Here is a 115343-nt window from a genome sequence, read left to right on the forward strand (position 1 = left end):
TCTTTCAGGTTGTCAATGCGAAAATCAAGGACATTTTTTCGGTAACCCAGTTTGGGATTGTAAAAGTCGATGAGGATGGGAAGACGCATAGCGCTTTTATGATGGATCTTGGGTTGTCGAAGAGCTATCAGGCTGAATATGAGCGTATCGCTGCATTGAAATACAGCATTCATGACTCGGTTTTTCAAAAAATCATCGATGCCCAGGAGACGGTTGTGATCAATGTGGAGGAGGTTTCGGCAGAACCGAATTGCTCTGAATATGTGGGTTTTTGGAAACGGGCCGGCTTTGTAAGTCTGGTTTGTTTTCCATTGCGCATGGGCGACGAAACGATCGGCGCAATATTGATGAACCGTGGCAAAAAGCCGTTCAAAAGCTCGGAGACGCACTTGCTGAAAGGCATTTGCGCCCAGCTTTCCGTCGCCGTTTCCAATATTCTGGCCAATGAAAAGGTCATGCGGCAGTTGGCGGAAATCAATCAATACAAACAGCAGCTGGAAGATGAAAAGGTGTATTTGCAGGAGGAGATTAAAACGGCCAGCAATACCACCGACTTTATTGGGGCAAGCCCGGAAGTGAAGAAGGTAATGCGGTTGGTGGGCACCGTCGGCCCCACTGATAGTACTGTGCTGCTGTTGGGAGAAACCGGAACCGGCAAGGAGCTGGTGGCTCGGGCCATTCACAACAATTCTTCGCGCAAAAACAAGCTGATGGTGAAGATCAACTGCGCCGCCTTGCCGCCTACCATGATCGAAAGCGAGCTGTTCGGGCATGAAAGGGGCAGCTTTACGGGTGCTCACGAACGCCGCATCGGGAAATTCGAGCTAGCACATGGGGGAACGCTTTTTCTGGACGAAGTGGGCGAGATGCCGTTAGATATGCAGGCCAAGCTGTTGCGGGTGTTGCAGGAAAAGGAAATCGAAAGGCTGGGCGGAAAAACGACCATCAAAGTAGACGTACGCATTATCGCTGCCACCAACCGTGACTTGGAAAAGGAAATGGCGGAGGGACGTTTCAGGAGCGACTTGTTTTACCGGTTGAACATTTTCCCGATCCACCTGCCGCCCTTGCGAACCAGACAGGAGGATATTCCAATGCTGGTAAACTATTTCATTGGAAAATTTGCCAAGAAAACAGGAATGAAAGTGGAAGGAGCGACTAATAATGTGATGCTGGAAATGAAGCGCTACAGCTGGCCGGGTAATGTGCGGGAGCTGGAACATCTGATCGAGCGAAGCGTACTGTTGGAAAGCGGGCCGATCATCAAACAAATCCATTTGCCTACGCCCAAAACAGCGATTAACGGAGACGGAGAACCTATTTTTCGCCTGGTCACCATCGAAGAGAATGAACGGCAACACATTTTCGATACGCTCAACTATTGCAGCGGCAGGATCACCGGCGTGGGAGGCGCCGCTGAAATCCTTGGCTTGCCGGCTTCCACATTGCATTCGAAAATGAAGAAACTGGGCATCCGGCGCACGCATGTGAAATGATGGTGGTGTTGATATTTCGATAGTATGTGTCAAATGACGAAATACCGATGGCAGTTTGTGTTTTATTTATTGGTTAATTGATTGAATGAAAGTGGATTGAGATTTGGCATCGAAATTGAATGCTGTAAAGCGGTAAAGGTCCATTCAAACACATACCGCTTTATGCAAAACACGAAAAAGCACATTGAAGAAATCCATGAAGTATTCCTGCCTATTAAAAACCTCGAACTGCGAAAACTGGGCGGTATTTTAGTGTGGATGCTGCTCAAAGTGGACGAAGGTTTAAGTGAGAGCAGCAGCCCCCGGACGGAGACAGACCGGCAGTCGCAGATCGTAAATACATTTTACGGAAACCTTGAAAAACACATTCGTGACCTTGCCGAAGGGCAAACTGAAATGCAGTTGCGGGTGTCGGACTTCGCAGCAATGCAAAACCTGCATGAAAATTATCTGAATGCCGTGGTTAAATCGAAAACGGGTAAGACCGCCAAGGCCTGCATTGCCGAAAAGATGATCGCCGCAGCACAAAACCTGCTTTTAAACACCCAACTTTCCAACAAAGAAATCAGTTACCGCCTGGGATTTGTAGAATGCTCCCATTTTAGCGCCTATTTTAAGAAGTATACCGGGCTGACACCGCAGGGTTACCGGCAGCTACCCTGACCATCTTTGAAATTCATAAGACAAGCTGTGGATTTCGTACTCTTCGGGCATTGGTGTGTGTGCAACTTTGTATCATCTTACAAACACAAATATTATGGAGACAACCCTGGACCAGGCTTTTCAGGCACAGCAGCGGGCGGCCGAAAAAGCGAAAGAAATCGGCGTGAATGCCAACATTACCATCCTCGATACCGCGGGATATTTGAAAAGTTTCATCCGCATGGATGAGGCCTTCCTCGGCTCGATCGACATCGCCATCGGCAAAGCGCGGACCGCCATGCTATTCCGCATGAACTCCGAGGCCGTGGGAGAATTCCTTCGCCCGGAAGCCCACGCCTACGGGATGGTGAACACCAGCGGCGGGCTGGTAGGGTTCAAAGGCGGAATGCCGGTCAAATCGGGGGGACAAATCATTGCCTACATCGGTGTCTCCGGAGGCAGCCCCGACCAGGATTTCCAAATCGCCCAAGCCGGAAGCACTCTGTAAAGTATTTACTCATTCTACGGCGGTTCAATCAATCATCGCTCCGGCGACCCGGTCAATCATTCAAAACTCAAAAACAACATGTCAACTACAAAAACAATCCTGATCACCGGAGCGGGCTCCGGGTTCGGGGAAGGAACAGCTTTTGGCCTTGCAAAATTGGGCCACCACATCATTGCCGGGGTTCAGATTTCGCCGCAGGTTACTGCTATGCGCAAGAAAGTTAAAGAACTGGGCTTGCAGGACCACGTTGAAGTGATAAAGCTGGACATTCTCGACAAATACGATGTCGCAAACGCGCTGAAATATGACATCGATGTGCTGTTCAGCAATGCAGGCATCGGCGAGAGCGGGCCTGTTTTTGAGATACCGCTTGATCTGGTCCGCGGGAATTACGAAACGAACGTTTTCGCGCCGCTGTCACTGGCACAGCAGTTTTCGGCCAAATGGATCAACGCGGGTAAACCGGGCAAAATCGTGTTCACGTCGTCGATGGGCGGGCTTTTCACACCTTCTGGCTATGGAATTTATGTTTCTACCAAGCACGCCCTCGAAGCCGTAGCGGAGGCGCTGTCCGACGAGCTGAAACCGTATAATATCAAAGTACAAACCATCAACCCCGGCGCCTATCTCACCGGCTACAACGAAACCATGGCCGAGAATGCATTCCGCTGGCTCGACGATGAGAAGAATTTCACGAAACGTGCCGATATGAAAGCCAATTTCGACTCGTTGCTCGGCACGCCGCAAGGCCGTCTGGATCCAACCGAAATGATCGACGCGATGATACGTATAGTACCGTCCGACACCGGCAAATTCCGCAATGTGGTTCCGCAGTTCGTGGAAGACATGCTGAAAGAACATCAGTTGAAAGCATGGGATATTACCATTTGAGACAATGAAAAAGGTATGGTTGATTACCGGTTGCTCTACCGGATTTGGTAGGGCAATCGCCCATGCGACACTCGAAGCGGGCTATCTGGTGGCCGTGGCATCGCGGAAAACGGAGGATGTCCGCGACCTGGTCGACGCGCACCCGCATACAGCGTTCCCCGTGCAGCTGGACGTGACGGACTACGACCAGGTACGCTCCGCCGTGACAATCGTCCTGGAAAAGTTCGGGCGGATCGATGTGCTGGTCAATAATGCGGGCATCGGCTATTTTGCTGCCGTGGAAGAAAGTGAAGAGGCCGACATCCGCCGGATGTTCGAGGTGAACTTCTGGGGCCTGAGTGAAATGACCCGGCAGGTATTACCTGTCATGCGGGCCCAGCGCAGTGGGCACATCATCAATATTTCGTCCATCGGCGGGCTGAAATCCTTCCCGTCGCTGGGCTACTATCATGCCACCAAATATGCGGTCGATGGCCTTTCGGAGGCACTTTTCAAAGAGGTGAACCCATTGGGTATTAAGGTGACAATCGTCGCGCCGGGCAACTTCCGCACCGACTGGGCCGGGCGCTCGGCCAAGGATAGCCCTTTGGTGATCGCGGATTACGCCGCTACCTCCGAGGTCACCAAACAATGGGTGCGCGGGATCAGCGGCAAGCAGGAAGGGGATCCCGCATTGGCCGCGCTGGCGATCATCGAGGTGGTGGAAGCCGCCAGGCCTCCGCTGCGCCTCTTGCTCGGGCGTGATGCATTGGATGGAGCCCGCGGGAAACTCGCCGAACTCGCCGCCGATTATTCGGCCTGGGAGGACACTACACTAAGTTGTGATTTTAAGGCTTAAGCAAAAGCACCTGGCAACCGTCAGGTGCTTTTGCGCGTATTTTGAATAAATTTGTATAAACCTCTTACGACCGGCTATGATCAAGACAACCCTGGACAGCAAAGTGATAGACACCCTGCGCGATTTGCCCGATATGATCCCCGTTTTCCGCGAATATTACGACGACTGGACGATCCGGGTTTTCAACAGGGAGCAGCACGAATGCAGGAACTATCTGTCGCCAAACCGGCGGGAGTTTTACAAAATCCTGCTCATTACCAAAGGCACAGGCGTTTTTACAATGGGCCTCAATACCTATTACATCGAGGAACCGACATTGCTGTTTATCCATCCCAACGACATTATTTCGTGGAAAAACCTCTCGGACGAGTCCGGCGGATATTATGTGTTGTTTAGAAAGTCGTTTATCAACCAGCATTTACAGCTGAAAGCAGTGATCGATAAATTCGCTTTATTCTCTGAAAAATCGAAGAGCGTAATCCGCCTTACCGATGATGAGGTGCCGCGGATCAGCCAGTATTTCGAGAAAATGCAGGAAGAGGAAATCGGTAGAAGTGCATTCTGCGAGGACGCTATGCAGGCGTTTTTGCAGCTGCTAATGGTCGAAAGCATGAAGGTAGCCCGCTATCCCAAGCCCGACGAAGTGACTGAGGATTTTACCCATATCCACCATTTCTTCAATTTGCTCGAAAAGGAGACGGCCGGCATTAATTACAGTTCCCCCATCCGCATTAAAACCGCCAAGGAATTTGCCAGCAGCCTGCATCTACACCCCAACTACCTGAACCAGCTTTTAAAAAAACACACCGGCCAGAATGCGAGCACGCACATCCGCAACCGCATCCTGGACGAAGCCAAAGCATTGCTCGTGCAAACGGATTGGAGTTTGCAGGACATCAGCCACAGCATAGGCTTCGCCGAGCAGCCCAGCTTCAATTTATTCTTTAAAAAGAATACCGGGTATACGCCCGCAGAGTTTAGAAGGAATTTCTAATCACATCTTTGAATTTCATAATACCTGCTTTAGAATTCGTAAAATTCCGGCCCGCCTCTCTGGCGAACTTTGATTTATCAAAACAAACAGAGAGACACAATGAACAAGTCACTATTGATCATCGGCGCGGGCACCGGATTGAGCCGGGCCGTTGCCGAGCGGTTTGCAGCAGAAGGTTTTACGATCAGCCTGATTAGCCGAAATGCTGCTAATCTTGAAAAGGTAAAAGCAGGGCTGGGCGCACAAGGTATCACCGTTTCCCACGCGACCGCAGATGCCGGAAATGCATTACAACTGGAAGAGGCCATTGAAGCATTGGCGGCGCGGGAGGGCGGCTTCGACGCAGTGCTTTATAATGCGGCGGTGGTAAAGGCGGTCGACATTATGGACGAAGATCCGGCACTTCTGGTAAGCGAATTTACCGTGAATGTCGCCAGCGCATTGACTTCCCTGCAAGCGACTTATGAAAGTTTGAAACAAAAGCAAGGTGCATTTCTGCTTACCGGCGGCGGCTTGGGCGTGAACCCGGCTGCATCGTACGGTTCGCTGTCGATCGGCAAAGCGGGCGTTCGAAGCCTGGCTTACCAACTGCACGAGCGGCTGAAAAACGAAGGCATTTACGTGGGATTACTCACCGTGGCCGGGTTCATCAATCCTGAAAGCGAAACGCATTCGCCCGCATTGCTGGCCAGCCTGTTCTGGAAAATGTACGCCGAACGTTCCGAAACCGAAATTCATCAATAAAACACCCTGCTCATGGAAGCATTACATCAAAACGACCATTGGGAGCAGCCATTGGTGACATTATTTGTTAAAGTTGCTGCAAAACCCGGTAGCCAGCAAAAAGCAAAGGAAGCGCTACTGGCCGACGTAAATGGGGCGCGTACGGAAGCCGGGAACTTCAAAATGGAGCTTTATAGGGCCAGTAACGATCCCGACAGCTTCTATTTATTCGAACGGTGGCAGGATCGCGCGGCATTGGAGGATCATTTCAAACAACCTTATACCCAGGGTGCATTCGACCTGCAAGTAAACCACCTGACCGCGCCGATCGAGATGAATTACCTTGAAGAACTCTGGCCGGTTTCGAGGCCTTACGAAAAGGAAATTCATCGCCCGTTGACCACGCTCATTGTCCCCTTCGAAACCAGGCCGGAATGTGGGGAGGAATTTATTGCGCATTTCCAAAAGTTCGTACCGCTGGTTCGTGAGGAGCCGGGCAATGTGGAATTTCACTTTTACCGCGTCGTCGGCAGCGACAGCCGCTTTGTACTTTATGAACGATGGGAAGCCCAGGAGTACCTCGACGAGCACAATCGCCGCCCGCGAACGGCTGCCTTCGTGGCCGACATATCGCCGTTGCTGACACGTGCAGTGATTGATTTTGTACGGTTTGCCCAAGATATCAGTTAACTAAAACCGTTATGCTATGAATGCGATTGGATTAACGTAAATTCTGCTCTTTTACTTTCAACCGTAATCCGCAGATAGATCAGCGCCGGGCCTTTTTGATAGTTTCTCGGCTTCTTCAAATAGAAAAGCAGACTCAGTTTTGTTTTCATACCCTTTTCAGGTCAAAAAGTTGAACAAAAGTAGTCTTGCAAGCCTAATCAGCGTAAGATGTTCACGGCGTGAATATCTTGATTTTCAATTTGTTACGAGTTTTCTTGTGGGTAAACTTTGCAGGCTGAATGACTCACCAAAACTTTAAGAATATTTGAACGTTTTGGTATAGTAGGGGCAAACAAAAACGCCTGCAATCGTTTGATTTGCAGGCGTTTTTGTTACTTCTTCTGTGATCCCGCTGGGAACAATTTGAATCTTAAAAGCGCTTGTTTATCAACGAGTTGGAATTCCTTTCAAAATAGGTAACCGAAATGGTAACCGGTTCTTTTAGCTTGTTTTGATGCGTTTTAGCATCGAGTTGCTATTTCGAAGATACGAAATCCTTGCGAAAGGAAGATTATTGTTGTAATAGTTTCTTGGGATTCAGTAGAAGCATTGGTGAATTATATTGCAGAGTACCGTGAATTGCAATTCATTTACCTGCTAGTCTAACGGTTTATCCTTTGGAGCTACGACTTATCTTAGTGCTTTTGAAGTATTCCCGATCAAGTTCATAGGCCTACCAGTTTTCCTAACCTCAGGAAAATCAGCGTGTGCGAAATAGGACTAGCATGTGCGAAATCGGACATGCAAAGAGACTAAAAAGTACTCTCCAAAGCGATTTCGTACGTTTATCGGGTCGGGTATAATTGTTGTTCACATGACTAGAATATGCTTCGAGTGGCCAACTGCCAGCGCAATGTGACTACGGTAAATAAAAAATGTCGGAATATGCTCCTTAATTACACGATCATCGCCTTACGTAACCTTCGGAAGAATAGTACATTTTCATTCATCAACGTGTTCGGATTGGCAACCGGCTTGGCCGTAGCGTTGCTTATCTCACAATATGTACGTTTCGAGCTGAGCTACGAGCGCGAAAACCCGTTGGCGGAACGGGTGGTCCGGCTTTCCATGGATTACATGAATGGGGGAACGGTGGATGCCCAGGATGCTGAGACTTACCCGCCGATTGCAGCAAGGGCATTGCGGGAAATGAATGAGGTCGAAAGCTATGCGCGTGCTTACCCGTTGCGCAACCGCCTTTCGGCCGTGCAGATCGGTGACCGGTACTACCAGCTTTCCAACGTGTATGCGGTCGATTCGTCTTTTTTCCGGATATTCAACTATCCGCTGCTGCGTGGTACGGCGGGCAGGATTTTCGGCAGGCCCAGGGAGGCGGTGCTGACCGAAACGATGGCCCGGACCTATTTCAATACGCTGGATGTAGTGGGAAAAACGATTAAGATTCCGAGGTCAAACAGTAGTATTCTAGTTGAAATAGTGGGCGTAGTGCCTGATTCACCAGTGAATACGCATTTGAAGTTCGACATGGTTCTTTCTTATCCGACGATGCTATCGGACTTTGGCGAGAGCGAAGACAATTGGAACAATAACAATGCATATACCTATCTGCAACTGACTAACCAGACTACTCAGGAGGCGTTTGCCCAATCTCTCGAATCGTTTACCGCCCGGTTGTTACAGGAGAAGCGCTTTCGCAACGAGCGTGTGGTCGCACAAAAAATCGGCGATATTCATCTTTACTCTCACAAGACATTTGAAACCGAGGCAAATGGCGACCCAAGGTCGGTGTATTTGCTGCTCGCTGTGGCGATACTGGTCCTGCTGGGCGCCTTCGTAAATTATGTGAACTTAACAACGGCCAGGGCGCTGGACAGGGCAAGGGAGGTCGGAGTGAGAAAGGCTGTCGGCTCGAACCAGCAGCAGATCCGGATGCAGGTACTGGTCGAAACGGTACTGGTTAATTTGCTCGCCGGAGGGCTGGCTGTCGGCATGGTGGCAATGCTCCAAACAGCATTCATCGGTATCACCGGCTTACCGGAGACATTTACTGTGCTGGGTGATGTATTTTTCTGGGAAAGCGCAGGAGCGTTTCTGTTGCGCAGCGTGCTGCTTTCGGGTTTTTATCCAGCCGTTGTGCTCGCCTCGTTTGAGCCCGTGAAGGTATTGAAAGGTAACTTTTCTACCTCGGTCAAAGGAGCATTCCTTCGCAAATCGCTGGTCGTTTTCCAATTTGCGGTGACATTGATTTTATTGGTTCAAACCGTGGTCGTGTATAGGCAGGTGAAGTACTTGCGGGAACAGGAGCTCGGGCTCAACATAGACCATACACTGGTTGTAAAAGCACCTGTCGGGGCCGATATCCGTCCGGATTACAACGAATTCCGCCAAATGCTGCTCGAGCAGTCACAGGTGAAAGGCGTTTCATTTTCTGAAACCGTGCCAGGAATGGGGACGGCGGGAATGGGTACTACCACCGGTGTAAACCTTTCGGGGGCTGCTCAGAAAACCTATTACAACTATCATGTTACCGGTATTGACACTTCATTTATCGATCAAATGTCGATCCGGTTATTGGCCGGCAAGAACTTCGATGCGACAACCCGGCTGGGCTTTCGGGACACCACCGATCGGCAGCTCATCGTCAATATGGAGACGCTCCGGTTGTGGGAGATCAAAACGCCGCAGGAGGCAATCGGCAAACGCGTCGATCTATGGGGCAATCGGGCAACGATCCGGGCGGTCGTCGATAACTACCATTATGACTCTCCCAAAGTGCCGCATATTCCCATCATCCATTTGTATTCGCCCCGGTTCGACCGGTACGCGAGTGTGAAATTTGCGCCCGGTAATCCCGCCGAGCAATTGAACGCATTGAAACGCGTGTACGAAGCGAATTTTCCCTATTCACCTTTCACCTACTTTTTTCTGGATAGCGAGTATGATAAGCAGTATAAAACCGAAGACCGCTTCCGCCAGGTCTTTGGTTTCCTGACAATCATCGCGGTTGTGATTTCCTGTCTGGGATTATTTGGGTTGGCTACATTCACCGCTACCAAACGGACGAAGGAAATCGGCATCAGGAAGGTAATTGGCGCAACGACCAGTGATCTGGTGGTGCTATTGTCCAGGGAGTATTTTAAACTTATCACCCTGGCTATCGTTATTGGTCTGCCCGTGACGTACTTTCTGGCCAGCGCCTGGCTCGATAATTATGCCACGCGGGCGTCGCTTACGCCATATTTGTTCGCCGGTCCGGCGTTGACAATGCTGGTGCTGGTGCTGGTGTCGATTAGTGTGAAAACCATCGCTACCGCACTGCTGGATCCGGTTAAATCCCTTAGGAGCGAATGATCCATTCCTTTTAAATTTATAAGGCTTGTACGTTTCGCCAATGGTGCGTCTTGATGAGACATGAAGAGAATCAGGTGATGAACCCCATTGGGCACTTTTCAGCATTTACGTGTCGATATCGATAGGGAAATGCTTTCCGTTGCTAAGGAAAGAAGGAATTTAGAGATTTCCGTTGGCCACTCGTCAAATTGCTTTCGCACATCTTGTCCGGTCCTGCGTTAGCCCTTCACCGCTAAGTAAGACGAGCTATGGTTGCTTCTGACGCTTGATTTTAATACTGTTGAGTACAAAAGCTAAACCGTACTCGACTAGCAAACAGAGCGGGTTACTGAAAAGGTTACCGGATGCTTTGACAAGACTTGGAGTAGAATGGTATACTTATCTTCGAGAAGTGTCCCAAAAAAGAAAGTTTTGAGGGAGAATAATGAAATTTGAGTTGCTAGAGGATATCCCGCTGGGAACAATTTATATCCCATAAGCGCTTGTATATCAATTTCTTAAGAATACCGGCAAAAAAGGTAACCGATTCTTTTAGCTTATTTTGACGCGTTTACGCATCGAGTTGTCATTTTGAAGGTACGAAAAACGACCCGAAAAGTTTACAATTGCCGTAGTCGTTTCATAAGATTTAAATCGGAGACAAACTTTATACTTTAATTTAATCCAATTCACTTGGACATTCGAAAACTGAGTCCAGCGAATTCGAGGATGTGATACGAATCATCTTCGCGGAATTTCACGTTAAAACCTCCAAAACCAGAATTTACCCCACTGGTCAGTGCGTAACCAGAATCGATTACATCCAGCGGGATCTCATTAGAACTACCCATTGTTTTCAGCCTGAGCATAAGCACGCTGTCTGTTGACAAATACAATTCAGCGCTCTTGAACTTACTGTCCCCAATCAACATTTGATATCCGTAATGCTCATAGATGCCAGTCTTTTTCGTCCATATCGCAGGATCAATCGGCGTCAGGCGGTATCCCAGATTGTATTCCCTTCCTTTCACTCTTCGAGAAAGAAAAATGTTGTCGTTGATGCCTTTAAAAATCAGACGCTGATTACTTCTGGGAATCGTGTCTGTGGTTTTAATGTCGTAAGGAATGAATTCCGTTTCACTCACGGGTTTTAACACAATCTTTGCCCCGCCGTTTACCAGCATAAGTTGGTGGCTATCCATTTTAATAACGTTATAGGAGCTTGATTCGGCATAAATCCCGGAAAATCTCGCCAACACGCTGTCAGGAAGAGCAACCAGGTCTTTTTCCGTACTTACTGAATGGGTATTAGGTATAGGAAACAGGTCAGGGATACTTAATCCGAACCTGGGTAGGAGATTAAAGCAAAAATTCTCAGCCGCCTGTCCGCCTTCCGCGGTATTTGTCATCACTATTACGGCTGCATTACTTTTGGGTATCAATAGTAGTTTGGCATGTGTAAAGCCGGCGCTACCCGCATGGTATACAGCAAAAGTTGAATCATTGCGGAACATAAACCAGCCAAGTCCTTTCTTATTTGTTTCCAATGGCACATGGCCGTTTTGCAGGGAAAACATTTCTTTTGCTGTCGCTTGCCTAAGCAGCCGGGTCGATTCGCCACGGTAGGCCTGTAACAGGCCGATAGCATATCTGGTGAAGTCGTTCATATCTGTGTAAATACCCCCGGAGGCAATGTCCCGTAATTCATACTCTTGAGCTTGCTGGCCGTACGCATAAATTTTTGTACGATTTTTAAGCCGGTCCATTGCGAAGCCTGAGTGCTTCATCCCTAAAACACCAAAGATATTTTTATGTACGTAATCTGCATAATCTGTCTTGGTAACATCTTTGATCATATGCCCCAGGATGTTGTAGCCAGCATTCGAATATAGTCCTGCCAATCCTGCCGGATAAATTAGATGGGTTTGATTGATGAAACCGAGTACGTCTGTGTATTTTCCCGAACCGAGATCTGAATTCTTCCATATATCTGACTGGATGCCGGAGGTGTGCGTAATGAGCGTTTTCACGGTAATCGAATCCAGATGAATTCCCGGGCGTGCCAGGGGACGAAAATTTGGAAGATATGTTGTTAGCGGCTTTTGGATATCGAGAAGACCACGCTCTACCAATTGCATGACACTAAGCGCGGTAAAAGTCTTTGTTACGGATCCTATATTAACTACGGTGTTAACCGTCATAGGAACTTTGGTCTGTCGGTCGGAATAGCCGAATCCTTCCTTCCAAACCACCTTGCCGTCCATAATAATCGCCGCGCTGAGCCCAATAATTTTATCCGTTTTTAGTTTTTCTGCAAAGTACTTCTCAGATTCAGTTATTAGGCCTGCGTAAGTATCACTCTGTGGGTGGGCACGCCGGATTTGCCCAAGAACAGGCGAAGTAGTTATCAAAATTAAATTCAGCAACCACAGTGAAAAGATAGTTTGTGCCGGTTCGATGCCTTTCATGGATACTTAATTTGTGGTTATAGGGTTGAATCTGGAATTAAATGTGAATTTAACATTTCACGGAATCTGCGCTAACCAGATCCAGGAAACCCTTTTAAATTATTTATTGAGGTTTTTTGGTAAATGGTCAGCGCGGCTGCCGCAAAGAACTATGGCGGGCATCGTTACGCTACGCGGCCCGCCGTCCCGGACAATCAGAATTTTTTCAGCCGCAGGCACTTGTATTGAATGAGCGGACAGCAGGTTGCTCAATGGTCGGTCGAGCAGGCGGAATTTGCGAGTGCCAACAACAGAGCTATCATAGGCCGTAAAGTTTCATTTTTGATGAGAAATACCGTCTTTTTTGATGTCTGCGGTCCAAACGAGATGATAACTGGATTTGGTTAACGCAGACCTTGTTTTGATACGCAAGTATTTTTATCCCGAATTACAGGCACTATTCGCTTCGGGTTGTCGAGCGTTTTGAAAATTGCTTAGGCCAATTTATATTAGGATTATGCCTCGTGGATTAATTTGTTTTTTGCAGGACGTCCGGACCTTTGCCGTCGCGCTGTTAACGATCATGTCGTGCACACGTGAGAAGGCTTCAATTCAGCAGCGGGATCTTGCGGTCTTAAAGCAAAAATATGATGGGCGCACGGTCGAAGGGCCCGATGAATTCACCGTTCTACGGAGATCCATGGCTTTATAGGCTAGGCTAACCAAACTGTTGTACGCAAGGCAGGTTACCGAAAAGGTTACCAGATGCTTTGACCTGAATTGGATCGGAATGATATGCTTATCTTTTTAAGAACTCGCAATAATGAGTTCTTTGAACGAAAAAAGCGCCCTTTGAGGCACTTTCGGTTGTCCCGCTGGAATCATTTTTATCGCCTAACTGCCTCATAAACAGCAGTATTTCAAACTTCAATTTCCAGGTTACTGGATAGGTTACCAGATAAAATGATCGACTCTGTCGTATTTTGATCGATTTCAGTTTACAAGTTATAGTTTTTGAACTTAGTCTCCAAGACAGATTTGTTCAAAAGGCCTTGGGCAAATACGATGGCAACAGCCAATTCGATCTTTTCTCCAAGTCTCCTTGTACCTCCATAAGTGTTACACAACTCAGCAAGGCCTATGGCAGGAGTTGGGCATGACGGTCGGCGATTAATAAATTGAAAAAAATCGCGATTGATAATTTCATTCGCCAACCCAAGCGGAGAAATTCCCGAATCACTTTTCATACGTGCATTTTGCATCAAATTTGAGCAACAGGATAACTACGTGGTCTTTCCCTTCGAAGCCACGATAGTAATCCATAAATAGGGGCAATGCGAGGCCGATCCTTCCTCCATATTCAATTCGCACATCCGGCGACCTATTTCAGGCCCGTAAATATCAAAGGGTTTATGACCCTCTACGGGAGATGTTAGAACGGTGTGTTCAGGAAAACTTTATGCATGAAAATCATTTAGCAATATGGTCATTTGTAGATCGCCCGGAAGATATTATTGGTGCGCTGAGTATAGCCGGCTCAGATTGAATAGCTTCTAAACGTATTGACTTATAAAGAACAAACTCATTTTCAAGAATTTGACGAATGCTGTAATTTCCTTGCTGAAAAAATAACTGAACATCTTCCAAAAATAACCGTCAATTCAAAGTTGTAACTCGAAGCGACAATATCTGCTGGCTGACTGCTTTAAAGCCCGGCAGTGGCAGCTACCGAAGGGGAAAATCTTCAAAAATGAGTGTTGAAGGGTCGTGCTCATGTTGTTCTCATTCGGCTGACGAAGGTCCCATAAATCTCCATAGAGATAGGCAGACACTGACACCAGACCGTACTCCTCTTCTTTTAGCAAGCAATACCAACATTCTTGGGTTCCCGACAGAGCAACAATTACCCACCGCTTGTCCTCACTCAATTTTGATTCTTCGGCAAGACGGAATACAACGTTTTTGTATAGCACTCGATGGCCCTGCCATAGCACTTTACCAATTAGGTAATGTGGCAATGCGGTGGTTCATTCTGTGAAACGTTCAATTATTGACATTTATTCGAAATATTTATCATGTCCATTTTGTGAACCTGGTGGAACAATCATAACCGTATAGTTAACTACATTTTCAAAAAGAGACTTCCTCTTGTGCTTAATCGACCGAACAAGAATGACATAAACAGCCCCACCAATTAATGGGCCTACGGCCGCTTGCGGAATATGTTTGAAATATAAAAGTTGCCCTATAATTACGCTGGCTACTAACGAAGGGACAACACCTCTCTTATTTACGCTTAATTTTTCAATATTTTGTATAGAAGAAAACTTGACTATTCCCCCGCTACCAGGAACGAGTCGCATTTTCTCCAAAGTGAACCCATCTGCTCCTACTTCTTGAATCCTTCCAAAGAAGAATCTGTTTGCACTTTCACCATCCGAAGCTATGCATTGTACAAAATCGCCTTTGTCAACAAATTGACTTTTTCCACTATTCAGCAACTTTATTTCAAATGAGTCGGTTTGCGCTTTGGAAAGATGGCAAAGCGAGGACGCAAAAAAAATAAAAATGACAATTCCCCTAAACCTCATAATAAAAAGAATATGTCCCTACAAGTGCTGTAGGGACATGTGATTACCGCATATGATCTATGAGCAGGATACTAGACATATATAATTTCCATTAATACAATCATGTATTCCGTTAACAAAACCAACACCAGCACCACAAAGAGCTCCAAATTTTAAGCCATCAATCGCCATTCCGAATGGAGCACCAACTCCCAATCCGTAGATTGCGCCTTGTATGGCACCCTTCACCAATTTTGTTAACACAGTCGCGTGGCCATTAATTATCTTCCTGATCACTTTACCCAATCCAGAAAAGAAACCTGATGTTTGCATTCCACCACCAGCACTAGTTGAATTCCACCAAGCAGGATTTGCATAGCAATCTACAACATCTATTCCATAATCCGTTGTAACTTGCTCAAATAAGTTCTCATAGGCGAGAATAGCTTCATTTAGTATTCTTCTTTCGTTTGTCGTGAGAGAGGAGTCATTATTAATTAGTGTTTTAACCGGATTTAGATACACCGCTATCGCAGCACTTAACATTGAAGTCGAATAAGTTTGTGAATTACAAGCTGTAGTATTTGCAGTACAATACGTTTGAAGCAAATCTTTTGATCCGTTTTTAATTGCTGCCTCTATTTGAGAATAGTAATTAAAAATCTTCGTATATGCTGGATCTGTCATATATATACTGGAGTTAGCAAGAAGCTCTGCTTGTAAATCGTCATACCATGTACCAGCTGATGAGCCATAGGTCGAAATGAGTTGCATCCTGTAATCCCAGCTAGCAGATTCCATTGTAGGGCAGGTCTCGTCCATCGCCGATAAACGCGAAAAAGCATCTTTTGAAGCTTCTTGACTATTTGCTTTGACCGATGGAGTAGGGTCATCATTATAGTTACTACAAGACGAAATGACTATTGAGCAGAAACAAAAAACAAGGATAGTTACTAGAACACGAACAGGATTGTTGTTAACAGTTAACATAATTATTATTGTTTGAGGTTGAGAAATAAGAAATACATAATTTAGCTGATGAATTATAAAAAAGAATGATTTGGCCAAAAGGAAATATACCCTTTGGCTTATCTGATACTTCTCGTTGAGGCAAAATTCAAGACATTATAAAACCACTATTATAGATTATCATCGGTCTGGATATACTGATCTAGGAATTAACTCACATCACAGCAATAATGCTTTTAGTAATCATGTTATCCTAGGCTACCTGTCCGCAGACGCATAGAGTCTTCTAGCTGAAATTTGCCAGTCAAATTAAAGCGTCTGCAGCCTAATAAGCCAATAAAAATATACCAACAAACTTTATTTCAATATTTGCTCATAGTATTTTATCACCAATGATCCAGCTATATCTTACAAAAATATTATCAAAGACAGATTGATATTTTTGTAAGATATATTCAACGGAAAGCGTCAAAGCCTTCTCCGAATGCGGAGCCACCGTAAAGCAATTCAATTATATGATTTTCATATACTTATATGATTGAACACATAAGTACACATCTATTCATGCCTGCAACTAAGAAATGGCAATAACAGAGCATAACGACCACAATCGTTGCAAGGAAATTTCAAAATTTAATGGATTATATAAGCCGCATCTAACAAGGTTAGACCTAACGATGAAACCTATACGAACAAGAATGAGTTCTTAGTTATTCGGAGTGCCTTTCAGTTACATCAAATCTATTTAATTAGTTATTAAACACAAAATAATTCGACGTTTTTTTGCAAAATATTTTCGTTGTATTGGCAATGAGCAAACGCGGAAGAATTGATTAAAGAGTATAATAGGCTGACCGATCCGTCGTAGGCAGTAATTTTAGACTTTTATATTTAAATAGAAGGAGGAAACACTATTTAAGGACTATGGATTCTCTACCAAACATAGTTCGAGTTCGCACAGGCTACCAGCAGAGAAGTCCACCACCTTGCTCTCTCAATTGTATTCTGCCCAGTGTTACTTTAATCGCAATGAAAAGAATAATGCACTGATCGAGATCAATATTTCCCAAAATCAATTAGATAGAAAGTGAATAAGAAGGTTAGAACCCCTTTGATTTTTGCATTGACAGCTGGAGTGCTAAACTTTCTCCAATGATTTTTGACGAACTAGAGCCAGACGCAAACAAGAAAGTGAATGGTCGTAAGAGACAGCACAGATGGCAGAATATAGCTTGCTTACGTTCGTGCTGCTAATAAGCCCGACGGCAATGCTGGTTTAAATTTTTCGCTGGATATTCTTTGCCAGAACAATAGCCGACAAAAGCGATAGCCTAAAAAAGAAGAAAGTGTAACCCGGATCAAAGTAGTTCACGATGCCCTAGGAGTACTTGCAACAGGTCCCTATTACTGGCGGTGCCACGGAATTGCTTTATACTGATCAGATATTCACTTTCAACGACAGTGAAAGGGATCATAAATAGCAAGAATCTGCCTAGATGCCTGCACAGAGCAAAGTGAGTATGAGGACTTACAAACAAAAAAGTAGCAGACCAAAGTCTGCTACTAGTGAAAATCTAAATTTATCAATCTGGAAACCTGTATAGGTTTTTTCAGGACTAGTTAGAGTCGATTTAATATCCCTGATTTTGTACGAGGAACCCTTCCTGTGCCGAAGCTCCGTCGATCGCTCTCTGAGGGATTGGGAATAGTCGTTTGTTTACGTTTTTATCTGTTTTTTCCGTCCAGTTACCTTCGTATTTTCCAAACCGGATCTGATAGTTTCTTCTGAACGCTTCCCAATACAATTCAAATCCCGACTCACGGAATAAGATATCGAGGTTAATGCTGGTCAGCGCTTTCGGAGTTTGAGCTGGTCGGGCATTCCTTGAAGTTCTTAATGTATTGACGTCAGCCAAAGCCCCAGCATTATCGCCATTTCTAAGCTTCGCTTCGGCTCGCATCAGGTAAATCTCTCCAAGACGTATTAATACCAAGTCAACACTGCTGTAACTACAGCAATTGTTACCGGTATGGCTGAATTGATATTTTGAAAACCGGTAGCCCGTGTTGTGCAAGCTGCCCGGACCGGTAAAATCGACGTTCCGTGTATGGTTTACATAAGTTAGGTTCGCTCCGCTGGTTCTCTTGTTGATCACCGGATAGATCTTTACCTTGCCGTCTGCGGATCTTAAAATATTGCCGCTTCCATCCTTTCTGGGGCCCCAGATAATTCCGCGCAAAATCCCTCTGTCTATTTCAAAGGACGTGGCATCTATGGAATAATAATGCTCGGCGTCGTTCAACGGAGTAACTCCCGTAAGGTCTTTCAGGTTTTCCGGTACGATCGTATTCTTTTTGAAAAAACGAGCGTCAGCGTCGGCTGGATCTATATTACCATAGGCATCCACCCAGGTTTGATAAAAGTCGGGCGTTGCCGCTACGGCGTCAGTTCCGCGCGTGTTGGGGAACTCCGGTCTTGGTATCTGGTCGCCGGATATGGACCAATATGCCCATCGCTGCTGATCAGTCTCCAATACGCCGCGTTGGTCGAGCGCAAAAATGAGTTCCTTATTAGTATGGTTATCGTCGCTGAACAAATCGAAGTATTCAGGGGACAGCGAATACGGCCCTGCAATGATCTCATTGGTGTATTTAGTCACCTTATCCATATCCTCCTTTTTAAATTGGGGTGTGCCATAAGGATCGCGATAGACGGCAGCATTCAAATATAAACGCGCCAATAACGCCTTCACCGCATTTTGGTTTAACCGGCCCGGATCACTGTCTTTCCTAATTTTGTCAACTACCGATAAAAGCTCGCTTTCGATATAACCAATTGCCTCCTGCCCTCTTAGGATCTGAGACACCTCGCTTGATAGCTCTTTTTTGAAGATCAAGCCCCAGTTGTCCAATGCCAGCATATTCAGGTACGCCTTCATGGCAACCATTTCGTAGTAACCCGCCTGCGCACTTGCATTACCCGTCTTAGCTGCTTCATTCAATCTTTCCGCGGCAATTACGGCTCTGGATAAAGTAAGGGTAATTTGCGTCCAGGTATCGCCAACAAGGCCGTTACTTGGGGTCATCAAATGCTGGTGAACAGCGATGAACTTGCCGCCGTCGTACCAGTCGGTGCCGCCGCGATAAGGAAGGATACCCTCGTCAGAAGCTACCTCCTGCAGTCCGAAATTGTTTGTATGCAGCCATACACCGGCGCGGAGGAGACCATATACCGGGGCTATGGACCCGCTTACAAGTTCCGCCTGGCCCGTTCCTGTGAGGGATTCGTCAAGAATTTCCTCGTCAAGGTTGGTACAACCGACAAAAGCCGTTAGAAATGCAATGATCGTCAGCGCTCTATAAAGTCCTGTATTTTTCATTGTAATTTAATTTTCAACGAATCGTAATAATCGTTTTTGTTCTGTTAAAATGTCACGTTAAGGCCAAGCAGGAAGGTTCTTGCTCTAGGATAGGTAAAGCGGTCAATACCAAATGTCTGGATTCCGCCGGCAGCCGATCCCGTATTCACTTCCGGATCAAAGCCTGAATAGCTGCTGATGACAAACAGATTCTGGCCAGTCAATGTAAGGCTGGCACGTTGAATAACATTCCCGAGCTTTGACCCCGCAAAATTCAGGTTGTAAGCCAGCGTAGCATTGTTCAACCTCATAAACGAGCCGTTTTCCAGATAGCGGGTCGACACAACATTGGCATTGCTCAATGCCTCATTGGGGTATTTGATAGCAAAATCAGTAGTGTTGTTGGATTTGGCCAATTGTGCCTTGCTAAACAAGGTCATGGTCGTATGATTGAAAATCTTGTTGCCGGCTACACCATTGAAATTCAAACCGAGGTCAAAAGCCTTGTATTTGAAGTTCAGGTTATATCCATAGATGATCTTGGGGATTGCGCTTCCCACCACAACACGGTCATTGTCTAGTATCGCCCCATCTCCATTCGTATCCCTGAATACATTTTGCCCATTGTCCGGATTAATTCCATCGAATTCGTACATATAGAATGCGCCCAAAGGTTGACCATTAATATAGCCGTTAATAGTTGCTCCCGACTGACCGGAACCCTGTGCCGCCCCAGTCGCCAACACTGCGTAAGGTGACTTCTTAACTTTATTTTGAATATAGGTGAAGTTACCTCCGATATTGTAAGAGAAGTCCCGGCTCGGGTCGCTGCCGTAATTCAATGTCAGTTCCACACCATTGTTCTGGATTTTCATATTTGGGATATTGGTCCAGTAGGTTGAAGTGGGTTGAACAGGATCGGACGGAACAACTTCCAGAAGGATATTGGAAGACTGCTTGTTAAAATAATCCAGCGTACCGGTCAATCGGGATTTAAAAAATGCGAAGTCAATACCCAAATCTGCCTGCGTGGACACCTCCCATTTCAGATTAGGATTTGCCAATCTCGTGAAAATAATCCCATACGGATAGCCTTGCAGGGAAGTAGCATCGGTATCAATGGGATAAGTGCTTACGCTTCCTGTACCTGTTTGCAGGCGTTGTTCCAAATAGCTTGCTTTTGTAATCTTGGATGGAATTTCCTGATTACCAGTCTGGCCCCAACTTGCGCGTAATTTAAGGTTGTTGAAAACCGTATTGTTCATGAAAGCTTCCTTCGAGATGTTCCATCCAGCAGCAAATGAAGGAAAATAGCCGTATTTATTATTCTGCCCGAACTTGGAAGATCCATCGGCGCGGAACGTACCGGTGAACATATATTTATCAGCAAAAATATAGTTGACCCTTCCGAAAAAAGATTGGAGCTCGTTTTTCAAAGCCTCCGAATTCACCGCCGTCGGCAAAGCCGTTGTACTTGTGTGGTCCTGATAAATCGGGTCGATATTATTATTTGCAAAGCCTCGATAAGTAGTAATTCTGGTCTCATCCAAAAACTTTTGATATGAATGACCCGCTAAGAGCGTAACACTATGATCCTTGCGGAACCAGTTATACGTCAGCGTATTCTCTACAAGCTGATTGGTATTTCCGCTTATTGCATTGTCCAGGACGCCATTTGAAACGTCTGACTCATTCACCACCGCCGGGAAGGGCTTGTACTGTTGATTTCTGGTTGTGGTAGAATAATCCACGCCAAAGTTCAACTTGTAGACCAGACCATCCAAAATCTCAATGGATGGCGAAATGTTTGCCAGAATACGGTGATTGATAGCCTTGTCGCTGAACAAGTTATACCTGGCAAGCGGATTTAATGCATTGGTGTTCAACAAAGTCGGCACACCGTTGGTATACGGAGGAATCGTCGGATTCAGCGTGAGCATGTCGCTCATGGTAGAAGTGATATCCGGGCGTAAATTTTCAGTACGCGAAGCCGTCAGGTTATAGTCCACTTTCATCCGGCCGTTGAATGCCTTCTGGTTCAGGTTCAATTTTCCGGAATAGCGTTTCAGTCGGCTGTTTTTCAGGATACCCTCCTGGTCCTGATAGCCCACGGAGGTAAAATAGGAAAAGCTTTCGCTGTTGGCCCCGCTCATCGATAGATTGACCGTGTTGGATACGCCTGTTTGAGACAGCTCGTCCTGCCAGTTCGTATTAGCCCCAAAATCCTGCAAAGTCCCGCCCGTAGCTACAACCTCTCTGCGAAAAGCGTCGGCGTCGAAAACGTCTATTTTCTTAGCCATAGAAGATATTGCCGTAGACGCCGCCAGAGTCATCTGCGGTTTTCCCTTTCCTTTTTTAGTGGTAATCACCACAACCCCATTGGATGCCCTGGATCCATATACGGCTGTCGCACTGGCATCTTTCAGCACATCGATACTTTCGATATCGTTAGGGTTGATGAAAGTAAGCGGATTTGTGGGAACGCCGGTGTTGGAATTGTCGAGCAAAAATCCGTCAACCACGTACAGCGGCTGGGTTCCAGAGCGCAAGCTGCCGATACCCCGGATAATAATGTCCTGCGCAGCACCCGGTTCACCGCTGTTTGCAGCGATGGAAACGCCGGCCAATTTGCCTTGCAGCAATTCGCCTGGGTTTGTGACAACGCCCCTATTGAAACTTTCGCTGCTGATGGAAGAAATAGCCCCGGTAATATCCGACCTTTTCTGTGTGCCGTAGCCGACTACAACCACCTCATTCAGTTGCGAAAGGTCCTGGCCTAGCTGGATAGTGATCGACGATTGGCCATTTACGGGAATCTGTTTGGTGGCATACCCTACAAAAGAAACGACCAGAACGGCGTCGGCATCGGCATCTATCACAAACTTACCTTCGGCATTCGTGGATGTCCCCTTTGTTGTTCCTTTGACGACCACTGTCGCACCCGGCAGCGGCGCTCCGGCCTGATCTGTAACGGTACCCGAGACCGACTGTGCAGCAGCCTCCGTGTTTGTAAATGAACTTTCAGCTTGAAACGAAAGCTTTGTATTTACACTCGCAGGAAATGCCTGGGCCGGGTTGGCAGTCAGCACAACCCAGGGCAAACATGCGGAAAGACCTACGAGCTTAGATAGACGTAATTTTGAACGCATAAAATTTAAGTTTTTACTTATTATCCGGGTTCAAAATTACTTTCGGGGAGGCGAGAGGTGAGTTAAACCCGATTACCATTGTATTAACAAAAAGTTACCAGGCTTCAGACATCGGCAACTCTGGTAACAAAAACTTAACACCGCTGTCTTCGCTGCCCGGCTACCTTTGCATTGTACGAAACCATCGCCAATGAAAGCGCTATTAGGTCTATTGCTCGCCGGCTGTTTTCCGGCTTTTGCCCAAACGGATGATAATCTAAAAATCAACAAAACGCAGGTAATCGGTTCTCACAACAGCTATAAACAAGCCATAGATCCGGCATTGTTCGCGGCATTTTCCAAGAAGGACTCTGCTTCGGCAAGCTCGCTCGACTACGAGCACATCCCAGTGACAGCACAGCTTCACCTTGGCTTGCGCAACCTTGAAATTGACCTGTACCCTGATGAGAAAGGTGGAAAGTATGCGAATCCGAAAGGGCTGGAAATAGTCGCAGGCCAAAAGCCGTATGACCCGCAGGGTAAAATGAAAGAGCCCGGGTTCAAGATTCTGCATGTGCCAAACCTTGATTTCCGGAGCCACTATTTCACCTTGGCAGATTGCCTCGACGACCTGAAAGCATGGTCAGAGGCGCATCCCAACCATACCCCGGTATACATTACCCTTGAAGTGAAGGGAAAGATTGCCGATGGTAATGGGACTGATGGCATTGTTGCCAACGACTTTGACAAACTGGATAAAGAACTTCTTGCACACCTTGGCAAGGCGCATATTCTCACGCCTGACATGGTAAAAGGTAAATACGAGACCCTGGAAAGTGCCGTGTTTCACGATAACTGGCCGACATTAAAAGAGGCAAAAGGTAAGTTTGTATTTGTACTTGACGATTCGGGCAGCAAGCGGGATATGTACATCGACGGCCACCCGTCACTAACCGGCAGGATAATGTTTGCCAACGCTTTGCCCGGCACACCGGAAGCCGCTTTTCTTATCAGAAATAATGCCAAGTCTCCTGAAATACCCGATCTGGTAAAAAAAGGTTATCTCATCCGCACCCGCGCCGACTCCGATACCCGTGAAGCGAGACGCAACGATAAAACTACATTCGAGGCGGCATGCAAATCCGGCGCACAGATTATTACAACGGACTACTACCAGAAAAGTACCCACTTCAAATCTGACTATTCGATTAGTTTCGAAGGCGACACCTATTTTAGGAAGAACCCGCTGTATTAACCACGGCAAAAAATCTCTCCGATTCCCTTACCGGGAATAGCACATTAACCTCTGTAAACTTCCGATAGGGTTGGACAGAACTTATAGTCTGACCCTGTCTTCAAAAATAGTTTTAAATCGGATCGCACTGACCGCGAACTTCGAAACTATGGTTGTTAACCTCTATATCCGGTTCGACGGCTGTAATTTGTTCACGTCGATTTCCAATAAAGGCCAATGTATTTCGACTACTTACTGTTGCAAGGTCTGTGAAATCAAAAGGCACGATCCGGAAGGGCAGTCAATCAAGGCAAAACTCGTTAATGAAAGAATCATTGAGATTTTTTCGTTGAAACATTTAACTCATTCACTAGCGTTGAGATTTCCAAAAATAACAGATAACATCAAGAATCGTCAAAATAAAACTCATAAAACGTAGTCCTTTAAGCTTAGGAACAACAAGCATCACACATCTCTAAGATAAAAATGAAAAAAGTCCGATTTTTTAGTTCAGTATTTCTTGAAGCTCTCGATCAACGAATAATTTCGATACTAGACAGTCATAAAATTGCTGCAAAACAAACAAGTTTTGAATTGAGAAATCATCAACTTAGGTTAGATAAAAAAATAAACGAGGAACTAAATTTTTTAACAGCAAATAAAGATTCTGCTATTATAGAATATAAACTTAAGCAGGTATATGCAGTTGAAAAAGATATTGCTAGAAGAAGTGCGTTCATTGCAAGGAAAAGCGAGCTAACAACAGCAATTTCGATATTTGAAGAAATTATGATAGAGATGCGAAATATCTTGGTAAACGAATTAGATTTGTTAGGTCAACAAGCATTGAAAATAACGCCGCCGCATCGACTACACAATATCATACTAAGTGAGATATCTATATATTCCAAAAGCTTAAATAGCTCATGGGCCCAAATTAGGGAAGCAATTGAAATTACACCGAACCTTAATCAAAGTGTAGATAAATTAACCGACGAAACAAGGGAAAAAGTAAAAAGCATAAGATCAATAGAAACAGTAAAACTAAAAAATGAAAATGAGATACTAGCGTTAGTAGATTGCAACTACCACCAAGAAGTAATAAGGTCAATCGAAGTTTATTTTCTCGAAATGAACAATAATCTCAATAATGCCATCAAGAAAAAGGCAGATAAGTAGACTCGTTCCATATTAGAAGCCAAAAATGCACGGCACCAAATGCCTAGAAGACCAAGCAAATATTGTTCGTTCTGAAGTTTCATCAGCGGAATAGACAAATGCGCTAAGTTCAACGTTACGCGAAGGCCCTTTGGTCCGAACACGGATAGAGCTGAACGACAAATCCAATTTGATTGAGATTATATCCTTGCGCAAGCCTCAGCAGAGAGTATGCCGTGAGGCGTCCCCAAAATCGAGCTGCCTGACTTCACATGGCAATACGATTGTCAAACCCATATATATCACGAAAGACCGTCCTGTCGGGGGAAAAGCAAAAAGAACTATGGGAATCATTAGAAGCACAAATGCGCCGAGATCTATATTTTACTGACTGCGATTTGAACCTTGACAAATTAGCCAACCTGACCGGTATCAATAAATACCACCTCTCCGAAACGCTGAACAGTTTCGCTGGTAAGCCATTTTACCAATATGTCAACGAGTACCGCATTGCTTACGCTTTAAAGGAGATGGAAATCATTTCAGGCCAGTCAGAGGAGTTCAATTTTCTTTCTCTCGCCTACAAATCGGGTTTTAAAGCTAAGTCGTCCTTCAACAGGTATTTTAAGGAGATTACGGGCTTTACGCCTTCGGAGCATCTGAAAATCTTACGCCAACCGAAAATCATCGTATGAGGTTGTGGATTAGCGATATTGCACATATCGATTAAAAAAAGACCCGTCGTCGAAAAGGTCTATGATTGCGTAGCCTGGATTTGTTTCGTGGTATTTCCCCATCCAGTAATTTCCCGAAACAGCTCCGTTGCAGCAATAGGTGACATTATTGTAAGTCACGCGGTCAAGCAGGTGAATGTGACCACTGATCGCGAGTTTTATATTGTCATGCTTGTTGAAAAGTTTTGCGATTCGAGTTGTGTCCGTGTGCATCAAGCTGCCGGGTACTACCCAGTTACCCCCTTTAAGATTATCGCCATCAAAAAAGACGCTCGCGGATAATATCGGTATATGAGATGCGACAAGTACCGGTACCCTGGACGGAGTTTGACGCAGATCGTCTTGTAGCCAGTGAAACTGCTCCTCATCCAGAGTGGCCATATATCCTGTCCCTTCGGGGCGGGATTGGACACTATCGAGGATAATGATGTGCCATCCGTTTTGATCGATGCTGAAATATCGATGCGATAAAGCTATTTCGTCCATTGCCCGCTTTTTGCCGTCGCCGAACATGCCAGGAGACGGATGCCAGATATCGTGGTTTCCGATACATGAAACAATCGGAATGCTGTTTTCAGAAGACATAATTTCGCGGTACAATGCCCATTCTTTTGATGCTTTGGTTTGCGATATCCCATGGGAACCCATCACCGAGTCACCGGTATTCAGGATGATATCTGGCTTTATTTCAAGGTTCTGAAGATGGTGAAGGCATTGTTCAAACCGCTTTCCTGCCCAGAGGTGTGGCTGAATGTGTATGTCGGTGAGGTGAGCGACACGGAATACTCTTTTAGGCTGAGAGTTGTCCGCCGCTGTAACAGATGACATGGAAAGACCGCCGGCTGCCATTCCAAGGGTTTTCAAAAGATTCCTTCTTTGCATACAACGAAAGCATGTTATGCAAAGATGCGCTGCAACCGTAAATCAGTTGTTAAGGCGATATTATCAAATCTTGATGCGAACAGTGGCAGACTCGGGTGTGCCGGGTTCGGCGAAGGCGAACATCACGCGCCCTTGCACCGATGGGTGGCCGGCGATGTACATCGCGACGACGCGTTGCCACTTAATGCTAAGATCTTCAGGTATTGGCTCCGATGTACAGCGACCACTGGCGACTGTGATTATCGGCGGGCTAACCAGCACCTTGATTTTCGCTCCGGTAATCATCCCGCCGCTTTATTTGTGGCTGGCTAAGAGAAAGTAAATAGATAGACTTCAATACGGCAAGTGGCTTTTATTTAAAGCCGCTTGCCGCGCATTGTTAGCAATTCTTAATTTTGGTAATTGCCGGAAAACTGCATAATTGTGTAATATTTAAACATTGCCTCACATGAGCCATAAGAAAACCTCCCTTGAAACGCAGATTGCAGAAGCTTTGAAGGATAGCCTTGCCGCTGACCGCAAACTGTCAAAAAAGGCGATCGATAGAATAGAAAAGACCGCCGGAAAGCTCTCAGAGAAACTGGAAGAGCTGTTTGCCAAAGAGGATGAGAAAGCTGCAAAAAAGAGAGTGGATAAGAAGCAACCTGAATAGTTGATCGCCCATCCCTTCGAGAGAGTGTTAACATATGCTTTTGGCAATGGGTGCCGCTTACAGTTTTTTGATGCTTTTTTAACCGTAATCTAGATCGCTATATTTTACAGGATTTTCGGTTATTTTTTTCCGTAAGTAACAAACGTGCATTTGCTGAGTCTCACCGGCGCAATCATTCAATAGGTGCTTCTTAAGAAATGGCGCCAGCCGCATAAGCTTGATCAGGCAGTCCACAGGAAACTACGTCTGAAAGTTGCGGTCAAACTTTACCGGACCATCGTTCAAGGGCTGTGTAGGTTAGTAAGAAAGCGGGGTTTGGCAAATTCAAACTTGTCAAGCCCCGCTTTCTTGTTTCGACAGTTTATTTTTCAATTGAAATCCGGAGTTTAATAAACTGCAGCTAATCGGCCGGAGTACTCTGCGCGGGCGAAGAGATTACCTTTCCTTCCAGACTTGACGACAAATAGTTGTCCAATGAGGCAATTTGGCTGTGGGACCTAACCTGCTTCAAACGGTTGTTTTCATCAATCTGAAAGCTAACGACTATCACTCCCTTTTTTAAGCTAGTAAAATGGGTGTCATCCACCACGATGTACCCGCGAATTTGCTCTGTTAAAGTTTTTTTAACATTGCCGGGGTTCTTGGCAAGTTTTGATGCATCGCCAGACTCCGCGGCAAAGCAAGCCGCATGCATCATCACTGTAAAAATGGCGGCAGAAGCCGCAAGCCGGAACTCCTTCCGGCATGAAATGTTGTTGTTTGAATTGTTTTTCATAGCTAAATATTTATTGGCTCTGGTACTTCCAGAAGACATTGCGAAGATAGATTTCTACAAGTCAATGTCTTGCAAATGAAATATTTAGCGGTAAATACCCTTAGTGACCGGTCAAATCGGTGATTTAACGGTTATGTGGTCGCATTTTGCGTGCCGGCCTGGTTTCCCAATTATTGCTGAAAAGGGGTTTGAGGAAGGGCCGTTTAAATGCTTCAACACATATCAACAGCCTGGTTTTAAAAATCCTTGTATTAACGTTTTGGTTACACTGTGATTTTTTACTTAATTTTAGTGCCTCCCTTCGCGCTGCAAACAGCTGCCGACCCTTCGACCTCCCTGCAAAATTCTGAATACTTGTTGCTGAATTATTTTCTTGAACACCACAAAACATATTTAGTATATGAACAGTGAAAAGAGAATGACAACGTCCGGTATGACTTCTTCTGCCGTTTTCTACGCAGTGTATGACAGCGATGGTTCGGAGCAAGTCCTCGGCAGAGAGCTGGCATTTATCGAGCAACGTATCGGGTCTGGCCGGGATTCGGACCCTCACAGCTCTGATGAAGTATATTTCGACAGCCTTTATGAAGCTAAGATTTTTGTCCGGGATAATTTTTTGTTTGGCGCCGAATATTTTTCTTCAAAACAGCTCAATGACCCCGATAATGTGCTCTATGCGCTGGCCGATAAGTTCACCTACCTGATGACTTAGCACTATATAACCTCATGCAACAGCTTGGCCAGCGGCTAATTTTATCAAATCGTTAGGCACTTCCATGCCTGTGGGATTCTTGATAAATTAGCATCGTCAACAAACATGAAAGAGGGATGGTACATGAGAAGATTTTTAAAGTCGGGGTAGCCAGGGAGGTGAAAGTGATCGTAAAAGGGTTCCCGTCAAAGGATTTGAAACGGGTTTCAAAATTCTTTGAGATAAGGGTTAAAGAAGCGGGACAGGCTTTGTTTCAGAATCCGACCGGAATAAGCCTTCCTGTTCCCCAGCAAATTCACAAGCCGGATCAAAAGCAGCTGGCAGGCAAGGTCATCGCCCTCAGCGGTATTTCTGAAACCCATATCCAAGTAACTGTAAGAGAATTTGACAGGATACTGGAATCTTCTGTTTTGTGGTAATTAACCCGGGCATTAATTCCGGCAGGTCATCAATGCACCAAATTTCACTGGTTGGAATAGAATCATTTCGTGGATTGCCTCACAGACTTCTATCGGCACTCGCGCAAATACAGTCCCGCCGATCATGGAAAAAGTTCGACCTTTATTAGATATCCAAGCTCCAATATAGGAGCTTAAGGAACGTGTACACAGCGCGATGGACTGCACTATCGTCATGAATCCGGACGCGGCAACCAATATGGTACAGGGAGCTTCGGTAGAGGGCATCGGTAATGCGTTTTATGGCGCGCTTGAAGCCTTACCCTAATTGTAGTGTAAGCTTTCCCGATTTTGTAGCCTTACCTTAGATAGGACAATGCGATATTAGACTTTTTTTGTTTTCTATTGTTTTCGCGAACACGGCTGATGCCATTCCGGAAAGAGCTTGATGCGGGTGTAGCCGATTGTAATTATCCATCCATTCATCTGATAAAATACGAACTTGTTCAAGTGATTCAAACAAATAGGCATCTAACGCGTCTTCGCGATAGGTGCGGTTTATCCTTTCAACGTAACCATTTTGCATCGGTTTTCCGGTGATCTAAAAATCACCGGTCAAGTAAAGATTCTCTTACATGCTACACCGGCTAGTCGCCCATCTATAGCCAAGGTACAGGCTCCATACATGAATAGTCGATTTTCATTGAAACCGTTCTGTTGTTATAAAGGCCAATGTAGCCAAGGATTCGCAGTATAGATAATTCGATATACCAGTTACCGAGTATCCACGCTTCGATTCTTGCATCAGTGTCAATTTTATCAAGATTTTCCCTTCGCCATGCGTTCCCGTGTATGATGGCATTTCTAATTTCGAGGTAAGCCTCCGTCGCCGAGGTGATATTTGCCCTTGGGTTAAATGACTTGTCAACAAAAGTGATATTTTCAAGCTGCTTCAGACAACTAAGCGACTTCGGAATATCTCTGGAAATCTTCAAGTGCGCTATCAGTTTATTCAATTTTACGATCGCTATATCTGTTTCTTTTCCAGCGCTTTTTTCAACAAATTGCCAGTTGTAAAGTAGTTCCATTGCCGCCTGGGAAAGAACGATACAATTTTCTATGAAGACCTTGTTGCAGTTAGACTCGAGGTAAAAGCTGATGACGTTTTTCAGGTTTGAACTTTGCTTTCGATCATTCCATATATCACTGAAACTTTTCCAGAGAGGCCGCAAGTCGATTTGTTTATCTCGGTGATACCAGGAACTGACCGCTTTATACCCGTCCACGTGATTCGTTGCATAGTCTTTCCATACCATGTTTTGTCCGGATACTCCTGTCAAAAACAAGAGGGATGTGCGCCGCCCGTTTATAAAGCTCAAAAAGCTGCTTAGCGAGCTTGCTAAACCAATTGCCTCATCGTACGAGATTGTTCCTGCCTTCTTTGTCGCCTCTCCATAATATTGGATACAATACCCTCCTGAATTGCGTAACTCCTTGTCGCTTTGTTTGTAAGAGGCACTTTTTTCCAGGACAATCGAATAGTCGCCGTTGTCGAGTGTAAGTCTGTTGTTTGAAAACTGATTACCGTTCCAACAGACCGGTTCCTCAGAAATACTTTTCAGATTAGGAATAACAAAAGTTATTCTTTCTGCTTTTGCACTCAAGTCCCCAACCGTTTTTTCATCGATAATACGGCCGGAGAATTCGTTGTTAGTAAATTGTGTGACTACACCTTTTCCAAAACAATGATCTGCGGTACGAACGCGCAGCGGCTGTGGGTCTAACGTAAAGCCCAAAAGATCTTGATGAATACTTTTATCGGCGGTACCGCGGAAGACCAACTGTGGCTGGGGTAACCAGTCAAAAGATATTAATCCCTCGATCAAAATCTCAGATTTGCTCTTTTCAAGAGCAAATTGACCTTGATAGACAATTACCGGCTCGTTTGGTAAATACTGTTGCAGGCTTTCTGGAAAGCCGTTCGGTATATCTGTTTTCTCCATATCAATCTAATTATGAGCCTAAGTTCACGAATTCCGATGACTTAGTGTCCCATAAAGCGAAGGTCTTGAAACTAAGCCGGTCGAGAGGAAAACGATTACCGAAGACACTAATCCTAGAATTAGGATAATGGAAGCGATGTTTGCCAGGTTATCTTCCTGGGTGAAATCGATTTGGCTAGTATGGGATGGGGATTCCGCCGAAGGTTGATTAGGTGAATTTTCCATTGTATAGAGGGGGTATGTAACTACCGTAATCTTATTGAAATCCAATGAAATATCAAAATAGTTTTTATTATTCTGAGTTGAGGGAGTAAGTCCAGATTGACTAAAAGCGAGTTGCAGAACGAAAATATGAAAAGTAACTGCCGGTGATTAATTTGCTACATAATATTACTCAATGGCTACACAATGAATCTTCACTCCAACCTTCGTTATCCCTTTTTCAAGTACATTATTGAGGAATTTTCCGGCACATTTTATGAGGACGATCTAACTAGTCTGAATCGACTTCTGATTCTGTATCATAACAGGTATTCGTTTACGGTTAGAAGAAACGATGTAGGTGAATTCATCGCCTCGTACGAGCAAGGGATTTCCAGGCCTGACTGGCTGCACTGGTGGTTCGGGCGTGCCAAGCGTGATAGGATCCGCCAAGTCAAGCGTCGCACGGCGTTCACCCTTCGACATAATCGAGAAATATTTGAGCACCTTTTGTCAAGGGCGGACTATGGGTCCGAGAAGGCCATCTACGAAACTCTCACTTCGATTTCAAAATGGGTTCAAACCTTATCCTCAGAGGCAGTTGGAGACAAATTTCTTGATCTTGAAGGGTGGAGAACGGAGTTGGCTTCTTTAGTTCAACAAATACCAAGGCCAGAGGCTGCTACAAAAAGAACAGCACGTACGCGGGCGTCGGAAAGCTTTCAGGAGCAATTTACCGACGGGGATGACACTGAAAGGCTGCTCAAATTTAATCGCTTGAAGCGCCTCTTATTGGCAGAGCGGTGGATTGTCCCAATTGGCGACACGGATACTTACCGGTATTGCAAACAATCCAAAGGTGGAAGGCTTTACATCGCCGCACTTTACTACGTCCTAATGGAAAAAGGGTATATCAAGATGACAACAGATGCACCGCAGATTGCAGCATCCTTTAACTCCTGGTTGGTGCACGATTTTGAGCAAAGCTCATTTGTGAAGGCCTTTCAGGCCGAAGAGCTAAGTCAGTTTGACGGCAGAGATGGAAATGCTCGTACTAAATATCTGACAGAGGTCAGATTGCTCCTTCGCGACTTCTAAACTAAATTCTTTTCATTCCCGGTCGAATCACAGGAAGGAATTCCTGCTACCTGACTCTGAATTTTGCCAGCATGTTTTATCAAACAGAAAGGCAAAATGAAAAAGAAAACTCCGGATTCGTGTAACCAGAATCCGAACACAACTTCGATAATACAGGAAGTGGCCCGTGTAACAATCCGTTCCGATCCTGCGGTTCGCTCTGATTATGTCGTCGATGTGCGCGAAGCAAAGCGGCTGTTGAAAACAGTCTCTGGACAGAAGATCTACTACCATTGCGCCAGGGGACATCTGCCATTTACCCGCCAGGCAGGGAAGCAGTATTTCTCCGAGGCAGTTCTCCGGCACTGGCATCACAGGATTCAGTCCCAGAAACATTACGAGCTTAATCATTGACCCTATGGAGATAACCAAGGAGTTGGTCCTAAGGCTCTGTAAGCGTAAAGACCCGAAACGCAAAAGAATGCTCTTTGAGCTGTATCGCGATTTATTTACCTCCACTATGTCAGCGAGGTTCCTTGTGGACGTGATCAACGAAAAGCTCTCGGCCGGTGCAGTGTCGCTGTATGACATCAAATACATCCGCGCGAAAATGAAAAAGTGGAGCACGCAGCAGGTGCCAGTTCAACAAAGTGGAAAGGTAGAAATTCAGGCCCAGCCCAAAGCGGCAATGAAATTTCCCCGCTCTGAGCCTGAGCCATATGTTAAACCATCTAAAAAATATTAACCAATGAGAAACTTACATTTTATAGTACAAGCCAAAGGAGGCGTAGGTAAATCTATTTTGATGTACCTGTTTGCCCTCAAACATTATCGAGACCCCAAATGTCTTTTTATCGACGTGGACGCTTCAACGCAGACCAGTACACGTCAGTTGAAATTCGTCGATCAGGATCAATCCGATGTTGCCAACCTGTTAGACGAGAAAGGCCTTCTGGTAAGAGACAATTTACTGGCCTATTTGCAGAGCATCGCAAAGGAAGATTTTGAAGAAGCCTATTTTGATTTCGGAGCACCGGAAAGCGAGCAGCTTCCATCGCTCATCGAGTACGATATACCTCTCAAAGCATTTGCAGAGGGACTGGGTTTTGAAATCACGTTTCATATCGTCATCGGTGGCGGAGGTGCCTACAATCCATCCATCGATTATTTGCTAAGGATGTTTGACCTTGTCAAAACGGATTTTGAAATCATCGTCTGGCAAAGTATGGCCACATTCCGCAAGTTTCCACATTTGACCCAGGAGCTTCGGGAAAACTGTAAAGACTCAGGACTTGTGTTTCGCAGGTTTGGCGACTTTGAACCAGAGTCATTTCTCGGGGCAGAAATCCTGACGGGCATCCGTAAAGGCCTTGCGCTGGATACCTATACAATCGGGCCAAGATTAAGGCTCCAAAGAGAACTCCAAATCAATTTTGCCGATGTCTAGCGAATCAATCAGCAAACAAACCCTGGCCAGGATCAAAGCGGAGTACCTGGCCAGGTATGAAATCGAAATGGACGACTGGTCGGCAATTATACTGCTGGACAACCAGGCCCAGTTTCAAAACATGGATAGCCAGCTCCGGGCAGTTCTGGATGAGAACAAAAAGCTGAGTGGCAAGATCAAGGACTCTGTGAAGACGATCCAATTCAATTCGATTTGGGAAGCTTTCATCCATGGCTTAGGCAAAGGATTGCCGTATTCGATTACGGCACTTGTTCTTGGAATCTTATATTACGTATACATGAGTACGTATGTGGATTACCAGCGGATCGAGGATTTCGTTTCGGCCTACGAAAATGCACCGGACTATGTGGCGTTGATTCGGGAAGGTGAGACGGAAACGTCAGGTGGCATCAAGTATCTCATTCTTTCGCCATCAAAACGCGGCAAATATGCATTCGGCAAGTCTTACGAATTCGACTCGCGACGAAAATTGGTCAAAGTGCCTTTGCAGAGGAAAAATTGATCCAAAAGTGATACAGAAAGATCTATATGCGCTCCAAAGGAGTCTTTGAGGGGCATTAAGAGTCAGAAAGCGCTCCAAAGAGTCAATAAGCAATCCAGAAAAATTATTTAAAAGGAAAATTGAGCCAGAAACGGTCAGGAAAGATCCTGCGCGGTGGTTTCCTCCATAGCCAGCTATCGCCGGTACGTCGCAAAAAGCGACTCCCCGGCGGGAGCTGGCCATGGGAAAACCCCTGGACCCCTGCTATTCGCCTCCGGCTCATAGCTAATCAAGAAAGACACATGGAAAATCAGAAACAAAAAGGCAGACCGTCGAAGGAAAAAGGTACTGCCAAAAGGGAACACTTTTCAGTATGGGTGAGCGCTGATCAGAAAAGACAGATTAATGAGCTCATTGGGAAAAGCGGGCTTTCCGCCAGTCAGTTCTTTTTGACACTGGCGCTGGACATACCCTTCAAACGACCGAAGAAAAGAACGCTTCCGAAGGCGACTGCTGAAACGATCCGGACTCTGGAGCAGCTTGCGGGCGTCCTGTCTGTTGCGGTTTTAAAGACCAAGGGCTATCAGATGCTTTCAGGGCAGTGGGAACATAGTAGCCAGCGTGTCAGATTGCTCGCAGATCTGATTACACTTTGGATTTTTGAAAACTTTGAGATTCGTTGTTTTCAGAAAAGCCTTTCCCAGATTTGTAGCTCGGCCGATGAGCTAGCAGTTTATTTAAACCATAGCATGGGTGAACGCCAGAGCAAACTTCTAATGCTGGAAAGAGTCAAAGCGATACACCGGCGTGCAAGTGATTTACTTCGTAAGTATGAAGCGTATTACGCCTCGCCGTTAGAAGAGCTGGTGCCTATCTGGAAAGATCAGAATCCTGATCCCAACTCGTTGCATGATCAAATCGAAAAAGCGCTACGGATGGTGCATAAACGGATAGAGGGATGATCGGAAAAGCTGGCTTGGGCAGTTACGCCAAAGGGATATTGGATTACTGCTATTATGGAAAGGAGATATCAGCAAGGATGAAAGCCGAGCTTAGCACAGATATGGTCAGAGGAGAATTGGTTCACATCCAAAACCTTGCCATCAAAACACACAGTGACGGACGGCTAGACATGAACTACATAGCCAAACAATTCATCGATAACCACATGAAAAATACCAAACTCAGTAAATTCGTTTGGCATCAGTCGTTTAGCTTCGCGCCAGGTGAAAGGCCTGGAAACGAAACGATAGCGCAAATTGTTACCGAGTTTGCCAAAGAGTTTGGATTTGATGACAACCAGATGCTTGTTTTCAGACATGAGGATAGTGGAAATTCACATTTCCATATTGTTGCAAACCGGATCAACCATAACGGAAAGAACACTGCGTATCATTTTAAGAATTACGCCCGAACAGGTCAGTTCTGCCGGAGAATGGAAAAGGAATTGGGATTAGCCGAAACGCCTGATATGCGGATCAACAAATCACGTGGCATCGAAATTCCACTAGTTGATCATAGTCATTTAAAACTTAGAAGTTCAATTGATGAGTCCTTAAATAGCATAACCTCGATCGATGAATTAGAAAGGCATTTGGCAGCCAAGGGTTACAAAACTTACACCGGACGTGGTATTGCTTTTTTTGATGTCCGAAAAAAAATCAAGATCAAAGGATCGGATCTTGGGCGTAACTATTCGCTTTCATCGATCGAAAAGCGGCTCGCGCAAAACTTAGAAATGGGTGTGGAAAAACAGGTAAAACCTGAGTTCAAAAAACAGAAAAAGCGAGGTATTGGCATGTAGATGCAGGTTTCTGCGAAGAATAATCTATTTTAGCCAAAAATAACCCGCTACACCCATGAAGCTTAAAGCAATTAAATTCTTTTCCCCAGAGGAAAACGTATCAAAAACCAAAGAGGCTGCAAAAGAAGCACTGCTTCCAACTGGCTACATTTCTAATTCAGGCAAGCTTGTTTTTCCAGCAACTGCACTGCGTGATCTGGGAATTGACCCGGAGTCCACCAAATTCAAAATCGGCACCCAGGAGGGAAAGCGAAAAATTAAATCTGTATACCTAGTCCCATCTACAAGTTCTGAGCAGACTTTTTCATTCGAAAAAAGCGGCAGAGGCCATGTAATTCCACTAGCGATTATCTTGAAAAAAGGTAACGTCAACTTCGAAACTGAAAAGCTGATTTTCAAAATCTCGACTTTTGACTTTGATCAGACTACCAAAGGATTTGAGCTGGCGATTGAAGCTGAGGCTCCGAAACCTGAATACACAGGTAAGCCACGTGGCAGAAAGCCCCGTCAGCAGGCAGAATAGCTCGTTAGCCGAGCTCGCTAGATTTTCATGATAAGCAAGAAAGCCGCGTCGACGCGGCTTTCTTATTGTTACTTTTTACTTAGAAGCTCTACCTTCTCTCGTTCACTTTGAAGCAAGCGCTCATAGAGTTTCCTATTTTCTTCATAAGCTTCAATGAGCTTATCCAGTGGATTAAAAGTGCATTTGTAGTTTTCAACGTAGGCCACCGACTCGTTGTGGAAGGTGTTGGCGATAATATTGAAAACAGCCTCTTCGCTAAAATTTTTGATTCCCTCTGCAGGCACACCCAGTATCTTACTGATCTGTTCGAGCAATTCTTCATCAATAGTCTCGCTCTGCTCGATTTTCGACACCGTTTGCTGGCTAACCTTCAATTCGTGCGCGAGGACTTCTTGCTTAAGTCCGCGTAGTTCGCGAATGCGGCCAATCTTATGACCAATATGATTTGGTTTTGTTGCTGTGCTCATGGTTACAAATAAAGGAAATATACTGGCGAAGGTCAACTGTTGACCGGAAGTATTATACCAGCCGTGATTGGTAGGATACAAGGAGCTATGGTTCGCTACGTCTGAGCTGTTTGGCTCCTTGCCGTAAAAACTTGGATTATGGAGAATTTAGGGATCAATCCATCACAAAGCTATAACGCCGAAGTAACACAAGCACTTCAAGAGATATTGGTATTCTTTCAACCTGGGGATTTAGAATATCTACGCGTAGATTTATGGCACTGGTTGAAAGCGGTGACAGGTGACAAGCCATTCCTTTTCCGTGGAGAGCCATCAACGGTTATTTCGCTGTGGAAGCAGTTGACTAAAATGATCGATACTGGAAGGCTGATCCTCGACACCACTGGCATACACGAGGATGAAAAGCAACGCAACAGCTTTTCTCCGTTTAGCGAAGAGCAGATTGCGAAGGATTTTCAATATATGCGGGAGATCAAGCAGCTAACTGCAAAGTACAACGGAACGATTAGGAGATTGTCTCTCTCGGAATCAGAACAGCCAGTGCTTGCCCTTAAAAGGTTCTTTGAGGCATACAGCCAGGATGATTGGACCCAGATTCTGGAAGACTGGGTCGAATATGGTTTAAGCAAGATGAGCATCTGCGAGGCGACGGGAGAATGTAATGAGGTACACCAATATGAGCTGTTAGAGGCACTCGCAGAAGCGTTTTCCCTAATTTTGAAAGCCGAGCAGGGGGGCTGTCCACTAGGGTGAGACCTGGCAGCAGTTTTCGGTGGGTCGATTTGAAATCCCTAGATTGTACTGCATAAATCGGATGTGCCCGTCAATATAAATCCATGTCAATAATGAAATTGATTTCTTGCCTATTTTGCTTGGGACTAATGTTTGTCGCTGTCGATGCGCTCGCGCAAACCCGCGCAGGCGGCAATGATAGACCTGCATCGATTGATTGGTTTGGTACTAGGTCCAGAGTAGTGCAGGCTGATATCGATTCTTCAATACGGGTACGTGAATATAGCGTTGTGCAAATCCGCCAATTGCTTTCGAAAATGCTGATGGTAGATCAGTTGTACCGGGATAGTTTGATGAGTGTGCCTGGCACAGATAAGCGGTACTTAGCCTATGCTGCAAAGGTGCAGGCAAACGATAAAGCAAACCAGGCCATTTTGGCGAAGATTATAGCGCAAATGGGCTGGCCAAAATTAAGCGTGGTTGGAATGGAAGGAGTCAATGCTGCATGGATAATAGTTTGGCATGCGAACAGGCCGTATCAGGATCGCTACTTCCCATTAATTGAGAAAGCATATCACTCCGGCGAAATTCCTGACACTTATTTCAAGACATTGGAAAGGGAACTTGCAGAAGCTCCTTGAAATTGGTCACGCTTTGTGCTTAGCTATGATTTTTTGAAAAGGGCTCTCTTCCAACGTTACAACAAGCGTAGGTGTCTTTTTGGAAAACAAAGTATGAGCGTATGAAGAGCCTTGCATTTAATAAATTGCATTACCTCGTTTTGCTACTGGGTTTGTATGGCTGTCGCGATGTGCAGCCAGAGGAGAAAGCTGCATACATTGGCAGAGCAGATCCGTTGTTTTGTGGCTGGTGCGGTGGATGGCTTGTGACGGTCGATTCAATTACATACCGGGCGAATGTTTCCGAGCCGTATAAGGGAGGGAATCAGGACGTGTGGATACGTTTTGAAAAAGATGAGAGCGACGGAGCGAAAAAACAAGGAAACTGGATCACCATATCCTCGATTCGTCCCAGATAAAACCATCAGGCCATGACAGTTCGAAAATTTTTGCGCTCGCCACTTACACTGGCGGTACTCATGGTGGTAGTAGCTTCAAGTTGCCATGGAGACAAAGATCCTGATCCTAGCTGCCAGGAACAACCACGAAATGACTCTGGATGTTATCATATTTACCACCCGGTTTGTGGTTGTAACGGCAAAACATATAGCAACGAATGTGAAGCGTTCGCCCATGGAATTACTTCTTATCAAAACGGTGAATGTTCAGGGTCCAAGTGATGATACTTGCTTTTGTTCAATGCTTGGATAGAAGATCATAGTTGAAATATTTTTGACAAATAGCCAATCAATGAGGAACATCTTACGATTTACATTAATGCTGGCTTGCCTTAGCTGTAAAGAGGATGCACCGGAACCGCTTAACTGCCCGGATATTTACAGGCCGGTTTGCGGGTCGGACGGAAAGACGTACGGGAATATTTGTGAAGCCCAGTATCATGGCATCATGTCCTATACCGACGGAGAATGCTTGTAGTCTGTATTTTCTGTAAAAGCATATTTCACTTACTTTGCTGCAAACCTACCCGCAATTACCTGTGATCAACTATGACGACGTCCAACGCCAATTCGCTAGCGACGGCTTTTTTGTAATCAATGAGATTTTTACTGGTGACGAAATCGAAATGTTGCTGCAAACCATTTCCAATGCGGATGCCAGCAATGATACATTTCGTCAGAATGGCGAACTGTTCGCAATCAGGCAATTTGTGAAGGAAATTCCGCAGATTCAACATCAGGTTGTGAATCAGCAGCTCAACCATTTGATTGACCGGCTTTTCGGAAACGATTACTTTATCATTAAATCTATCTATTTCGATAAACCAGAGAAGTCAAACTGGTTTGTCCCTTATCACCAGGACCTTACGATCTCGGTCGATAAAAAGGGTGACTATCCCGGCTTTGGGCCATGGACTGTAAAACAGGGACAATTTGCGGTTCAACCGCCACTGGAAATCCTGGAAGATAATTTTACGATCCGGATTCACCTGGATGATACCGATCAAACGAATGGGGCACTCCGGGTTGTGCCAGGGTCGCATGCCAAAGGGGTATACCGCGCCGAAGACATCGACTGGTCTACCGAGCGGGAGGTTATTTGCGATGTCCGGCGCGGCGGGATCATGCTAATGAAGCCGCTATTGCTTCATGCTTCCAGCCGCACAACTTCCAATCATCGCCGCCGTGTGATGCACGTAGAATTTGGTAGAAAACCGCTGCCCGACGGACCCTGCTGGTCTGAATTCGCCGGTATCCTTCCAAAGGAAATTGATTTGGAAGGGAACGGAATCAGTCGTTGAGAATCTTTTGAAGAAATAAATGATGGGGTAATACTTCGATTTTCCCATTTGTGGGGATCATGTTCTTCCATACCCAATTGTAGTGGTCAATCAACTGACTTGCTTTCAGACCCGGCCTGTTGCCGGTGGTATGACCATCTTCGATGACGGTTACGTTAAAATCCTTGGAAACCGCTGACTGAATCGTGGATTCAACACAAAAATCTGTGGCGCAGCCCGTAATAACCAATTCGTTAATGGCAAGCATTTCCAGTTTCTGCCCGAGTTTCGAGCGATAGAACACATCATTGGCATATTTGTCAATACGAACATCGTCAGGATCAATTTCCAGATCGTCCAGCAATTCCCACTCCGTAGTAAAGGGCACAAACTCGTTCATTGCGCTACCATCATGCTGAATAAATAACACGGGCCAAGATTTAGCGCGAAACGCCGCTGCAAGCGAATTGATTATTTGTACGACTCCTTCGGTGTTGTGACGAGGGGTGGCTTCTGTAAACGAGCCCTTTTGCATATCAATTACCAAAAGTGCTTTTCTATCGATCATATAACTTGGTTTTAAGTAAAGTGAGGGGCAGGGCTGTCTACGATTTCCAGAGTAAATCAATCAATTTTCTCCATTCGAAGTAATCGGAAAGCTCTCCGTTCATCAAAATAATCAGCCCTTTTTTTGAAAATGGGTCGTAAAGCATGTAGGTGGATATACCAGGACCATGCCCGCTATGGCTATATGTGGGTGTCTCCGTGTTGAGCAAATACATAAACCAGGTGTGAAACCCCAGGCTCATGTCTTTGGGTGTCAGAAGTTGTACTGACTTAGCGTCAATAACACGCTTACCAGCATACGCTCCGTCGTTTGACCAGCAGGCAAGAAACTTCGCCAGATCATTTACTGTGCATCGTAACTGGCCTGCGGGGTAGTCAGGATATTTGCCTTGGGGCAATTTTTCATACCGGCCGAGCGAGTCTGAATACTGATAAGGCACTGCCAGTCGGTGTGATTCGAGCGTTTCTAAAAACCAACTGGTATGATGCATTTCGAGCGGAGCGAACAGATGCGTTTTGCAGTACTGGTCGAACGGGGTCTTCGAAATCCGTTCGACAAGATAGCCTAGCAATGCAAAGCCAATATTGGAATATTCGAAGCTGCTACCCGGTTGGGCATTGGCAAAATTCTTATTCGCATGATAGTGCTTGCCACCAGCAGATAGATAGTCTGCAAGAAACATTTCCAACGGGATATCTGCTCCCTGATACTCATTTTTCCAAAATGGAAGCAGGTAGTCCATATTATCGGTTACCGACGAGCGGTGGCGGAGCAGTTGTCTGAACGTGATCGGAGTAGCTGGAAACGATGGATTGATGACGCGAAATGGGAGGAAGCGGTTTATGTCATCATCCAGGTTGAAGTATCCCATTGCTTCGAGTTGCATAACGGCCGCAGCCGTTACTGTCTTGGAAATAGAGGCGATGTGAAAAACCGTTGAATCTGTCACCGGTATTTTCTGCTCCATATCTTGGAAGCCGTAATAACGCGTCCAGGAAACTTGCCCGTTTTCAACCTTTGCTGTGGCAAGGCCCGGAACATGCAGGCCCTTCAACTTCCGGATAACCAGCGAATCAACCTTTGATGTCTGAGCATAAGTTAATCCAGCCAATAAGTAAAATGTAACTAATAGTAATGGACATTTCATAAACCGCGGAGAAGGTACTTCAATGGGCGCCGAAGTTAAGATGTGATCAGTGCAAACGAAAGTTACAAAGCAAAAAATGACGGTTGCAAGCCTGCACTCCGTCATCCGGCTTTTTAGCTGGTCGCACAACTGCCAGCCGCACCTTAAACCGCCGTATGGGCTTGCAACCAGGGGGACAAGCCCCGTCATTTTTTCTTTGAGTGGAAGGCAGCGATTGCCCTGAGCACAAAGCCTGGGCGGCCCCGCCGGGCCATAGCTACTTAATGCCTTTCAATTATGAGAAATCTCGAAAATGCTCCAAAAATCTATGTTGGAACCTACGGTCAGTATAACAGCGGGTCGCTGTTCGGTAAATGGTTTGACCTGACGGAATATTCTGATCTCAAAGAATTCCTGCAAGACTGCCACGAGTTTCATCGAAATGAATTCGATCCGGAGTTAATGTTCCAGGACTGGGAAAACATTCCGGACTTTTTGATATCCGAATGCAGCCTTCATAAAGAGGCGTTCGCCTACTTTGAAGCCACGGTGAAATGGATGATGAAGCTGCCGAAGCATTCGAGCTTTACTGTAAGCAGGTCAACTACTGGCCGTCCAACGGATACGAGCTGGAAGACCAACTTGAAAGTTTCCGGCAAAGCTACCAAGGATTCTTTGGCGGTTCAGGGAAGGACGCCGCACTTGAATACACCTACCAATATGTCGAAGACACAGGTTTTTTGTCAGGTGTGCCAGCGAGTCTGGAGAGGTACTTCGACTACGAAGCCTTCGCTAAGGACTTGTTTTTAGAAGGATACAGCGAACACGAAGGTCATATCTTCACAGACTACTGATTGCAAAGTGCAGTTCCATGCGCCCGCGTCGAACTGCACTTAATTCTTTTTATTCCACTGGGAAAAAGAGGAAGCAATTATCAAATGCTGCCTACTATTTTCCGGTCAAAAACATCGATTGTTCCTTGCATTCGATGTTTTTGATTGTTAACGTAAAGCAAGCAGCAATGGAAAAGAAGGGCAAGCAATCAGAGGAAAGTTCAGCGTTGTTCACACATCAATTAGTCACTTTGGCGGATCTGGAAAAATTTAAGGAGCAAATGCTCTCAGAAATGAGACGGCTGCTTGCAGGTAGAGGCGCGCAGCCATCCAAACAATGGCTTAAATCTCGGGAAGTAAGGAAACTGCTCGATGTGTCACCGGGCAAACTGCATGCCATGCGCGCTAGCCGCCAACTCAGTTTTATGCGGATCGGCGGAGTAATGTATTATGATTGGGCAGACATCGAGAAGATGTTTGAGAAATTCAAAACGGCGGCTATCAATTAAAGCCTATCTGATCACTTATTAGTAATTGCTACCAGTTTCCCCTGACTAGAGATACGTCAGGGGGATTTTATACAACGGGGTTGAGCAGTCAAGGATGCTCTGCACTTTTCAATCACTAACGATCAAGATGAGGGCAAACCTCAGCTGCTATCATGTATGGAATCTAAATAGACTTTCTTGGATCTGAAGATTTTGCAACCAAGCTCAATTCCACCCAAGCGCAGAAATTGATCTAACAGAAACTTAATCAGAAAGTTTACAAGTTTTACTGTAAATGATCGGTTAAGTTTTCACTACGGCATGTAAAGCTGGCGACGGATGTAGTCTGATGCAAAGATCAGTCGATTAACCTGATTCTTGATTTATTGGGCGTAATCCCGGCGGCTTTTTTGAAGAACTTGATAAAGTGGGACTGGTCTTCAAAGCCCAGTGACCAGGCGATTTGGTTTACATTCCAATCCATATTTTGCAGGAGATGTTTTGCTTCCAGGAAAATACGTTCGGCGATCAATTGTGAGGTCGTCTTTTCTGTCCCTCGTTTCAATGAACGGTTTAAATGGTTTGTATGTACAAACAGCGCCTGCGCAAAGTCGGCCGGATGTCTCAAATGCATTTTATGGGACGCATCCAGGATGGGGAATTGTCCTTCCAGCAGCTCATGGAAGTGCGTGTTCAGACGCATAGTGCTGTTGACCTGTTGCCTTCTTAACTCGCAGCCTGGCTGTAATTTGAGTGTATCCAGTATCAGTTGAAGTACTAATACCCTTACAGCATCGTACTTGTAAATGAAATCCAGCCCAACTTCACGCTCAATGGCGGCAAAAAGTTCATTAAAGGACTCCATCTGTATCCTCGATATTTCAAACACCGGCGATGCGCATGGCCGAAACATCGGGTAGTCATTGATGTTGACGAATTGATCGAAAAAACGCTCCGTAAATACGCACAAATAACCCGGATGTTGCTTTCCCTGCGGCTCGAAGCGGTATACCATATTCGGCCTCGAAAATAAGATAGCCTGCTTTTGGATCTGGGCTGTTTTGTCGGCAAAATGGATCGTGTTGGCTCCTTGATGAATGCTGATCTTGAAAATACCTTTTCTGTTGTAGGGCAGGCAGCTTTCCAACTGATCTTTGGCAGGCACACGAATTACCTTGAAATCCCCGGGGATAATTTCTGGTCGGCTAATGCTGGTTATCATTATAGGTCGACGATGCGCACATCCAGGTCCTGAAGGAGCTCCTCCCCATATACCGAGGCAGGCGACTGAAAGCCCGTTTTAAAGGATCCATGCAATACGCGCGAAGCAACCTGGATCGCCGCTTTCACAGTAGGCATGTATCCGGCCTGCATAATAGCCAGCGATTTCACTTTGTCGCCGTCGGCCCCGGTTATCTCCACCAGAATCTTGCTCGGCGCCTCCCAAAGATCTGCTTGTTCCTGTCCGTCCTGAATAGGTTTTTGAGCCTGCTCACCATCTGCAACGGGCAATTTCATTTGAAAATACTCTTCGATGTCCGGTATCCCGGTGGATCGGTAGCAAAGTACAACGCCTCCCAACGGAGTAGGAAGGCACTCCATGGGCCCCTCGCCGAAATCGAAGTTTGCCGGGGTGCTATGGTCGAGTCTTTGGATCGAGCCGTTTTTTCTAACCAGCACACCCGCGTTGATGATATTTGCACTGCTGGCAATCGAGCCGGGCGTAAAGCCACCACTGTATTGAAACGCCGTACGTAAAGCGGCAGGCGCTTCCACCCGTTTTGCCGTATGTACTACCAGTGGATCGTAGGTAGAGAATAGCCCTGCACCCGGAAGTATCATGATGCCTGCTGCGACGGCTGCCGCGTTTCTCGATTCCGCAAGCCGGTAGATATCAACTTCGGCAGTAATGTCCACGTAATGTACCCCGTTGGTAATGCATGCCTGCATTGCCATTTCCGCAGTTTCGCTAAATGGACCGGCAATGTTAAGCAGGCACGTTTTTTCAGCGAGCGCCTTAGACCATTCCGTCTTGTCTTCCACCGAAAAGACATGAAAAGGCACACTCAATTGTTGTGACAGCGCCAGCAGTTTCCGACGATTTCTGCCCGCGATTTCAAAATTCAACCCACACTTAATTGCTTCCTGGCAGATCATCTTGCCGGTGTGCCCGGTCGCGCCATAGATCAGCAGCTTTCCTTTTCCAGGGTCTTGTTTGGTTAGCATATTTATTCTTTTAGTAGTTTTTCAGTTCTGGACAGAAAGCCGTCTAGTGCATGCTCAATATCAATTTCCATGCGGTCGGCCAAAATGATCAGCCACCAGATGCATTCGCCAAGCTTGTGTTCCAATTCGCCGGAAGCATTTCCTGCCTTTGGCCAGCGGCCCTGTTGGGACATGACCAGGCGGCCCACCAATCCGACGTCGGTCAGAAAAGCCAGCGCATCCTCTTCCACGGTCCATTCGGAGCCGTGATGCTGCCGCTCCAATTCGTGGTACAATGCGCGTATGGCTTGCGAGCGCGATACCGCATCTTTCATTGTTAATTCTTTCATATTGATCTGTTGGTTTAATTCATTCCTGCACATTCCACGCTGCGATTGACAAAGCTCGTCAACACCAGAATCTCAAATGTGTCCTGATTGGTGAAAGTTGTATCCGCTTTAACCAGATGATTATTTATTATTCTGAAACGATCGTTTCAAATTTTGCCAAAAAAATTAACTGGAAATCTGGGCGATCAGAAATTTGGCCATCTTCTTGACCCTGGCAGCGTCCTGATGTACGATATAAGACTGATGCCAGCCTGTAAATGCATTGAGGATGTAGTCAGCGATCATTTCGGCATCGGTATCTGCGGGCATCTCCTTTTCTTCGATGGCCCGCCTAACAAGTGACAGAAAAAGTGCATAGGTAAGGTCACTTTCATGTTTAAGGATTGCCTGAACATCTTTGTCTGTAACGGCCAACTCGAATGTCGTCTTAATGGCCAGACAGCTGTTGCTGCTGTACAAAATCGAATTGACCGACTCGTTGATGATACTGATCAGCGCTTTCGATGCAGATTTGAATCCTGATGCATGCGTTTGAAGCGCCCCAGCCCGGGCCTGGGTATAATCGTCGATACACCTGATAAAAAGCTGACGTTTGTCGCCAATGGTATTGTAAAGGCTGCTGGGGTTGATCTGCATGGCGTCAGTCAAGTCGCGCATCGATGCGCCATTATAGCCTTTCTTCCAAAAGACTTCCATTGCTTTCCGGATCGCATCCTGCTGATTAAATTCTACCAATCGTGCCATAAGTAAAAGCAAAGATAATGCCATTTCTGAAACAATCGTTTCAGAAATGAAAATAAAGTCGGGCAGTAATTTTGGATACAGATTATACCTGATTGGAAACATGATGCTGCCGGTAACGCCGGAGCTTTGCATCGAACATTTAACCCAATAAAACATGCAAACCATATTCATCACCGGCGCTTCGTCCGGATTGGGCAAAGCAGCCGCCAGGTTGTTTCAAGCCAGGGGCTGGAAAGTCATCGCTACGATGCGTAATCCTGAAAAGGAAACAGAACTTGACCGGTTGGCCAATGTCACACTGTTGCCATTGGATGTGACCGACGCGGCGCAAGTAAAATTGACAATTCAAAAGGCCATCACGTCCGGCGTCGACGTGGTGCTCAACAATGCGGGCTACGGGCTTGTGGGTGGTTTTGAAGGCTATTCGGACGACCAGATCAGAAAACAACTGGAAACGAATTTACTGGGTGTTTTCAGGGTTTCCCAGCCATTTGTAACCTATTTCAGGGAGCAAAATAGGAAAGGCCTGGTTGTTACGGTCACCTCGGCTGCCGGCATTGCGGCCAATCCGCTGGCTTCGGTATACAGCGCCACCAAATTCGCTTTGGAAGGTTGGAGTGAGGCGATGAACTACGAAGTCAACCAGTTCGGCATTCGTTTTAAGACCGTCGCTCCCGGCGCAATGAATACCGACTATGTAGGAAGGTCATTGGCCTTCGTCGCCCATGATGCTTATTCGCCGCTCTGGAACAAGATGATGTCCGGATTCGAGGACGGAAGCACCAACGTGGTTTTCTCCGAACCCTCGGAAATCGCGGAAATTATTTACCAGGCTGCCACCGACGGCAAGCCGCAACTCCGGTATCTGGCAGGCCCAGACGCGGTCAATGCTGCGAGGGAACGCCAGGAAATGGGCCTTCAGGCACATAGCGAACAAATCAGCAAACTTTATCAAATTAACGAAAATGGAAAGTGAAAATCTAAGAGGCAAAGTGGCGGTTATTACAGGGGCCAGCAGCGGTATAGGCGAGGCGATCGCAAGATATCTGGCCACTCAGGGTGTCTGGGTAAGCCTTGGCGCGCGACGGAAGGATAAACTGCAAGCGCTTGAAGAGCAAATCAATTCATCTGGCGGAAGAGCAACCATACAAATTACGGATATCACACAAAAAGATTCGGTCGATGGCCTTATCCGGCATACTTTGAATACATTTGGTCATGTGGATGTGATGATTAACAATGCCGGGGTAATGCTATTGTCGAAGCTGGAAGAGCTGCGCGTTGAAGAATGGGAAGCTATGATTGATACTAACCTGAAGGGAATGCTCTACGGAATAGGCGCTGTCTTGCCGCACTTCAAAAGCAGGATGCAGGGGCAATTCATCAATATTTCTTCCCTGTCCGGGCACCGGGTGGATCCCACGAGTGCGGTGTATTCCGCCACAAAATTTGCCGTCAGGGCATTGTCGGAAGGATTGCGCCAGGAAATCAAGCCCTACAACATTCGCACAACGGTTATTTCTCCGGGTATTATCCAATCTGACCTGACCGGGGGAATCACAGACCCTTTCGCAAGGGAAATGGTCAAGGGAATGGCAGCGATGGCCATTTCGGCAGATGCGATCGCCCATTCGGTGGCACACGCGATTTGCCAGCCAGGCGATGTTGATATCAGTGAAATGATCATCCGACCGACCGCTCAGCCGTATTGAACTAATTTTTTCACCCCGCTTATCACCAGCTATGATCATGGAAAATCCGCCACAAATGATTCAGAGTATATCCGAGCTGCTCCGGATGCTGCATTTGCCCAAGCCCATGCATCCGCTGGTAGCATTGGTTGACTACAAAGACATTCGTGCAGATACCAGTCATCTGGGAATGGGATACGTGCTGAATTTTTATAAGATATCTTTCAAAAAGCATTTTGCGGGCCAAATCCGGTATGGGCAAGGATACTATGATTTTGAGGAGGGAGGCCTTTCATTCACAGCCCCTAACCAGGTCATTGCTGCTGCTGAAGAAGAAAAGGATTACAGTGGTTACACGCTTCTTTTTCACCCCGATTTTATCCGAAACTATACTATTGGAAAGAATATCGTGAAATACGGATTCTTTGCCTATTCGGTAGCGGAAGCCCTGTATTTGTCCGATAAGGAAAAGCAGGTCATATTTTCGGTGTTCGATGCGATTGCGATCGAGCTGGACAACAATATCGACCAGTTCAGTCAGGATGTGCTGGTGACGCAGATAGAGCTGTTACTCAATTATAGCAGCCGCTTCTACAACCGGCAGTTCATCACCCGCAAAGTGGTGCATAATGAACTGATCGTTGAAATGGAATCCTATTTGAATGGATTTTTTAATTCAGAAAAGCCACTATTCGGCGGTCCTCCCACGGTGCAGCAAGTGGCTGCGCACCTGAAAGTTTCGCCGCGCTATCTGAGCGACATGCTACGATCGCTTACTGGCCAGACAACCCAGCAGCATATTCACAACAAACTGATCGATAGGGCGAAGGACATCCTAAGTACGAGCAATCTGACGATCGCGGAAATCGCCTATCAATTGGGGTTCGAGTACCCGCAATCGTTCAATAAGCTCTTTAAAAACAAGACCAGGGTATCGCCGCTCGAATACCGGCAGTCGTTCAACAACTGAATGGCAACCCGAAAAAACATTTTGCGGTCAGGGGCCGAACATGCGTTTGCGAGTCTATCTCGCATTGCATGTCCGGCCCCATTGCCCAATACACTTAAATGCCCGCCAGCACTGCCGGATCGCCTGAGCGCCATACATTGTCGATTGTGACGCGCTGAATGACCCAGACTTCCCGCTCTTTGATTAACTCGACATCATAGCGGTTTTTCATCAGGTAGTGGCGTGAAGGATCGTTCGAAGGCACGTGCTGGGCTTCCACCAGCGCGTCGAGCGTAGCCTTTTGCCCGTCAATGTGCACACGTGGGTTGCTCACGGAATGTGTAGTGTCCACCTGGCCAAGCGAACTTGTCAGCGCCGCCACAATGGTGTCGCGGCCTTGCAATACCGGATATTCAAACCCTGCTTTTTTGCCTGCGGGCCCGAAATCGGATACCGCGTCGGCCGCGAAGGCCGATGCAAGAAGCTCATTGTTGCGCTGGTCCAGACCGGCGGCAAAGCGATACAACGTGTCTACAACGGCTAGTTTGTCTATGGTTTCCTGAAAGATTGTCATGTTAATTTCTTGTATGTTGAAATGAAAAAATTCACATGACAAAGGTCCTTATTGCCTGATGAGAAAAATGGGCTTTTTCAAACGCAAAATCAGCAAAATCAAACGTGCTGGCGACCGGGGCAAATAGTCTTATTGACACCTAAGATGCCTGTCGAAGCTTGCCGGTTTTGGTAAACAACCGATCCCGAACTAGTCCCACGTTTTCACTAATCCGCGATTTTCTTACCCTACAGTAACGCATCGTAGTTCTAATGTTCCGATGGCCAAGCATTTTGCTGACGTCTTCCAAGGGCACACCATTATTCAGCATCATATCAGCAAAAAAATGCCTCGCGTCATGAGTATCTAGCCTCCTTATACTTCCAGTGACATCACGGATGTCGCAGAGATCTGCCAGCTCCTTCAAATACGTATTGTACCTGAAATTACTTTTTACTGGAATCAGCTTATCGTGGGCCACACAGTAGGGATGGCCCTTATACTTCTCAATCAATTCCTCTACAATCGGCAGTATGGGGACCATTTCACCGACCTGTGTTTTTCCTCGTTTGCGCACGAGCCACCTTTCCCTCTTGGAGCCGACAAGCGTAATGCTATCCCTTGTCAGTCCATAGATGTCCTGGTAGGCAAAGCCTGTAAAGCATTGAAAGATGAAAGCGTCGCGCACCTCAGCTAACCTTTCAACGTGCAACTTTTTTCGGTGAATTCTTTCGACCTGCTCGAACTCTAGTGGTATCACTTCAACATCCCCGCCGGAGCATTTAAAACCTTCCATGGGGTTCCTCGTTATGAAGTCCTTTTTGACGCCGATTTTAACTATCTGCCTGGTCCATTTCACATCCTTGCGAGCAGATACCTCCGCGAGCGGTTTGAGCTTGTGGAGCGTCAGGTATTCGTAGAGTTCTTCGGCAAACAGACCAGATAACTCTGAAAAATTCAGGTCAGATGCTTTGTACTGAAACTGGATGAAAGATGTAACGTGTCTTTTAAGTTTGCGCCAGTGCCGCAGTGTGTTGTCTGAACGCATCCCGCGCTGGACCATCAGTTCAAATTTCTCGATGTGCTCGTCGAATGCTTGAAGTAGGGTCTGCTGCTTCTTCAATCCTGGCTGGGGAGCATTGTCTTTGTCTTCAACCGGTTTGCCTTTGAAGACATTTTTAAGCATCGTCGGCGTGATGCATTCAAACTGCGATTGCAGCACCATGAACTGGGAAGTGAGCGAAGTACGCGCCTGATCGATGGCAATGTTGATCAGTTTAGCTTCCATACCTGAGGCAGTGATTTTTTTGGTTTGGTTGCACCAGTCATCGGGGTGCACTTTTTTGCCTAGCGAGATTTCCTCATCGAGGCCATCGATTGTAATCCGCACATAAATCGGCGCTTTGCCGTCTTTGGTTGCTTTGGCTTTGAATAGCCAGAAGAGGATCGAAAGTTTCTGATTGCTTTTCATCCTTCACATTTTTAAGTGATCTAATGTTCCCTGTGGGGACTTCCCGCAGGCGACGCATCGATTTCCTCAAAACCACATCACACAAGCTATTTTCGGAAATTCGGTTACCTAATTTAGAAAATCATATAGGTAACCGAAACGGTAACCGAATCGGATAGGTTACTTTGATCAGGAATGACTCAAAAATTTTGGAACAAGCTGATTTTCAGAACAATTTAAAACAGAAAAGCGCCCTTTGAGGCGCTTTCAGTGATCCCGCTGGGATTCGAACCCAGGACCCATACATTAAAAGTGTATTGCTCTACCAGCTGAGCTACGGAATCATTCCGATGTTGGTGCTTCGAAAAACTTGGCGTTTCGGGCTTGCTGATGCACTTCATAGGAAGTTAACAATCAGTGTCGCTGCTGGCGTTTTTTGTTTTTCGTTTCGCCGTATCGTGGTGCAAAAGTACAATTGGGATTTTACCAAACAAATTTTGAGAGCACTATTTTTTGGGCTCAAATGCAGGAAATTTCGCAATGGGCTCAGATTTAGAAATTTAAACGTCTAAAAAAATTTAAATTTTTTTGATTTCATATCCCGATAATATGCAGACTCTAGGTAGGCGATGGGCCGTGGGAGGGACATAATGTTCGCAGAGCGGAAGAAAAGCCGCGATGATGTGTTGTTCCGGATATCAGATGTTTTCCGCCAGCTATGTGGATAGGGGCGCCAGATTTGAACCCATAAACATTTGCGCGGCGTTTATGGCGATTTTTAGGATATCAATCAATCAAATCAACAGCAGGCGTATGGAAAGAGGCGGTAACCCGGTAAAAAAAGAGGGGAGGAGGTTGGCGAAAGGGGAGATCAGGAAATTCTTTGACCGGGAGTTCGACTGGATTGCATTATTGCTGATCACGGTAATCATCCTGCTGAGCCTCGTATTTTTCTGAACGCCGGTCGCACATGCGCTTATGAAGACACTTTTAGGTTACCTTACTTTTGCAGCTTTGCTCGCGCTCTGTTATGTCGAAAAAATAAACGCCGAGGCTGCGAAAAGCCGGGCCCGCGGAAGACCTGCCCGGCATCATGCGCAGCGTCGCGGACCGGTTTGGGTGGGGCAGCATCTTACCGTCGTACAATTGAAGCAGTAAGAAGCCCGGCTGTTGCGCTTAAAGATATTATTTGCTCAGCTTTCCTGAACCCGCATGCGGATTACCGGTCTTTTGATCCTCATTTTCTTGCTCAGCCGGAGCGTCTGTGCACAGATGCCCGTTCTTACGCTCGAACATCTTACCACAAAGGAAGGGTTGCCTTCAAACGACGTCTGGTGCCTCAATAAGGATCGCCGGGGGTTTCTGTGGATCGGTACCGGGCGTAACCTTTGCAGGTACGATGGTTATTCGTTCCTGCGCCTGGACAGTCTGCAACTCGGATATTGCTCGGGCGTGTCGGCCGATTCCAAAGGCGATTTGTACACGTCGGTGGACACCCGCGGCATTGCCCGAATCGATCGCAACACGATGGAAGTGACCACATTGGTGCAGAATAATTATGACGACCAGGACACGGGTAACGACCTTCACGAGCAGGGAACGGTGGACTCATATGATCAGATGTGGGTTTGTGATTATACTTCCGTGCAGCGATACGATATAGCCAAAAAGAAGCTTTTCCGCTATACTTTTGCCGCTTCCGGTGACGGCGATGTGTACCAGTATGCCAGCTTCTTCGAAGACCGCCAACGTGTATTGTGGATCGTTTCGGAATTGGGGCTTTATTATTATGACCGTAAAGCGGATAAGCTGGTGTGTGTGCTGGGGCCGGCATCGATTTATTCTGAAAACCGCGTCAGTATCCGCCTGAGCCGTGGTTCCCAGGACGACGCGGGTAATTTATGGATCGGGGGCTATGAATATGGTTTAATAAAATATTCGCCTTCCGATCACAGCTTTTCGATACGGAAGGCTGGCTTTGAGCAGAATGATGTCGTTTGCGCCCGGGAATCCCGTGATGAGAACGGCCGTAAACTGATTTTTGTCGGAACGAATGACGGCGTTAGTGTCTATTACCCCGAGCGGAACGAGCTGTACCATCTTCCCGAATTTTATAATAAAGGCATTCGCATCAAGGATATGTACGACGACGATACCAATGGGATTCTGTGGATAGGTACGAGCGACGGCATATTCAAATACCGTTATCGGAATATAGGGGTTCGCACGGTGGCGATACCAGCCGACGTGGTACGCCAGCCCGTGCAGGTATCGAGCATCCAGCCTGCCGAGGGCGGTGGTTACTGGCTCGGCCTTTCGCATTCAGGAGTGCTGCATTGGCTGCCTTCCGCGAACCGGTTCAAACTTTACCGCTTCGATCAGGAAGAGGCTTTCACCAACAAAGTCAGGACGATCGGCGGAAAGGCGTTTGTGTTTACCGAGAAAGGGGTTTTTACAGGTGATGTCAATTCGGGTCGCTTCCGCCCCTGGCATTCAGGAACGGTGCCCTCCCGAAACGTCGATTTCAGGGATGGGCTGCTGGATCGCAAAGGCCGTTTGTGGATCGCGAACCTGAATGAAGGACTCAAAGTATTCGACCCGGTTACCAACAAGGAGCTGCATCTGTGGGCGCCCGAAGAGGGACGGAAACTGGTGCACCAGAATTATGTCAAGGGCATCCGTGAAACACCCGACGGGAGAATCTGGATTGCCGCCTGCTCGCGTGGTTTGTTCTTTTTTGATGAAAAGAAAGCTGCATTTACAAATATTCAGGAGCTGGCGGTGAATAAGGGCCGGCGGTTGGGAGGCGATTGCATCAACGGTATTCAGGTGGCACCCGATGGTTCCATTCTGGTGGCCAGCTGGGGTGGCGTTTCCAAGATAGCGCCCAATGGTATGATCAGGCAGTCGTTCGATTTCAAGTCGGGTACTTTAATGGATACCTATTGTGCAGATATCGCAGAGACGCCAGACGGCCGGTTCTGGTTCAGTACCAATGAGGCTATTCATGTCGCAGATCCGAAAACGCGCTCGGTTCGCTATCTTACGACTATCGATGGCCTCCGCAGCAACGCGCCGGTGGGTTTTTATTACAATGCACCCGGTGAATTGTTGCTGGGGTATATCAATACTTTGAATATACTCGATATGAAACAGCTCGGGGGGAGCGTGCGGTCGCCGGGGATCGCGCTGGCTTCCGTGGAGGTAAAGGGGAAAAAGCTTTTTCAGGATACGGCAAACAAAATCGTGCTTCAACCCGACGAAAACTCTGTCAATTTCAGTTTCACCACACTGAATTTCGAACCGGCGTCGCAAAATCGGTTCAGCTATCAGCTCGAAGGTTATAACGACGATTGGACGGACATCGGCAACGAGCATACCGTTTCATTCGCGAATTTGCCCGCTAGCACCTATACGTTGCGCGTGCGCAGCAGCAACGCGTCTGGTAATGCAAGCAAGGAACCGTTGGTGATCCAGCTAACGATCCGGCCTTACTTTACCAATACGTGGTTTTTCAGGGTGATTATCGGCCTCACGATCGCCGGGTTGATCGTCGCCATGATGCGATGGCGGGTGGATACCCTCGCGGAGCGGAACCGGCTCGACCTGCAAATCACCGAATGGAGGCTCAAAGCATTGCAGTCGCAAATGAACCCGCATTTCCTGTTCAACTCGCTCAATTCGGTGCAGAATTACCTGCTCACTAACAGGGGGGTCGAGGGGGCAAAGTACCTCTCCAAGTTTTCCAAACTCGTGCGGCGTATTATGGAAAATTCAAACCACCAGTATTTGTCGTTCGAGAAGATCATCGACACGCTGCGGATGTATGTCGAGATCGAGTCTTTCCGGTTCAATCACGAGTTTACCTATACTTTTGAAATAGAAGAAAATGACGTGCTCCTCGATGCTCTGCTGCCGCCCATGCTGTTGCAGCCGTACGTGGAGAATGCGATCTGGCACGGGCTGATGCCCAAGGAAGGCGAGAAAAAACTGACGATCACGGCACGTTTGAGCGACCGCCACATTATTTGTACGATCGGCGACAATGGGGTCGGGCGGGACTTTTCACCTCGGACGGAAGGGCACATTTCGAGGGGGCAGGAAATGACGCGGGGCATATTCGAAGCATTGCGGCAGAAGGACAGCGAAGCCCGCATTGAAATGATCGATCTTTTTGATGACCAAAACAAACCGGCCGGAACGCTGGTCAAAATGATAATCCCGATTGAAAACGTATAAGCTATGAGCCAATCTTTACGCGCAGTCATTATCGACGACGAAACCAATGCCAGGGAGGCGCTCACCAATCTGATCCGGATCGTGAGCCCGGAAGTCGAAGTTTGCGGCGAAGCGCGGAACGCCGATTCTGGTATCGAACTGATTCGGAAGCAACGGCCTAACCTGATATTCCTGGACATTCAAATGCCCGGCAAAAGCGGTTTCGATCTCCTTTCCAGCTTCGAAAAGGTCAATTTTGGGGTCATTTTTACCACTGCATACCAGGAATATGCCATACGGGCATTCCGTTTCAGTGCCATCGATTACCTGCTTAAACCCATTGACCCGGACGAACTCCAAACGGCCGTCTCGAAGTTCCGGGACAGGGTAGGGAGCGTGAACCCCCAGCAATTACAGATTTTGCAGGAGCAGCTGGACCCGGTTCGTGCGCCGAGACTGGTCGCGCGCAAACGTAATGACAATCAGCGCATCGCATTGCCTACCGCCGAGGGTATCCATTTTGTGCAAATGACTGATATTATCCAATGCGAGTCGCTCGGTTCCTACACCAAATTCCACCTCGTGAAAGGCCCGGCGATCGTCGTCTCGCGCCTTTTGAAAGAATATGAGGAGATCCTTGATAACTACTATTTCTTCCGCGTACATCAATCCAACATCATCAACCTCGAACACATTAAGCGGTATGTCAAAGGCGACGGCGGGCAGGTATGGATGAGCGACAACACCGAAATCGAAGTTTCGCGGCGCCGCAAGGACGAGTTTCTTTTACTCTTGTCTGATTTTTACGTGAATTCGGGTAAGCTGAAATAACATCTCCGACTTCCGCGTCGCGAAGCGGGCGAAATAAGCCAAGTTCTTTGCTATATTTTATTGTTTAGATTTAGTTTAAATAATATTTTTGAACCAAATCTAACATAACGGTATGACAAAAAAGCTATTTCTACTCGCATTAATATTCTATTTCGTTGTTACAAAGGTATTTGCGCAAAACGGTACGATCAGTGGATCGGTGCGCACTTCCGATGGCGAGCCGGTGGAGCTCGTTACTGTGAGCGTGAAGGGTACTGCCAAAGGCGCATTGACCGACCGGAACGGTAAATACCAGATCAGGAATATTCAACCCGGCTTGCTCCAACTGGTGGCATCTTTCATCGGTCTGGAAAAACAGGAACGGACGATCGAAGTGGCGGCCGGCAGCACTACTTCGCTGGATTTTACCCTCAAAGAAAACTCGGCCCAGTTGCAGGAGGTGATCGTTTCGGCCCGCAACCTGAACCGTGAGAATGTGATCGTAGCCAAAATCTCCTTGAAAAAGCTGGAAAACCCGCAGGTTTATAACACGGTTTCATCGGAAATCATGAAGCAGCAGGGCATTACCAACTACGACGACGCCCTTCGCAATGTACCGGGCATCTCGCGTACCTGGGAGTCGACAGGCAGGGCAGGGGATGGGGCCTCCTATTTCGCATTGCGTGGTTTCGATGCGCAGCCGACGCTTTACAACGGCCTTCCCGGCCTCACGAGCGGTAACCTCGACCCGGCGAACGTGGAGGAAATCCAGGTGATCAAAGGGCCTTCAAGTACGCTTTTCGGCGGTGCGTTTTATAGCTACGGCGGTATGATCAATACGATTACCAAAAAGCCTTACCACCAGTTTGGCGGCGAGATCGGCTATAATGCAGGCAGTTTCGGGTTGAACCGCGTCACAGCGGACATCAATGCTCCGTTGAGCAAGGCCGACAAGATTGCATTGCGCGTCAACACGGCTTATCATTCCGAAAACAGCTTTCAGGATGCGGGTTTCAAGAAATCGTTCTTCATCGCACCTTCGCTGATGTATGAAGTGAACGACCGCCTGTCGCTGCATTTTCTGACCGAAATCCTGGAAGAGGAAAGGGCCGTTGCGCCGGTATTCTTCCATTCTGACCGTTTCAGCCCGCTTCCATTCAAAAATCTGAAAGAATTAAACCTGAACCCGCGCCTTTCATTCACTTCGAACGACCTCACGATTCGTAACCCACGTTTCAATTTGCAGGCGCAGGCAGTTTATAAACTATCGGATCAATGGACGTCGCAGACGGTTTTTTCCAGAGGAACTGTGAAATCCAATGGTATTTACACCTACATCTGGGACGATGTGTCGGGGGATAACTGGTTCAGTCAGTATTTCCACAAAGAGCAGCAAACGACCAATACTACCGATATCCAACAGAATTTCAACGGCGATTTCAAGATCGGCAACATGCGTAACCGCCTGCTGGTAGGGGTTGATTATTTCAGAAGAAATGTCATCGATAATGGCTCAGGCTGGGCTTCGGCGCGCAACGTGTCACCACAGGGCGATGTAAATTATGTGGACCCCTACTCGGGCGACACGCTCGCTCCCGTGTACCTCACGCAGGCGTCGATCGATAACCTGCTCGCCGGCCTGGAAAACAGCGCGAGCAATATTACCAGCAGTTCATTCGGTGCATATGCTTCCAATGTGCTCAATATCACGCCAGGATTGAGCGCCATGGTGAGTCTCCGCGCCGACTATTTCGATTCGAAAGGCGAGAAGAGCACTTCCGACGATGACTTCGACCAATGGGCGCTGTCGCCGAAGTTTGGGATCGTGTACCAGCCGGTGCCCGACAAAGTTTCGATTTTTGCGAATTATATGAATGCCTTCATCAACGTCGCCCCGCGGCAGGTAACCGATGTCGACGGCAGCAACCCGCGCGTCAAATCGTTCCGGCCCGAGCATGCCGACCAGTGGGAATATGGTATCAAAACCAACCTTTTCTCCGACAAACTGGCCGCCACGCTTTCGGTGTACGATATTAAGGTGTCTGATCGCGTAATGCCCAGTCCTGCCAATATCCGTGATTACACCCAGGGCGGAAAAGTGGGCAGCAAAGGTTTCGAAATCGACCTGGTGGCCAATCCGGCGACTGGCCTGAATCTTATCGCAGGTTTCAGCCACAACAGAACGAAGGTGATCTCGGGCGATCCCGAAGATTTTTACAGCGAACCCGGCCGTGCGATCGGTGGACAGGGGCCGCAAAACCTTGCCAACTTCTGGGCTACTTACCGGATCAGCAGCGGTACCCTCAAAAACGCCGGTTTCGGCCTTGGCGGAAATTATGCGGGCGAATATAAAGTGATCGATAACAGCAAGACCGGCGTTTTTATACTCCCAAGCTACACTTTGCTCAATGCGAGCGTGTTCTACAATGCAACTCATTTCCGAATTTCATTGAACGTCAACAACCTCACTAGCAAAGAGTATTACATAGGTTACTGGTCGGTAAACCCACAGAAGCCCAGAAACTCAACATTGAGCGTAGCATATAAATTTTAGTTGAATGAATTGATTTTTTAAGGCCGGAAGCAGCGTTTTGCTTTCCGGCCTTGTTTTTTTGCAATTTTTTTGATCCAAGCTGATAAGGTTGGATGGCCTAGGGTATAAACGGACAAAGATCATCAGTCAGTCACTACCCAACTCCGTTTCAGCACATGAAGTCTTCTATTAAAAAAAACTATTGCACGCTGACAGACCTCGTCAGAGCTTGCCAGAATCATGATCCGCGTGCACAGACGCTATTCTATAACCGGTTCCGGACCGAGCTCATGCGCATTTGCGCGCGCTTCGCCAGAACGCGTATGGAGGCGGAGGACATTTATCAGGAATCGTTCGTGAAAATTTTCAGGCATCTTCATGACGTGCAAAACATTGAATCGATAGAATCCTGGATGCGCGCCGTCGTTACCCGCACGGCCATCAACTACTACCACCGCACCACCAAGAAAGAAGCGATGAACCATTCGATGGACATGTCGCCCATGGATTTCGAATCCAATGACCATAACTGCATTATCGATATGCTGGGCCTCGGGATCGTCAACGATATGATCGCCCAATTGCCAGAGGGGTACAAAAGGATCGTGAACCTGCACCTGATCGACGGCTATTCGCACATTGAAATCGCCCAGGCACTGCGCATTACCGATAGTACTTCGCGCTCGCAGTTGCTGCGCGGGCGAAACCTTCTCATGAAAAAATTGAAAAAGCAGGGAATTTCGGGCTACGAAATCCCTTGAATTCAGGCGGCAGCCGGATTTTCGGTTCCTAACAATGCAGCTTGTATCCTGCCTACGAGGCCGGCTAGCGGCTCGCTCCGGTCCTTGTGCGTGCAAGCGTACCAGTGACGTGTACCGATTTCGGAACGGAAAGGCAGGGTCGTGAGTCCGCCTGTGCTCAGGTATTGGCGGGCGGCCCATTCGGCCATCACTGTAATTCCCATCCCGAACCTGACCATTTCCACAATGGCCTCGGTCATGGGAATGTGGATGACTTTTTTAGGGGAAAGATTCGATACCAGGTCGGGCGAAAGCAAGTTATTGCTGCTGCTGATCTGAAATGCCACCAGGGTTTCGGAATGCATGTCTGAGAATTCCAGCGGGGTATTACGCAACGCAAGCGGGTGCTTATCCGAAAGCAGCGCTACCATCCTGTCTTCAAAAAGCGGTTCGAAATGCAGGCTGCAATTGCCATTGGTGCCATTCACGAGCGCGAGTTCCAACTTGCCGGCTTCGAGGTATTCCATAGGGCGCCGGGTCGCTTCGGCCACGATCTGGATGTCGGTGCCGGGGTAATCCTCTTGAAAACCGGTCAGCAGCCGGGGCAGCCAGTGGTAGCACGTATAGCATTCGGTACTGATGCGGATCGTTTGCTTTTTGCCTTCGCGCATTTCTTTCAGTTCTGCTTCCAGCTCTCGGATCACCGGGAGCACCTTTTGCGAGCTCGTCACCACGCGCTGGCCGGCCTCGTTTAGCACCAGCTTCTTACCGATCCTGTTGAAGAGCCTCACGCCGCTGGCAGCTTCCAGGTCGCGGATCTGGTGGCTCAGCGCGGACTGCGTGAGGTTGAGCTTCTCGGCGGCCCTGGTTACCGACCCTTCACTCGTGATCTTCTCAATAATATAAAGGTGCTGGAGTGTTAACATGAGTATTATTCATTGTTTCTATAAAAATAAATCATTTTTCTCATATATCTAAATCTGATACTTTTGTCATGTACTAAAAATCAATAGCACATGAAACTTCACAGATTATCCTGGGCCGGACTAAAAATTGAATCTAACGGACAGATATTACTCATAGATGCCGTACAGAACTACCAGCGCGGCGCCTCGATCGGACCCGAAAATCCTGTTCAATTTGCACAAAATACCCGGGCATACGTGGTACTGATCACGCATTTACATTCCGACCATTACGATCCCGAAGCGATCCGCTCGGTGCTGAAACCGGAAGGCACTTTTGTCGTCTCCGAGCAGATCGCCGCCGAGGTACGCAACGACGGTTTTGCCCCCCTGGCGCTCGCGCTGAACACGCCGCGTCAGATCGGTAATTTTACGGTCACGGCAGTATTTGCCATGGACGGTGTAGGCGACAAGCAAGTTTCGTGGGTGATCGAAGCCGACGGCCAACGCATTCTGCATGGTGGCGACACGATGTGGCATAACCAGTTCTGGCAACTCGGTAAAACGTGGCAGCATTTCGATGCCGTGTTCCTGCCGGTGAACGGCGCGGTAGTGAATATCCCGCGTGTGGTGCCCAGCCCGGTACCAATTACGCTTACGCCTATTCAGGCGGTCACCGTCACGCGTCTGTTGAATGCGGATGTGCTGGTGCCCATTCATTATGGTTTTCATAGGGACGGCATGTACCATCAGTTCCCGCAAATGGAGGAGGACCTGGGCCGCGAAGCCAAATTACAAAATGTAAAAGTACAATGGGTGGAACCGGGAAGTCGGGTTGCATTGCCGGTTACCGAGGAGCTCGTATAGTAGGGCGCGTAGACTTTTTTGTCATATTTGTTGTTATGCCCCGGAACACAACCATCAGCAAACTGCATGAAACAATTAAGTCTGTTTGGCTCACAGGAGGCATTGCAATTTCCAGAGGATCTGCTCGAATATTATCCAGGCTTCGTACCAGCGACTGAATGCGCCGGGCTCATCCGGCAATGGATTGCCGACGTGCCATGGCGGCAGCAGGTCATGCAAATGTACGGCAAGGAGGTAACCGCGCCGAGGCTCATGGCCTGGTTTGGCGATACCGATAAATCGTATACGTTTTCCGGAACCAGGTTTGAGCCATACGCATGGACGCACGAACTCGCCGATCTTAAACAACGGATTGAGCAGAAGACTGGCTTCGCATTCAATAGCGTTTTGCTCAACTACTACCGGGACGGCAACGATTCAGTGGCCTGGCACGGCGATAACGAGCAGGAACTGGGCAGGAATCCTGTGATCGCGTCGGTCAGTTTGGGGCAGGAGCGGCGATTCGAGTTCAGGTACCGGTCCGACCACGCCCGGAAATATGGCCTGACATTGGAAAACGGCTCGCTGCTTATCATGAAAGGCGACTTGCAGCACACCTGGGAGCACCGGATTCCCAAGTCTAAAACGCAAAACGGGCCGAGAATCAATCTGACCTTCAGGACGATCGGCAGGTAGTGGCGCAGCTTTTAGCTAAATGCGTTGTTTTGGTTACAAAATTTACATGCTGTTCCAACGAAAGTGGATATCGGAGCATCTAAGTAACTGAAACAAATTTAATTCTTAGCCCATGAAAACTACCCGCTTACTCCTTTCGCTGATGCTGCTTTGGACGGTAATAGCCTGTACAAATGACCCCTCCGAGCCGCTGGACGATACAGCGAAAAGGGCGTTGAAAGAAAATAACGGCCTGGTCGGCAAATGGAAGATTGTAGAATACCTGGCTGATCCCGGCGATGGCAGCGGAACCTACCACGAAGTGAAGAGCGAGCTTGCGCATACCATCGAATTTAAGGAGAATGGTGAATTTGTGGAGAAGAAAGCAGTGGGGCAATCGTCGGTGCCTTTGTTCAACGCTTACAAGGTGCTCGACGACAAACGGATCGAGCTGATCCCGATCGATAAAACTTCGCCTTCGCATATCTGGTACTATTCAGATCTGTCGGCAAGTAAGGTTACCCTCGGTTATGGCTGTATCGAAGCGTGCTCCGGCAAATATGTGGCCGTGGAATAACCAGGTAACAACCATTTAGCGGTCTGGTTTGTCATGGTATCAGCTTGTTGAAATTAGCTAACTTTAACGACAAGCCGATAACGTCATGAAAACCAGATCGTTTTTATTCGCTCTTTGCATAATTGCCGGCGCATTGCTGCTGCCGGGCTGTTCAGGGGAGGAATTTCCTGTTCCCGACGACCAGGAGATCTTTTTTGAAGTTAATTACGTGAACTACGCCTGGGGTTTTCAGAACGACGGTTTGCTGATCGACAAAATGGGCCGGGTGAGAACATTTGACAAGCCGAATGACTGGAAATTCGCGTCGTCGGGGTCACTTACTGCGGCTGAAATGGATGAACGACTGGCAAAAACAACCGTTTCAAAATATACGGTACCCGCAAATGAGCTGGCCCGGTATGTCAAAAAAATGGAGCGCGTAAGCGACAAGGATTTTACTGAGCTGTCGAACAGAGGTGCCGACATGGGGGCAAGTGCATATTATGTCTACCGGTATGATTCAGGCTCGAAGACCTATCATGCTGTACTACTTCAAAGCGTTGGCGATAATGATATTTATAACAAGGATTCCGATGCAAAGGAGATAGCAGAATGGCTTGTCAAAGTGCGGTTGGAAAGTCGATAGTAATGACGATCGTTCAACCAGCTAAAATGATTAACTTTATGTCAATCAGCTATTTCAAACATGAAAGCCCAATATATCATCCCGATCCTGTTTTTCAGCACATTAGCTGCGCTTTCCGTTTCGTGCTCCGACGACGTTGTGGTTACCAATGAGCAGGAAGTTTATTTTGAAATACATTATACCAACCAGGCCTGGGGAAACCAGTTTAAAGGTTTTTTGATCGACAAACAGGGACAGGTACGAACTTACGACATGCCGGCGAGCTGGAAAGGCAACGATTTGCAGTCGATACTTTCGAAGGAGGATATGGACGCGAATACCTCGCAAACGACGATCTCTTCCATCAAAATAGCTACGGCGGATCTCAATAAATACATCGATGCCTCCCGCAAGATCTCGGGCGATAGCTTCTCGAAACCACTCAATGGCGGCGCAGACCTAGGCCTCACGCGGTTTTACAGTTACACTTACGACGCCGACAAAAAGACCTATTCCCCCGTATTGCTCCGCCAAATCGGCAATGTGATCATCCATAACCAGAACGCGAATGCGAAGGAAGTGGCCGACTGGCTGGCGAAAGTGATGGATGAAGTCTATTAAAATGTCTTAAAACAAAAACGGGCTGCATGTTTTGCAGCCCGTTTTTGTTTGCTTCAATTAAGTCAGGGTTTGAATACCGACAACCGGTAGTTGACCTTGTCGTTCGTGATTAGTACCTGATAAATACCCGCTGGCAGCTTACCCAGGTGGATATTCAGCTTGCCATTCTGAACAGCAGCTTTTTCCCTGACGATCACCTCCTGGCCCGAAGCATTTATAACCCGCGCATTTACCCAGTTACTTTGCAGGTTGGGCAGCTCGATGTTGAGCGCCGATTGCACCGGGTTAGGGTAGAAGCGGATATTGCCGGCCGAAGGCGCATCGATCGGGACAATGCGGCTGTAAGCATATTTACCATCAAAATCCACCTGTTTGAGGCGATAGTAGGTAATGCCTTTGTTGAAATCCATATCCGTGAAGTCGTACCGGTTTTCCGCAGAAGCGTTGCCGACACCTTTCACCCGTCCTGTTTCGACGAAGTTTCTGCCATTGGTACTTTCCTCAATCGCAAAATAGTCGTTGTTGCTTTCCGAGCTGGTAGTCCATTGCAGCACATTGCCTTCGGACGTGTTTTTACCTTCAAAATTCACCAGTGTTACCGGTAATGCAGCTCCCGGAGGAGCATCCGATAGACCAAACCCGGAGAAACCGGTGTTGAAAGTTGCTGTAAATGAAAAGTCGCCGCTGAAAGCCGGCGCAGAAACCACCGCTACAATGGCCGTCGTCCCAGCGTCACCTGTCGTGATGCTGCCCGCGCTTTTACCCATCGAGTGGATGTTGGCAGGGGTAAAGGTGGTTAGTTCGGATCCTTTGTAGTAGAGCGTGATTTCGTATTGCCCGGTCGGGTTGTTGTTGGTAGGTGTTACTTTGAACGTCTTGTTAGTTACCTGATAGTTTCCGAGCCATGGTGTTCCGTTTATACCTGCGCGGTCAAGCTCGACTGTGGTACAGCCATAATCGTGCGAGCTCAGGTTCTTGATTTTCGCCAGGAGGTTACCACTCGTCGGGTCATAGAACACCGCTGTTTCATTTGGGCCAAGATATTCCCTCGCTGCGTTGCCGGTATTGACCGTCGTCAGGATCTGGGTGGAATTTGTGGCCGTCAATTTCACATCGTCGATCGCCCACCATATTTCGGAGCGGGAAGTGTAACGGAACCTGAATTTCATATTGACATTCGCATAAGCATCCGGAATGTTTAAGACTTTAACCACCGATGTGTAGCCTAAAAGACTTCCGATATTGCCGGTTGCTTCATTTTGCGTCAGCAGGGGCTGCCATGCTGTGCCGCTCCACACTTCGACAGTTCCAACTTCCGCATCGCTACCGAGCTGTCTTTCCCAAATCTGCCTGAAACTGAGCACCATGTTTTTCCTTCCGGAAGTGTTGATGGCAGGAGTTTCCAGGATTTCGTCAAGAATGTAAGCATTGTTGATGGCGCTGTTCATAAAGAAGAACGGCGACAGGTCTTCGAAACCTGCGTTGCTGAATTGCGATATTGCCCACGTATGGAACGAGTTGCCCCCATTGATTGGCTTCCAGCCCTGCGTGCCGTTGTTAAAGTTGGAACTCAGCAGTTCGTCGGTGTAATTGCCGGGTGCCAGATCGTCGTCATTAATCGTCAGCTCGAAATTCTGCAGAGTGCTTGCGGCGTATCCATTTCCGCCATTGGCATTCAGTGCATAGCTGAGGTTGATGGTTTCGGGCCCTTCTACATATGCGTCGTTGAAAATGCGGATGGTAACAGTTCTGGTCATTGAACCTGCGTCGAGCGTGACGAATGCCGGAGAAATGATATAATCGGCGGTTGCCCCTTGCTTGGCGGTGCCGGTTGGGGTATTGAATGTAACGGTTACCGGCTGGGTCGGAGCTTTGTCTATCCCGACGGTAACTACTTGATCGATGTATTTAAGACAGCCCGGCGGATTCACAGTAGTTGCTTCTCCTTCGTTCATGGTAGCACCTGCTGCCGCAAAGTGAACCGCGGGAGTAACCGCGCAGGAATATACACGGATGTCATCTACATACCATCCTTCGATACCGCCACAAATATCGGTGCCGAGTTCGAAGCGGAATTGGATGGTGTTGCCGGCGACCAGGCCAATGGCGAGACTACTAAGGTCGATCTGGCTCTGGCCCCACGATCCCGTTACCGATCCCTGGTCTGTTCCCGTGAAGGCAGGCTGGCCCTGCATCGGATTGGTGCTGCCCGCACCCGAGGTGTTCAGTAAATTATTGTAGCCATTGGCTGTAAATGCCGTGGCGGGTACGAGAGTCCACGCACCGCCATTAATCCTGAACTTGATGTTACCACCGTCCCAGGTATCTTCAATGGCGATATAATGGTCAAATGCCATATTCAGATTGCCGGGTGTTCCGGCGGGGATCGTAATGACTGGGCTTTCTATGCGGATAATGCCTGCCTGGGAGGTACCCGAGGTGCAAGCGCCGCCCTGGTAGTTGATCCCGAATGCAGCATGACCGGGACGTCCGCCGGGCGATGCTACCTGCTGCCACTGGCGGCTAAACCAGCCTGCCGACGCTGTTTCCGAAGACACCGTAAACCCGCCGAGGCCTGATTCAAAACCTTCATAAAAGATCGCAAGCCCTGCATTGGCACCTTCGCATAGGGCAGGTGCGGGTTTTAGCGTGGCGGTGAAGCCGCAATTGGTCTCGACACGCAGCTCGACGGCAGCGATTACTTTTACAAGCTCGGCAACATCGCTGGCAGAAATGATTTGGCCGGAAGCACCGGGAGCGGAAACACCTGTCGATAAGCCCAGCAAGTTGACGCCGATCAGGTCGGTTGCGGAAGCTTCCAGGATATCTGCCTGCGCCGCAAAGTCGGTTGTGGCAGTCATGTATGCCGATTGCGCCCGCCAGAAAATGTGGGCGGCTTTGGTGAGTCCGATGCCGGTGATTGTCTGACCGTTGTAAGTGCCTCCGTCAACCAGCAATGCGTAGGCATGGTTGATCACACCGCTGTTGCTATGTACCCCGCCTTGGTCGGAGTTGGCACACCAGTACTGGGGGTCGGTTACTTTACCGGCATCCCCTTTGCAAGTCGGATCCCACATGTCACGGAGTGCCCCGCCGAAAGCGGTGGCTTTCTCGCCCATTTGCCACCGATCTGAACTTGCGCATGCGGTTCGGTTGGCGTTGGACTCGCCGGCATCCATGTAGCCGTCGAGCTGGTCAACGGTTTCGCCCCAGATGTCGGAATAGGCCTCGTTCAGTGCTCCGGGTTGCCATTGGTAAATAAGCCCGCTGGTGTATTCGGTGTAAGCATGCCCCCATTCGTGCGCCACCACGTCGTCGGTGGCCGTTCCGGTACAGTAGTTGGCGGTCGAGCCGTTCCAGTTGGCATTCGGGCAGTTGATACTGGGGTTGTTATTGATCGTGACCATGGCCGCATCCGCGCCATTGAAAGAAGTGTAGCCGAATGCATTTTTGATCAGATTGTAAATAAAGCCCGAGCTTTCCACTTCCGACTGCTGCCATTGATCGAGCGTACCGGGAAAAGCGTCGCCTTCTTGCCACCTTAAATTGGGAACAGTAACGGAAGTTTCGTAAAGCTTTCTGGTGATATTGTGCATACCCGTGAACTGCTCGACGAGCTGGCCATTGTGTGCGTCGATGTAGAGAAATTCGCGTACATCCGCATCATTACGTACTTCCACTTCATACACAAGGAGTTTCGCTCCGTTGTAACCCTGGGCGAGCCCTTTCTGAAAAATGTAGAGCGTGCTTTTATTGACCTTCACAGGAACTGACGACTTACCCAGTTGCTGCGTTGCCACGAGCCGGCTCGCGATGGATTCCGCTTCGTGCTGGGCAAGGGTAGGCACTACGTTGACTTTAATTTCGGAAATAAAGTTGCCGTTAAGAGCGGTGAGAGCCTGGGCGTTGTTATAATGGAACTTCATCAGGCCGTCGTATACCGGCACGCCTTTATACGTTTGCTGCAATGTGATGTTTTGCAAGCCATAATTGTCTGTTTTTTGCTCCCGGAGGCGAAACTCGTCCTCACCGGGGCGAAGTGCAAATAGGGTTTTGTACTGTGAAACGAAGTTAATCGATTTCTGTTGAGCGTCACCACCGTTGATTTGCAGCCCCCTTTGGGCAGGAAAGCGGAGGAAACTTAGCGACCCGGTAGCGGGATCGATCGTAGGCAGCGCGCCGGTGCTGGCGGCAAATGCGTCAATTGCTCCTTTCGTAGGTGTCTGCGAAAGGGCAATGTGAGCATATAACAAAAGCAAGGGAACAATCAGTAAAATGTGTTTCATAGGGTTTGTAGAATATAGGGTGACTGGTATCTAATTTAAGTAAATAATCTGTTGTTCAAAGCGTTTTAAGAAATGATTTTGACTTGTAACCAGTTGGTTATCAAATTTTTATAGAATGCTGTTTTTCGGGTATACGACCATCCTTCAGGCGGCCTGCGCAATCTGTAGACCTGCCGGGTTCAGATATTTTGGGTAAATAAAAACAAAAAGCCGCCCAGGGTTACCCCGGGCGGCTTTTCTCTGCACTGTACTGGTCTGTTACGGCTGAAAGAACTTCACCGTGCCATCTTCCTCGTTGCTGGTTATCAGCAGGCTTCTGCCATTCGGGCTCTTATCTGCCGCAATGAAGAGCACACCTTCCGGCGCATCGCCGGTTTTGACGATTTGCAGAAATTGCGGAGCGCCGGGGTTGGTCAGATCGTAAACACCTATTGCGTCTACTCGTTCCATGGCGATGAATGCAACAGGCTTTCCATTCATCCAGCCTACCGTAACGCCTTCGGCCTCCACGCCTTTATCGTCGGAGCGGCTGTCGTCGTAAGCACCGGCCTTAATCACTTCCTGTTCAAGCGAGTTACCCGATTCGTACACGCGTTTCATATCGGCCGCGTGGAAAATACTGAAACCGCGGCCGCCGAAGCTGTAAAGTTCTTCGAAAGTACCGTCGTTTTCAAAGTCGCCACGTGTGCTGGTTACACGTAGTCGTCCGAGGTTCGAAGTCTTTTTCAACTCGTCGGCATTAGGGAAATAAACCGGGTTTAGTTTGAGCGAGCTCACGCGCTTTTGCTCGTCGAATGCGCTGTATTCGCGGGCATCGCCTTCGTCGGCGGTGATCAAGTACGGGGTACCGTTTACGGTGAAGTATGAGATTGCGTCCGGCAGGTAGAACGATTTGACCGGCCAGTTTTTCAGTTGTACTTTTTTGTCGTCGTCACTGGCGTCCAGCGAATTGAGGATATAGCTGATATCCTTCGTGCCGAGCGGATGGATGTTCAGTACCTTGCCATTGATCAGGTCGATTTCGGCTATGCCGTTATTTTCCTGCAAGGTTACAAATGCCTTTTGGGAGTTGTCGGAAATGGCTACGTACTCAGGCTCGATGTCCTGTGCGAAAGTCGCCTTAGGCCCGAACTTGCGGAAACCTTTTGGTGCCAATGCGCCGTACATTCCGTCAAAAGCGGCGAAATTGAGTGTTTTAACACTATATCCGTTTGTAACGTCGATAATGGACACCGAACCCTCGGGATCGACACTGTAATCGGGATTGGGTTCGCCTTCGTTCGCCGTAACGATGAAACGGCCGTCCGGGCTGAATGTTACCATGTCGGGCAATGCGCCGACGGTGATCTGTTTGATCATCGACAAGGTGCTCGTATTCAGTACGATCACGCTGCCGTTTGCCTGCTTGTTGGTTGCTTCGAGGGCAATAGCCAGCTTTCCGTCAGAAACCGACACGCTATTGGCTACGCCGCCGAGGGCCGAAACGTCGATAGGTTGCTGCTTCGTGACGGTCGGGAATGCCGAGAGGTCGAGCACGTCCACGATAGCGGCTTTTTCATTATTAACCGTAAACAGTCTTTTGGAAGCGGGATCGTAAGCAGAGATTTCGGCCGCAGCTACGTTACCCAGGTCCACGCCCGCTACTTCTTTGAAGGACGAAGGGTCTTCCTGTACCGGATTTTGAGGAGCATGGTCGGTACAACCATTCATGAAGGCTGCCGCAAGCAACAGTGCAAGTAAAGATTTCTTTTGCATTATGATTTGTGAGTAGTTTAAAAACTAAAAATACTCACACGGCAAAATGGCCGGGCGTCACTTTTAGAAGCTTAACGGAATGTTAATGCAGGACACTATTTTGCCTCTAAAATTGCTTGTAATCAGTGGTTTGCTTAATGGTTGGGTAACAATCGCTTGACATTGGCGGAACTTTACAGGCCGGCAGCCCAGGCGATCCCGCCCATGATATGTTTCATGGCCGTAGGATCGCTGTATGTTGTCGCATTGTGCCCGATGGCCGTGTAGAACATTCTTCCTTTCCCAACCGGCCTGGACCACGCAATAGGATGGTCTCCGCGCATCGCTTTGGGCCAGAATGCGGGGTAGGTGCTTTCATCGACCGTCAATAGCACCTGAAAACCAGGTTTTCCGCGTACGCTTTCGTGAAAATTGTACCATTCGTCGTGCTTCGACCACCGGGCGGGCAGGCCGTCGATAGCCGGATGCGCGCCGGGTTCGGTTACGATTTCAGCTTTGGGAATAGGGTAGGGCAGAAAGGTGTGGTTCCGGAAACGTGTACCGAGCAGCGTTCCGTACCATTCCCATTTGTATTCACAATCGGAAGCGGAATGGATGCCCGCATAGCCGCCGCCATTTTCGATGTATTTTTCAAATGCGCGCTGCTGGTCGTCGGTGAGGAAATCGCCGGTGGGGGAAAGGAACACGACGGCTTTGTAGGATTTGAGGCAAATTTCATGAAAATAAGCACCGTTCTCTGTTGCGATTACTTCCCAGCCGCGCTTTCGAGCTTCCTCCCGAATAGCTTTCACACCCGCTTCGATCGACGCATGCCGATAGCCGTTTGTTTTGGAAAAAACCAGTATCGCTTTCGATGTACCCGCTACGCAGTTTGCCGGAATGGCGGTTTCGAAAACTGGCTTTTGCCACGGGAGCCAGCGCATTACATGCATTGCGTAGCCAAACAGGCCTGCGAGGACTAAGACCGCTACGGACAATATTTTTAGTGCCATAACCCGGGAAACAGGTTTCTTATCCAATAAGTTGGTTCAGGTGCCGGAAAACCTTTCCGGCAAAAAATAAAGATTCCCCCGAAAGCCGGGAGAATCTTTACAAAAAACCACATCCTAAGTTAATCTGTCAATTCCAGCCGCCTCCCAATGCCCGGTAAATATTCACCGTGGCATGCATCTGGCGCATCTTGGTTTCGATCAGTTCGAATTTTGACTCCAACGCGTCGCGTTGGGTCAGTAACACTTCCATGTAGTCGGCGCGGGCCGAGGCGAACAACCGGTTCGAAATAGTGGTAGATTGGTTCAGCGCTTCCACTTCCTTCGTTTTCAGATCGAAGCTCTTTTCGAGGTTATTGATATTCGAAAGCTGGTTTACCACTTCGATGTACGCGTTCAAAACCGTACGCTCGTAGTTATAGATCGCCTGGATCTGGCGCGCATTCGCATTGGCATAACCCGCACGGATGGCGTAACGGTTGATCACCGGACCAGCCAGGTCGCCAATCAGCGATCCCATGATCGACTCAGGTACGCGGGCGAGGTAAATCGGGCTGAAAGCCTGTAAGCCAAGGCTGGCCGACAATCCCAGTGACGGATAGAAATTAGCTCTCGCTACGCTCACATCGATTTTTGCAGCTTCCAGATCGAGCTCGGCCTGCTTGATATCCGGGCGGTTGGAAAGCAACTGCGAAGGGATACCGGCCTGCACCAGGTTCGGAACGAGGCTTTCGAAACCCTGGCTCGTACGCTGTACCGGCTGCGGGTAACGTCCGACCAGGAAGTTGATCCGGTTTTCGGTTTCGACGATCTGCTGCTGAATACCATATTGCAGGTTCTGCGTTTTCAGCACCTGTGCTTCAAAGCGGCGAACGGCCAGCTCGGTAACACGGGTCGCTTCTTTTTCCATTCTTACGATCTTCAATGCATTGGTCTGGATGTCGATATTCTGGCGGATAATGGCCAGCTGCGTGTCCAGTGCGAGCAGTTCGTAATAGGAGTTAGCGATTTCGGCCGCCAGGTTAGTCATCATGAAGTTTTTGCCTTCGATGGACGACAAATACCGCGTTGCCGCTGCTTTTTTCGCGTTGCGCAGCTTGTGCCAGATATCGACCTCCCAGCGTGCCACCGCCTGGATATTCACATCCGGAAGCGGGTCGGGGGTTTCCCTGCCGGGTTTGATGTCGGTAGTAGCTTCGCTGGCACCGATGTTGGTGTAGCGTGCCGCTTTTTCGACGCCCGCACCGCCGCGCAGGCCTACAAATGGCAGGTATTCCCCCTTGCGGGCCTGGATCTCGTTTTGCGAGATGGCAATTTCCTGCATCGTAATGTTCAACTCCTGGTTGTTTTTGAATGCGGTATCGATGAGCGCATTCAGGTTAGGGTCCGTGAAAAACGTTTTCCAGCTGACCTTACCGGTGTTGGTGGAATCCTGTGAGCCGTTGAAGCTCACAGGTACCACTTTATTTTCTGTTCTCTGGGTCAGCACCGGGATGTTACAGGCCGAGTAGGTCAGCCCGATAAACGCGATGCCGGCCCAGTTCAATATTCTCTTATTTCGCATGTTCGTCGTTATCTTCTGAATGTGGGAATGCGTCAATGGCGTGTACGAATCCTTCGGACAGCGGGCTGTCGTCTTCATTCTTGATCAACTGTCGGCCATCTGCTATTTTGGCAAATATGTAATACAATCCCGGGATGATGATGACCCCGAAAATGGTACCGAACAACATCCCGCCCAGTGCCGAGGCACCGATGGTACGGTTACCGATCGCACCTGCGCCGGTGGCGATGATCAGGGGGATCAGACCCGCCACGAACGCAAATGAGGTCATCAGGATCGGACGGAAACGAACCCTGGCACCTTCAATGGCTGCGTCAAGGATCGTGGCACCTTCCTGCCGTTTCTGGACGGCGAATTCGACGATCAATACGGCGTTTTTACCCAACAACCCCACGAGCATGATCAGACCGATCTGTGCGTAGATGTTGTTTTCCAGGCCCATCAGGTTCAGTACAAGGAATGAACCGAATACCCCCACAGGCAGGGAAGTAACCACCGCCAATGGAATGATGAAGCTTTCGTACTGCGCCGCAAGTACCAGGTACACGAACGCCAACACGATCATGAACACGATCAGCGATTCGTTACCGCGGATCGATTCGTCATAGGAAAGCCCCTCGAATGCGATATCGTAGCCTTTTGGCAGTGTTTTGGCAGCCACTTCGCGGATCGCCGCAATGGCCTCGGCTGTGGTGTAGCCTTTGGCAGGAAGTCCCTGGATCGCCGCGGAGTTATACAAGTTGAAACGCGTGATCTCGTTAGGTCCCTGGCCTTTTTTGAGCTTCATGAACGACGAGTAAGGCACCATTTCGCCAGCATCGTTTTTCACAAACAGCTTCAAAAGGTCGGTAGGAAGCCTTCTGAATTGAGGATCGGATTGTACGTATACTTTGAAGAACTGGTTGAACTTGATGAAGCCCTGTTCGTAAGTACTACCGATCATAATGTTGAGGTTATCCATCGCTTTTCCGATCGAAACGCCTTTCTGCATTGCCAGCTTGTTGTCAATTTCCAGCTCGTATTGCGGGTAGTTCGCAGCGAAGAAGGTGAACAAACCGGTCAGCTCTTTACGTTTACCAAGGTCTTCCATGAACGCCTTGTTGATCCTGTCGAACTCGTGGTAGTCGGTGTCGGTGTTTTTGTCAAGCAGACGCATTGAGAAACCGCCGGAGGTACCAAAGCCGGGGATTGCCGGTGGTTCGAAGAATTCCACTGTCGCTCCGAGTCCTTTCGAAGCATGTTCAAGCTCCTCCATGATCTCCTTCACATTATGCTTACGCTCGTGCCACGATTTAAGGTTGATCAAACAGGTACCCGCATTGGAACCGCGACCTTCCGTCATGATCTCATAACCTGCCAGAGACGACACCGATTCGATTCCCTCGACTTCCTCGCAAATCTTTTGCAGACGGCGTGAGACTTCATTGGTTTTTTCCAAAGTAGAGCCCGGAGGGGTCTGGATGATCGCGTAAATGGTACTCTGGTCTTCGTTGGGGATAAAACCGGCCGGTACCACTGAGTTTTCATACCAGATACCCGCGCAGAATAAGCCCAGAATAACGAATGTGACTACGCGGCGATTCACGATCAGCCGCAGCAGGTGGACATACCACCCGGTCATCTTATCGAATCCGCGGTTGAAGCTGTCCAGCGCACGGGTAAGCGGGTTTTTCTTGCGCTCGTGGCCGTGGTGGTTTTTGAGCATGATCGCACACAATACCGGCGTGAGCGTCAAGGCGATAAGTGCCGAGATGACGATAGAACTCGCCATGGTAATCGAGAACTGGCGGTAGAAGGTACCCACAGGACCCGACATGAATGAGATAGGCAGGAACACCGATACCATGACCGCGGTGATCGCGATAATTGCACCTGAAATCTCTCCAAGAACTTTTCTAACAGCGTTAAATGGTGATAAATGCGGCTCTTCTTCCATCTTGGCATGGACCGCTTCTACCACCACAATCGCATCATCGACCACAATACCGATCGCCAATACAAGCGCAAAAAGGGTGATGAGGTTAATCGAAAGACCAAATGCCTGGATCACAAAGAATGCACCCACCAAGGATACCGGTACCGCGAGGATAGGGATCAACGTCGAACGCCAGTCGCCAAGGAAGATGAACACCACAATGGCCACGAGGATAAATGCGTCGCGCAACGTGTGGATTACCTGCTCGATGGAAGCGTCGAGGAACGTCGATACGTCATAGCTGATCTTGTAATCCATGCCGGGAGGAAAGGAGGCCTTCATGACGTCCAGTTTCTGCTTTACCTCTCTAATTACATCACTCGCATTACTGCCATAGTTCTGGCGCAATACGATCGCTGCGGAGGCCTTCCCGTCGAGGTTGGAGTAAATATCGAAGAACTCGCTACCCAGCTCCACTGTTGCAATATCCTTCAAATGGATGCTTTCGCCCTGGGCGTTGGCACGGATAATAATATCTTCGTACTCCTTCGGCTCGCTGTAACGGCCTTTGTAGGTCAGTACATATTCCAAAGACTGCGCTTCGATACCCGAGCTTTGTCCGATCCGGCCGGGACGACCGATGATACTCTGCTCGCCGAGCGCCTTCATGACTTCTTCTACTGAAATGCTGTACGCACGCATACGGTCGGGGTTGAGCCACACACGCATCGCGTAACGGCGGCTACCGAGGATTTGCGCCCGCGCTACCCCTTTGGTCCGCTGAATTTCAGGGATCATTTTAACGGTTGCGTAGTTGAAGAGGAATTTCTCGTCAATGCTCTTTGTCTTGGAGTAGAGGTTGACATACATCAACATACTCGGCTGGATTGGGGTGATAATAACCCCTTCGCGCTGAACGAGTTCAGGAAGGAGCGGCATTACCTGGTCAACCCTGGTTTTTACCCTGATAACCGCGTCGTTCGGGTCGGTGCCAGGTTCGAAGATAATCCTCAGCGTCGCTTCACCGGCGCTGGTGGCATCGGTAGCAATGTAACGCATATCCTGAACACCGTTAATGGCCTGTTCCAGCGTAATGAGCGTGGATTTCACCAACACGTCGGCACTTGATCCCGGGTAGGCGATGAAAATGTTAACAGTGGTAGGTGCAATGTCCGGGAACTGCGAAATGGGCAGTTTCTTGATAGCCAGTATACCTACGAAGACTATCATGACCGATATCACTATCGCGAATACGGGTCGTCGTATGAATTGATTAAACATATCTTTTGCTTTCGGACCTGATTATTCCGCGTACAGGCTTAGGTGAGAAATAACCGAGTCGGGCTTTTGGAATTTGTAGCTGATCTTCTGGTTTTCGCGTACCTGACGCAAGCCTTCCAGCAATATTTTGTCGTCCTTTTGAAGCCCGTGAGAAACCGCGAAGACGTGCGGCAGCTCGGCCGCGATGGTGATCTCGCGCGACTGGACCTTGCCGTCCTTGTCGATCACGTAGCAGTATTTCTTTTCCAAAACCTCGAAGGTCGCTTTTTGCGGGATCAGCAGGGCGTTTTTGAGCGGCACGCTGATCTGAACGTTGCCTGTTTCGCCGTGGCGGAGCAAGCCTTTAGGGTTCGGGAACGTAGCCCTGAATGCGATGTTACCTGTTTCGTTATTGAAATCGGCCTCGATGGTTTTCACCGCTCCGGTATAGTCGAAGAGCTTTTCGTTGGCCATTTTAAGTTTCACTTTCAGGAGGTTACCTCCGTCTTCGCCGGATTTATAATCCAGGTATTCAGCTTCGGGAACGTTGAAGTAAACCCACATTTCACTGTTGTCGGAAAGGGTGGTGAGCAGGTCGCCTTCATCCACCAGACTTCCGAGCCGCACCTGGAAATGGTCCATGATGCCGCTGAACGGCGCGCGGATCTCGGTAAATCCGAGGTGCGTGGTAGCAAGTCCCAGTTCCGCTTTGGCTTTATCCAGTTTTGCTTTGGCTAATGCCAGCTCGTTTTTGGAAACTACATTGCTGTCGGCCAAGGCTTTGGTGTTCTTAAATTCGATTTCGGCGAAGTTGGCTTCTGCCTGCGCCTTTTGTTGTTCAGCCTGGTATACCATTGGCATGATCTGGAACATCAGCTGACCTTTTTTCACCGTCTGGCCTTCATCCACATATATTTTCTGTAAATAACCTCTTTCCAATGCACGCAGCTCAATATGGCTGATCGCCCGGATCTGGCTTACGTACTCTTTTGTGATGGTGGTGTCTTTTTGTAAGGGGCTTGTTACTAAATAGTTAACCTCTTTTTCTTTTTCTTCTTCGTGTTTCGATGTACAGCCTGTCTGATACAACAACGCACCCAAGCTCACGAGCATGAGAATTCTTTTCATGATGATTTTTGGAGTTAGCAAAATGGAATTTTTGATAGTTTCTGTTCGTATGGGTGTGCCTGACGGCACGGTGGGCAGTCGTAAGCAGCCGGGGATTGGCACCACGACGACCGGATTGGCAGGCCGTAGAATAACCTGCCGCTGAGCGGGATCAAATTCTGAGTACGCGAAGCCTCAGATATTGGCGAGAGGAATAAAACGAGCTACTCCGCGGTAAGGGCCGGGTTTTTGAAATGTAGCAAAAGGGAAAGAACTGACGCGAAGCAAATGTAGCAGCGGGCATACCGCCTGCGCGGGGTGATTTTTTAACCGAGAACCACTCGGTGGAATCTTCTTCTTTTTCTTCCGAAATAGTCCTGATGAACTCTGAAAACTTCCGGGCGGCATCGGGGAGCCGGAATGCAGGCTCGTTATCATCGAATGCCTGTACAAAATTCGGATGCTCCGATTGCGTAAGAATCTGAATGGGAGAATTACATGACTGACGCTCCTGTGAACCCGCATACATATTGCTGTATCCGTCCACCAGGAGAATGCACAGGGGCAGGAGATATTTCAGCAATTCTTTGATCATCTTAACGGGTACCTATTGAGTCTTTTGTATATTTTGAAGCCGCGCGGGGGCGACCTTAATTGGTCTCAATGTTTCAAGTCTTTGAAAATGAGCATGCGTTTAGGCGCTGTTCTTGATGTGCGCGATTTGTAAATTGTTCTTTTCGTAGGTGTGTGCTTCTTATACGCATACAAAAACCGCAATTCATCCTTAACACCATGTTAAAAGGATGTTAAAAAGGGATTAAAATCGTCGAACGGCCACTGCGACTAATCCTGCGGTGCCGTGAGGGGAAAGTTTTGGATAAAATATTCTTTTAATTATTACATTGTGGGTTGAATTTGGGGAGGATCGTGCAAAGCTCTTGCTTTGCACATAGTAGACACGAAGGAGACCTTCGCACCATTATGCTCTTTTAGATTCTTCGAGATAATGCTGTCCGCGATTCTGATGGGCGTGAATGCCGCTGCTGATCAGGATGACGGCTGAAACAATTAGCGCCGCATCGACAACCGCGGGCGCCGTCTCCCAGTTGGCGACGGCTACTGCCACCAGCGCCCACACACCTACCATGGACGACTCACGCAGGTTTCGTTTCCAGGTCAGGACGAGGTATACTGCCCCTGCGACGCAGATCATGATTACCGTCCAGGCAACCGGCGAAAGCCCGAAGCCATCCCAGCCGATTTTAGTGAGCCATGCCGCTACGTTGGCAATGAGCGCGACGGAGATCCACCCGAAGTAAATGGCAAACGGCCACCAGGTCAGCGCGATCTTTTTGATCGGGATGAGGTCAAGCTCCATGCGTGTACGTACGATGATGCGCCAGAGCGAAGTAAGCAGGACAATCATGACAAGCACCGAAAGTCCAGTAAAATCATACAGCCAGGCGAGTACCCAAGCCGAATTCGCGGCGCAGGAGATTACAAATAACCAGCCAACTTTCTCCACCACTGCCGGAACTTCGCGCTTACCGGAAATGCCACGTGACTGGTAAACCACAAACACGGCCAGTAACAGGTAGATCAGCCCCCAGATTGAGAATGCGTAGCCGGATGGCGTGAAGAGATTCTGGTACCGGGCAGACACGCTGGCCATGGTACTGTTATTGAAAATGCCGGTATTGGATAAATAATTGACCACCACAGTGACGGTCACTGCGATGATATTGGCTATTTGTAAGGTTCTTTTCATAAAAGTCACCGTCAACAAAAATTATGCCTCGAGCAAACAAAAAAGGACGCCGCATAGCCGCGACGCCCTTTCCGATTGATTCTTATCTATCTTACAAACCTAAATGCTATTCTTTGACGAGCATGCCCGGATAAACGGAGCCATCCGCTGAGGGGAAATCGATATTGAGCAACTTCGCGATTAGCGGGGCGATGTCCTGCAAACCCATTTCGGGAATTACCGCGCCTTTTTTGATACCACGGCCAAAGGCCACAAAGCCTGTCTGGATCTCCTTGAAATCAGGGAAAAAGCCATGCGTACCGCCGCTTGCCGCGCGTACGAAATCGCCGGTTGCCGCATTACCGATCGTGAATCCCTGCTTGGGAGCGAGGGCCAGCGCCGCATTCGGGTCGGAGCCGACGGCATCCAGCGCTGCACGGTCTTTAATCTCAAACATTGCTCTTTGAGCGACGGGCAGTTTGGACAGCGCCGATTTCACCTTTTCGAGCGTTTGCGTATCGTTTTTATCTTTCAAATGCAGAAAGGAGGAGCCGCCCGAAGCGTGGAAATAGGCTTTCCATGCCGAGGGATTTTTAGGATCGTACAAGCCCGCCTGTGCGAGGAGCACATTGGGCGAAAGCGACGAATGAATATCCACAAACCCGTGGTCGCCGGTGACGATCACCGTGGTTTTGTCTTTGATCCCCGCCTTATCGATGGCTTCCAGAATGGCCTTTATGCCCCGGTCGACGCTCGTTAATGCGGCGCGGACCTTATCGCCGTCGCGCCCCTGCTCATGCTCGAAATGGTCTACTGCCACCAGGTGAACAGCCAGGAACGAAGGCTTGTACTTGCGGATAATGTAGGCGCTCGTGCGTGAGAGGTTATCGTCGATGCTCAGGTATTCGCCGTCGAAATCGATCTCTTCCAGCTTGCCTGTGGCATTTTGCTGGATTTCCTCGTAAAAACCTTTCGGATTGGAATTTTCGCTCAGCGCTTTGGTCATATTGCGCTTGCCGCCCTTCGTTTCGGGCAAATACCAGTATTCCGGGATATTGTAATTGGCAGGACCGCCTAACGACACCGGCCAGAAAACCGACGCGGTTGCCAGCCCTTTTTCTTTCGCGGCGCTGAAAATCGTGGGTACCTTAATGGTCTTGTAATCCCAGATCCATTTGCCGGTCACTTCCAGCGGTTCAGCGGGGGTATTGTAATAGACACCATGTTTGATCGGCTTTACGCCGGTGATCATAGTGGTGTGAGAAGGGTAGGTTACGGTCGGGAAAACGCCGTTCACGCCGTCGGCATAAGCGCCGGTTTCCATCCCCTGCCGCAGGTTCACCATCGACCACGTGGGGTCTTTGTAAAACTCGGGTCTCAGCCCGTCGATACTGATCAGGATCACGTGCGAATCCTGTGCACGAAGACCTTTGAGTGTAAATGTGGAAAGGGTTAAGAGCAGGATTAGTTTTTTCATAGGAAGTACCCTGTTAGTTATTTTCCCGGCTTCCCGTGCCGTTGCATGCGCGGGGAGCCGGTTTTTGTATTAATTCAAAAAAATCAGAATGAGTAGCGCAGACCGACCTGGATCTGGAAGGGGCTACCCGTCAGGCTCGATACCCCCGCGCCTTTGTTAACGTTGTAGACAAACTCGTTCTTGATCTTGTCGAAGCTCTTGATCGTGTACAAGGTTTGTTTACCCAGGTTGGTCCCCACACCCCAGTCTTTGTTGAGCATGTTGGCGAAGTTGAATATGTCAATGGAGGCCTCAATGCGGTGCGATTTGTGGATTTTGAAGCTTTTACCCAGACGTACATCGAATACGCCATAGAAACCATTGACGCCGCCGTTACGCTCAGCCATTTTCCCCGTGTTTTCGCGGATGAATGTTTTAATGCTCTCTTCCGCGTCGGGATTATCCATAATGGCTTTGATGCCTGTACGGATATACTCGGGCGTTGCGGCGCTGTTGGCGTCATACACGTAAGGAAGGTCGTTCGAAGACACGAAGTCACCGTTCATGTTACCGCTCACGGCCAGCGAGTAGCGCGTACCGCCGATGCCGGAGTAGCGAATGCCGAGCGAGATCCCCCAGAAGCTAGGGGCCGTACCGTACACAATCAGCTTATTTCGGAACTGATTGTTGGCATAACTCATGCGGCTCAAATCGCGCGGGTCGTCGATCACCATCTGATCGAGTGTAGCGGTGTTGGCCACGTTGCCATTGTAGGAAGTGTTATCCTTGGCGTCGTTCCAGGTGTAGGAAGCGGTTATCTGTCCATCGCGGAAGTACTTGAACGTTCCGTCGATCACCAGTGCATACTGGTTCTTCTTGCCGTCGCTCACAAGTTCCAGTACGCGGCCCACCTGTTTGGTTCTGCGGCTGTTGAGCCAGTTCGTGGCACCATTGGAAGTGTTGATGGTCGAAGCCGGTACATACACACCGCGGTTGGCTTCGGCACCGATGCGGAAGAATGGCTCATCCACCATGTTGCGGTCGATGTACATATAGTTGTTGCGTGCCCACGATGCATAACCGCTGATGCCGATCCGGAGACGGTCGCTGAAAAAGTGGTTGTACGAGAAATTGGTTTTGTACAAAACAGGCACTTTGGCGTCGGGGCTGTTGGTGTTGATCGTGATCAGACGCTCGATGCCGGGGACATTGAAAAGCTCGGCACCCGGAGCTTTGCTGGGGTCCTGACGGTACAATGGAAAATTAGGTGATGGAACGAGATCGCCCTGGATTTCAACGGAAGCCACTTTGGAACCATCGAAGAGCATATTGTTCACCATCGAATAAGGGTTCAGTGCAGATCCGAAAACACCGGCGCCAAAACGGATGACATCTTTGCTCTGCTCGTTCACATCCCAGGTAAACTGAACGCGCGGCTGTAATTGAAGCGTGTTAATGCGGTTATTGGTTTTGATACCCAGCTCATCAAATACCACCTGGCTGAAATTCGCGCGGTTGAGGTATACGGTATTGTCCAGTCGCAAGCCGGCGGTCATATCCAGGCCGACGCCCAATTTGGTGTCCATTTGCGCATACAAACCGGTGCTCAGCGACTTCACTTTATTGCTCTGGTCTTCATTCAGGTAAATTTCGCGGGCGTAGCGGTAAGGTTTCAGGTTATTGAAATTATCCATTCCCGTGAAATAAAAGCGGCCGTTCATTTCGCTGCCGTAGCGTGAGTGCATCAGGTTGTACATCACATCGATACCGAATGTGAAGTTAATCTTTCCGGTATTGTAGTACAGGTTATCCACCGCCTGCAACACCGTCCCTTTGAACCATTCGGGAGAAAAACGCTGGCCGCCAATCTGGATCGAATTCAGATAAGTAGCATTTCCCGCCACGGATTCAACGTTTTCGACGATCGCACGCGGGATGCTCGCAGCAGGAAGCTCGGAGCTGGGGAGTACCTGGACATCTTCATAGAAATGCTGCACTTTCAATTCATTCGTCACGCGGGGGCTCAAAGTGGTGCGGAGCGAGGCCATCAGGCTGTTGTCGAACTTCTTACGGTCGATGTACGACTCGTAGAAGTTAATACCCGAGTTATCACCTTCCGAAAGGTTATCCTTCTCGATCACCATATTGTTGCGGATCGTGAGCAGGTTCTTGGAGTTGAGCTGCCAGTCGATACGGGCAAAAAGCGCGTCGGTACCTTTCGCTTTGTCGAACGCACCGAACTGCTGGTTGCTGGAAACCCCGTATTTGTCGCGTGCAATGCCCACAAAGCGTTCTAGCGTCGCATTGGTAACCTTGTTGGCTGCCTCATCGGCGGGACTGAGGATGTTCGCAATGTAAAGCGGGCGCGAATCGGCCTGGTGGTCCCATGCCACAAAAAAGTGCGCTTTGTCTTTGACGATCGGTCCGCCGAGTGAAAATCCGTACTGGTAGGTCGAAAACTCCTGCGTTCTTTTATTTCCGCGAAGGTCGTATTTGCTGGAAAGCCCGTCGTTACGGACAAACGTGAAAGCGCTGCCGGATAGCTTGTTGGTGCCGGATTTGGTCACGGTGCTGATCGTACCACCGCCTGCACGGCCCATGGTCACGTCGTATTCGTTGGTAACGACTTTGAACTCCCGAATCGCTTCCATCGAGATCGAGTAGGCGCCCGAGGTACCGCCGCCTGCGATGGTGCCGCGTGAGGTCATGCCGTCGATCGTGTAGTTGGTCGAGGAGGCCAGCTGACCGCCGAGGCTGCTTCCGTTGCTTAATGGGGAAAGGTCGATCAGCGAGGTGAAGTTTCGGCCGTTTACCGGCAGGCGGGCAATGTCGCGGGCTGTAATGGGAGTAGAGGCACCTAGCGTCACCACCGTGTTTTTCAACGAATTCGCTACAATGTCAATGGCTTTCAGCTCGTTGGCAGCGGCTTCCAGCGTGAAATTGAGGCGCAGCTGATCGCCCTGGTTCAATGCATAACCGGTCTTTTTCTGCTCACCGTAGCTGATAAACGACACCGTGATGGAGTAGGGTGAGCCCAGGGGTAACTGCTTGATAATGTAGTCGCCATTAGCGTCCGTGACCGTACCCGTACTGAAACCGGTAGATTCATTCTTGACAAACACCGTCGCGCCGACGACCGGTCCGGCCTGTCCTTCGCTCACTTTCCCGACAATGGACGCTTCATTCCCCTGAGCCCGCGTTTCGGGTCCCCAAAGCAGGAGGAATGCGCATAGTCCGAGACATGCAGTAATTAATTTCATCATTTTTCTGTTCGTTTGGTTACTTCCTACTGTTTTACAAATGCTTTTCAGGTGCTCTTTCCGGCACAATGCCCGGAGAAACAGGATCGGTATTTTGTGGATTTGCGGTGCGGTTTTCCCTGCAATACAGAGGCGGGCCATTCTGGCTGGCACGTTGGAAAAGGGCATGTACCATCATGCCGGTGCCGGACGGGCATCAGGGACAATGTCAGCTCAGAACGGTCGTCAGGCATATGCCGCCTGATCGTAGAGAAGGAAAGGTTGACTGCTAAATCCGGCACAAATGTAGGCGGGCAATGTTACCGGTCGGTTAAGGGCAGGTTACCCTTGGGTTAAGTCTGTGAAAGAAGTTGAAAGGATTTTAAATAAATAGAAATTTAAATAAAGAGATTTCTATTAAAAAGAAGCCATTACGGTGGGGATCTGTGTTAGAAGGCGAGGTGGGCCGGGCTTGGCGCAGGATGTGTATCGAGTTCGAGGGAAAGTTTTACTTCAAATATCCCGTCAGTATCACGGATAGCCAGATTGTGCGTGCCCGGATAGAGCAGCGCGAGTCGGCGGCGCACGTTTTGCAGGCCTATTCCACCATAATGAAGTGCCTGGCGCGTTGCGAGCGGAGAAGTGCTGTTGGAAACTTCAAATAGAAGGGTATGATGTTGCGCACGCAGCCGGATTTCGATCCAGTTTTCGTGGTTGCTATCCTTTGAAACGTGTTTGAAAGCATTTTCAACAAAAGTCATCAAAATGAATGGTGCAATGCCCGCGTCCGCAGTCAGGCCCTTAGAAATATCGGTGGTAACGCCGACGCTGCGGTTCTGGCGCAGCTTTTCCAGCGCTATAAAGTTGCGTAGATAGGTAATTTCCTTATCGAGCGGCACCAGCTCGTCGTTGCATTCATACAAATGATGCCGTAGCAGCTCCGAAAATTTTGCCAGCGACGAAGACGCCGCGTCGGGGTTTTTGTGTATGAGAAAAAAGATGGAATTGATGCTATTGAACAGGAAATGCGGATTGAACTGATATTTCAAAAACCGGAGTTCGGTTTCCAGTTTCTCCTTTTCCAATAGTTGTTTCCGCCGCTCGGTACTAACCCAGTTTTTGGTGAGTTTAATGCTCATCGCCAGCGTGGTACTCGCCAGTGTAGAAGGCATAGCCTCGCCGAAAAAGTAGAAGAAGCAGTTGCTGCCTTTGCCAAAAAGCGTCTCCACCGATTGGTGCGCCAGTAATGCGCTTGCATAATACCCCGAAACGATCACCAGCGCCGTGGCAAGCAAAGTGATGCTCAAATAGCCGATATAGGATTTGAACCGCCCCTTTTCAAGGTATTTAGGGATCAGATAATATAAATTGAAATAGACCGCCACCGCTTGCAGCACGACATAAAACACGAATTTGACCGCATACGGTGAAAACAGGATGCTGTGCGCAGCCTTCCAGGGATTACCCATCGCCACAACCCACCACAGATAATGGTAAGCCAGCCAGAACGGAATATGGTAAAGTTTGGAGACAGCCTTTTGCATACCCGAATTTATCAAATATTGGAAAGCAAAGGTAAATTTCTGACGCGTCGACCGGTAGCGGCGAAGAATGCATTTGCTAATGCCGGTGCGATAGGTGCTACGCCGGGTTCTCCTGCGCCGCCCATCTTGCCGTCGTCTTCAATGATATGTACTTCAATGGCGGGGGCATCTTCCATCCTTGCCATGCGGTAATCGTGGAAATTGCTTTGCCGGATCGCTCCATTATCGATTGTGATTTCGCCGTATAATGCAGCGGTAAGACCGTAAATGATTCCGCTTTCCATTTGCGCCCTGACGCCGTCGGGGTTCACCGCAAGCCCGCAGGCGATGGCGCACACCACGCGATGGACTTTAAGGTCCTGATTCAGGTACGATATTTCGGCTACCTGCGCCACCACGCTGCCCATAGCGGCATGAACAGCCACTCCCCGGAAGTGTCCTATGGGTAATTGTTTGCCCCAGCCTGCTTTCTCCGCAGCGGTTGTCAATGCCAAAAGATGTCGGGGATGGTTGGCAAGCAATTTTTTGCGGTATTCCACAGGATCGGCCGCCGCTAGAAAAGCCAGCTCGTCGATCACCGTCTCCATCACAAATGCCGTGTGCGTATTACCCACCGAGCGCCAGGCCAGCACCGGGATATTATTGGCGGTCGTGTGCAGCACAACGGAATGATCGGCGCAATGGGCAATATAAGGTGAGCCGTTCACGCCATCGAGCGAGCTGTAATCGAGCCCGTTGGGCGCTATGTCTTTTTCCAGAACAGTATTCACAAAAAGCGACTGCCCGATCACATCGTGCAGCCATGCCATCGGCAGGTTGTCGGTATCCGTCCCTACTCTGACCCGGTGCAGGTATGCAGGCCGGTAGTAGCCCCCGCGGATATCGTCTTCTCGTGTCCAAACCAGCTTCACCGCCTCACCGGTGGCCTGAGCGATATGCACCGCCTCCATGACCCAATCGTTCCCGAATGAGCCGCGCCGCCCGAAACTCCCGCCCATTGCCGGCGTGTAAAGCGTAACCTGATCGTCGCGGAAACCCAGATATCGGGCGACTTCCTGGCGGTGGAGGGAAGCCGATTGCGTCGCCGTCCATATTTCACACTTTCCGGCCGATAGTTTTACCGTGCAATTCAGCGTTTCCATCGGCGAATGCGCCAGGTAAGGGAAACGAAATTCTTGCTCATAGACAGCCTTTGCATTATGCCATGCATTTTCAACTGCCCCTTTGGATTGCCCGACAATGCCCGGTTTACCCGCTAATCCACGGTATTGCGTGATGAGTTGCCCGGTGTCAGGGTTAGTGCGTCCCTCGGTATCCCATTCGACATGCAATGCTTTTCGCCCCTGCAATGCGCTCCAGAAATGATCGGCCACCACGGCTACTCCCTCGGGTACCTGCACCACTTTCCGCACGCCCGCTACGCGCAATGCCCCCGATGCGTCGAACGACCTGACCTTGCCGCTAAACACTGGGCAACGTTCGAGAACAGCGGTCAGCAACCCCGGGAACCGGATGTCGATGCCGTAGCAGATTTTTCCATTCACTTTGTCGGGAACGTCGAGCTTTGGTGGCGGGTTGCCGATCAGCTTCCATTCACTTCGTTCGCGCAACTTTACGTTCGGAATGGGGAGTAGGGCGGCATCGGCAGCCAGGGAACCGTAGCTCAGTTTCGTTGTCCCGGCCTGCACGAAACCTCCGGCGGTGGTGCATTGCTCCGGGGTGATCCTCAGACGTTCCGCTGCGGCCTGTACTAGCATTGCACGCGCGATGGCACCCGTGGTGCGGTAGCGATCGAACTCGGACTTGATGGTGTCGGAGCCACCGGTAGAGAGTACCCACATGCTTTCCTCCATGTGTTCGCCTTCGATAACCCGGTGCTCCACGCGGATGCTCGTCCAGTCGCAATCCAGCTCTTCGGCGATCAGCATGGCAAGTGTCGTCCATACACCCTGCCCCATTTCGACTTTGTTGAGGATGATTCGGATGGTGTCGTCGGGGTCGATCCGCAACAATGCATTGGGCGAAAAGCCCTGCGCAGCCAATGCGGTCGCGGCCGATTTACCGGGAATGAAAAATGAAAGCAACAGGCCGCCGGTTGCCAGCGTGGCTGTTTGCATAAAATCGCGGCGGTCCATAAAATGAGTGTACCAAAGTTCTGTAACAAAGGAACAGCATGGAATGGCCGCGGGAAAATCGTTTTGATGACAGGCCGGCGAAAAAGGATCAAATGCAGTTGGTATGAAAACTTTGGAAGAGAATAGCATGCGGCTGGTTTGATTTTTGATGTAACCGCAATTTTCTAATTCATCACAAACACTAAAATTATCGATCATGGCACATATTATTTTGGGCGCGTCGGGCCGGGTAGGTTCGGCGGCCGTGGACAGGCTTCTGGAACGCGGGGCGGCGGTGAAGGGAATTGTAAGACATGAGGAAAAAGCTCAGGCACTGAAATCGCGCGGCGCGGACGCAGCTGTTGCGGATGCCCTCAATCTACCTGCGTTGAAAGCGGCTTTGCGTGACGGAGAAACGCTTTTTGCATTGACACCCGAAACCGGCCGCGAAGAAAACGTGCTCGGTGAGACCAACGACGTTCTGACCAACTACCACGCCGCATTGGCTTCCAGTGGTGTTAGAAAGGTCGTCGGGCTATCGTCGATGGGCGCGCAGCACCGGGAGGGCACAGGTAATCTGGTCATGTCGTACATGCTGGAACACGCGTTAGACGGCCTTGTCCTCACGCGGATATTTATCCGGCCGGCCTACTATTTTAGCAATTGGCTCGGCTACCTCGAATCGGCCGAGGAAAGCGGTGTGCTGCCGACATTCTTTCCCGTCGACTTCAAAATTCCGATGTTATCTCCTGACGACGTAGGCCACTTTGCCGCTGAGATCATGCTTAACGATGACCGCGACATGACTATTTATGAATTAAGCGGTCCTGCGTCTCTCAGCTCAGCCGATGTCGCGAAAGGGTTTAGCGAAGTTTTGGGTAAGGAAATTAAGGCTCAGCAAATTCCGCGTGGCCAATGGGAGGAAACGCTGCGATCGATCGGCTTTTCACCTGACGGCATCCGCAACTTCATAGAGATGACCGAAGCCGTCATTACGGGCAGATCTCAGGCAGAGGGGAACGGGACAATCAGCGCACAAGTAGATACCACTTTGCTGGAATACCTGGAAAAAGTGGTAAAACGGGTTTGACGATTTAAGCCGGGTGAATATCGGAAAGAATACGTATCCCGCTTCTCTTCATGAGTTCGCTGGCATTAAAATCGGTACATATTCCCGGTGTAAGCTGGTAATCGAATGAAATCTGACCATCGCTGATGACGCTGTTGAAGCTGAAATTGTTGATCGCAAGGTCTTTGGTGAGCTTGGCCAGGTCGAGATCGTGGGTCGAGATCATCCCAAACGCATTAAGCTCGCTGAGCTGGCGGATAAGCGACACGCCGCCGCGGAAACGATCCTGCGAGTTGGTACCTTTAAACATCTCGTCAAGCAGGAAGAAAATCGGTTCGCCCTCGCCCACGAGCGTCAGCAACTGCTCGATACGTTGCAGTTCCGCATAGAACGACGACACCGATTCTTCGAGGTTATCCTGCGTGCGCATACTCGTGAATATGCGCAGGAGCGAGACCCTCGCGTGCGACGCGCAACAGGGCGCACCCATGGATGCGAGCACGAGGTTGACGCCCACAGTTCTCAGAAATGTGCTTTTGCCAGCCATATTGGAGCCGGTGATCATCGTGGTGGCACCACGTCCATTCATGGTAAAGTCGTTACTAACCCGTTTTTGAGGCTTTAACAAGGGGTGTCCAACTTTCTTAAAATCAATTAAATAGGGTTCGCCGGTGATTTCAGGAAAAGTATATCCGGGGTTTGCATGGGCGAATCCGGCAATGCTGGCGAGCGCCTCCAGTTCACTGACCGCCGCGATCCAGGAGCGGATGTGCTGATGATTTCTTGATTTCCAGTCTTCCGTGTTCAAGATCAGGTGAACGTCGATGAGCCACAGGTTATTGATCATGCCGTAAAAAGCATTCTTGCCGATGGTATTGCGCGTACCCTTTTGCTGGAACATTTCCAGTGTTTTTTTCAATCCGCCGATTTCGGCTGCGGCCGGGTTGCCTGCCTGAGTGAGAATGTCGCGCAGTTCTTTCAGTTTTTCGGCGTCAAATGGTTGTTTTTCAACTGTTTTAATAAGCGATTGGTAAGCACCGAGAATCCCGATGTTCCGTTGTGTGCTAAGTATAATGTCCTCGGCTGCATGGCTGAATTTACGCAGGTAAACGGAATTGATGATCAGGGTAAGTGCCAGAGGCAATAGATGAATGCCGGAAAGGTCGCGGAGATGAAATAGGAAATAGTACAGGAAGTAGGCCAATGCGGCGCTGGAAACCGCGGCTAGCGACAGGCTGATTGTAAGCAGTCTTTTTCGTGATGGCATGAACTGCGGCTGCTGCTCGACCCACTTCAAAAGCAACTGGTAGTCGCTGTTGGTGGTTTCAAATTGCATGCCGGAGACCTGGAACTCCTGTCGCCAGTCGAGCTTGGGCGCGAGTTCGCGCACGGCCTGCTGGCGGGCGGCAATAGTTTGGCGGTCGGCCGGAGCTGTGAGCCAGTGTGCCAAAAGCCGGGCGCCCGATTCGGTGGTTGTCCTGTTGAGTAGCTGATACAGCGAGTGGTGTCCGAGCACGTCGAGATCGGCGGCGTAATCGTGGTTACGGTCCAGGAATTCGCTGCCGGTTGGAAATGCGGACAGGTTATTGCTGATCCGCAGCAGTTCAGCTTCATTGATTTGTATTAAAAAATCAGCCTGCTTTTTCCCGGCGGCGATGCGGTTGTATTTTCTTAATGTTAAAACAAACAATACAGCTCCGGTAATGGCGGTACCCAAAACGGGAATAATCCAGCCGCTGGCAGCGAATAGCATGATCAGGATGCCGGTTATCAGAAATATGGCCAGTCGTGTGTAGGAAAGGCTGTTGAGCTCTGGCACGAAACTGGCGGCCGACGTTTTATATCCGAGAACTTTGTCTTGATATATTTCTTTCATTTAAAATCAATTCAGTGGGCTGGTCATCGCCGGCGCGGTGCAGCTATAATGTAAGCAATCGGTATCCCCACTGCCACAATCACGATCGCGATGCCCAGTATTGCGGCGCCAGGATCGGGAAGGGGCATGCCTTTGAATACGGTTGGCAGCACACCGAGGTTCATGACGAGCCAGATGAAAATACCGTAGAGAATGCCGCTGATGAGTTTACGCCGATGCAGAAAGGCCAGGTGAGGGTAAATAAGGTAATAGAATACGGAAAAAATAAAGGCGATCAGGAAATGCAGTAGCAAACCTGAAATGATCATCGGCGTGCCGCCCGAGTAGGCGGCTTTGCCGAAAATACCGCTGGCAATTGACATGAGTATGCGCGCCGGACTGGTTTTCTCCAAAATAACCGCATACACCAGAAAAGCCGCGAGGATATCCAGCGTGCCGGCTACCAAAGAGGCGGATAAGATGGTATTCCGGCCCGATCTGCCGATTTTTGAAACACGCATAACAATCCTGGATAAAGTTGAACAGCGCTTTTATTTTATAAAGACAGAGCCGGCCGGAATCTGCTCGGCTTTGGCGAATGCGCGTTCATATTTTGTCTTAATACCCTTCAATTGCTTTGTTTTGCGCTGTGCTTTAAGGCTTTGTGAAAGGCCAACCAGCGACCAGCCATTCGATGGGTTGAAAATCAGGTCCTCCCGGTAAACCTTTTCGGCCAGGGCAGGTTTGCCCGATTTGAGCAGGTAAGCCCCAAGGAACTGGCGGGCGGGGAGGGGCCAGTCTTTGGGCTCGGTGTAAATAAGCTTGTCTTCCAGTCTGACGGCTTCCTCCAATGCTGCAAAGCCTTTGGCACGTTCGTTCCGTGAAATGGCCACTACGCCTTCGAGCACGTTTTGTGCTATGGCCGCTATTTCCGCCGGCGAGTTGAAGGGGATTCTTCGTTTTGTTAAAACAGCGTCCTGAGCTTTTATTTTAAGCGATTCGAGCCGTGCGGCTGCCGAATCGGGACGGCCGGTGTTGGCGAATGCAATGCCTTTGGCAAAATCGGAGAGCAGGCTTGCATAGACCCATTTCGGGTCGGGTGTCAGCGAGTCGGTAAGGATCTGCTGCCATTTCCCCATCCTTACTTGTGCCATCACGGGAAGCATGTAAAGATATTGGTCGTAGGTAGTTTCAGGCTTGGGTGCCACGCTCTGGCGGCAGCGACGGGCGTAGCGCATCGCGTCCTTATACATGCCTGCGGTAAGGGCGCAGTAGGTTTGCACGGCGAAATAATGGGGTGAATGCTTGGCGAGCGACAGGTTTTTAGCGAGCATATCATAATTCAGCAACGCATCGTCGGCGAGGTTGTTCACCTCTACGCCCTCCGCGTATAGCCCATTGCGCTCATATTCGTGGCTGGCCATGTGCACCATGTGTGCCACGCCGGGAAGGAGGTCACGCAACGCCTCTGCGCTCGCAAGGGCCACTTCGGGACGCTTGGATGCCTCGGTAAGGTGAATGTGGTAATGCAGGGCCGCGGGATGTTTAGGGGCCGCTTTCAGGGCTTTCTCGCATAACGCTACCAGTTCCGGCGTCCAGGGCTTGGCGGTGCCATCCTTTTTCCAGAAATCCCAGGCATGCATCAGCATTTGGGAGTCGATATAGAGCAGTTTGAACTCGTTTTCGTCGGGATGATCAGCTACGAGTTTTTTCATCTTGTCGGAATAGGCCTGGTTGAGCTCCGCACGCCGGGAATCGGTAGGGTCGTCGGAATAGCGGGCATTCATGGCGTCAATCAACAGCTTTTCCTTATCCGTTGCGTGGGCGGTAAGGCTGTTCATTTTCACAAGAGCCTGGGCCACTTCGGCGGGTTTGGTATACATATGCGCAGCATTATAATATGGGCCCATCGAGAGCGCCTGGCCCCAGAATGCCATCGCATTGGTAGAATCGATCCGCCCCGCCTCGCGGAAAGACGCAACGGCTTCCTTAAAATGATAACCATAATACATATTTAGCCCCTGGTTGAAGTAAAACTGCGAACTGTCGGAGCTGGTCGAAACTTTATACGAAAAATCGCCCCAGCCGGGAAGGGCCACAACGTATTTGCCGTTGAGCAGAGGTGCCTGGAGGTTCTGGTAAGTAGGCCCGCACACGGCGATTTCTCCGGAGGCCGGGGAAAGCCCTGTTTCAGGCGATTGGCGTTCGAATGCAACAATGCCTGTCAGCAACGACAGGGCAGCGATAGGTAGAATGGTTTTCATGGGGAAATTTAAGGCTTCAACCCCAATATAGTAATTAAATTGCCTTATTTGGTCGAAAATATCTTTAAATTGTAGGAATGATAGGGGCTGAGGGACTGGGAAAATCTGTGTCAACGTGTATAAGCTATCGTTAGGGAAACTGTGCATCGGGCCATTTTGGCCGAAATCGATATGATCGACAATTATCTGAGTCAGGTATTCAAGTTTGTACCCGCGCCAAGCCTGGTGCTGCTGCCCGATGTTCCGAAATTTACGATCGTCGAAGTGAACGATGCCTATCTCGAACTGGTGCACATGACCCGTGGTGATTTGATCGGAAAGGGTTTTTTTGAAGCGTTTCCCAACAATCCGTACAACCGCGTACCGCCCTGGAACAACCTGCTCGAAAAGCTGGCCGCCGACGGCTTGCCCAACCAATCGCCCGTCGCCAAGCATATTTTTCCCTGGAATCGCGGTGGGCATAACGATACCAAATACCTCATATCGACCAACACACCGGTACGGAACGATAACGGCGAGCTTGCCTATATTCTCCGCACTGTCACGGATGTGACCGAAGTAACCTTGGCAAGGCAAACGCACAGCCCCTTCACATCCGAAAAATTTTTGAGCGAAACACTCCAAATCGCGCGGATAGGCAGCTGGGAGGCCGATTTAATCAACGAAGTGATCAACTGGTCGGATGTGGTGAAGGAAATCCACGAAGTGCCAGCCGATTATGAGCCTGGTTTCATGACAGCGATGGAATTTTACCGCACGGGCGAGCACCGCGATGCATTTATGCAAGCGGTGCAGGAGACAATCGTCAGTGGGAAGCTCTTTGATCTTGAATTAATCATCGACACCCGGCGAGGCCGGGAGAAGTGGGTGCGTGTTACCGGAAAGGCAGAGGTGATAGAAGGAATTTGCACACGCATTTACGGCGTCATACAGGATATCCATGGCCGAAAGCTCGTAGAGCAGAAGCTCGTCCAGTCGCACAGGCAGTTCGAATCGCTGGTTCAGACAGTCGACGGGATCGTATGGGAAGCGGATGCCGACACTTTTGAATTCATTTTTATCAGTGACCAGGTTCGTAATATCCTGGGTTACACGCCAGAAGAATGGCTGGCTGACCCGGATTTCTGGCAAAATCATATTCATTTCGACGATCGCGAGCAGGCAGTCGGCTATTGCCAGCAGGAAACGCGGGGCCTCCGCAACCATACTTTCGACTACCGCATGTGGAAGGCCGATGGCAGCCTGGTATGGATCAAGGATGTGGTCTCGGTGATCCGCGAGGATAACAAGGCAGTAGTGTTGAGAGGGCTGATGGTCGACGTCACGGAAGCGAAGCGTCTGGAAAGTCTCGAACATCTCGAAAAGGTCGTCTTGGAAATGAACTCGTTCAAGGACTCTCCGCTAAGCAGCGTACTCGACACGTACGTAAGAGGGGTGGAGGCCATGTTTCCGCATTCCAAATGTTCTTTGCTGGGGGTCAAAGACAAAAAACTTTATAGCCTGGCGGCCCCTTCGCTGCCAGTTGAGTACGTTGAAGCCATTAATGGACGGGAAATCGGGGAGAATGCAGGCTCGTGCGGGACGGCAGCTTTCCTGAAACATCAGGTGATCGTAAGCGATATCGCCACCGACCTGCGCTGGGAAAATTACCGGCAGCTGGCACTGCCGCATAACCTGCTGGCCTGCTGGTCATACCCCATCGTTCTGGACGAGGAAGTGGTGGCGACTTTTGCCGTATATTACGACCGAATTGCTGTTCCCGGCGAAGACGAGTTGAAAGTAATTGAGCGCATCGCATCGATTTTAAAAGTGATATTTGAAAACAGGCGAAATTCTGAGCTTGTGAAGGACGTCAACGAGCGCTACGAATATGTGAACATGGCCACCAACGACGCCATTTACGATTGGGACCTTGTGGACGACCATATAGAATGGGGAGATGGCTTTTTCAGGCTTTTCGGTATTGAAACGGAAATGGCACAATATCCACTGTCGCGCTGGGCAGAGCGGGTGCATTCTGCCGACCGCGAATCGGTCGCCAATAGCCTCGAAGCGCAACTTGCCGACCCGCAACAGCATAAGTGGAGCATCGATTACCGGTTTTTGAAAACCGACGGGCAATATGCTTATGTGGAGGAGATCGGCTACATCCGGCGCAACCGGTTGGGGAAGGCCGTTCGCATGATCGGCGTTTTAAGGGATGTTACCAAGGCTCGTCAGGAGCAGCACGAGCTTAAACTCCTCGTGTCGGTAATTACCAACACCAATGACGCCGTACTGATCGCCGAGTCCGACCCGCACGATATTTCGGGGTTAAAAATATTGTATGTAAATGCGGCATTTACGCGTATTACGGGGCATTTGCCTGAGGAAGTGGTAGGCAAGAGCCCGGCATTGCTGAAAGGTTTCAGCCCCGCCCGCAATGACTTTGATAAGCTGCAAGACGCCATCTATAACCTCGAACCGCTCAAAGGTACCACGCTGCGTTACGTCCGCGAGGGCGAGGAATTCTTTATAAGCCTCGCGCTGTTGCCCGTAACGGATGCACGCGGTGTGCATACACACTGGATTGCGATCGGCCACGATGTGACCGACCGCCTGCGGTACATTGGCGAGATTGAGGAGCGGAACCATAAATTACAGGAGATCGCCTGGATGCAGTCGCACGTCATACGCGCCCCGCTCGCGAGGCTGATGGGCCTGATAGACCTGATCCGCAATTATCAGCATTCTGACACCGAGAAAACCGAGCTGCTCGATCACGTACTTACATCGGCACACGCCCTGGATGAGATTATTCGCGACATTTCCTCGAAAACCGAGCGCATTTAATTGAAACCGAGTTTTACACCCAGCGAGAGGCTCACGATGTCGTGCAGTTTGAGGAAGCTTTTGTTTTGTACATAACTGATAATCAGAAGGTCATAAGTCCCTAGCTCGTAGTACACTTCGAGAGACCTCCTCCGGTTATTCATGACTACATTTCGGCCTGCTTTGCCTCCAAGGTAAGCACCCGGCCGGAACGACGTCGCCCACCAGTAATAACCTGCCGGGTAGTAGGAAGGCCATTTGGTATCGAACTGCGGGCCGAAAGTGTAGCTCAGATATGCCCCGATCAAAAAAGGCCGGATATAGTAGTCGTTTTTTAATCCGATGCGCCACGGCGAATAGGTCGTTTTGAGGGTGGTTGTGACCAGCGCGTCTCCACCGTACTTTTGAGGTAAAAACCCGAAAAGTAAATCGGTTTCCAATGTCTGGTTTCGAGAGACATAGCCCGGCCCGCCGGAAAGGAAGCCGATATTGCCGGCGAACTGTAATTTCAGGTGATCGGGCAGATACCAGCTGCGGCGGTGCCTGAGGCCCACTTCCTGCGCCAGCGAATGGAAGGTGATGAATAGGAGTAGAGGTAGCAGATACTTTTTCATGGCTTTCAGAATTCGACCCGTTCAACATTATAACCGCCTTTCCAGGTCGAGATAACCATATAACCACGTGCGCCCATGGAGGTGGTGAGGTGATAATTTACACCGTCGTCGTAGAATTGCCCTTCATAGAATCGGTGCTGATGGCCATAGAGCGTGAACTTCACGGTAGGGTCGCTGGCTAGGGCATCCGTGTACGGTTTTTCAAGGTTTTTGTCAAAATCGGCGTCGAAAGGCGGCACGTGTCCGACAACGATCGTGTTCCTTTTGTCCGGGTTGTCGGCGAGCTGTGCTTTCAGCCAGGAAATATCAGGTACCGAGCCGTCGAATGCATACTCGCGCGAATTGGTATTAATGAAAATGAATCTGTCATGGCCGAAGCCGAAGGAGTAGTTAAGCGGGCCGAACATCTTGCGGTAAGTTGCCGAGCCGTTGGCTACAATGTCGTGATTACCAATCACTGTCACATAGGGATATTTCAGCCGCGTCATGATCTCGTTCACCCATTTGAACTCCTGCGTAAGTCCGAAATCGGAAATGTCGCCTGCGTGCAGCACAAAAGAAATGTCCTTTTGCTGGTTGGCGCTCCGTACGAATTCCTCGCATTCGTCATACCACCGCTGCGAGTCGCCCATCAGAATAAAGCGCGTCGTGTCGGAAACAGGTAGGCGGCTGATTTTTTCGATGTTCCTGGCGGTAAGATTCTTGTCTTTGTCTAAAAGGGTTTCCTCGTTGGGATTGTACTGGAATAGATCGTCACAGGAAGTGAGCATCAGAACCAGGCCGAGACCGGCCCAGCGTGTAAAATGTTTCAAGTTTGTCGATGATTTGATGAATAAGAGTGATTCCACGCAAACGCGCTACTGATTAACTCCGAAAACCATTGTTTGATTCCTCCGGTAACATTATATTTAACCATGCGTTCAGGCACGGTTTTTGCGCAGGAAGTATACGATCATTTATTTAAATACATTACCATTATGAAAATCAGGGACATAGTAGGAGCATTGGGATTTTTGCTGATTTCGTTGTCAGTATCTGCCCAGGTGGTGTCCAAAGACTCTATCAACATGCTAAAAGACCAGAAGCAGGTAATCGAAGTCAGCAAGCGGCTGAACGAACGAAAGCTTGAACTGGCTAAACTGGAAAATCAGGTACCTCAAAAGACCGAAGAAGTGGCAAGTACCGCTGAAAACGCCCGGAAATCTGCCGAAGAGAATAAAAAAGCAGCGGAGAAACTTGGCGACAACCCACAGGACAAAAAAGATGCGAGGAGAGCAAGCAAAAGTGCCGGATCGGCCCACCGCGACGCCAAAAGGGCGCGCCGGGCTGTGCAGAATCTTGACAAACTGAACAGGAATATCGAATCGCTCAAAAAGAAGATCGCCGACGACGAATCCAAACTCGCTTCCTTGCAGGGCGCGGGCAGCGGCAAGTAAAGATGTGACCGGGCTTGAAGAAATTTGTACTTTTTAATTGCAATACGAGGTTGTGTTAATTGTCACCCGGAGCGGAGTCGAAGTGAAATGCGTGATGCAAATGCCCTTCGATTCCGCTCAGGGTGACAATTTTAAGCAATATTGCTATTTTTAGAACGTTTTCCGGTTGACTTTAACGATCCCGTCAGTTACTTTTACCACGTGAGATGGCTATTGCGAAATATCATTTTATTTATAGTTATCCTGGACACTACCTCGCTGTGTCAGGTGTACAAGGTGCCTTTGCTGCTCAAACATTTCGCCGAGCACCAGTCGCTCAACCACGAAATCACTTTCACCGACTTCCTTTCCATGCATTACCTCGGAAAGGACCTCAACGATAACGACGACGATAAGGACATGCAGTTGCCATTCAAGAAGGTGGAAGCGCATATGTCCGGCTTCATTTTCGTTCCTCACACGCCGGTTTTTACATTTAAAAGGGAATACCTGCCCGTCAAAGCCGAATACGGCCCCGCCGTACCGCAGGTCGCTTACAGCACCGTGCTAGGCTCACTCTTCCGCCCGCCGAAGGCATAATACACCAGATAACGGGCTCATCATGCCCGAATGTTCGCGCATGCCGCCTGTGTGGCCTTGCGCGTATCCGTGTATTTATTTTTCGACCAATATGCTGAACAAAATCATCAGGTTCTCCGTGGGGAACAAGCTGGTGATCGGGATATTCATGTTGCTGTGGGTTGTCTGCGGTAGCTATGAACTTACCCGGTTGCCCATCGATGCCGTGCCCGACATCACCAATAACCAGGTACAGATTATCACAACGGCGCCGTCGCTCGGTACCGAAGACGTGGAGCGGCTCATCACGTTCCCGATCGAGCAGGCCACGGCTAATATTCCAGGCCTGAAAGAAAGCCGCAGTATGTCACGCTTCGGCCTCTCGCTGGTTTCAATCGTTTTCGACGACGACTCCGATATCTACTGGGCACGCCAGCAGGTAACTGAGCGGCTTTCGCAGGTGGATATGCCCGAAACCGCCGGAAAACCGGGGCTTGCACCCGTTACGACGGGCCTCGGCGAGATTTATCAATATGTAGTAAAGCCCAAAAAGGGTTTCGAGCAAAAGTTTTCGCTCTCCGACCTCCGTACGACGCAGGATTGGCTCATCCGCAGGCAGTTACTTGGCACACCCGGCGTCGCCGACGTTTCGACGTTCGGGGGTGAGTTGAAGCAATATGAAGTGGCCGTCGACCCCTCGGGCCTGAAAGCAATGGGGCTGACCATCGGCGACGTACTTACCGCATTAAGCCGAAACAACCAGAACACCGGCGGAGCCTACATCGAAAAGGGCCCGATGGTGCTCTATATCCGCAGCCTCGGGCTTGCCGGGTCGATCGAGGATATCAACCACATTGTCGTTGCCAACCGCGGGGGCGTGCCGGTGCTCGTAAGCCACGTGGCGAAGGTACGCTTTGCGCCTGCGATCCGCTACGGGGCGCTCACGATGGCCGGGTATGGTGAGGTAGCCGGAGGCATTGTGATGATGCTCAAAGGTGGAAACTCTTCGGAAGTGATCGGAAATGTGAAGGCGAGGGTCGTGGAAATCAGTAAGACTTTGCCAGAAGGCCTTGAAATAGAGCCATTTCTCGACCGTACCAAAATGGTGAACAACGCTATCGGTACCGTAGAGCACAACTTGCTCGAAGGCGCGGTCATCGTCGTAATCGTACTCGTATTGTTTTTGGGGAATCTGAGAGCCGGGTTTATTGTCGCGTCGGTGATCCCCTTATCGATGCTTTTTGCGGTGGCGATGATGAACCTGTTTGGTGTGAGCGGCAATCTGATGAGTCTGGGGGCGCTGGATTTCGGACTGATAGTGGATGGCGCGGTGATCATCGTCGAGGCGATTCTGCACCATTTGCATACTTCCAAAAAATACGCGGCAACAGGCCTGCTTACACAGCGGGAGATGAATCAAGAGGTGTCGGGTTCTGCCAGCCGGATGATGAACGCAGCCGTTTTCGGGCAGATCATCATTCTCATCGTGTACCTGCCCATTCTGTCACTGTCGGGCATAGAGGGCAAGATGTTCAAGCCCATGGCACAGACCGTCGCATTCGCGATCCTGGGTGCATTCATTTTGTCTCTTACTTATGTGCCCATGATCAGTTCGCTGCTGATCAGCAAGCGTATCGGCCATGAGGCCAACTGGTCGGACAGGGTCATGCAGAAGATCGAACGCGACTACGAACGGGTGCTTGCGCGGGCATTGCGCTTCAAGCGTGTGCTGGTTGCCGGCGCATTTGTACTCTTCGGCGGGGCGGTGTGGCTTTTCAGTCAAATGGGAGGAGAGTTTATCCCGCAGCTCGAAGAAGGTGATTTCGCTACCGAGACGCGACTTTTGGTGGGTACCAATCTTACCACAACAATCGATGCGATAAACCGCATTTCCGAGCGCCTGAAAAACGATTATCCGGAAGTAATCAAGGTAGTGTCGCGCATCGGCAGTGCCGAAATCCCCACCGACCCGATGCCAATCGAGGGAGGGGATATGATCATCGTTTTGAAAGACAAATCGGAATGGACCCATGCTAAAAGTTTCCCCGAACTGGCTACAAAAATGGCCGCTACGGCCCAGGAGGTCGTTCCGGGCGTAACAACGGGCTTCCAGTACCCGGTGCAAATGCGTTTCAACGAGCTCATGACGGGCGCGAAACAGGATGTGGTGTGTAAAATATTCGGGGAAGACCTGGACAAACTTGCCGCTTATGCCGGTCAGATGGGTCAGATCGCCCGTGGTGTGGAAGGCACCGCCGACTGGTACGTGGAAGAAGTAACGGGTATGCCGCAGATTGTGGTCGATTTCAACCGGGCTGAAATCGCAAAGTATGGCTTGAATATCGACGAGATTAACAAAACCATTAATGCCGCATTCGCTGGTGCCGCCGCCGGGCAGATTTACGAAGGAGAAAAGCGCTTCGACCTCGTGGTACGTGTAGGCGCGGAAGGCCGCAAAAGCATTACCGATGTGCAAAATCTGTTGGTATCGACACCGGATGGCCTGCAAATACCGCTCAGCCAGGTAGCTGCCGTACGGGAGATCGAAGGCCCGAACCAGATCCAGCGCGAAAACACGCGGCGGCGTATTATTGTCGGTTTCAACGTCCGGGGCCGTGATGTACAATCGATCGTCGAGGAACTGCAAGGGAAAGTGGACTCCGAAATGAAGTTCGAGAGCGGCTACACCATTACTTACGGCGGTGCGTTCGAGAACCTGCAACAGGCCAAAGCACGCCTAGGGATTGCGGTGCCCGTGGCGCTCTTGCTCATTTTCATGATGCTGTATTTTACTTTTTCGTCCGTGAAGGACGGCGCGCTCATTTATACGGCCATCCCGCTGTCGGCGATCGGCGGCGTATTCGCGCTGGCAGCGCGCGGGATGCCGTTCAGCATTTCGGCGGGCGTCGGTTTCATCGCATTGTTCGGCGTGGCGGTATTGAACGGGATCGTGCTGATCTCGGAATTTAACAGGATTAAAAAAGAAGGACTGATCACCGACGCACTGCAACTCGTAATGACCGGCACCCGCAACCGCTTGCGCCCGGTACTGATGACGGCCGCCGTGGCATCGCTCGGTTTCCTGCCGATGGCGATCAGCAACGGGGCCGGAGCGGAAGTGCAGCGGCCGCTGGCCACGGTGGTGATAGGCGGGCTGGTGACGGCTACATTGCTCACACTGTTTGTGTTACCGGCTTTGTATTTATTGTTTAATTCAAAAAATAAACCGGAGACGAAGCAACGCAGTGTCGCCACTGTAATAGGCGTAATACTGCTATTTGCGAACGCCGCACATGGACAAACCAGGCCCGTGAGCCTGGAAGAAGCGGTACAAAAAGCATGGGTGCACAACCGGAACGTAAAAGGAAGCCGGCTGGGCGAACGGGCCGCGGAAACGTTGCGACGCAGCGCATTCGACATTGCCAAAACGGGTATTAGTGCGGACTATGGTAAATTCAACAGCCCGAATAACGACATGCGCATCGGCATCGTGCAAACGATCGCGTTCCCGTCTGTTTATACCAACCAGCGCAAGGCCCGCGAGGCGGATTACCTGGCAGCGCAAGCGTACACGCGGCTTACCGAGCAGGAAGTACGCACAGGCGTGAGGCAGGTCTTTTATCAATATGCGGTGTTGAAAGAGCGTGAGAAACTGCTGGTCTATGCCGACAGCATTTTTACCGGTTTTGAAAACAAATCAAACCTTCGTTTCGAACGCGGCGCATCTAACGTGCTCGAAAAAACGGCGGCCAGCTCGCAAAAACAGCAGATCGCCAACCAACTCAATCTGGTGCGGCACGACCTCGGTATAATCGTCGAACGCTTCAATTTCTGGTTGCAGGATTCATTGGCATATATCCCTGCATTCACTACGCCACGCATTCCGGTACAGAACCTGCCCGATACCATGACGGTAGCGTTGGATTTGCCCCAGATCGAGATCAGCAAACAACTGACGCAGTCGGCATACTTCCGCTATCGGACTGAAAAATCGAGAATGTTGCCTGAATTATCGGTGGCTTACAATAATCAGAGCCTCCGCGGGACTCAGCTGCTCAATGGCCGGGAAGTGAATCTGACCGCCAGCGACCGGTTCGGTTACTACGGGGTGGGAATCAATATCCCGATCTTTTTCAAAGCGTACAACGCGCAAATCGGCGCGGCCCGCATCGGTTGGCTACGCGCACAAAACGACGCCGAGCTTACCGAACACCAGGTGCGTTCTGATTTGCGGAATGCACAGGAGCAGGTCCGGAAGTTCGCCGAAAACCTCCGCTATTACGAACAGCAGGGTCTCCCTAATGCCGAAACGATAATCGCCGCAGCCGACCGCCAGTTTGTCGGCGGCGAAATCGATTACCTGCAATGGGTGATCCTCGCGGGGCAATCCATTGCCATTAAAATAGAATATGTGAATGCATTGGGCTCCTACAACGAAGCCGTCATCCAGTTACTCCACCTGAACAACCAATAAGGGATCATGAAAACCAACGTTTTAATATCTACCGTATTTTCGGTCTGCCTTTCGTGCAGTCCCAATAGGCAAGAGCAAGCCGGGGCGGCGACCAGTCAACCGGCCGCCAATACCCCTGCACAGACGGGGGCAGTCGTACGATTGGTGTCATTTAATCCCCAGCAGCTCCGCAACGTGGGTATTGAGGTCGGCAATCCAGCCTTGAAAGACATTTCCGGAACGCTCATGCTCCAGGGGAAGATCGACGTACCGCCTCAAAGCACCATCAGTCTCAGTTTTCCGCTGGGCGGCTATCTCAAATCGACGAAAATGTTGCCGGGTATGCGGGTCCGAAAGGGCCAGGTGCTGGCCGAATTGGAGGATATGCAGTTCATACAGCTCCAACAGGATTACCTGACCGCCCGCGCGAAGTTTGAGCTGGCCGGGAGTGAATATGTCCGTCAGAAAGACCTTAACCAGAGCAAAGCGGTGAGTGACAAGGCTTTCCAGCAAGCCAAAGCCGAAATGGAGACGCAGCGAATCCTGATGAATGCATTGGCACGGAAGCTGGAAGTGATCGGGATAGCGCCCACAAAACTGAACCCGGAAAATATTTCCAAGACAGTCCCAATCCTTTCGCCGATCGATGGTTTTGTTTCAAAAGTGAATGTGAATGTGGGCAAATATACATCGCCTACCGACATGCTTTTCGAACTGGTCGATCCGAAAGATATTCACCTGGCTTTGAACGTATTTGAGAGGGATCTGAGTGCACTATCGGTCGGTCAACGGGTCACCGCTTACGCCAACGCCGATCCTTCGAAAAAGTACACAGCCGAAATTATCCTGGTCGGAAAGAGCCTTACCGATGACAGAATGGCAGAGGTACATTGCCATTTCGACCAGTATAGCGCCGCGCTGGTGCCCGGAATGTTTATGAACGGCGAGGTTTCAGTAGCGGGCCAAAAGGGCCTCGCCGTACCCGAGGACGCCGTGGTGCGTTGGGAGAACAAGTCGTTTGTGTTCGTCGAACGCGAGCCGGGTAACTTTGAAATGGTTGAAATCGAGCCTGGAACGGTCAGGGACGGGTTTCAGCAGATCGGCGGTGCGGGCGTCCGCGCCGGATCGAAGGTCGTGGTCCGCAATGCCTATGCGCTTTTAATGAAGTTGAAGAATGCCGATGAAGAAGGATGATAACCGTTCGGTAAAAATTTGTATGACAATAGGTTGCGCAGGCATTATATTTTGACGTACGATAGGCGTACAGCTTATCGTACACGTTGAGTAAAGCGATTACACCTCTCGGGGCTTCCCGGGAGGTGTTTTGTTATTAAAGTGTTATCTCGTCGGGAAAAGGCACAGGTTTACCCGTTGCTTTGAAGGTGGGCCATTGTGCATTCCAGGCTTTGAGTTGCCGGGTAAGAAGGGCTGCCAATGCCTTTACTTTCGCCGGGTTGGAGGCCGCCAGGTCGTGCGTTTCGCCAATATCGTTGCGCAGATCGTACAGTTCGAGTTTCGCCTGGCGGTAGTCGTAGACGAGCTTCCAGTCGCCCTGCCGGAAAGCCGTCGCATAATGGATGTTCGGCCCTTCGGCCGCGATCCAGCGATTGGGGTGATGCCACACAAGCCCCCGCTGGTCGTCTCTGAATGCAGGATTTTTAAGCACGGGCAAAAATGACTTTCCGTCCACTTCTTGAATGGTTTTGGCATTCTTCACACCCGCAATGTCGAGAATGGTCGGGAAGAAATCTTCCACAATCACATATTGGTCGGCTACTGCACCGGCTCGGGCGACTTTGGGCCACCGCACGAGCATCGGCTCACGTATACCGCCTTCGTAAACAGAACCTTTGCCTGCTTTCAGCGGCAGGTTGTGCGTCCATGCTTTCCCGCCCCGTGCCGGAGTGGTGCTCAGCCCGCCGTTATCGGACATGAAAAGCACTACGGTATTGTCAGCAATCTTCTTATCGTCGAGGTATTTCAGTACATCTCCCAGGCTTTTGTCCATGCCTTCTATCAACGCCGCATATTTGGCTTCGGTGCTGTCCAAGCCCGATTGCAGGTATTTGTTCAAAAAACGGGGATCGGCTGTGAGCGGAATGTGAACAGCGTAATGGGCGAGATAAAGGAAAAACGGCTTCTTCTCGGCCACCGGCTTATCGATTGCTTTGAGGGCCTCGGTCGTGATTGCGTCACTCAGGAAAGTGTCTGTACCATGATAGGCTTCCAAACCGGGCACTGCATTGCGGTTTGGCTTTCCGTTGACCGGGCTGTCGTAATTGGCGCGGCCCGAATAGCTGGCCGGATGGCCGATAGAACTTCCGGCGATATTTACCTCAAATCCTGCATTTAGCGGATCGGAACCGGGCGTGCCCGCGGAACCGAAATGTGCTTTGCCGCTGTGGACGGTGTAATAGCCATTTTGGCGCAGCACCTCAGGCAATGCCGTAGCATGAAAAGTATGTTGTACGCCGGCAATCGGGCTGAAACCGTTGATGTTCCAATCGACGCTATTGAGCGTAGCGTCGGCGTAATCGGTATTCTTGTTTTGGTCGGGCGATGTCCAGTGCGTTACACGGGTATGCGCCGCATTCACGCCCGTGATCAGGCTCACACGTGTAGGGGTACACACGGGCATCGCGTAGGCGTTTGTGAACTTAATGCCCTCACGGGCGAGCCGTTCCATATTCGGCGTGTGGTAGCGACGGTTGAAATCGGTCGATTTGGTCCAGAACGGGACAGACGTATCCTGCCAGCCCATATCGTCGACCAGGAAAACAATGATATTGGGTTTGCTTGTTGATGTGGACTGCGCCAGAGTGGGGAAATTCAGGAAAAGCACGACTGGCATCATCGCATATCGCAGCCAGACTCTAAAACGGGTACTCATGTTCAATTAAGGCTTCGGATTAAGGAATAAGAATGGGGCAAGATCGGGAAATTCCCTGCGCAAAACCAATTTTTCACGTCATATGCGAAGTTTTGTAACCATAGCTTTGAAGATTGATGATTTTAACCTTACTTTGTCTATAAAATAAGTAGACTAATGATTCAGCATTCAACCACCTGTTGCTGGAATGGAATTTTTGGAGGCGAGGGACGTCAACTCCTGTTAACTGGAAACCGTCATGATATTAGAAAAGACATTTCATCTGAGCGTGGGCCGGGAGGCCAAGATTGTGGTTAGAGGTCAGGTGGCCCGCAACCGCAGCGAAATCATCATCGATTACGAATTTCTCATCCGCGAGAAGCACGACACCGGCTTTCGTGAACCGATCGGGCCTAACCACCCGCAGTACTGGAAGCTCAAAAAATCCACCCCTGAAAGGGCCCAACTGCTCCAACTGGAATACAGCGGCATCTCGCGCAAGCAAATCAAGGAAGCGACCCGCGAGTTCAAGCGCGCATTCGGACCGGGCTACACTTTCCGCTACCAAAACGAAATCGAAGAACGTACGAAATATCTAAAAGGCATTCGCGTGAGTGCGCTCAGTCGCCGGATGCTTTCTGTGGCGTAGCCCAGGGTAATTGCTGGTTCGTTTAACCTGTCATTTCATCGATTGTCTTCATACCGCGATCGCCGAACGGCATTGTGATGAGTTGTATACTTTTAACAAATCCGATTTCAGGAGAATTGCACAACTTTCGAAATTGAAGGTGATTGTTTTGGAATAACAAACAAACCACAAAAAGCCGCACCACCATCGGCAGTGCGGCTTTCATCTTGTCCAATCACCATTTACTTTACAGGATGTTCTATTACGCTTGTGCCGAAGGATGGCGCGGCATTGGCAAGGCCTCTTGTGAAGACCGTGTATATTTTGCCGTCTTCCAGTTGGAGGCTTACGGTTCCGACTTTGGTGCTGGTTGCGGCGTCGAGGTAGTCGGCGTTGAATGTTCCGGCGTCGACGGTTTCAAATGGGCCCAGCGACCAGGCGCTCAATGCTTCACCCGACAATGCCGAATTGGCGGCACGCCCGTAGGCTACCTGGTTGAAGAGCGTCTTGCCCTTTTGAACGACATTCAATGCGCCTGTTCCCGGCGAAAGGTTGATAAAGCGGAGCTTGGCCTTACCCGATGCCGGGGCTTTCAGGTCGTCATAAAAGAGGATCAGCGAATCGGCCTTGTTATTGGCGGTCCGCGCCGCTACTACCGTGTGGTAGAATGTCGCGATAGGGCCATTGGGACGTCCGGTAGCCGTGAATGTGGCCGAGTTGCCGAACTGGTAAGAAGCCTTGTAGCTCGTATTGCTGCCTTCGGTAAAGTTGATCTGCACGTTCCCGAAAACGGTCGGCACGTATTCCGACGCTTTGTTGATGGCTACGGGTGTGGGCGTTACTTTGTCGGTGAATGTCCAAAAAAAGAGACCGGCATCGATGGGGCGTGCATTGACAAAGCTGATATACGCACTCAACGGAGGCCGTTCGGCGGCGTCGATGTCGAGGTAACCGGTGTCTTTGCAGCCGGAAGCGAAGAAAATGGCCGCGATAATGCCGAGTAGCCGGAGAGCCGGGCCGGCCAGTTGCTGGAATGTTTTCATGGGATTAAAGTTTTGCGGTAACACGGATGAATGGCTGGATCCCGGCGCTGCCGTTCTGGATGCCGATAACAGATGGGTTATTTAATGCGCTTAATTTGGGGTCGGAATAGTCACCCAGCTCGTTGAAGAGGTTATTAATCCCCAATGTGGCCTGGATGGATTTTGTGAGTGCATACGCCACCGACACGTCTGCTACCCAGATCGGTTTGAGTTTTTGGTAGAAATAGTCCGGTTTGGGGAAAGTCGCATTCAATGCGGAGGCATTGGTAACCGAACCAAAGTATACGGCGCGTGCCAGGTAGGTAAGGCGGTTTTTCTTGAAAATGCCCTGTAAAGTGATTTTCTGACCGGGAATCTGTGACGTTACGCGCGCTTTTTCGCCGTCGTTAAAAATAATATAGCGGTAAGCTTCAAGTCCCTTGGGCGTATTCACCTTTCTCACCTCGTTTTTAACAAAATTCGCACCCAAGAGCAGGCTCAGTGTGCCGTTGCGAAAGGGCGTACGGTAGCTCCCTGTAATTTCCAGCCCCTTCGTACGCGTGCTGAACGAGTTATAGAAGAATTTGGCTTGCGTAGTGCCGGTTTGCACGAACAGTGTGCGTACCTCCGCAGGTAAATTGACATCGGTGGCCGAGAAGTTGCCCGTGTTGCCAACGCGGTTGTTGACATCTACGAGGTAAGCATCGGCCGTCAGCTCGAAGCTGCGGAATGGCTGGGATGTAAAACCAACGGCATATCCTTTCGATTTCTCCGGCGTGAGCGTGGGGATGCCTAACGCGCGGGTGGCGGCGCTCTGGTTGGAGGCGGTCACCTGGTCGATCGCGCGGCCCTGCTGGAAGCTGGTGGATGTTTCGGTGTAGTAGTATTGGGCCAGGTCGGGCGCACGGAAGCCGGTGTTATGCGATGCGCGGATGCCCAGCCAGTCGGTAATGCTGTACCGCGTAGCCACTTTGTAGGTAGTTACATTTTGGAGCTGCGAGAAGCTTTCGAGCCGCACAGCGCCGGATAGCAGCCATTTGCTGGTAATATTTGCCTCAATATCCGCATACCCTGCAAGGATCGAACGGTTTACGCTCACCTCGTTTTCGGGGCGGAAGCCGGCGTGGATCTGCGAACCCGGTGAAAGGCCGTTCAGGCCGATACTGCCTTCTTTGGTTTGGTAAACAATGCCCGCTGCCGTAGTGTCGAGGCCGTATATTGCGCGGAGGTCGGCTTTGGAATAGGAAGCTTCTTCGCCGGCAATGATCTGGTAGGTTTCCACCCGGTACTGCGCGCCGAACGCGACGTTAATGCCTTTCAGCGCTTTTGGAAAATAGCAACTGATATCGATGCTGCCCGTATTCTGGCTCGCATTGTAGCTGCCCGCGTCGAATGTGGTAGGTGTTTTCAAGCCGAGGCTGGCATTCAGAGAGTTGGTGATCACATTACCGAAATTGTTTTTACCATATATATTGGAAATATCGACGTCCCAGTCACGGATTTTGCCTTTGATGCCGACAGCGAAGGATTTATCGGTAATGATATTCTCCATCGCCGGGAGGAACCCGTCGGGGTAGAGGAAGGCGTTGTTGCGCTCGGTCCATCCTGGTAGCCGGTATACGGCGGTAAACTGCGAGTTGCGGTGACTAATGCCTCCGAATGCATAGATCTCGGCATTCTGGCGGATAGGAACTGCTGCATTGAAGAACAGCAACGCGTCTTTCGCCTTATTGGAACCGCCGCCGCGACGGTCGAAATGGTGGCGGTCGATACCTCGGGAGGCCAGAATGGCCTCGTCTATCTCTTTTGTATAGATAGCATCGTAGTTGCGTGTGTTGGCGCCGCCCCCATAAATCGGGCCGAGGTACAGGCCTGCGTTGTCGTTGCCGGGCAGGATCGAAATGGCTTGTGTCGCAAACTCAGCGGTTGTATTCAAATATCCACCGGTTTTACCCAATGCAAAACCGTAGTTTGCGTTGGTTCGGGTGGTAGTGCCGTCGCCCCGGCGGCGGGTGCTGGCGGTGGAGCTTAACGTGAGCTGATCGACGCTCTTGTTGAGCACGATGTTGATCACGCCTGCGATGGCATCGGAGCCGTATTGCGCCGCCGCACCATCGCGAAGGATCTCTACGCGTTCAATGGCGGCCGTTGGTATTGCATTGAGGTCGTAGCCCGTAGCCCCGTTGCCTAATCCGCCCCAGTTGATATTGGAGCTTTTATGCCGGCGTTTGCCGTTTACCAGCACGAGCAATTGGTCAACCCCCAATCCACGTAGCTGCGAAAGGTTCAATGCGGAGCCTGCATCGCCCGCATTGGTACCGTTTACAGAGTGAAAAGAGGGTGAGACATATTGCAAAAGCTGGGTGATGCTGACCTGGGGGGCCGATTCCTGCAAGGGTTTCAAATCAATAATGTCTACCGGGACCGGCGAGTCGATTTTAGTCCGGTTCGCGTTCCGCGAGCCTACCACCTGTACCTCGCCGAGCGTGTGTGTGCTGGCTAGCAGTGTTACATTGTATTCGTTGGAAGTGGTGATGGGCAACTCGTTCGCTTGGAAGCCAATAAAGGAAAACAGGAGCGTTTCGCCCTTCACGAGCGGCAGCGTAAAACGGCCATCGGTGTCGGTAATGGTACCCTGGCGGGTGTTTTTAACCGCTACATTCACGCCCGGGAGCGCGGCGCCGTCTTCTGCACGCACGACGCCAGTGAGCGTGCGTTGCTGGGCAAGCAGGGGAGTGGATATTAAAAGTATAAAAAGTAATAAATGTTTCATAAGTATTATTTGGAGTAAGAACTTGAAACCTGTGAAAACCTGATCCGGCGATGGCGGAAATGGCCGGGTAACGGAGAGCCTGCAGTCCCGTCGGTAGCCATTCCGTACACCGTCGGATCAAGTATTATTATATTTAATCTAGGGATTTTATAGACTAAAAATAATTTAAAAAAAGCAGTTAGCTCCGCCAGATATCAGCCGGACAACAACGTTGGTGTGTACAAGCGCTTTTCAGCACGTAATGCATTGAATGAATTGATTTTGACATGATTTGTAAATTTATAGTTTCCGAAAAAGACGGCGGCTGGCTTCACCTATAAATCCACATTTACTTTGCAGGTAGTAATTGTAAGACGCCACAAAGGTAATGCGGTGGGATCGGGTTTATCAAAATTTTGAAAATACAAATCGGGCACATTGCCACCAGGGTGCGCGGGCCGCATTATATGTACGTGCGTAGGAGTTTGGTGGTATGAAAAACGAGTTTATTCTACTTAGTCTACGAAAATGATAGATAATTAAAATCCGCTGTTTTATATTTGCTGCATGATTAAACGGCCGGTCACAAACCACCACTGACCTGCCGACGATCCGGGCCAATCCTGCAAAATGCCTCGAATCGAAAAAGAGTACTTCCGGAGTAGCCGGCAAGGCTAGATGAGTTTCATTATTTCAAAAACCTAAAAATTTCCAGTTGTATGAAAATCAACAACCAGATGAAAGCCGTGGCATTGGCAGGAGCCACATTGTTGGGCAGTTCAGCATTTGCAAGCGACGGGCCGGGCGCCAAAGCGCCGAAGCAAGGCGTATGGCGGGGCGAGTTCGTGATCAGCGAAACACACATTCCATTCAATTTTGAATACAACGCCGAAGACAAAGAACATCCCATCCTAACCCTGCTGAATGGCTCGCGTCGCGACGATTTCAAGGTGACCAGGCATGGTGCCGACTCGATTTTCGTCAAAATGAACACGTATGATGCCGCATTGGTGGCCAAAGTGGAGACAGACGGCAAGATTACCGGCGAGTACCGCAGCCTTGTACCCGGTTTCCGCGGTAATGCACTCCCGTTCTCGGCAGAATATGGTAAGGATTACCGTTTCGTGGAGAGAGGTAAAGAGCAGCCTACCAGGCATAACCTTTCGGGCAAGTGGGATTTGCAGGTTTTCAGCAAAGCAAAGATGCCTGACAACGTGGCGCTGCTGAAACAGGAAGGCAACAAGCTGACGGGCGTGGTGATGTCGACCGTAGGAGACAGCCGCGAGCTGGAAGGCGTGGTGCAGGGAGATGAATTCGTGTTGTCGCACTTCTCCGGACCGAACCCCCGCGTATATAAGGGTAAGATCAACGAGGACGGCAGCATTACCGGCGTCATCAGCTCGGGTATTTATGATAATACCAAGTTCGAAGGCAGCAAAAACGACAAGGCGGAATTGCCCGACCCTTATAAACTGACCTATTTGAAAGAGGGCTACAAAAAACTCGATTTCACATTGCCCGACCTGGACGGCAAGCAGGTTTCGCTCAGCGACGACAAATACAAGGGCAAAGTGGTGGTGGTGGAGATCATCGGAACCTGGTGCCCGAACTGTACTGACCAAACGTCGTTCCTTGCGCCGTGGTACCGTGCCAATAAAGACCGCGGCGTAGAAGCGATCGCGATCGGTTTCGAACAGAAAGACGACCTCGAATATGCCAAATACACGCTCGGCACACTGAAAAAGAAATACGGAATTGAATATGACATCCTTTTCGGCGGTATCGCTGATAAAAAGGTCGCTTCCGACAAACTTCCTGCGCTCAACCGCATGATGGCTTTCCCGACCACGATCCTGATCGACCGTAAAGGCGAAGTCCGCCAGATCCACACCGGCTACACCGGCGAGGTTACCGGCAAGTACTTCGAGGATTATGTAGCGAAGTGGAACAAAGACCTCAACGAACTCATCGCAGAGCCAGCGCCTGCCGGTGTCAGCTCCGCTTCGGTTGGTACGACGAAAAGCTCGAAGTAAGATACGCCGGGCGTCGCTTTTCACAGCGATCCGACGTTGCCAACGGCACGAAAATGCGAAAAGACAATACTTGGACTTAAACTTAATCGTGAGTTCAACAAACTAGATACGTGGTGATTTGAGACAACTGCAAGGTGTCGCCGACAAGGTGTAATGTGCTTTGCAGTTGTTTAACATTTTATTTCAAAATGGTATTCCAATGATTTACAGAGTTTTAATATTTGTTCTGTGCTGTTCGGGAAGCGTTGTCGGCCAGAACCTTAAAGACATTTCGCACTGGAAGGTGAGCTTTTCGAAAAGCGATGCTAAGCCCGGCGAGCAGGTAGAAGTGGTATTTTCCGCGGATATCGATAAAAACTGGAAGCTCTATTCGTCCGATTTCAAGGGCGACATCGGCCCGCTTCCCACCGAATTTGCATTCAACCCCACCAAAGCCTACCAGCTTGTAGGTGAGATACGGGCTGTGAAGCCTCTCAAAGCGGTGGACCCGACCTGGGACAAGGCTTATACTTACTTCACAGACAAGGCCGAGTTCCGGCAGACCATCAAACTGGCGAAGGCCGGCGGCAAGGTTTCAGGAACGATCAAGGGGCTTTTGTGTTCCAATGTAGATGGCCTTTGCGTGCCATTCAAGGAGTCTTTTGAAGTGCATTGATTTTAAATCCGTAGTTTCAAATGGGTATTACAAAATGGCTGGCGGCTGTCCTTTGCGGCGGTTCGCTGGTATTCATATCGTTGCAATCCAACGAGGTATCGGTGGAGTTGACTACAAAGGAAGAACTAGGTGAAAAGCTGTTTTCGGACCCCATCCTCTCGCGCGGACGGGCGATCAGCTGCGCTTCGTGCCATATCCCGCAGTTTGCATTTGCGGACACGGCCGCGTTTAGTATCGGCGATAAGGGTACGCGGCTCACACGCAACTCTCCCGCATTGACCAACCTCACGGGTCGCACGGACTTCTTCTGGGATGGCCGCGCCGCCTCACTCGAAGAGCAGGTGCTCGGGCCGCTTTCCGCCCATGATGAAATGGATTTGCCGATCGACCAGGCTGTTGAGCGGCTCAAAAAGGACGACTTTTATAGCGCTGCATTTCAAAAGATCTTCCAATCAGAAGTCAGTAACAAAAACCTGGTGAGCGCGATTGCGGCCTTCGAACGCACGCTGGAAACTACGGATACGCCTTACGATCGCTATCTGGACGGAGACGAAAAAGCGATGTCCGAAGCGGCCGTGCGCGGCAGAATGCTGTTCATAGGCAAAGCCAATTGCGCAACCTGCCATTCCGGCGAGGATTTCACTGCCGACCGTTTCAAGAGTATCGGCTTGTTTAATGGTAAGGAATTAAATGACCCTGGCCGCTTCAAAATCACCAAAGACAGCGCTCATATCGGTCTTTTCAAAGTACCTGGCTTGCGAAATGTGGCCGTTACGGCGCCCTATATGCACAACGCATTGTTTAAATCGCTGCGTGAGGTGGTCCAGTATTATAACACGCCCGACAAGTTTGTAAACAACCCGATCAACCGCGACTTATCGCTGGGTAGCGGGTTGAACCTGGCTGAAAACGAGGTAGACGACATAGTGGCCTTCCTCGAAGCCCTTACCGACGACCGTTTCAGGCAAAAATAACTTCCCCACTTTCGGCTCCCGCTCATGGGTAGATTTCCGCCATTCCTACCTTATTTGCTAAACAATTTGCATTTACTAAACAGTGTTTATTATATTCACATCGTAATTACAAAAGCATGGCGATTAAGGAAAGAAAAGAGCGGGAGAAGCAGGAAATGAGAAACCTGATTATCGAATCGGCGACTCAGCTGTTTTTGAAGCAAGGTTACGATAAGACGTCCATTCGTAGCATTGCCGATGATATTGAATATAGTCCGGCTACTATCTATCTGTATTTCAAGGATAAAGATGAAATTTTCTTTGTAATTCATGAAAATGCTTTTGAGATACTTGAAAAACATCTGCGGAAAAACGATGTGATTGCTGATCCGTTCGAAAGGCTGGGGGCCTTGGGTAAAACGTACATTGAATTCGGTTTGGAGAACCCGGATTACTATGATCTGATGTTCATCATGCGCGCGCCGATGGAGCAGATCAAGAATGAGGAAAAATGGAAATCCGGTGAATGTGCATTTGGATACTTGCTGACGACGCTTTCTGCTTGTCTGGAAGAAAACAAGATCAGGCAAGGCGATTTGTACGTGACGGCGATCCAGGTGTGGTCGTTTGTGCACGGATTGGTTTCACTCTACGTCAGAGAAAGGATGTGTATTCTGATGATGCCCGACGATGCTACGCGGGAAATACTGTATAGTTCATTCGATTTATTTTTAGCCAATCTGAAAAAGTAAAAAATTTTGCCATCTACTAAACACTGTTCATAAACTAAACATTACTTAAAATGATTCGATTATTGAAACCCATGCCGCGGCATTGGCAGTATCTTCTTGTGCCTTTACTGAGCCTGTTCGCACCCGCTCAGGCGCAGGATGTGCGCTTGCAAGGCTATATAGATCAGGGTTTGCGCAATAACCAGGGCCTAAAACAGCAGCGCTTTATCCTCGAAAGGAACCTGTTCGCGCTCAAAGAAGCTAGGACATTCTTCTATCCCGAGGTGAATTTCAGCACTTCTTACCTGGACTCACGCGGTGGTCGGAAAATCAGCATTCCGATCGGCGACCTGCTGAACCCGGTTTACAACTCACTGAACGAACTGACCAATTCATCGGCATTCCCGAAGGTGGACAATGTGAGCCAGACCTTCAACCCACGGAATTATTACGATGCCAAGTTCCGGACATCGCTGCCGATTTACAATGCGGAAATTGCCTATAATACCAAGATCCGGAAGGAGCAGATCCATTTGCAGCAGGCGGAGGTCGACGTTTACAGGCGAGAGTTAGTGAAGGAGATCAAGCTCGGGTATTATGCCTGCCAGCAGTCCGACGAGGCGATCCGCATTCTGGAAAGCGCGGTTTCGCTGGCCCGTGAGAACTTGCGTTTCAACCAGGCATTGGTGAAAAACGATAAGGCGATCCGCACGGTGGTGAGCCGCTCAGAGAACGAGCTGATCGGGCTGGAAGCGCGGCTCGTGGATGCACGGAACCAGTCGGTGAATGCGAAGGCTTACTTTAATTTCCTGTTGAATAACCCGTTGGAAACGGCCCTGGAAATCGGTGCGCCGAATGAATCGGAGGTGTTGACAGACACGGCCGCCGAGGGTAGGAGAGAGGAGTTGGCCAAGCTGGAATCGCTCTCGAAGATCAATGCATTGTCGGGCCAGCTGGCGCGGGCAGGTGCATTGCCGAAACTGTCGACATTCATCGACCTCGGTTCGCAGGGTGATTTTGTGAATTTCAACCGGGATACCCGCTATTACCTCTTCGGCGTGACGCTCGACTGGCGCGTTTTTGCCAACAACCGCACGCAATATAAGGTTAAGCAAGCCGAAATGGAGCAGAAAGCAACGGGTGAGCAGATCAGCCAGGTAGAACAGCAGCTTCAACTACAAAACAAAACAGCGGCCAATACTTTTCAATCGGCGGTGCTTACTTACCGGGCTACCAAAAGCCAGACCGCACTATCGCAGCAATATTACCAGGACCAGCAGAAGCTCTACCGCGAAGGCCAGTTGCTGTACATCGAGTTGCTCGACGCGCAGAACCGCCTGATCAGCGACCAGCTTCAACAAAGTATTTCCTATTTGAATGTCCAAACCCGCGCCGCAGAGCTGGAACGGGCCCGGGCGAGCTACTTATTCTCAAACTAAAAATGATATGAAAGCTACAACACATCCCATCATATACGCTTATGTGCTCGCGGCCGCGCTCCTGACTGCCGCATGCAAGGAAGAAAAGAAGCCGGAACAGACCGACGACACGATTCCCGTAAAAATCATCAGTTCCGCTGCATTGAACCAGGCTCAGGCTGTGGAGACATCCGGCTTGCTAGGCTCTGAGAACGAAGCCCGTTTGTCGTTTAAGATTGGCGGCATTATTAAGGATATTCTGGTCAAGGAAGGTGATAAGGTGCGAAAAGGCCAGCTTCTGGCAACGCTTAATACCACGGAAATAGCCGCGCAGATGGGCCAGGCGGAAGAGAATCTCCTGAAGGCCCAACGCGATGCGCGCCGGGTACAGAACCTCTACCGCGACAGCGTGGCGACCAAAGAACAGTTGGAAAACACACAAACCGCATTGGTACTCGCTGAAAAGCAAGTGGATATCGTTCAATTCAATTTGTCCCAAACTAAAATCTTCTCGAC

The 115343-nt window shown here is 49.2% G+C and carries 99 protein-coding genes, 1 tRNA gene and 1 pseudogene (2 of these 101 cut by a window edge); 60 read left to right on the top strand and 41 right to left on the bottom strand.

What is annotated here, in order from left to right; translation table 11 throughout:
- From IEY24_RS05920 to IEY24_RS05960, 9 genes are all read left to right on the top strand, one after another.
- Positions 1-1496 carry the 3' portion of a sigma-54-dependent Fis family transcriptional regulator gene (locus IEY24_RS05920; protein WP_229221480.1) on the top strand. It extends 610 nt beyond the left edge of the window, so 1496 of the gene's 2106 nt are visible here — the last part of the coding sequence; the start codon falls outside the window, past its left edge; the stop codon is at positions 1494-1496.
- Positions 1497-1658: 162 nt separating this feature from the next.
- Positions 1659-2159: a helix-turn-helix domain-containing protein gene (locus tag IEY24_RS05925; RefSeq protein ID WP_188929602.1), complete on the top strand. Its 501-nt coding sequence runs from the start codon at positions 1659-1661 to the stop codon at positions 2157-2159.
- 94 nt (positions 2160-2253) lie between these two features.
- Positions 2254-2646: a GlcG/HbpS family heme-binding protein gene (locus IEY24_RS05930; RefSeq protein WP_188929604.1), complete on the top strand. Its 393-nt coding sequence runs from the start codon at positions 2254-2256 to the stop codon at positions 2644-2646.
- A gap of 78 nt (positions 2647-2724) precedes the next feature.
- The gene (locus IEY24_RS05935; protein ID WP_188929607.1) at positions 2725-3537 is read left to right on the top strand and encodes an SDR family oxidoreductase; all 813 of its coding nucleotides are present in this window, start codon (positions 2725-2727) and stop codon (positions 3535-3537) included.
- Between the two features lie 4 nt (positions 3538-3541).
- A complete protein-coding gene (locus tag IEY24_RS05940; protein ID WP_188929609.1) occupies positions 3542-4375 on the top strand; it encodes an oxidoreductase in 834 nt (277 codons plus the stop codon).
- 76 nt (positions 4376-4451) lie between these two features.
- Positions 4452-5369: an AraC family transcriptional regulator gene (locus IEY24_RS05945; protein WP_188929611.1), complete on the top strand. Its 918-nt coding sequence runs from the start codon at positions 4452-4454 to the stop codon at positions 5367-5369.
- A gap of 99 nt (positions 5370-5468) precedes the next feature.
- The gene (locus IEY24_RS05950) at positions 5469-6113 is read left to right on the top strand and encodes an SDR family NAD(P)-dependent oxidoreductase (protein ID WP_188929612.1); all 645 of its coding nucleotides are present in this window, start codon (positions 5469-5471) and stop codon (positions 6111-6113) included.
- Positions 6114-6125: 12 nt separating this feature from the next.
- Entirely contained in the window at positions 6126-6782 is a 657-nt protein-coding gene (locus tag IEY24_RS05955) for a putative quinol monooxygenase (RefSeq protein WP_188929614.1), read from the top strand.
- A 924-nt stretch (positions 6783-7706) separates the two neighbouring features.
- Positions 7707-10133: an ABC transporter permease gene (locus IEY24_RS05960; RefSeq protein WP_188929616.1), complete on the top strand. Its 2427-nt coding sequence runs from the start codon at positions 7707-7709 to the stop codon at positions 10131-10133.
- A 668-nt stretch (positions 10134-10801) separates the two neighbouring features.
- Here the strand turns inward: IEY24_RS05960 and IEY24_RS05965 are convergent.
- From IEY24_RS05965 to IEY24_RS05985, 5 genes are all read right to left on the bottom strand, one after another.
- Entirely contained in the window at positions 10802-12580 is a 1779-nt protein-coding gene (locus IEY24_RS05965; RefSeq protein ID WP_188929618.1) for a serine hydrolase domain-containing protein, read from the bottom strand.
- Positions 12581-14616: 2036 nt separating this feature from the next.
- Positions 14617-15150 carry a hypothetical protein gene (locus IEY24_RS05970; protein ID WP_188929620.1) on the bottom strand — a complete coding sequence of 178 codons (534 nt, stop codon included), beginning with the start codon at positions 15148-15150 and terminating at the stop codon, positions 14617-14619.
- A gap of 57 nt (positions 15151-15207) precedes the next feature.
- Positions 15208-16119: a hypothetical protein gene (locus tag IEY24_RS05975; RefSeq protein WP_188929622.1), complete on the bottom strand. Its 912-nt coding sequence runs from the start codon at positions 16117-16119 to the stop codon at positions 15208-15210.
- A gap of 1610 nt (positions 16120-17729) precedes the next feature.
- The gene (locus IEY24_RS05980) at positions 17730-19478 is read right to left on the bottom strand and encodes a RagB/SusD family nutrient uptake outer membrane protein (protein WP_188929624.1); all 1749 of its coding nucleotides are present in this window, start codon (positions 19476-19478) and stop codon (positions 17730-17732) included.
- A 44-nt stretch (positions 19479-19522) separates the two neighbouring features.
- Entirely contained in the window at positions 19523-22606 is a 3084-nt protein-coding gene (locus tag IEY24_RS05985; RefSeq protein WP_188929626.1) for a SusC/RagA family TonB-linked outer membrane protein, read from the bottom strand.
- 190 nt (positions 22607-22796) lie between these two features.
- Here IEY24_RS05985 and IEY24_RS05990 point away from each other — a divergent pair, with 190 nt between their 5' ends.
- The 3 genes from IEY24_RS05990 (at position 22797) to IEY24_RS06000 (ending at position 25672) form a co-directional block, all read left to right on the top strand.
- Positions 22797-23840 carry a phosphatidylinositol-specific phospholipase C1-like protein gene (locus tag IEY24_RS05990; protein WP_188929627.1) on the top strand — a complete coding sequence of 348 codons (1044 nt, stop codon included), beginning with the start codon at positions 22797-22799 and terminating at the stop codon, positions 23838-23840.
- A 465-nt stretch (positions 23841-24305) separates the two neighbouring features.
- On the top strand, positions 24306-24998 hold the full coding sequence (locus tag IEY24_RS05995) for a hypothetical protein (protein ID WP_188929629.1): 693 nt from the start codon (positions 24306-24308) through the stop codon (positions 24996-24998).
- A gap of 344 nt (positions 24999-25342) precedes the next feature.
- Positions 25343-25672, top strand: a complete 330-nt coding sequence (locus IEY24_RS06000; protein WP_188929632.1) for a helix-turn-helix domain-containing protein — start codon at positions 25343-25345, stop codon at positions 25670-25672.
- Between the two features lie 9 nt (positions 25673-25681).
- Here IEY24_RS06000 and IEY24_RS06005 read toward each other — a convergent pair whose 3' ends face one another.
- Positions 25682-26593, bottom strand: a complete 912-nt coding sequence (locus IEY24_RS06005) for a metallophosphoesterase family protein (RefSeq protein WP_188929634.1) — start codon at positions 26591-26593, stop codon at positions 25682-25684.
- Positions 26594-26666: 73 nt separating this feature from the next.
- On the opposite strand from IEY24_RS06005, the gene IEY24_RS06010 reads away from it, so the two are divergent.
- Both IEY24_RS06010 and IEY24_RS06015 read left to right on the top strand, forming a co-directional pair.
- Positions 26667-26915 carry a hypothetical protein gene (locus IEY24_RS06010; RefSeq protein WP_188929636.1) on the top strand — a complete coding sequence of 83 codons (249 nt, stop codon included), beginning with the start codon at positions 26667-26669 and terminating at the stop codon, positions 26913-26915.
- 126 nt (positions 26916-27041) lie between these two features.
- Positions 27042-27245, top strand: coding sequence for a hypothetical protein (locus IEY24_RS06015; RefSeq protein WP_188929638.1), 204 nt, complete (start codon positions 27042-27044; stop codon positions 27243-27245).
- A 400-nt stretch (positions 27246-27645) separates the two neighbouring features.
- Here the strand turns inward: IEY24_RS06015 and IEY24_RS06020 are convergent, their stop codons facing one another.
- Positions 27646-28020, bottom strand: coding sequence for a hypothetical protein (locus tag IEY24_RS06020; RefSeq protein WP_188929639.1), 375 nt, complete (start codon positions 28018-28020; stop codon positions 27646-27648).
- Between the two features lie 400 nt (positions 28021-28420).
- On the opposite strand from IEY24_RS06020, the gene IEY24_RS06025 reads away from it, so the two are divergent.
- Both IEY24_RS06025 and IEY24_RS06030 read left to right on the top strand, forming a co-directional pair.
- On the top strand, positions 28421-28732 hold the full coding sequence (locus IEY24_RS06025) for a hypothetical protein (protein WP_188929641.1): 312 nt from the start codon (positions 28421-28423) through the stop codon (positions 28730-28732).
- A gap of 116 nt (positions 28733-28848) precedes the next feature.
- Complete coding sequence (locus IEY24_RS06030) at positions 28849-29151, top strand: hypothetical protein (RefSeq protein ID WP_188929643.1); 303 nt, start codon at positions 28849-28851, stop codon at positions 29149-29151.
- A gap of 343 nt (positions 29152-29494) precedes the next feature.
- Here the strand turns inward: IEY24_RS06030 and IEY24_RS33080 are convergent, their stop codons facing one another.
- Positions 29495-29716 (bottom strand): integrase core domain-containing protein, encoded by a 222-nt coding sequence (locus tag IEY24_RS33080; protein WP_188929646.1) that lies wholly within the window; start codon positions 29714-29716, stop codon positions 29495-29497.
- Positions 29717-29789: 73 nt separating this feature from the next.
- On the bottom strand, positions 29790-31133 hold the full coding sequence (locus IEY24_RS06040; RefSeq protein ID WP_188929648.1) for a YopA family protein: 1344 nt from the start codon (positions 31131-31133) through the stop codon (positions 29790-29792).
- A gap of 408 nt (positions 31134-31541) precedes the next feature.
- Between IEY24_RS06040 and IEY24_RS06045 the strand changes: the two genes are divergently transcribed.
- The 8 genes from IEY24_RS06045 (at position 31542) to IEY24_RS06080 (ending at position 36687) form a co-directional block, all read left to right on the top strand.
- Positions 31542-32432, top strand: coding sequence for a hypothetical protein (locus tag IEY24_RS06045; RefSeq protein ID WP_188929649.1), 891 nt, complete (start codon positions 31542-31544; stop codon positions 32430-32432).
- Positions 32433-32528: 96 nt separating this feature from the next.
- On the top strand, positions 32529-32825 hold the full coding sequence (locus IEY24_RS06050) for a helix-turn-helix domain-containing protein (RefSeq protein WP_188929651.1): 297 nt from the start codon (positions 32529-32531) through the stop codon (positions 32823-32825).
- A gap of 4 nt (positions 32826-32829) precedes the next feature.
- Positions 32830-33156 carry a hypothetical protein gene (locus IEY24_RS06055; RefSeq protein ID WP_188929653.1) on the top strand — a complete coding sequence of 109 codons (327 nt, stop codon included), beginning with the start codon at positions 32830-32832 and terminating at the stop codon, positions 33154-33156.
- Between the two features lie 3 nt (positions 33157-33159).
- Positions 33160-33858, top strand: coding sequence for a P-loop NTPase family protein (locus IEY24_RS06060; protein WP_188929655.1), 699 nt, complete (start codon positions 33160-33162; stop codon positions 33856-33858).
- The gene (locus IEY24_RS06065; protein ID WP_188929657.1) at positions 33851-34381 is read left to right on the top strand and encodes a hypothetical protein; all 531 of its coding nucleotides are present in this window, start codon (positions 33851-33853) and stop codon (positions 34379-34381) included. The genes IEY24_RS06060 and IEY24_RS06065 overlap by 8 nt, the downstream gene beginning before the upstream one ends.
- Positions 34382-34662: 281 nt before the next feature.
- A complete protein-coding gene (locus tag IEY24_RS06070; protein ID WP_188929659.1) occupies positions 34663-35322 on the top strand; it encodes a hypothetical protein in 660 nt (219 codons plus the stop codon).
- Positions 35319-36164 carry a relaxase/mobilization nuclease domain-containing protein gene (locus IEY24_RS06075; RefSeq protein ID WP_188929661.1) on the top strand — a complete coding sequence of 282 codons (846 nt, stop codon included), beginning with the start codon at positions 35319-35321 and terminating at the stop codon, positions 36162-36164. The genes IEY24_RS06070 and IEY24_RS06075 overlap by 4 nt, the downstream gene beginning before the upstream one ends.
- Before the next feature lie 55 nt (positions 36165-36219).
- A complete protein-coding gene (locus tag IEY24_RS06080; RefSeq protein WP_188929663.1) occupies positions 36220-36687 on the top strand; it encodes a hypothetical protein in 468 nt (155 codons plus the stop codon).
- A gap of 68 nt (positions 36688-36755) precedes the next feature.
- Here IEY24_RS06080 and IEY24_RS06085 read toward each other — a convergent pair whose 3' ends face one another.
- Positions 36756-37154: a helix-turn-helix domain-containing protein gene (locus IEY24_RS06085; protein WP_188929665.1), complete on the bottom strand. Its 399-nt coding sequence runs from the start codon at positions 37152-37154 to the stop codon at positions 36756-36758.
- Positions 37155-37292: 138 nt separating this feature from the next.
- On the opposite strand from IEY24_RS06085, the gene IEY24_RS06090 reads away from it, so the two are divergent.
- The 6 genes from IEY24_RS06090 (at position 37293) to IEY24_RS06115 (ending at position 40265) form a co-directional block, all read left to right on the top strand.
- Positions 37293-37907, top strand: coding sequence for a hypothetical protein (locus tag IEY24_RS06090; RefSeq protein ID WP_188929667.1), 615 nt, complete (start codon positions 37293-37295; stop codon positions 37905-37907).
- A gap of 92 nt (positions 37908-37999) precedes the next feature.
- Complete coding sequence (locus IEY24_RS06095; protein WP_188929669.1) at positions 38000-38527, top strand: DUF6624 domain-containing protein; 528 nt, start codon at positions 38000-38002, stop codon at positions 38525-38527.
- A gap of 101 nt (positions 38528-38628) precedes the next feature.
- Positions 38629-38925 (top strand): hypothetical protein, encoded by a 297-nt coding sequence (locus IEY24_RS06100; RefSeq protein WP_188929671.1) that lies wholly within the window; start codon positions 38629-38631, stop codon positions 38923-38925.
- A 60-nt stretch (positions 38926-38985) separates the two neighbouring features.
- Positions 38986-39186, top strand: a complete 201-nt coding sequence (locus tag IEY24_RS06105; RefSeq protein WP_188932192.1) for a Kazal-type serine protease inhibitor domain-containing protein — start codon at positions 38986-38988, stop codon at positions 39184-39186.
- Between the two features lie 97 nt (positions 39187-39283).
- Positions 39284-39442, top strand: a complete 159-nt coding sequence (locus IEY24_RS06110; RefSeq protein WP_229222083.1) for a Kazal-type serine protease inhibitor family protein — start codon at positions 39284-39286, stop codon at positions 39440-39442.
- A gap of 34 nt (positions 39443-39476) precedes the next feature.
- Entirely contained in the window at positions 39477-40265 is a 789-nt protein-coding gene (locus IEY24_RS06115) for a phytanoyl-CoA dioxygenase family protein (protein WP_229221483.1), read from the top strand.
- Here the strand turns inward: IEY24_RS06115 and IEY24_RS06120 are convergent.
- The gene (locus IEY24_RS06120; RefSeq protein WP_188929675.1) at positions 40255-40812 is read right to left on the bottom strand and encodes a cysteine hydrolase family protein; all 558 of its coding nucleotides are present in this window, start codon (positions 40810-40812) and stop codon (positions 40255-40257) included. The genes IEY24_RS06115 and IEY24_RS06120 overlap by 11 nt on opposite strands.
- 37 nt (positions 40813-40849) lie before the next feature.
- Complete coding sequence (locus IEY24_RS06125) at positions 40850-42148, bottom strand: serine hydrolase domain-containing protein (protein ID WP_188929677.1); 1299 nt, start codon at positions 42146-42148, stop codon at positions 40850-40852.
- A gap of 87 nt (positions 42149-42235) precedes the next feature.
- On the opposite strand from IEY24_RS06125, the pseudogene IEY24_RS32940 reads away from it, so the two are divergent.
- The 3 genes and pseudogenes from IEY24_RS32940 to IEY24_RS06135 form a co-directional block, all read left to right on the top strand.
- A pseudogene (locus IEY24_RS32940) lies at positions 42236-42418 on the top strand (antirestriction protein ArdA); the annotation flags it as partial.
- Positions 42419-42492: 74 nt separating this feature from the next.
- A complete protein-coding gene (locus IEY24_RS32945) occupies positions 42493-42792 on the top strand; it encodes an antirestriction protein ArdA (protein WP_262892349.1) in 300 nt (99 codons plus the stop codon).
- Positions 42793-42809: 17 nt separating this feature from the next.
- The gene (locus IEY24_RS06135) at positions 42810-43280 is read left to right on the top strand and encodes a helix-turn-helix domain-containing protein (protein WP_229221485.1); all 471 of its coding nucleotides are present in this window, start codon (positions 42810-42812) and stop codon (positions 43278-43280) included.
- Positions 43281-43617: 337 nt separating this feature from the next.
- Here IEY24_RS06135 and IEY24_RS06140 read toward each other — a convergent pair whose 3' ends face one another.
- The 4 genes from IEY24_RS06140 to IEY24_RS06155 all read right to left on the bottom strand — a co-directional run bounded on the left by IEY24_RS06140 (position 43618) and on the right by IEY24_RS06155 (position 46558).
- Positions 43618-44481: a helix-turn-helix domain-containing protein gene (locus IEY24_RS06140; RefSeq protein WP_188929679.1), complete on the bottom strand. Its 864-nt coding sequence runs from the start codon at positions 44479-44481 to the stop codon at positions 43618-43620.
- On the bottom strand, positions 44481-45485 hold the full coding sequence (locus tag IEY24_RS06145; protein ID WP_188929681.1) for a saccharopine dehydrogenase family protein: 1005 nt from the start codon (positions 45483-45485) through the stop codon (positions 44481-44483). The genes IEY24_RS06140 and IEY24_RS06145 overlap by 1 nt, the downstream gene beginning before the upstream one ends.
- Positions 45486-45487: 2 nt before the next feature.
- Positions 45488-45814, bottom strand: a complete 327-nt coding sequence (locus tag IEY24_RS06150; protein ID WP_188929682.1) for a nucleoside triphosphate pyrophosphohydrolase family protein — start codon at positions 45812-45814, stop codon at positions 45488-45490.
- 165 nt (positions 45815-45979) lie between these two features.
- Entirely contained in the window at positions 45980-46558 is a 579-nt protein-coding gene (locus IEY24_RS06155) for a TetR/AcrR family transcriptional regulator (protein ID WP_188929684.1), read from the bottom strand.
- A gap of 154 nt (positions 46559-46712) precedes the next feature.
- Between IEY24_RS06155 and IEY24_RS06160 the strand changes: the two genes are divergently transcribed.
- Genes IEY24_RS06160 through IEY24_RS06170 form a run of 3 tightly spaced genes read left to right on the top strand, consistent with a single transcriptional unit; the run spans position 46713 to position 49219 of the window.
- Positions 46713-47534 (top strand): SDR family oxidoreductase, encoded by an 822-nt coding sequence (locus tag IEY24_RS06160; protein WP_188929685.1) that lies wholly within the window; start codon positions 46713-46715, stop codon positions 47532-47534.
- Positions 47524-48270: an SDR family oxidoreductase gene (locus IEY24_RS06165; protein WP_188929686.1), complete on the top strand. Its 747-nt coding sequence runs from the start codon at positions 47524-47526 to the stop codon at positions 48268-48270. The genes IEY24_RS06160 and IEY24_RS06165 overlap by 11 nt, the downstream gene beginning before the upstream one ends.
- A gap of 55 nt (positions 48271-48325) precedes the next feature.
- Positions 48326-49219, top strand: a complete 894-nt coding sequence (locus IEY24_RS06170; protein ID WP_229221487.1) for a helix-turn-helix domain-containing protein — start codon at positions 48326-48328, stop codon at positions 49217-49219.
- Between the two features lie 94 nt (positions 49220-49313).
- Here IEY24_RS06170 and IEY24_RS06175 read toward each other — a convergent pair whose 3' ends face one another.
- The 3 genes from IEY24_RS06175 to IEY24_RS06185 form a co-directional block, all read right to left on the bottom strand.
- Positions 49314-49772 (bottom strand): nuclear transport factor 2 family protein, encoded by a 459-nt coding sequence (locus IEY24_RS06175; RefSeq protein ID WP_188929688.1) that lies wholly within the window; start codon positions 49770-49772, stop codon positions 49314-49316.
- 139 nt (positions 49773-49911) lie between these two features.
- Entirely contained in the window at positions 49912-51222 is a 1311-nt protein-coding gene (locus IEY24_RS06180) for a site-specific integrase (RefSeq protein WP_188929689.1), read from the bottom strand.
- A gap of 250 nt (positions 51223-51472) precedes the next feature.
- Positions 51473-51545: transfer RNA gene (locus tag IEY24_RS06185), tRNA-Lys, on the bottom strand.
- Positions 51546-52014: 469 nt separating this feature from the next.
- Here IEY24_RS06185 and IEY24_RS06190 point away from each other — a divergent pair.
- From IEY24_RS06190 to IEY24_RS06215, 6 genes are all read left to right on the top strand, one after another.
- Positions 52015-52158, top strand: a complete 144-nt coding sequence (locus IEY24_RS06190) for a hypothetical protein (RefSeq protein WP_188929690.1) — start codon at positions 52015-52017, stop codon at positions 52156-52158.
- Positions 52159-52179: 21 nt separating this feature from the next.
- Positions 52180-52359 (top strand): hypothetical protein, encoded by a 180-nt coding sequence (locus IEY24_RS06195; RefSeq protein ID WP_188929691.1) that lies wholly within the window; start codon positions 52180-52182, stop codon positions 52357-52359.
- 54 nt (positions 52360-52413) lie between these two features.
- Positions 52414-55440 carry a sensor histidine kinase gene (locus tag IEY24_RS06200; protein ID WP_188929693.1) on the top strand — a complete coding sequence of 1009 codons (3027 nt, stop codon included), beginning with the start codon at positions 52414-52416 and terminating at the stop codon, positions 55438-55440.
- 3 nt (positions 55441-55443) lie between these two features.
- Positions 55444-56250 carry a LytR/AlgR family response regulator transcription factor gene (locus IEY24_RS06205; RefSeq protein ID WP_188929695.1) on the top strand — a complete coding sequence of 269 codons (807 nt, stop codon included), beginning with the start codon at positions 55444-55446 and terminating at the stop codon, positions 56248-56250.
- A 112-nt stretch (positions 56251-56362) separates the two neighbouring features.
- Complete coding sequence (locus tag IEY24_RS06210; protein ID WP_188929697.1) at positions 56363-58783, top strand: TonB-dependent receptor; 2421 nt, start codon at positions 56363-56365, stop codon at positions 58781-58783.
- A gap of 155 nt (positions 58784-58938) precedes the next feature.
- Entirely contained in the window at positions 58939-59523 is a 585-nt protein-coding gene (locus tag IEY24_RS06215) for an RNA polymerase sigma factor (protein ID WP_188929698.1), read from the top strand.
- A 2-nt stretch (positions 59524-59525) separates the two neighbouring features.
- On the opposite strand, the gene IEY24_RS06220 is transcribed toward IEY24_RS06215, so the two are convergent.
- Positions 59526-60428: a LysR family transcriptional regulator gene (locus IEY24_RS06220; protein ID WP_188929699.1), complete on the bottom strand. Its 903-nt coding sequence runs from the start codon at positions 60426-60428 to the stop codon at positions 59526-59528.
- 90 nt (positions 60429-60518) lie between these two features.
- Here IEY24_RS06220 and IEY24_RS06225 point away from each other — a divergent pair, with 90 nt between their 5' ends.
- The 5 genes from IEY24_RS06225 to IEY24_RS06245 all read left to right on the top strand — a co-directional run bounded on the left by IEY24_RS06225 (position 60519) and on the right by IEY24_RS06245 (position 63730).
- Positions 60519-61274 carry an MBL fold metallo-hydrolase gene (locus IEY24_RS06225; RefSeq protein WP_188929700.1) on the top strand — a complete coding sequence of 252 codons (756 nt, stop codon included), beginning with the start codon at positions 60519-60521 and terminating at the stop codon, positions 61272-61274.
- Positions 61275-61340: 66 nt separating this feature from the next.
- Positions 61341-61949 (top strand): alpha-ketoglutarate-dependent dioxygenase AlkB family protein, encoded by a 609-nt coding sequence (locus IEY24_RS06230; RefSeq protein ID WP_188929702.1) that lies wholly within the window; start codon positions 61341-61343, stop codon positions 61947-61949.
- A 112-nt stretch (positions 61950-62061) separates the two neighbouring features.
- Complete coding sequence (locus tag IEY24_RS06235; RefSeq protein WP_188929703.1) at positions 62062-62505, top strand: hypothetical protein; 444 nt, start codon at positions 62062-62064, stop codon at positions 62503-62505.
- A gap of 85 nt (positions 62506-62590) precedes the next feature.
- Complete coding sequence (locus IEY24_RS06240; protein ID WP_188929704.1) at positions 62591-63130, top strand: hypothetical protein; 540 nt, start codon at positions 62591-62593, stop codon at positions 63128-63130.
- Positions 63131-63190: 60 nt separating this feature from the next.
- Positions 63191-63730 (top strand): hypothetical protein, encoded by a 540-nt coding sequence (locus tag IEY24_RS06245; protein WP_188929705.1) that lies wholly within the window; start codon positions 63191-63193, stop codon positions 63728-63730.
- Between the two features lie 62 nt (positions 63731-63792).
- Here IEY24_RS06245 and IEY24_RS06250 read toward each other — a convergent pair whose 3' ends face one another.
- From IEY24_RS06250 to IEY24_RS06305, 12 genes are all read right to left on the bottom strand, one after another.
- Positions 63793-68016, bottom strand: coding sequence for a M4 family metallopeptidase (locus IEY24_RS06250; RefSeq protein WP_188929711.1), 4224 nt, complete (start codon positions 68014-68016; stop codon positions 63793-63795).
- 258 nt (positions 68017-68274) lie between these two features.
- Positions 68275-69771, bottom strand: coding sequence for a choice-of-anchor I family protein (locus IEY24_RS06255; protein ID WP_188929714.1), 1497 nt, complete (start codon positions 69769-69771; stop codon positions 68275-68277).
- Positions 69772-69944: 173 nt separating this feature from the next.
- On the bottom strand, positions 69945-70763 hold the full coding sequence (locus IEY24_RS06260; RefSeq protein ID WP_188929715.1) for a ThuA domain-containing protein: 819 nt from the start codon (positions 70761-70763) through the stop codon (positions 69945-69947).
- Between the two features lie 127 nt (positions 70764-70890).
- A complete protein-coding gene (locus IEY24_RS06265; RefSeq protein WP_188932198.1) occupies positions 70891-72324 on the bottom strand; it encodes a TolC family protein in 1434 nt (477 codons plus the stop codon).
- Entirely contained in the window at positions 72314-75520 is a 3207-nt protein-coding gene (locus IEY24_RS06270; RefSeq protein ID WP_188929717.1) for an efflux RND transporter permease subunit, read from the bottom strand. Before IEY24_RS06270 ends, IEY24_RS06265 begins: the two co-directional genes overlap by 11 nt.
- A 21-nt stretch (positions 75521-75541) precedes the next feature.
- A complete protein-coding gene (locus IEY24_RS06275; protein WP_188929719.1) occupies positions 75542-76627 on the bottom strand; it encodes an efflux RND transporter periplasmic adaptor subunit in 1086 nt (361 codons plus the stop codon).
- 151 nt (positions 76628-76778) lie between these two features.
- A complete protein-coding gene (locus IEY24_RS06280) occupies positions 76779-77201 on the bottom strand; it encodes a hypothetical protein (protein WP_188929721.1) in 423 nt (140 codons plus the stop codon).
- A 384-nt stretch (positions 77202-77585) separates the two neighbouring features.
- Positions 77586-78374, bottom strand: a complete 789-nt coding sequence (locus IEY24_RS06285) for a TspO/MBR family protein (RefSeq protein WP_188929723.1) — start codon at positions 78372-78374, stop codon at positions 77586-77588.
- Between the two features lie 106 nt (positions 78375-78480).
- Positions 78481-79830, bottom strand: a complete 1350-nt coding sequence (locus tag IEY24_RS06290) for an alkaline phosphatase family protein (protein ID WP_229221489.1) — start codon at positions 79828-79830, stop codon at positions 78481-78483.
- Positions 79831-79913: 83 nt separating this feature from the next.
- A complete protein-coding gene (locus IEY24_RS06295) occupies positions 79914-83072 on the bottom strand; it encodes a TonB-dependent receptor (protein WP_188929725.1) in 3159 nt (1052 codons plus the stop codon).
- A gap of 425 nt (positions 83073-83497) precedes the next feature.
- Positions 83498-84592: a sensor histidine kinase gene (locus IEY24_RS06300; protein ID WP_188929727.1), complete on the bottom strand. Its 1095-nt coding sequence runs from the start codon at positions 84590-84592 to the stop codon at positions 83498-83500.
- Positions 84593-84603: 11 nt separating this feature from the next.
- Positions 84604-86727 carry a xanthine dehydrogenase family protein molybdopterin-binding subunit gene (locus IEY24_RS06305; protein ID WP_188929729.1) on the bottom strand — a complete coding sequence of 708 codons (2124 nt, stop codon included), beginning with the start codon at positions 86725-86727 and terminating at the stop codon, positions 84604-84606.
- A 196-nt stretch (positions 86728-86923) separates the two neighbouring features.
- Between IEY24_RS06305 and IEY24_RS06310 the strand changes: the two genes are divergently transcribed.
- Complete coding sequence (locus IEY24_RS06310; protein WP_188929731.1) at positions 86924-87796, top strand: NmrA family NAD(P)-binding protein; 873 nt, start codon at positions 86924-86926, stop codon at positions 87794-87796.
- A gap of 4 nt (positions 87797-87800) precedes the next feature.
- Here IEY24_RS06310 and IEY24_RS06315 read toward each other — a convergent pair whose 3' ends face one another.
- From IEY24_RS06315 to IEY24_RS06325, 3 genes are read right to left on the bottom strand one after another with little or no spacing between them, the layout of a single operon-like run.
- On the bottom strand, positions 87801-89651 hold the full coding sequence (locus IEY24_RS06315; protein WP_188929733.1) for a MutS-related protein: 1851 nt from the start codon (positions 89649-89651) through the stop codon (positions 87801-87803).
- A 23-nt stretch (positions 89652-89674) separates the two neighbouring features.
- Positions 89675-90151, bottom strand: coding sequence for a DUF1440 domain-containing protein (locus IEY24_RS06320; RefSeq protein ID WP_188929735.1), 477 nt, complete (start codon positions 90149-90151; stop codon positions 89675-89677).
- Between the two features lie 30 nt (positions 90152-90181).
- Positions 90182-91894, bottom strand: a complete 1713-nt coding sequence (locus tag IEY24_RS06325; protein WP_188929737.1) for a tetratricopeptide repeat protein — start codon at positions 91892-91894, stop codon at positions 90182-90184.
- 171 nt (positions 91895-92065) lie between these two features.
- On the opposite strand from IEY24_RS06325, the gene IEY24_RS06330 reads away from it, so the two are divergent.
- A complete protein-coding gene (locus IEY24_RS06330; protein ID WP_188929739.1) occupies positions 92066-94726 on the top strand; it encodes a PAS domain-containing protein in 2661 nt (886 codons plus the stop codon).
- Here IEY24_RS06330 and IEY24_RS06335 read toward each other — a convergent pair.
- Both IEY24_RS06335 and IEY24_RS06340 read right to left on the bottom strand, forming a co-directional pair.
- Positions 94723-95319 (bottom strand): hypothetical protein, encoded by a 597-nt coding sequence (locus IEY24_RS06335; protein ID WP_188929741.1) that lies wholly within the window; start codon positions 95317-95319, stop codon positions 94723-94725. The two genes, IEY24_RS06330 and IEY24_RS06335, sit on opposite strands and share 4 nt — an antisense overlap.
- Positions 95320-95324: 5 nt before the next feature.
- The gene (locus tag IEY24_RS06340; protein ID WP_229221498.1) at positions 95325-96131 is read right to left on the bottom strand and encodes a metallophosphoesterase family protein; all 807 of its coding nucleotides are present in this window, start codon (positions 96129-96131) and stop codon (positions 95325-95327) included.
- Positions 96132-96233: 102 nt separating this feature from the next.
- Here IEY24_RS06340 and IEY24_RS06345 point away from each other — a divergent pair, with 102 nt between their 5' ends.
- The 4 genes from IEY24_RS06345 (at position 96234) to IEY24_RS06360 (ending at position 102960) form a co-directional block, all read left to right on the top strand.
- Complete coding sequence (locus tag IEY24_RS06345; RefSeq protein WP_229221500.1) at positions 96234-96755, top strand: hypothetical protein; 522 nt, start codon at positions 96234-96236, stop codon at positions 96753-96755.
- Positions 96756-96968: 213 nt separating this feature from the next.
- The gene (locus IEY24_RS06350; protein WP_229221502.1) at positions 96969-97334 is read left to right on the top strand and encodes a hypothetical protein; all 366 of its coding nucleotides are present in this window, start codon (positions 96969-96971) and stop codon (positions 97332-97334) included.
- A gap of 91 nt (positions 97335-97425) precedes the next feature.
- The gene (locus IEY24_RS06355; protein ID WP_188929743.1) at positions 97426-101787 is read left to right on the top strand and encodes a CusA/CzcA family heavy metal efflux RND transporter; all 4362 of its coding nucleotides are present in this window, start codon (positions 97426-97428) and stop codon (positions 101785-101787) included.
- A gap of 6 nt (positions 101788-101793) precedes the next feature.
- Positions 101794-102960 (top strand): efflux RND transporter periplasmic adaptor subunit, encoded by a 1167-nt coding sequence (locus IEY24_RS06360; protein ID WP_188929745.1) that lies wholly within the window; start codon positions 101794-101796, stop codon positions 102958-102960.
- A gap of 136 nt (positions 102961-103096) precedes the next feature.
- On the opposite strand, the gene IEY24_RS06365 is transcribed toward IEY24_RS06360, so the two are convergent.
- Positions 103097-104656 (bottom strand): sulfatase, encoded by a 1560-nt coding sequence (locus tag IEY24_RS06365; protein WP_229221512.1) that lies wholly within the window; start codon positions 104654-104656, stop codon positions 103097-103099.
- Positions 104657-104894: 238 nt separating this feature from the next.
- Between IEY24_RS06365 and IEY24_RS06370 the strand changes: the two genes are divergently transcribed.
- Positions 104895-105284: a hypothetical protein gene (locus IEY24_RS06370; protein ID WP_188929747.1), complete on the top strand. Its 390-nt coding sequence runs from the start codon at positions 104895-104897 to the stop codon at positions 105282-105284.
- 22 nt (positions 105285-105306) lie between these two features.
- Here IEY24_RS06370 and IEY24_RS06375 read toward each other — a convergent pair whose 3' ends face one another.
- Genes IEY24_RS06375 through IEY24_RS06385 form a run of 3 tightly spaced genes read right to left on the bottom strand, consistent with a single transcriptional unit; the run spans position 105307 to position 109058 of the window.
- Positions 105307-105489 carry a hypothetical protein gene (locus IEY24_RS06375; RefSeq protein WP_188929748.1) on the bottom strand — a complete coding sequence of 61 codons (183 nt, stop codon included), beginning with the start codon at positions 105487-105489 and terminating at the stop codon, positions 105307-105309.
- A 16-nt stretch (positions 105490-105505) separates the two neighbouring features.
- Positions 105506-106306 (bottom strand): DUF4397 domain-containing protein, encoded by an 801-nt coding sequence (locus tag IEY24_RS06380; RefSeq protein ID WP_188929750.1) that lies wholly within the window; start codon positions 106304-106306, stop codon positions 105506-105508.
- 4 nt (positions 106307-106310) lie between these two features.
- Entirely contained in the window at positions 106311-109058 is a 2748-nt protein-coding gene (locus IEY24_RS06385; protein ID WP_229221514.1) for a TonB-dependent receptor, read from the bottom strand.
- Between the two features lie 698 nt (positions 109059-109756).
- Between IEY24_RS06385 and IEY24_RS06390 the strand changes: the two genes are divergently transcribed.
- The 6 genes from IEY24_RS06390 to IEY24_RS06415 form a co-directional block, all read left to right on the top strand.
- The gene (locus IEY24_RS06390) at positions 109757-111070 is read left to right on the top strand and encodes a peroxiredoxin family protein (protein ID WP_188929752.1); all 1314 of its coding nucleotides are present in this window, start codon (positions 109757-109759) and stop codon (positions 111068-111070) included.
- Positions 111071-111269: 199 nt separating this feature from the next.
- Complete coding sequence (locus IEY24_RS06395; protein WP_188929755.1) at positions 111270-111725, top strand: protein-disulfide reductase DsbD domain-containing protein; 456 nt, start codon at positions 111270-111272, stop codon at positions 111723-111725.
- A 20-nt stretch (positions 111726-111745) separates the two neighbouring features.
- Positions 111746-112699 carry a cytochrome-c peroxidase gene (locus IEY24_RS06400; RefSeq protein ID WP_188929757.1) on the top strand — a complete coding sequence of 318 codons (954 nt, stop codon included), beginning with the start codon at positions 111746-111748 and terminating at the stop codon, positions 112697-112699.
- A 116-nt stretch (positions 112700-112815) separates the two neighbouring features.
- Positions 112816-113430 carry a TetR/AcrR family transcriptional regulator gene (locus IEY24_RS06405; protein ID WP_188929759.1) on the top strand — a complete coding sequence of 205 codons (615 nt, stop codon included), beginning with the start codon at positions 112816-112818 and terminating at the stop codon, positions 113428-113430.
- A 50-nt stretch (positions 113431-113480) separates the two neighbouring features.
- Positions 113481-114848 carry a TolC family protein gene (locus IEY24_RS06410; RefSeq protein ID WP_229221516.1) on the top strand — a complete coding sequence of 456 codons (1368 nt, stop codon included), beginning with the start codon at positions 113481-113483 and terminating at the stop codon, positions 114846-114848.
- A gap of 7 nt (positions 114849-114855) precedes the next feature.
- Positions 114856-115343, top strand: partial view of an efflux RND transporter periplasmic adaptor subunit gene (locus IEY24_RS06415; protein ID WP_188929760.1) — the beginning only. It continues 556 nt past the right edge of the window; the window shows 488 of its 1044 coding nt (coding positions 1-488); it begins with the start codon at positions 114856-114858; its stop codon lies beyond the right edge, outside the window.

The sequence above is a fragment of the Dyadobacter endophyticus genome (assembly GCF_014641595.1).
Classification (GTDB): Bacteria; Bacteroidota; Bacteroidia; order Cytophagales; family Spirosomataceae; genus Dyadobacter; species Dyadobacter endophyticus.

What these genes read in the sequence shown, in the direction of transcription:
- IEY24_RS05925 (WP_188929602.1), top strand. Translation starts at nt 1,659, where the DNA reads ATGCAAAACACGAAAAAGCACATTGAAGAAATCCATGAAGTATTCCTG.
- IEY24_RS05930 (WP_188929604.1), top strand. Translation starts at nt 2,254, where the DNA reads ATGGAGACAACCCTGGACCAGGCTTTTCAGGCACAGCAGCGGGCGGCC.
- IEY24_RS05935 (WP_188929607.1), top strand. Translation starts at nt 2,725, where the DNA reads ATGTCAACTACAAAAACAATCCTGATCACCGGAGCGGGCTCCGGGTTC.
- IEY24_RS05940 (WP_188929609.1), top strand. Translation starts at nt 3,542, where the DNA reads ATGAAAAAGGTATGGTTGATTACCGGTTGCTCTACCGGATTTGGTAGG.
- IEY24_RS05945 (WP_188929611.1), top strand. Translation starts at nt 4,452, where the DNA reads ATGATCAAGACAACCCTGGACAGCAAAGTGATAGACACCCTGCGCGAT.
- IEY24_RS05950 (WP_188929612.1), top strand. Translation starts at nt 5,469, where the DNA reads ATGAACAAGTCACTATTGATCATCGGCGCGGGCACCGGATTGAGCCGG.
- IEY24_RS05955 (WP_188929614.1), top strand. Translation starts at nt 6,126, where the DNA reads ATGGAAGCATTACATCAAAACGACCATTGGGAGCAGCCATTGGTGACA.
- IEY24_RS05960 (WP_188929616.1), top strand. Translation starts at nt 7,707, where the DNA reads ATGCTCCTTAATTACACGATCATCGCCTTACGTAACCTTCGGAAGAAT.
- IEY24_RS05965 (WP_188929618.1), bottom strand. Translation starts at nt 12,580, where the DNA reads ATGAAAGGCATCGAACCGGCACAAACTATCTTTTCACTGTGGTTGCTG.
- IEY24_RS05970 (WP_188929620.1), bottom strand. Translation starts at nt 15,150, where the DNA reads ATGAGGTTTAGGGGAATTGTCATTTTTATTTTTTTTGCGTCCTCGCTT.
- IEY24_RS05975 (WP_188929622.1), bottom strand. Translation starts at nt 16,119, where the DNA reads ATGTTAACTGTTAACAACAATCCTGTTCGTGTTCTAGTAACTATCCTT.
- IEY24_RS05980 (WP_188929624.1), bottom strand. Translation starts at nt 19,478, where the DNA reads ATGAAAAATACAGGACTTTATAGAGCGCTGACGATCATTGCATTTCTA.
- IEY24_RS05985 (WP_188929626.1), bottom strand. Translation starts at nt 22,606, where the DNA reads ATGCGTTCAAAATTACGTCTATCTAAGCTCGTAGGTCTTTCCGCATGT.
- IEY24_RS05990 (WP_188929627.1), top strand. Translation starts at nt 22,797, where the DNA reads ATGAAAGCGCTATTAGGTCTATTGCTCGCCGGCTGTTTTCCGGCTTTT.
- IEY24_RS05995 (WP_188929629.1), top strand. Translation starts at nt 24,306, where the DNA reads ATGAAAAAAGTCCGATTTTTTAGTTCAGTATTTCTTGAAGCTCTCGAT.
- IEY24_RS06000 (WP_188929632.1), top strand. Translation starts at nt 25,343, where the DNA reads ATGCGCCGAGATCTATATTTTACTGACTGCGATTTGAACCTTGACAAA.
- IEY24_RS06005 (WP_188929634.1), bottom strand. Translation starts at nt 26,593, where the DNA reads ATGCAAAGAAGGAATCTTTTGAAAACCCTTGGAATGGCAGCCGGCGGT.
- IEY24_RS06010 (WP_188929636.1), top strand. Translation starts at nt 26,667, where the DNA reads ATGCGAACAGTGGCAGACTCGGGTGTGCCGGGTTCGGCGAAGGCGAAC.
- IEY24_RS06015 (WP_188929638.1), top strand. Translation starts at nt 27,042, where the DNA reads ATGAGCCATAAGAAAACCTCCCTTGAAACGCAGATTGCAGAAGCTTTG.
- IEY24_RS06020 (WP_188929639.1), bottom strand. Translation starts at nt 28,020, where the DNA reads ATGAAAAACAATTCAAACAACAACATTTCATGCCGGAAGGAGTTCCGG.
- IEY24_RS06025 (WP_188929641.1), top strand. Translation starts at nt 28,421, where the DNA reads ATGAACAGTGAAAAGAGAATGACAACGTCCGGTATGACTTCTTCTGCC.
- IEY24_RS06030 (WP_188929643.1), top strand. Translation starts at nt 28,849, where the DNA reads ATGGTACATGAGAAGATTTTTAAAGTCGGGGTAGCCAGGGAGGTGAAA.
- IEY24_RS33080 (WP_188929646.1), bottom strand. Translation starts at nt 29,716, where the DNA reads ATGCAAAATGGTTACGTTGAAAGGATAAACCGCACCTATCGCGAAGAC.
- IEY24_RS06040 (WP_188929648.1), bottom strand. Translation starts at nt 31,133, where the DNA reads ATGGAGAAAACAGATATACCGAACGGCTTTCCAGAAAGCCTGCAACAG.
- IEY24_RS06045 (WP_188929649.1), top strand. Translation starts at nt 31,542, where the DNA reads ATGAATCTTCACTCCAACCTTCGTTATCCCTTTTTCAAGTACATTATT.
- IEY24_RS06050 (WP_188929651.1), top strand. Translation starts at nt 32,529, where the DNA reads ATGAAAAAGAAAACTCCGGATTCGTGTAACCAGAATCCGAACACAACT.
- IEY24_RS06055 (WP_188929653.1), top strand. Translation starts at nt 32,830, where the DNA reads ATGGAGATAACCAAGGAGTTGGTCCTAAGGCTCTGTAAGCGTAAAGAC.
- IEY24_RS06060 (WP_188929655.1), top strand. Translation starts at nt 33,160, where the DNA reads ATGAGAAACTTACATTTTATAGTACAAGCCAAAGGAGGCGTAGGTAAA.
- IEY24_RS06065 (WP_188929657.1), top strand. Translation starts at nt 33,851, where the DNA reads ATGTCTAGCGAATCAATCAGCAAACAAACCCTGGCCAGGATCAAAGCG.
- IEY24_RS06070 (WP_188929659.1), top strand. Translation starts at nt 34,663, where the DNA reads ATGGAAAATCAGAAACAAAAAGGCAGACCGTCGAAGGAAAAAGGTACT.
- IEY24_RS06075 (WP_188929661.1), top strand. Translation starts at nt 35,319, where the DNA reads ATGATCGGAAAAGCTGGCTTGGGCAGTTACGCCAAAGGGATATTGGAT.
- IEY24_RS06080 (WP_188929663.1), top strand. Translation starts at nt 36,220, where the DNA reads ATGAAGCTTAAAGCAATTAAATTCTTTTCCCCAGAGGAAAACGTATCA.
- IEY24_RS06085 (WP_188929665.1), bottom strand. Translation starts at nt 37,154, where the DNA reads ATGAGCACAGCAACAAAACCAAATCATATTGGTCATAAGATTGGCCGC.
- IEY24_RS06090 (WP_188929667.1), top strand. Translation starts at nt 37,293, where the DNA reads ATGGAGAATTTAGGGATCAATCCATCACAAAGCTATAACGCCGAAGTA.
- IEY24_RS06095 (WP_188929669.1), top strand. Translation starts at nt 38,000, where the DNA reads ATGAAATTGATTTCTTGCCTATTTTGCTTGGGACTAATGTTTGTCGCT.
- IEY24_RS06100 (WP_188929671.1), top strand. Translation starts at nt 38,629, where the DNA reads ATGAAGAGCCTTGCATTTAATAAATTGCATTACCTCGTTTTGCTACTG.
- IEY24_RS06105 (WP_188932192.1), top strand. Translation starts at nt 38,986, where the DNA reads ATGGTGGTAGTAGCTTCAAGTTGCCATGGAGACAAAGATCCTGATCCT.
- IEY24_RS06110 (WP_229222083.1), top strand. Translation starts at nt 39,284, where the DNA reads ATGCTGGCTTGCCTTAGCTGTAAAGAGGATGCACCGGAACCGCTTAAC.
- IEY24_RS06120 (WP_188929675.1), bottom strand. Translation starts at nt 40,812, where the DNA reads ATGATCGATAGAAAAGCACTTTTGGTAATTGATATGCAAAAGGGCTCG.
- IEY24_RS06125 (WP_188929677.1), bottom strand. Translation starts at nt 42,148, where the DNA reads ATGACGGGGCTTGTCCCCCTGGTTGCAAGCCCATACGGCGGTTTAAGG.
- IEY24_RS32945 (WP_262892349.1), top strand. Translation starts at nt 42,493, where the DNA reads ATGGATGATGAAGCTGCCGAAGCATTCGAGCTTTACTGTAAGCAGGTC.
- IEY24_RS06135 (WP_229221485.1), top strand. Translation starts at nt 42,810, where the DNA reads ATGCGCCCGCGTCGAACTGCACTTAATTCTTTTTATTCCACTGGGAAA.
- IEY24_RS06140 (WP_188929679.1), bottom strand. Translation starts at nt 44,481, where the DNA reads ATGATAACCAGCATTAGCCGACCAGAAATTATCCCCGGGGATTTCAAG.
- IEY24_RS06145 (WP_188929681.1), bottom strand. Translation starts at nt 45,485, where the DNA reads ATGCTAACCAAACAAGACCCTGGAAAAGGAAAGCTGCTGATCTATGGC.
- IEY24_RS06150 (WP_188929682.1), bottom strand. Translation starts at nt 45,814, where the DNA reads ATGAAAGAATTAACAATGAAAGATGCGGTATCGCGCTCGCAAGCCATA.
- IEY24_RS06155 (WP_188929684.1), bottom strand. Translation starts at nt 46,558, where the DNA reads ATGGCACGATTGGTAGAATTTAATCAGCAGGATGCGATCCGGAAAGCA.
- IEY24_RS06160 (WP_188929685.1), top strand. Translation starts at nt 46,713, where the DNA reads ATGCAAACCATATTCATCACCGGCGCTTCGTCCGGATTGGGCAAAGCA.
- IEY24_RS06165 (WP_188929686.1), top strand. Translation starts at nt 47,524, where the DNA reads ATGGAAAGTGAAAATCTAAGAGGCAAAGTGGCGGTTATTACAGGGGCC.
- IEY24_RS06170 (WP_229221487.1), top strand. Translation starts at nt 48,326, where the DNA reads ATGATTCAGAGTATATCCGAGCTGCTCCGGATGCTGCATTTGCCCAAG.
- IEY24_RS06175 (WP_188929688.1), bottom strand. Translation starts at nt 49,772, where the DNA reads ATGACAATCTTTCAGGAAACCATAGACAAACTAGCCGTTGTAGACACG.
- IEY24_RS06180 (WP_188929689.1), bottom strand. Translation starts at nt 51,222, where the DNA reads ATGAAAAGCAATCAGAAACTTTCGATCCTCTTCTGGCTATTCAAAGCC.
- IEY24_RS06190 (WP_188929690.1), top strand. Translation starts at nt 52,015, where the DNA reads ATGGAAAGAGGCGGTAACCCGGTAAAAAAAGAGGGGAGGAGGTTGGCG.
- IEY24_RS06195 (WP_188929691.1), top strand. Translation starts at nt 52,180, where the DNA reads ATGAAGACACTTTTAGGTTACCTTACTTTTGCAGCTTTGCTCGCGCTC.
- IEY24_RS06200 (WP_188929693.1), top strand. Translation starts at nt 52,414, where the DNA reads ATGCGGATTACCGGTCTTTTGATCCTCATTTTCTTGCTCAGCCGGAGC.
- IEY24_RS06205 (WP_188929695.1), top strand. Translation starts at nt 55,444, where the DNA reads ATGAGCCAATCTTTACGCGCAGTCATTATCGACGACGAAACCAATGCC.
- IEY24_RS06210 (WP_188929697.1), top strand. Translation starts at nt 56,363, where the DNA reads ATGACAAAAAAGCTATTTCTACTCGCATTAATATTCTATTTCGTTGTT.
- IEY24_RS06215 (WP_188929698.1), top strand. Translation starts at nt 58,939, where the DNA reads ATGAAGTCTTCTATTAAAAAAAACTATTGCACGCTGACAGACCTCGTC.
- IEY24_RS06220 (WP_188929699.1), bottom strand. Translation starts at nt 60,428, where the DNA reads ATGTTAACACTCCAGCACCTTTATATTATTGAGAAGATCACGAGTGAA.
- IEY24_RS06225 (WP_188929700.1), top strand. Translation starts at nt 60,519, where the DNA reads ATGAAACTTCACAGATTATCCTGGGCCGGACTAAAAATTGAATCTAAC.
- IEY24_RS06230 (WP_188929702.1), top strand. Translation starts at nt 61,341, where the DNA reads ATGAAACAATTAAGTCTGTTTGGCTCACAGGAGGCATTGCAATTTCCA.
- IEY24_RS06235 (WP_188929703.1), top strand. Translation starts at nt 62,062, where the DNA reads ATGAAAACTACCCGCTTACTCCTTTCGCTGATGCTGCTTTGGACGGTA.
- IEY24_RS06240 (WP_188929704.1), top strand. Translation starts at nt 62,591, where the DNA reads ATGAAAACCAGATCGTTTTTATTCGCTCTTTGCATAATTGCCGGCGCA.
- IEY24_RS06245 (WP_188929705.1), top strand. Translation starts at nt 63,191, where the DNA reads ATGAAAGCCCAATATATCATCCCGATCCTGTTTTTCAGCACATTAGCT.
- IEY24_RS06250 (WP_188929711.1), bottom strand. Translation starts at nt 68,016, where the DNA reads ATGAAACACATTTTACTGATTGTTCCCTTGCTTTTGTTATATGCTCAC.
- IEY24_RS06255 (WP_188929714.1), bottom strand. Translation starts at nt 69,771, where the DNA reads ATGCAAAAGAAATCTTTACTTGCACTGTTGCTTGCGGCAGCCTTCATG.
- IEY24_RS06260 (WP_188929715.1), bottom strand. Translation starts at nt 70,763, where the DNA reads ATGGCACTAAAAATATTGTCCGTAGCGGTCTTAGTCCTCGCAGGCCTG.
- IEY24_RS06265 (WP_188932198.1), bottom strand. Translation starts at nt 72,324, where the DNA reads ATGCGAAATAAGAGAATATTGAACTGGGCCGGCATCGCGTTTATCGGG.
- IEY24_RS06270 (WP_188929717.1), bottom strand. Translation starts at nt 75,520, where the DNA reads ATGTTTAATCAATTCATACGACGACCCGTATTCGCGATAGTGATATCG.
- IEY24_RS06275 (WP_188929719.1), bottom strand. Translation starts at nt 76,627, where the DNA reads ATGAAAAGAATTCTCATGCTCGTGAGCTTGGGTGCGTTGTTGTATCAG.
- IEY24_RS06280 (WP_188929721.1), bottom strand. Translation starts at nt 77,201, where the DNA reads ATGATCAAAGAATTGCTGAAATATCTCCTGCCCCTGTGCATTCTCCTG.
- IEY24_RS06285 (WP_188929723.1), bottom strand. Translation starts at nt 78,374, where the DNA reads ATGAAAAGAACCTTACAAATAGCCAATATCATCGCAGTGACCGTCACT.
- IEY24_RS06290 (WP_229221489.1), bottom strand. Translation starts at nt 79,830, where the DNA reads ATGAAAAAACTAATCCTGCTCTTAACCCTTTCCACATTTACACTCAAA.
- IEY24_RS06295 (WP_188929725.1), bottom strand. Translation starts at nt 83,072, where the DNA reads ATGATGAAATTAATTACTGCATGTCTCGGACTATGCGCATTCCTCCTG.
- IEY24_RS06300 (WP_188929727.1), bottom strand. Translation starts at nt 84,592, where the DNA reads ATGCAAAAGGCTGTCTCCAAACTTTACCATATTCCGTTCTGGCTGGCT.
- IEY24_RS06305 (WP_188929729.1), bottom strand. Translation starts at nt 86,727, where the DNA reads ATGGACCGCCGCGATTTTATGCAAACAGCCACGCTGGCAACCGGCGGC.
- IEY24_RS06310 (WP_188929731.1), top strand. Translation starts at nt 86,924, where the DNA reads ATGGCACATATTATTTTGGGCGCGTCGGGCCGGGTAGGTTCGGCGGCC.
- IEY24_RS06315 (WP_188929733.1), bottom strand. Translation starts at nt 89,651, where the DNA reads ATGAAAGAAATATATCAAGACAAAGTTCTCGGATATAAAACGTCGGCC.
- IEY24_RS06320 (WP_188929735.1), bottom strand. Translation starts at nt 90,151, where the DNA reads ATGCGTGTTTCAAAAATCGGCAGATCGGGCCGGAATACCATCTTATCC.
- IEY24_RS06325 (WP_188929737.1), bottom strand. Translation starts at nt 91,894, where the DNA reads ATGAAAACCATTCTACCTATCGCTGCCCTGTCGTTGCTGACAGGCATT.
- IEY24_RS06330 (WP_188929739.1), top strand. Translation starts at nt 92,066, where the DNA reads ATGATCGACAATTATCTGAGTCAGGTATTCAAGTTTGTACCCGCGCCA.
- IEY24_RS06335 (WP_188929741.1), bottom strand. Translation starts at nt 95,319, where the DNA reads ATGAAAAAGTATCTGCTACCTCTACTCCTATTCATCACCTTCCATTCG.
- IEY24_RS06345 (WP_229221500.1), top strand. Translation starts at nt 96,234, where the DNA reads ATGCGTTCAGGCACGGTTTTTGCGCAGGAAGTATACGATCATTTATTT.
- IEY24_RS06355 (WP_188929743.1), top strand. Translation starts at nt 97,426, where the DNA reads ATGCTGAACAAAATCATCAGGTTCTCCGTGGGGAACAAGCTGGTGATC.
- IEY24_RS06360 (WP_188929745.1), top strand. Translation starts at nt 101,794, where the DNA reads ATGAAAACCAACGTTTTAATATCTACCGTATTTTCGGTCTGCCTTTCG.
- IEY24_RS06365 (WP_229221512.1), bottom strand. Translation starts at nt 104,656, where the DNA reads ATGAGTACCCGTTTTAGAGTCTGGCTGCGATATGCGATGATGCCAGTC.
- IEY24_RS06370 (WP_188929747.1), top strand. Translation starts at nt 104,895, where the DNA reads ATGATATTAGAAAAGACATTTCATCTGAGCGTGGGCCGGGAGGCCAAG.
- IEY24_RS06375 (WP_188929748.1), bottom strand. Translation starts at nt 105,489, where the DNA reads ATGAAAGCCGCACTGCCGATGGTGGTGCGGCTTTTTGTGGTTTGTTTG.
- IEY24_RS06380 (WP_188929750.1), bottom strand. Translation starts at nt 106,306, where the DNA reads ATGAAAACATTCCAGCAACTGGCCGGCCCGGCTCTCCGGCTACTCGGC.
- IEY24_RS06385 (WP_229221514.1), bottom strand. Translation starts at nt 109,058, where the DNA reads ATGAAACATTTATTACTTTTTATACTTTTAATATCCACTCCCCTGCTT.
- IEY24_RS06390 (WP_188929752.1), top strand. Translation starts at nt 109,757, where the DNA reads ATGAAAATCAACAACCAGATGAAAGCCGTGGCATTGGCAGGAGCCACA.
- IEY24_RS06395 (WP_188929755.1), top strand. Translation starts at nt 111,270, where the DNA reads ATGATTTACAGAGTTTTAATATTTGTTCTGTGCTGTTCGGGAAGCGTT.
- IEY24_RS06400 (WP_188929757.1), top strand. Translation starts at nt 111,746, where the DNA reads ATGGGTATTACAAAATGGCTGGCGGCTGTCCTTTGCGGCGGTTCGCTG.
- IEY24_RS06405 (WP_188929759.1), top strand. Translation starts at nt 112,816, where the DNA reads ATGGCGATTAAGGAAAGAAAAGAGCGGGAGAAGCAGGAAATGAGAAAC.
- IEY24_RS06410 (WP_229221516.1), top strand. Translation starts at nt 113,481, where the DNA reads ATGATTCGATTATTGAAACCCATGCCGCGGCATTGGCAGTATCTTCTT.